The organism is Rhodoferax sp. GW822-FHT02A01 (genome assembly GCF_038784515.1).
Classification (GTDB): Bacteria; Pseudomonadota; Gammaproteobacteria; order Burkholderiales; family Burkholderiaceae_C; genus Allorhodoferax.
The window spans coordinates 3,193,206-3,305,070 of the sequence record NZ_CP152376.1 but is presented as its reverse complement, the minus strand read 5'-3'; the positions used below and the strand labels follow the sequence as shown (position 1 = coordinate 3,305,070).

Genomic DNA, 111,865 nt, shown 5'->3' with positions numbered 1-111,865 from the left:
AACCCCAGTGCCGCCGTTACCGCCATGGCCGGCGACCAGTCCATCACCGTCTTGTCGATCAGATAAGTGCCCGCGCTCCAGAGGTAGGACACGGTGAACAGCGAAAAGCCCGTCAGCCAGGTGCTGTAGCTTTCCCAGAAGAACCAGTGCAGGTGATGCGGCAATTTGGGTGGGGACACTGCAAACTTGACCGGGTGGTAGAAGCCCCCGCCATGCACGGCCCACAGCTCCCCGCTGACGCCCTGGCGCTTCAGGTCTTCATCCTCGGGAGCGGTGAGGCTGCTGTCCAGAAAGACAAAGTAGAACGACGAACCCACCCAGGCAATGGCCGTGATGACATGCACCCAGCGCAGCAACAGATTGGCCCAATCCAGAATGTAGCTTTCCATGCAAGGTCTCTCCAGTCAAAAAATTGTATACAGTTTTGCAGACTATGGCTGTTTCTGCAAGAGCAAGAGTTGGGCCGCCACCGCGATGGCAATCGCCTCCGGCCGCTTGTCGGCAATGCCAGCGATACCGATCGGGCAGGTTACATGCGCCAGCTCGGCTTCACTGAAACCTCGCGCCTTCAGGCGGGAGCGGAATGACGCCCATTTGGTCTTGCTGCCGATCAGCCCGATGTAGGGCAGATCGCCGCGCTCACGCTGACGCGCCAGGCACGCCGCCACAATGTCCAGATCCTCCGCGTGGCTGAAGCTCATCACCAGCACCCGGCTGCCGCTGGTCAGCTGTGGCACGGCGGCCTGCACCGGGTCAGAGTGCTCACACTGCACCGTGTCAGTCATGGTCGGTGGAAAGATCTCGTCACGGCTGTCGATCCAGCGGATCTGCAGTGGCAATGTGGACAGCACATGCACCAATGCCCGCCCTACATGTCCGCCACCAAACAGCGCCAAGGGCTGGTAGGCGGGCGCCAGACGGGTTTGCAAGGCCGATGCGTCCGCCGCACTCACGTATTCGTATTGCAGTTCCACCTCCCCGCCACAGCATTGCCCCAGGCTGGGGCCCAGGCGATAGAGCACGCGCTCAGGCTGCCGCACGGGCTGGTCCTTGCAAGCAACAAGCATGGTCTGGGCGTGGCCTATGGCATCCAGCTCCAGCCGCCCACCCCCTATGGTTCCCACCAGGGAGGCCGGAAATACGGCCATCCATGTCCCGGTTTCCCGAGGTACCGAACCCCGCGTCGCCGTGACGGACACCAGAATCGCACCTTCTTGCGCCAGTTTGCTCAATAATTGCGAAATCACAATCAGATACCCTTTACTTGCGCCGGCGTGTCAAAAACGGCCCGTTTCGGTGCACAGTACGGGCCAGCATAATTTTTTCGAGGAACAAGCATGGAAAACCCAATGCCCCAGCGTCGCCAGCGCAGCACGGTGAAAGCCAACCTCTCCCGCCTTGGCGTCTGCATTGCCGCGCTGATTGCCGGTTGCGCCACCCCTCCACCGCCCGCTCCCAAGCCGGCTGCCATCCCGGCTCCCGTGGCGCCTCCGGTGGTCGTGGCACCTCCACCCGCGCCCGAGCCGGTCTATGCCAAAGTCTCCAACGCTCTGACGCCGAGGGAATACCGGCGTGACGCAGCAGCCCACCTCTATGAAAAGAACGCCGGCCGCATCTACGCCGGCAAGATGCCCCCGCTGCTGTATGCCGTGGGTGTCCTGCAGGTGGAAATCGATGGCCGCGGCAACGTGACCCATGTGAGCTGGATGCGTGCTCCCACGCAGGCTCCCGAGGTGATGGCCGACGTGGAGCGCTCGGTGCGCGCCGCAGCCCCCTTCCCGGTTCCCGTCAAGATGGGCCGTGTCACCTACACCGACACCTGGCTGTGGCACAAGAGCGGACGCTTCCAGCTCGACACCCTGACCGAAGGCCAGATGTAAATCGTGCGGCCCGGCATCGGCGACCTGCCGCCGGGCCAACCTCGCTGCTGGTGCTGGCCTAGGATCCACGGTAGGTGGAATAGCTCCAGGGGCTGACCAGCAACGGCACGTGGTAATGCTGGTCCACATGGGCCACGCCAAAGTCCAGGCTGACCTGGTTCAAGAAATTCGGCTCCGGCAAGGCCACTCCCCGCGTCTTGAAATACCCGGCAACATCAAAAACCAGCCGGTAGGTGCCGACCTTCAAGCTGGCATTGTCGTACAGCAAACCATCTGGGTTGCGGCCGTCGCTGTTGAGCGTGAAGCGCTTAACCAGCGTGGCCTGCTCGCCCTCGGTGGTGTAGAGCGCCACCTGCATGCCCGCTGCTGGCGTGCCGTGCATGGTGTCCAGCACATGTGTACTCAGGCCCATGAAAACTCCTTGTTGCTGAATCAAAAAAGTGGTTCGCCAAAGTGTATACACTTTTTGGACTTGCCGCTATCATTCGGCCATGGACATCACAGCCACCAGTTTCATTGTGGACTCGCTCACCAAGGCCATCGTGGAGCACCGGTTGCAACCCGGTGCCAAGCTGGTGGAGCAGAAGCTGGCCGACCAGTATGGCGTGTCACGCACGCTGGTGCGCCAAGCCCTGTACCGCCTTTCGCAAAACCGCCTGATCAAGATCGAACCGGCCCGCGGTGCCTTTGTGTCGGCTCCCAGCAGCGAGGAAGCCAAACAAGTCTTCGAGGTGCGCCGCATGCTGGAGGCGGGCATGGTCCGTGCTTTTGTCAAGGACGCGAAAGCGAGTGACATCAAGGCATTGCAGGCGCACATGACGCAGGAAAAACTGGCCGTGCAGAACAACGACGTGCCCAACCGGACCGAGCTGCTGGGCGACTTCCATGTGCACATGGCCAAGCTCATGGGCAACGATGTGCTGGCCCATCTGCTGATGGACCTGATCTCGCGCAGCGCCCTGATCACCCTGATGTACCAGACCTCCACTGCAGCTGCCCACTCCCATGACGAGCATGAGGCCATCGTCAAGGCCATCAAGGCACGCGATGCCGAGCAGGCTGCCGCGCTCATGGACCAGCATCTGCGCAATGTCGAACAAGCCCTGAATTTCAACCTACGCCCCAATCCGATATGACCCATTACGACTCCACCCAAAGCTATCCGCGGGACCTGATCGGCTATGGCCCCAAACCGCCCCATGCACAGTGGCCCGGCCAGGCGCGCGTCGCCGTGCAGTTCGTGCTGAACTATGAAGAAGGCGGCGAGAACAGCGTGCTGCATGGCGACGCGGGCTCCGAGCAGTTCCTCTCCGAGATGTTCAATCCGGCCAGTTACCCGGACCGCCACATCAGCATGGAAGGCATTTACGAATACGGCTCGCGCGTGGGCGTGTGGCGCATCTTGCGCGAGTTCGAAAAGCGTGGCCTGCCGCTCACCGTGTTTGGCGTGAGCATGGCACTGCAGCGGCACCCTGAACTCACTGCCGCCTTCGTGCAACTGGGCCACGAAATCGCCTGCCACGGCTGGCGCTGGATCCACTACCAGAACATCGACGAGGCAGTGGAGCGCGAGCACATGCAAAAGGGCATGGAGATCATCGAGCAGCTCACCGGCAACCGTCCCCTGGGCTGGTACACCGGGCGCGACAGCCCCAACACCCGCCGCCTGGTGGCGGACTACGGCGGCTTTGAGTACGACAGCGACTACTACGGCGAGGACCTGCCCTTTTGGATGAAGGTGCGCAAGTCCAATGGCGACGTGGTGCCCCAGCTGATCGTGCCCTACACCCTGGACTGCAACGACATGCGTTTTGCCCTGCCCCAAGGCTATTCGCATGCTGATCCATTTTTCCAGTACCTCAAGGACGCGTTTGACACCCTGTATGCCGAAGGCGACCCGCAGGGCCTGAACCAGCCGGCCATGATGAGCATCGGCATGCATTGCCGCTTGCTGGGCCGGCCCGGGCGCATCACCGCGCTGCAACGCTTCCTGGACTACATCCAGAGCCATGACAAGGTCTGGGTCTGCCGCCGCCTGGACATCGCCCGCCACTGGAAGGCGGTGCATCCCTACACCGAGCAGGCGGCACCATGAGCAGCGCGCCCCTCACGCTGGAACAGCTCAACGCCGCGTCGCTGGACGACGCGTGCGCCATGCTCGACGGCCTGTACGAGCACTCGCCCTGGATCATGCGCGCAGCGCTGGAGCAGCGCCCGTTTCAGTCGCTGGCGCAGCTCAAATACGCGCTGACCCAGGTGGTAACCCAGGCCGACCGGGACGCCCAGCTCGCCCTGCTGCGCGCCCACCCGGAGCTAGCAGGCAAGGCCATGGTGGACAAGAGCCTGACGGCCGAGTCCACCAACGAGCAGAACAAGGCCGGGCTCACACAGTGCACTCCGGCCGAGTTCGAGAAAATCCAGAAGCTCAACGCGGAGTACAACGCTCGCTTCGGTTTCCCCTTCATCCTGGCGGTGCGCGGCCCGCGCGGCGTGGGCCTGAAGAAGGCCGAGATCATTGCCACCTTCGAGCGGCGCCTCAAAGGTCACCCCGACTACGAACTGCAGGAATGCCTGCGCAATGTGCACCGCATTGCCGAGATCCGGCTCAACGACAAGTTCGGCGTGTCCCTGACCCGTGGCAACCAGGTGTGGGACTGGCAGGAGGAACTGGCCCAGTACAGCGACACCGGCTTTGCCGAGCAGGGCCAGCTCACCGTCACCTACCTGACCGATGCCCATCGGGCCTGTGCCCGGCGCATCGTAGCCACTATGCAGGACGCTGGCTGTGACGCGGTGCATATCGATGCCGTGGGCAACGTGGTGGGCCGCTACAAGGGTACCTGCACCAGCCAGCAGGCGCTGCTGACCGGCAGCCATTACGACACGGTACGCAACGCCGGCAAATACGATGGCCGCCTGGGCATCTATGTGCCGCTGGCCTGCGTGCAACAGCTCAAGGCAGCGGGCAAACGCCTGCCGTTCGACCTGGAAATCGTGGCCTTTGCCGAAGAAGAAGGCCAGCGCTACAAGGCCACCTTTCTGGGCTCCGGCGCCCTGGCCGGCGACTTCAAGCCCGAATGGCTGGACCAGGTGGACGCCGATGGCATCAGCATGCGTGCCGCCATGCAGCATGCCGGTCTGGATATCGCCGCCATCCCCTCCCTGGCACGCAAGCCTGCCGACTATCTGGGCTTTGTGGAAGTGCATATCGAACAGGGCCCGGTGCTCAACGAACGCAACCTGCCGTTGGGCATCGTCACCTCCATCAACGCCAGTGTGCGCTACACCGGCGAGATGCTGGGCATGGCCTGCCACGCCGGCACCACGCCCATGCAGCTGCGGCGCGACGCCGCCACCGGCGTAGCCGAGCTGGCGCTGTATGTGGAACAGCGTGCCGCAGCCGACGGCGACTCGGTGGGCACGGTCGGCATCCTGCAGGTGCCCGGCGGCTCCATCAATGTGGTGCCCGGCCGCTGCCAGTTTTCGCTGGACCTGCGCGCGCCCACCGATGCACAGCGCGATGCGCTGGACCGCGATGTGATCGCCCAGGCGCAACAGATTGCGCGCAAGCGCGGCCTTGAATGCAATCTGACCCAGAGCATGCGCGCCAGCGCGGCGCCCAGTGCGCCTGCCTGGCAACAGCGCTGGGAGAAAGCCGTCGCTGCGCTGGGCCTGCCCCTGTACCGCATGCCCAGCGGTGCCGGCCACGACGCCATGAAGCTGCACGACATCCTGCCGCAGGCCATGCTGTTTGTGCGTGGCGAAAACGCCGGCATCAGCCACAACCCGCTGGAGTCCACCACCAGCGACGACATGCAGCTGGCCGTGCAGGCCTTTGACCACTTGCTGCACAACCTGGCGCAGCAGACGCCCTGAGCTCCACACCATTCAAAGATTACCAACCGGAATTTCCATGAGCCACTACGACCAACTCGACCACTGGATTGATGCGCACTTTGACGAACAGGTGCGCTTCCTGCAGCAACTCCTCCAGGTGCCCACCGACACGCCACCGGGCAACAACGCGCCCCACGCCGAACGCGCAGCCGAGCTGCTGGAAGCCATGGGCCTGCCCACCGAACGCCACGCCGTGCCTGCCGAGCTGGTGAAGGCCGCCGGACTACAGACCATCACCAACCTGATCGTGCGCCGCCAATACGGCGCGGGTCGCACCATCGCCCTCAACGCCCACGGTGACGTGGTGCCACCCGGCGAAGGCTGGGTGCACAACCCCTACGGCGGCGAAATCGAAGACGGCAAGATCTACGGCCGCGCCGCTGCCGTGAGCAAATGCGACTTCTCCACCTACACCTTTGCAGTGCGCGCGCTGGAGGCGCTGGGCATTCCGCTGCACGGCAACGTGGAGCTGCTGTTCACCTACGACGAGGAGTTCGGCGGTGAAGTGGGGCCCGCCTGGCTGCTGCAAAACAAGTTGACCAAGCCAGACCTGATGATTGCCGCCGGCTTCTCCTACCAGGTGATCACCGCGCACAACGGCTGTCTGCAAATGGAAGTCACGGTGCACGGCAAGATGGCACACGCGGCCATTCCCGCATCGGGCATTGACGCCCTGCAAGGCGCCAACAAGATCCTGACCGCGCTCTATGCGCAGAACACGCTGTACCAACAGATCACCTCCCAGGTGGAAGGCATCAGCCATCCCTATCTCAACGTCGGCATGATCGAAGGCGGCACCAATACCAATGTGGTCCCGGGCCGCGTGACCTTCAAGCTTGACCGCCGCATGATCCCGGAAGAGAACCCGGCAGAAGTGGAGGCCAACATCCGCCAGGTGATTGCCGATGCAGCCGCTCAGACGCCCGGCATCACGGTGGACGTCAAACGCATCCTGCTAGCCAACGCCCTCAAGCCCCTGCCCGGCAACAAGCCGCTGGTGGACGCCTTGCAGAAGCACGCCAGCGACGTGTTCGGAGAACCCATTCCTGCCCTGGGCACGCCGCTCTACACCGATGTGCGCATCTTCTGCGAGGCAGGCATTCCCGGCGTGATCTACGGCGCCGGCCCCCGCACGGTGCTGGAGTCCAACGCCAAACGCGCCGACGAGAACTTGGTGCTGGAAGACCTGCGCCGCGCAACCAAGGTCATCGCGCGCTCCTTGCTGGATTTGCTGGCCAAGGCTTGAGTCTGCTTGGCGAGTGCCAACAACGCAGCCTGACGCAGGCCACCGTGGCACTCAGCGCCGGTAGGTAAAGGAGGAGCCCACGCAGTGGGCGGGGGACACGAACGGCGCTGAGTGCCACGGCGGCCTGTGTCCGCAAACAACCGTTGCATGATGGGGTCGGCTCACCACGTGACCGGCACCCTTCTTGCATTAGACTGGTCATTCGCTTTTCAGAACCAGAACACCATGCAAAAACGCCTAGTCCTGCGCGCCTGCGCCCTCTCCGTCTCCCTGTTGCTGGCCGGTGCCGCTTCCGCCCAGTTGACCCCCATCAAGTTCCAACTCGACTGGCGCTTTGAAGGCCCCGCAGCCCTGTTCCTCACGCCTGCCGCCAAGGGCTACTACAAGGACGCCAAGCTCGAGGTCACCATCGACGCAGGCAATGGCTCCGGCGGTGCCGTTACGCGTGTGGCGTCTGGCGCCTATGACATGGGCTTTGCCGACCTGGCAGCGCTCATGGAATTCCACGCCAGCAACCCGGACGCACCGAGCAAACCGGTGGCCGTGATGATGGTCTACAACAACACGCCCGCCTCGGTCATGGCGCTGAAGAAGTCCGGAATCAAGACGCCCAAGGACCTCAACGGCAAGAAGCTGGGTGCGCCGGTATTTGATGCAGGCCGCAAAGCCTTCCCGGTATTTGCCAAGGCCAACAACATCACCGGCGTGCAATGGACCTCCATGGACCCGCCGCTGCGCGAGACCATGCTGGCACGCGGCGATGTCGATGCCATCACCGGCTTTACCTTCACGTCCCTGCTGAATCTGGAAGCGCGTGGCGTGAAGGCGTCCGATGTGCTGGTGCTGCCCTACCCTGAGTATGGCGTGAAGCTGTACGGCAACGCCATCATCGCCTCACCCAAGCTGATCAAGGAACACCCGGAAGTCATCAAGGCATTTCTGGTGGCCACGGCCAAGGGCATGAAGGACGCCATGGCCAAACCAGCGGATGCCATCGAGTTTGTGAAACAGCGCGACGGCATCATCAATGTCGAACTGGAAACGCGCCGCCTGCAGATGGCGATTGACTCCGCCATCAACAGCCCCGACGCGCGCGCCGAAGGCTTTGGCCAGGTGAAGGCACCGCGCCTGGCACTGATGGCCAGCCAGGTTTCCGACGCATTTGGCACCAAAACCCGCGTCAGCCCGGAAGCGGTCTGGAACGGCAGCTTCCTGCCCACGGCGGCCGAGCTCAACGTGCTGCCGGCCAAGAAATAATGACGATTGAGAGCAGCGCGTTTGTTGCGTTCAATGATGTCTGGCTGGCTTACAACGCCGAACTGCAGGCGCAGAACCAGTATGCGGTAGAGGCCATCGATCTGCAGGTGCGGCAAGGCGAGTTCATCGCCATCGTCGGGCCCTCGGGCTGTGGCAAGTCCACCTTCATGAAATTGGCCACCGGCCTGAAGATGCCTTCGCGCGGCACCATCCATATCGATGGCCAGCCGGTCACCGGGCCCTTGAAGATTTCCGGCATGGCGTTCCAGGCGCCATCCCTTCTGCCATGGCGAACCACGGTGGACAACGTGCTGCTGCCGCTGGAAATCGTGGAGCCCTACCGCAGCCAGTTCAAGGCCCGGCGCGCAGAGTATGTGGAGCGCGCCCGCAAGCTGCTGCAGAAGGTCGGTCTGGCAGGCTATGAAGACAAGTTCCCCTGGCAGCTCTCGGGCGGCATGCAGCAGCGTGCCAGTATCTGCCGCGCCCTGATCCATGAGCCCAAGATGCTGCTGCTGGACGAGCCCTTTGGCGCGCTGGACGCTTTTACGCGCGAAGACCTGTGGTGCATCCTGCGTGACCTGTGGACCGAGCAGCGCTTCAACGTCATTCTGGTCACCCACGACCTGCGCGAGAGCGTGTTTCTGGCCGATACCGTGTACGTGATGGGCAAGAGCCCGGGCCGCTTCATTGCCAGAAAGCCCATAGACCTGCCGCGTCCGCGCGACCTGGAGCTGACCTACACGCCCGCATTTACTGACATCGTGCACGAGCTGCGCAGCCACATCGGCGCACAGCGCAACGCCATCACGCCGACGCCCAACCCATGAACAGCAAGCAACTACAAACCTGGTCGCCGTGGATTCTGCTGCTCGCCTGCATCGCGCTGTGGCAAATCATCTGCTCGGCCTTTGACGTGTCCGAGTTCATATTCCCCAGCCCCTTGCGCATCGCCTCTCAGCTGTGGGAGTTCAAGACCATCATTGCCGCGCACGCATGGCGCACCTTCTGGGTCACCATGACCGGCTTTGGCATCGCCATCGTGGTGGGGGTGCTGCTGGGCTTTGTGATCGGCAGCTCGCGCCTGGCCTACGCCGCGGTGTACCCGCTGATGACCGGGTTCAACGCCCTGCCCAAGGCGGCCTTTGTGCCGATTCTGGTGGTGTGGTTCGGCATCGGCGTGGGGCCGGCGATTCTCACGGCCTTCCTGATCAGCTTCTTTCCCATCATGGTGAACATCGCCACCGGCCTGGCCACGCTGGAGCCCGAGCTGGAAGACGTGCTACGCGTGCTGGGCGCCAAGCGTTGGGACGTGCTGATCAAGGTCGGCCTGCCGCGCTCCCTGCCCTACTTCTATGCATCGCTCAAGGTGGCCATCACCCTGGCGTTTGTAGGCACCACCGTGTCGGAGATGACGGCGGCCAACGAGGGCATTGGCTACCTGCTGATCTCGGCCGGCTCGGCCATGCAGATGGGTCTGGCCTTTGCCGGCCTCCTGGTGGTGGGCGCCATGGCCATGGTGATGTACGAGGTCTTCAGCGTGCTGGAGCGCCACACCACCGGCTGGGCACATCGCGGCTCGCACAACAACTGATTTCCCCGGACAGCCTATGGCCTGGCAGGCAAACCTGAATCTCGCCTACGCGCGCCACGGTGCGCGCGTAGTGGCACACCACCAGCACAGCGGACCGCTGCGCATCCTGCAAAGCCTGTACCCCGAAGGCGATGCCATCTGCCACAACGTGCTGGTGCATCCGCCCGGTGGTCTGGTGGGTGGCGACACGCTGGACATTGCCGTGCAGGCCGCCAGCGGCACCCATGGCCTGGTCACCACGCCGGGCGCCACGCGCTTCTACCGCTCGGACGGTCCACTGGCCTTGCAGCGCACACGCATACAGCTGCAGGCCGACAGCCGCCTGGAGTGGCTGCCGCTGGAGGCGCTGTGCTACAGCGATTGCCAGGCCGAGAACCGGCTGCAGATGGAACTGGAGCCTGGCGCCGAAATGCTGGGCTGGGACGTGACCGCCTTTGGCCTGCCCAACGCGAACCTGCCCTTTGTGAAGGGCAGCCTGGCCCAGCACATCGAACTGCCCGGGGTCTGGCTGGAGCGTGGCCGTATCGATGCCGCCGATACCCGGCTGATGGATGGCCCTACCGGGTTGGCCGGCGCACGTTGCATGGCCAGCCTGTTCTTTGTGACGGGTAGCGCCATCAGTCGCGCGCGCAAGCAACAGGCGCTGGACATTGCACGTGAATGCATTGCCGCCAGCGAACTGGCGGCCACAGCCGGCGTCACCAGCCCCCACGGACAGGTCATCGTGCTGCGCGCATTGGCGCCACTGGTGGAGCCTGCCATGCAATTGCTGCGCAACGTGCGCAATGCGTGGCGTCAGGCGTTGTGGCAGCTGCCGGTCTGCAATCCGCGCATCTGGAGCATGTAAGAGGCTTCAGCGCAGCCTGCAAACCCAGGGCGCAAACGCCTCCATCACACGCAACGGTTGCCCCTTGTGCCAGAACACCGAGCTGCGTACCCATTGCGGCACTTCAGCCCCGGCGGTCTGCTGCGGCAAACGCAGCCATTGGTTACGCAGGTGGCGCTCCATTGCGCTGCGCTTGACCAGATAGTGCGCACGCAAAGGCGTCCGCTGCACCCTGCGGCCCGCAAACAACAGCTCGGCCAGAGGCCTGGTACCCAGCCCGCGCATGGCCCGCCAGGGTCCTTCAATGGCATGCAACGGAGTGGCACTGCGTGCCCACACCACCGGCACCCCATCGAGCAGCAAGACGACTTCACGCACATAGCCGCAAGGCACACCCAGATCCAGCCGCTCCTCGCGCCACAGAGGCATGGCGGATTGCGCCAGCACCTGTACGGTGACTTGACCGTGTTGGCGCAGGCGTGCGGTGAGTGAGCCGTCGGCCTGCAACCAACGGCGAAGAGCAGGATGGGAAGGGAGCATGGGAAGGGGATTATTCCGCAGGTGCGGGCCGCCCCAGCAGATACCCTTGAAAGTACTGGCAACCCACACCCAGCAGCACCTCGCGCTGCGCTTCGGTTTCCACACCTTCCGCAATCACGCGCAGACCCAGACTCTCTCCCATGTTCACAATGGCGCGCACGATGCTGCTATCGTGCGCGCCATCGCCCAGGTCGCGGACGAATGACTGGTCGATCTTGAGCTGGTCCAACGGCAGGCGCTTGATCATGCTGAGCGAAGAATATCCCGTGCCGAAATCGTCCAGCGACAGGCGTACACCCAAAGCCTTCAAGGCCTCCATTCGCAGCACCACGCCCTCCACGTCGTCCACCAGTTGGCTTTCTGTCAGCTCCAATTCGATATGGTGGGGTTGTGCGCCCGTGACACGCAGGGCACTGCGCACCTGCTCGACAAAGTCCGCCTGCCGGAACTGGCGGGCGCTGACGTTGATGGACAGCACCCAGTGGGCCTTGTCCGGTTGCTGCGACCAGACCACGGCCTGCCGGCAAGCAGTTTCCAGTATCCATTGCCCCAGCGGAAGAATCAGGCCGGAACTCTCCGCTACGGGAATGAACACACTCGGCGTGACCAGTCCACGCGTGGGGTGTTGCCAGCGCACCAGCGCCTCCATGCCCACCTGTTCACCATCCGCCCGTATCTGTGGCTGGTAATGGAGCACGAACTGGCCATTGGTGATGCCCTCCCGCATGGCTGCTTCCAGCGCCGTGCGTTCGTTGACCTGTGCCTGCATCTGGGGATCAAAGAAGCAGATGCGGTTACGCCCCTCCGCCTTGGCACGGTACATCGCCAGATCCGCCTGTTTGAGCAGTTCATCCTGGTTCAATTCCTGTCCGGTGAACATGGCAACGCCGACGCTGACACTGGAGGTGAACTGCCCGCCGTCCAGCAGGTAGGGTTCCGACAACTTGTAAGACACTTTCTGCGCCACCAGACGCGCCTGCTGCACCGCTGCATCCATCTGCGAGCCCAGGCCTTGCAGCATCAGCACAAATTCATCCCCGCCGAGGCGTGCCAGACTGTCCTGGGTGCGGGTGCACTGAGACAGGCGCTGCGCCATGTGTTGCAGCAGTTGGTCACCCATGGGATGGCCCATGGTGTCGTTCAGATCCTTGAAGTTGTCCACGTCCACAAACAGCAGGGCTCCATATTCCTGGTGGCGGTCCGCGGACCGCAACGCGAGCTGCATATTGCGCAGCAGCAGGCGACGGTTGGGCAGCTTGGTCAGCGGGTCAAAGAAGGCGAGCTGGTGTATGGCCTGCTCGGCCTCCTTGTGACGCGTGATGTCGGTGGAAATGCCGCACAGCGCGTAGATACTGCCGTCGCCCTTGCGCAGCGGCAGCTTGATGGAGTGGTAGACCCGCGCCGAGTCGCCGTCGGCGCTGCGGTTCTGCTCTTCCTCATCCACCCGTTCGCCTGCCTCAATTACACGCAGGTCGTTGGCACGCAGTCTGGCTACGGTATCCGCATCGAAAAACTCCGCGTCGGTCTTGCCCACGATGGCTTCCACCGGCAAGTTGAACAGATCAGCCACCTTGCGGTTGACGTACTGATAGCGCAGCTCGGTGTCCTTGATGTAGATATAGGCATCCACCCCGTTGAGGATGGCCGCCAGCTTGTCTTCGCTGGCTTGCAAGCTGTGCGTCTTGCGCGACACTTCCCAGCGCAGCAGCAAGCTGATGCCCACCGCAACGCCCAATAGTGCAGCCAATGCGGCCAACGCCCACCAGACATAGCCGGGAATCGTGAAACGCTGCTCCCCTTTCATCCACCGGCCCAGAATCTTCTGGTAGGGTGAGTTCGCCTGGTTTCCCCACTGCTCCAGATGGATGTCGATGGCGGCCAGCAGATCGGCATTGCTGCCCTTGGCGGTCGCATAAAACAGCTTGGCAGGCTGAAACAAAATCGGCGTGGAGTCCAGCTGAAAACGCTGCGCCTGCAAATCGCCAAAGAAATTGTTGGCGGCCACCGCCTCTGCCCCACCGGACTGCACCAGTTCAAACCCCTGCTTGAATGACTTGACCGGAACGATATCCGCCCGAATGGCAAAGCCCTTGAGCAGGTCCTGCACATAGGTCTGCTGCACGGAGCCGTCCAGCAAGGCAATGCGCTTGCCCTGCAGGTCCAACGCGGTGTTGATGGTGACGCCGCTGTGCTTGTAGATCTGCGACCAGCTCAGCAGTGCAGGAATCTTGTGGAAATCAAAGATTGCCGCGCGCTGGTCGTTGAAGGCCACATCGGGCATGAGATCCAGGTCGCCGTTCTTGAGGGACTCCAGACATACCTGCCAATCGCAATAGATCGGCATCAATACCCACTGCTCGCGCTGGGCTATTTCCATGAGTAGTTCCCCCAAAATGCCGCTGGGTTGCCCATTGGCATCGGAGAATATTTTGGGTTCGTTTTCGTAAATGCCGACTCGAACCACGCGGGAATTTGCGTGCACCATGGCGCAGGCCAGCAACAGCACGAGGCCAAGGCACTTGTTTACGGCAAGAACTCGTCTGCGAAAACGTTTCATGGACAGCACACTGGCAACGGCCCCGGAACACACGTGCCCAAGGCATTTTTATATTGAAGCCTCTACTGTACCGCCCCTCGGGTCTAAAGCGCCCGCCTCTTTTTGTTCTCGCAGAAATCAAGGGTCGCAGGGATCAGATCGCCACCAGCTGGCGCACGCCGTCCGCTTCCATATTGGCACCCTTGCCGCGCGCCAGCACGGCACCGCGCTCCATGACGACGTAATCGTCGGCCAGCTCCTGGGCAAAGTCGTAGTACTGCTCCACCAGCACGATGGCCATGTCGCCGCGGTCGGCCAGCATGCGGATGACGCGGCCAATGTCCTTGATGATGCTGGGCTGTATGCCCTCGGTGGGCTCGTCCAGTATCAGCACTTTGGGCTTGGCCGCCAGCGCACGCGCAATGGCGAGCTGCTGCTGCTGCCCACCGGAGAGGTCACCACCGCGGCGACCCAGCATCTGTTTGAGGACAGGAAACAGTTCAAACAGTTCGGGCGGAATGGCGGTGCCGGCCTTCTTGTAGGCAAGGCCCATCTGCAGGTTTTCCTGCACCGTCAGGCGCGCAAAGATCTCGCGCCCTTGTGGCACGAAGCCGATGCCTGCGCGGGCACGCTCGTACGGCGTGGCCTTGTGGATGTCCTTTCCGCCCAGCGCGATGGAGCCATCGCGTATGGGCACCAGGCCCATCATGGACTTGAGCATCGTGGTCTTGCCCACACCGTTGCGGCCCAGGATCACCGTGACCTTGCCGAGTTCGGCCGTGAGACTGACGTCGCGCAGAATGTGCGAGCCGCCGTAGAACTGGTTGACGTTCTTGACTTGGAGAAGTGGCATGGAGTCTGTCATGTTCAGCGGCCCAGATAGACTTCAATCACCCGCTCATCGCTTTGCACCTGGGCCAGCGTGCCCTGTGCCAGCACCGAGCCGTCGCACAGCACGGTGACGATGTCGGAGATGGTGTTGATGAAGCTCATGTCGTGCTCCACCACCATCAGCGAGTGCTTGCCCTTGAGGGTCAAAAAGAGTTCGGCAGTGCGTTCGGTTTCTTCATCGGTCATGCCCGCCACCGGCTCGTCCAGCAGCAGCAGCTTGGGGTCCTGCATCAGCAGCATGCCGATCTCCAGCCATTGCTTCTGCCCGTGGCTCAGATTGCCGGCCTGGCGTGTCACGCTGTCGGCCAGATGGATGGTGTGCAGGATTTCCGCCAGGCGGTCGCACTGGGCCGAGTCCAGCTTGAAGAAGATGGAGGCTTTCACACCCTTGTTGGTCTTGAGTGCCAGCTCCAGGTTTTCAAACACGGTCAGGTGCTCGAACACGGTAGGTTTCTGGAACTTGCGGCCAATACCCAACTGCGCAATCTGCGGCTCGTTGTAGCGCAGCAGGTCGATGGTGCTGCCGAAGAACACGGTGCCCGAATCGGGCCGCGTCTTGCCGGTGATGATGTCCATCATCGTGGTCTTGCCCGCACCGTTGGGGCCGATGATGCAGCGCAGCTCACCCGGAGCAATATCCAGCGACAGGTTGTTGATGGCCTTGAAGCCATCGAAGCTGACGTTCACGCCTTCCAGATACAGGATGCGGCCGTGGGTGACGTCCACTTCATCATTGACCTTGACGCGCGAAAAACCCGCCTTTTGCCCGCCTGAGGCGGTCTGGCCCTTGCTAGCCTCCAGCGCGGCCAACCGCGCCTCGATGCGCTTGGCACCTTGTTCCAATAGTTCGGGAGTCATTGAATGGCCCCCACGCTTGTCATTTCATGTACTGCGCTGCCCCCCACGGGGGCCCTCGCGACTTGGGACGGCCCGGCGTCGCTCATGCTTTGTCTCCCTTCAATTTCTTCACCAAGCCAACCACCCCATCAGGAAGGAACAAAGTGACACCGATGAACAGCGCACCCAGGAAGTACAACCAGAACTCCGGGTAGGTCACGGTAAGCCAGCTCTTGGCACCGTTGACGATGAAGGCGCCCAGGATGGGGCCAATCAAGGTGGCGCGCCCACCCACGGCTGCCCAGATGGCAATCTCGATGGAATTGGCCGGGCTCATTTCGCTGGGGTTGATGATGCCCACCTGCGGCACATACAACGCGCCAGCGACGCCACACATCATGGCCGAGAGTGTCCAGATGCCCAGCTTGTAGCCCAGGGGCGAATAGCCGCTAAACATGACGCGCGATTCCGCATCGCGTATGGCCTGCAGCACGCGGCCGAACTTGCTGTTGATGAGCCAACGCGCCAGCAGGAAGAACAGCAGCAGCGTGAGCGAGGTCAGCACGAACAGCGTCATGCGCATGCTCGGTGTGGCTATCGGAATGTTCAGGATGCGCTTGAAGTCGGTGAAGCCGTTGTTGCCGCCGAAGCCGGTCTCGTTGCGGAAGAACAGCAGCATGGCGGCGAAGGTCATGGCCTGGGTGATGATGGAGAAGTACACCCCCTTGATGCGCGAGCGGAAGGCAAAGTAGCCGAACACCAGCGCCACGATGCCAGGTGCCGCCACCACCAGAATCAGCGTGGCAAAGAAGTTGCCGCTGAAATACCAGTGCCAGGGCAATGTCTTCCAGTCCAGGAACACCATGAAGTCCGGCAGCTCGCTCTTGTAGTTGCCATCCAGCCCGATCTGGCGCATCAGGTACATGCCCATGGCATAGCCGCCCAGTGCGAAGAACAGGCCGTGCCCCAGCGACAGGATGCCGGTGTAGCCCCAGATCAAGTCCATGGCCAGGGCGCAGATGGCGTAACACATGATCTTGGCCAGCAGTGCCACGGCGAAGTCGCTCATGTGCAGCACGCTGTCTGCCGGAATCAGCAGGTTGAGCAAGGGCACCACCGCGCACAGCACGATCAGTGCGACCAGCCAGGCGGTCCAGCCCTTGCCCGAAAGCAGCGGTGCTGGCTGGGGCAAATCAATATTCATAACGGGTGCGTTCTTGGTCATGCTTCAGCGCTCCGGCCCTTCATGGCGAAGATGCCCTGCGGACGTTTTTGAATGAACACGATGATGAACACCAGCACCGCAATTTTGGCCAGCACCGCACCGGTCCAGCCCTCCAGAAATTTGTTGAGAATGCCCAGGCCCATGGCGGCGTACACGGTGCCGGCCAACTGGCCCACACCGCCCAGCACCACCACCATGAAGGCATCGACGATGTAGCCCTGGCCCAGGTCCGGCCCCACATTGCCCACTTGGCTGAGCGCGCAACCGGCCAGACCGGCAATGCCGGAGCCCAGTGCAAACGCATAGGTATCGATACGCGCCGTGTTGACGCCCATGCAGGAGGCAATCGGCCGGTTCTGCGTCACGCCGCGCACAAACAGACCCAGGCGCGTCTTGCCGATCAAGAACGCCACGGCAGCCAGCACGAACAGCGCAAAGCCTACGATCACCAGCCGGTTGTAGGGCAACGACAGATTGCCCAACACCTGCACACCGCCACTCATCCAGCTCGGGTTTTCCACACCCACGTTCTGCGCACCGAATATGGTGCGTATCAGCTGCATCAGCATCAGGCTGATACCCCAGGTGGCCAGCAGCGTCTCCAGCGGACGGCCATACAGGAAACGGATCACGCCACGCTCCAGCGCCGCGCCCACCAGGGCAGATGCCAAAAAGGACACCGGCACCGAGGCCAGCAGATACCAGTCAAATGCGCCGGGAAAATATTTCTGGAATACGCCCTGCACCACGTAAGTGGCATAGGCACCGATCATCATCAATTCGCCATGGGCCATGTTGATCACGCCCATCAGCCCGTAGGTAATGGCCAGCCCCAGCGCCACCAGCAGCAGGATGGAGCCCAGGCTGATGCCGCTGAAAATGGCACCCAGCCGGTCGCCCCAGGCCAGATTGGCTTCCACCTTGCGCAGGCTCAGCTCCAGCGCCGCCTTCACGTCCGTTTCGGTTTCCACCTGCAGACGTTCCACCAGCAGCGTCTTGGTGGCCGCCTGCGCGCTCTGGCCCAGCAGGCCGGCAGCCTGCAGGCGCTTGGCCTTGTCACTGCTGCCCAGCAGCGCAGCAGCGCGCAACTGGCCCAGCTGATCCTTGAGGTCTGCCACCGTCTCCTGCGCGTAGGCTTTGTCCAGCAGCACCAGGGTGTTTTCTTCGACCGAGCCTTGCAGGGTCTTGATGGCGGCGCGTCGTACCGACACGTCGGGCGACAGCAATTTGAGTGCAGCCAGTGCTGCGTCCAGCTCACCGCGCATGCGGTTGTTGTTCATCACATCTTCGGCGGTGTCGGGCAATGCGACTTCCGTACCGGTGACAGGATCCTGTCCTTTGTCGCCGTTCACGATGACGGGCTTGCCCGCCACCACCTTGACTGCGTCATCCGACAAAGCCTGGATGAACGCCACCGTTTTCTCGTCGGGCTTGACCACTGCCGCGTGCAGCGCCTCAATCCGCGCATCGCCCTCGCCCACGGCAATGGCTTTTGCTTCATCGGCTGTCAGCGCATGTACGCCGGAGGACAGCAGCAAAGCAGCGATGAACAGGTAATTTCGCATGGGTTATGTATTTGTTATCTGTAAGAGCCAACCAATGCCAGCCCCACCTGTAGTGGCGACTGGAAGAAGCGTAGCGAGCGGGCCGAGGTGGGCCCTGAAGCGCGCAACCGTACTTGCGTACGGTGAGCACTGCAGGGGTCCAGATCGGCCCGCGCAGTAGCTTCTTACTTCGCCACAGGTTCGTCAGGCTTCTTGTCGTTGCCTTCGATGTACGGAGACCATGGCTTGGCCTTCACAGGGCCCGGTGTCTTCCACACCACGTTGAACTGGCCATCGGCCTTGATTTCGCCGATGAACACCGACTTGTGCAGGTGGTGGTTCTTTTCGTCCATCTCCGACACGATGCCGCTGGGCGCCTTGAACTTCTGACCAGCCATGGCGGCAATGACCTTGTCCACATCGGTGGTGCCAGCCTTCTCGACGGCTTGCTTCCACATGTTGATGCCGATGTAGGTGGCTTCCATCGGGTCGTTGGTCAGAGGCTTGTCCTTGTGACCGGCAATGCCCTTGGCCTTGGCGTAGTCAGACCACTTCTTGATGAACTCGGTATTGGTCGGGTTCTTGATGGACATGAAATAGTTCCATGCAGCCAGGTGGCCCACCAGCGGCTTGGTGTCCACGCCGCGCAGCTCTTCTTCACCCACGGAGAAGGCAACGACTGGAACGTCCTTGGCCTTCAGGCCGGCATTGCCCAGTTCCTTGTAGAAAGGCACGTTGGAGTCACCGTTGATGGTGGACACCACAGCGGTCTTGCCACCGGCAGCGAACTTCTTGATGTCAGCCACGATGGTCTGGTAGTCGGAGTGACCGAAGGGTGTGTACTTCTCGTCGATGTCGGTGTCCTTCACGCCCTTGCTGTGCAGGTAGGCGCGCAGGATCTTGTTGGTGGTGCGGGGGTAGACGTAGTCAGTACCCAGCAGAACCCAACGCTTGGCGGCTCCGCCTTCCTTGCTCATCAGGTAGTCCACAGCGGGAATGGCTTGCTGGTTGGGAGCGGCACCGGTGTAGAACACGTTCTTGGACAGCTCTTCACCTTCATACTGCACGGGGTAGAACAGCAGGCCGTTGAGTTCTTCCACCACGGGCAGCACCGACTTGCGCGACACGGAAGTCCAGCAACCGAAGATCACGGCAACCTTGTCTTGCGTCAGCAGTTGCTTGGTCTTTTCAGCAAACAGGGGCCAGTTGGAGGCAGGGTCCACCACCACGGGTTCGAGCTTCTTGCCCAGAACACCACCCTTAGCGTTGATTTCGTCAATCGCCATCAGCACGGTGTCTTTCAACACGGTTTCCGAGATGGCCATGGTGCCTGAGAGGCTGTGCAGGACACCGACCTTGATGGTGTCGGCGGCAAACGCTGGCACGGCGGACAGCGTGGTGAGGGCGACGGCAGCGGTAAGTGCCTTCAGGGTAAATCGACGTTGCATGTAGTTTGCTCCGGGGTTGATAAACAAAAGGGTCGTCTGGCGCCTGCGTGACAGCAAGCAAAACACCAAACGATGGGTCAACTGTAAAAACACCGGCCTCCTTGGGAAATACGCTAAGTGGCGTACATCGACAGAAATCACCGTTCTTGACCTAGAGCAAGTAACATCTTGATGTCTGCCAATTTACCTCTGGAGACAGTGGGATACTTGCCCCAAACAAGTCAATGCGTTGGGAGGAATCTCTTGAGTCCGTACTATTTATGACACATACAACCCGATCCAGAATCTGGATGCAACTGCTTGCCACCATTGCTGCTGCCTTGCTGGTGGTCTGGACGGGGGTCATCGTCTGGCAGGGCTATGTGTCACGCCAGGCCGCGCTGGAGCAAGCGCAGGACTTCTCCCTCAGCATGCACAACGCAACCATGGCCGGCCTGACCGGCATGATGGTGACAGGCACGGTGGCTCAGCGCGATGTCTTTCTGGATCAGGTCAAGCAGCTGGGCTCCATACGCGACGTGCGTGTGCTGCGCGGTGAAAACGTCAGCAAATTGTTCGGTCCCGGCAACGCCAAGAACGAGGCCACCCCCGACAGCCAGGAAACAACCGTGCTGCAAAGCGGCAAGGAAGCCATCGAGGTGCAGAGTGATGCGTCGGGCGAGTACCTGCGCGCCATCCGCCCCGTGATCGCCATGAAGAACTCCCTGGGCAAGGATTGCACCAGTTGCCACCAGGTGCCCGAAGGCACGGTGCTGGGCGCAGTCAGCATGAAGGTGTCGCTCGACAAGGTCAACGCGGGACTGGTGGAGCAGCGCTGGAAATCCATTCTGGCTGCCTTTGTGACCAGCATTCCGGTGCTGATGTTGATCTACCCATTCATCCACCGCGTTGTCACCCGGCCTTTGAGTCGGGGTGTCGTGGTGGCACGTGGCATTGCCGCAGGTGACCTGAGTCAGGACATTGCCGTCGATTCCTCCAACGAAGTGGGTGAACTGCAGCACGCGCTGCAGGAGATGAACCAAGGCCTGATTCGCATCGTGCGCCAGGTCCGTCAGGGAACGGACACCATCTTCAGCGCCTCACGCGACATTGCCAAAGGCAATATGGACCTGTCCCAGCGCACCGAGACACAGGCCGGCACGCTGGAAAATACTTCGATCGCAATGCAGGCGCTGACGGAAACGGTCAACCACAACGCGGACGATGCGCGCCGCGCCAACCAGCTCGCCCAGTCGGCATCCGAAGTGGCGGTGCGCGGCGGCACCGTAGTCTCGGAAGTGGTGCACACCATGGAGTCCATCAACCATTCCTCACGCAAGATCGTGGACATCATCAGCGTGATCGACGGCATTGCCTTCCAGACCAACATCCTGGCGCTCAATGCCGCCGTGGAGGCCGCCCGTGCCGGCGAGCAAGGCCGCGGCTTTGCCGTAGTGGCAGCCGAAGTGCGCAGCCTGGCACAGCGCTCCGCCGTGGCCGCCAAAGAGATCAAGACGCTGATCGACGACTCCGTCTCCAAGGTGGATGCCGGAGGTGCACTGGTGCATCAAGCAGGCGTCACCATGAACGAGATCGTGGAGAGCATCCGCCATGTGACCGACATCATGGGCAATATCGCAGCGGCCAGCACCACGCAGACCGAGGGCATCTCCCGCGTGAACGAGGCCATCGGCGAAATGAACCACGCTACCCAGCAGAACGCCGCATTGGTGGAACAGGCGGCTGCGGCTGCCCAATCGCTACAGGACCAGGCTTCTCAACTGGAAGACGTGGTCAGCATCTTCAAGACCGGAACTTGACTGCGGGTCTTTCCGTCAAAGATGACGGAAGAGTTTGGCAAACCTACCCTGCATGCACTTCGGGACTCAGGGCGCCACGGCACTCAGTTCCGTTCGTGTCCCCCGCCCTGCGGGCTCCTCCTTTACCTCACTGCACTGAATGCCGCACCGCCCTGAGTCATCCAACATCGTTTCCAAGCGAAGGAAATTCAGTCATTGCGCGCCAACAGTGCTGGTGGCCGATGACACTGGGGCGGATGGTGCAGCGAAATAAAGGAGGAGCCCGCAGGGCGGAGGACATTCGCGGAACCATCTGCCCCAGTGGCGTCGACGCGCACGCTGCAGCTGCGCTCAGGACCGGCGCTTCTGCTCCCGCAGCATGAAGAGGTAAAGCCCTTCCACCTTGTCGCGGGCCCAGGGGGTCTTGCGCAAGAACTTGAGGCTGGACGGTACGCTGGGTTCAAAGCTGAAGCAGCGCACCGGAATGCGTTCCGCCAGCCCTTCCCAGCCGTAGCACTCCACCAGCGCCTTGACGATGAATTCCAGCGTCTTGCCGTGCAGCGGGTTGTGGGGCTGAGCCTGGGGCGCTGGTGCGGGCGCTTGCGGGGTGTCGGACATGGTGGGCGGGTTCAGATTTCAAACTGGGGTTGCAGCAGGCGTATGCGCCCCATGGCCATACCGGCTGCTGCGGTGCGGGTCTCCACGCCGAGCTTAACAAACACCCGCTCCAGGTGCTTTTTCACCGTCATCGGGCTGCTGCCCAGAATGTCGCCTATGTCCTTGTTGGTCTTGCCCTTGACCACCCAGTACAGCACCTCGGCCTCCTTGGGCGTGAGCTTGAAGCTCAGCGCCAAGGCTTCAATCACCGCCGTGTCGGACACTTCACGCATCACGATCAACCAGTCGCCCTGTGCATCCACATCGCCAATCTGCTGGTGCAGCCGAAAGCCCAGGCGCCGCGTGCCCTGCTCCAGCGTCAGGCGCGGCGGCTCGCCCGGCTGGTCCAGCCTTGCGATGCATTGGCGCAGCCACTCCACCACCGGCTCGGGCGCCTGGGGTGCCTGGGTGGGGCAATAGCGCTGCAACAGCTCACGCGCCAAAGGCGTTTGCCAGAGCAAGGCGCCATCCGAGGCGCGCACCGTGATGGTGGCGTAGCCAAAGGCATCCAGTGCGCTGCGGGCCTGTCTGCGTTCGCGCGCACCGGCCAGATGCACCGTCATGCGTGCCAGCACCTCCTTGGGCTTGATCGGTTTGGTGACGTAGTCCACCGCGCCGGAGTCCAGCGCCGCCACCAAGTGCTCGGTCTCGGTCAGGCCGGTCATGAAGATGATGGGGATATGGGCTGTCTCAGCTTGTGCCTTCAGGCGTTTGGCCACTTCGAAGCCGTCCATGCCGGGCATCATGGCGTCCAGCAGCACCACATCGGGCAGCGCATGCAGCGCGCGCTGCAAGGCCGCCTCGCCGCTGGTGGCAATCAGCACGGTGTAGCCGGACTCATCCAGGGCGTCATGCAGCACCGACAGGTTGTCGGGCACGTCATCCACAATCAGCACCACGTCGCTGTTGCCGCGATCCAGCGTGCTGGCAATATCAATGGACGGGTTCATCCAGCGCTTTCTTCAATTGGCTGAGCATGGCATCGAACTGGTACTGGCGCGCCATCGCTTCCAGCATGGAGGTCATGGGTTGGCATTCGGGGTAGGCCTGCGCCAGGGCATTGAGCTTGTTGGTGATACCGCGGAAGTATCCCAGCTGCACCAAAGCCTGCAACGCCAGCAACTCTTCGCGCGGTGGCTGCACCAGGGTTGCCGGGCGCACCGGGCGCGCTGGCACAGGCGGCAGTGCTGCTACCGGCGTGCTGACCCAGGTGAGCTGCAGGCGCCGCTCCAGCCAGTCCAGCAGTTCGCTGTGTCGCACCGGCTTGACGATGAAGTCTTCGGTCGCAATGCCCAGGCCATGGTCCAGCGCGCGGTCAAACGCATTGGCGGAGACGATGGCCACCGCCGGTTGCGGCTCCCCCAGGGCGCGGATGCGGCGCAGGGTTTCCCAGCCATCAATGCCCGGCATGGCCAGGTCCAGCAGGATCACATCCGGATTCAGCCCGGCGGCCAGCAGGTCCAGGCAATCATGGCCACTGGCAGCTTGGCGCAATTCAAAGCCCAGCGGCTCCAGCACATGCAGCAGCAGGTCGCGGTCTGCCTCTTCGTTGTCCACCACCAGAATCTTGCGCCGCGGGCCCAGATAACCGTTGCGACTGGCGCGCTGCTGGCGATGCTCCTCCATCTGCTGCACCCCTTCGGGCGCCAGATGCAGCTGCGGCAGGAACAAGCGCACCGAGAACACCGAGCCCTCACCGGGCACGCTGTGCACCTGCATCTCGCCGCCCATCAGATCGGTCAGCATCTTGGCAATGGTCAGGCCCAGGCCGGAGCCCGCGGCAGCCGCGTTGGCCGCACTGTCACCGCGCACAAAGGGTTCGTAGACGCGCTCGATCTCTTCAGGTGTCATGCCCGGCCCGGTGTCGTGGATTTCGATGTGGGCCATCTCGCGGGCATAGCGCACCTGCAGCGTCACACCGCCCTGCTGGGTGAACTTGATGGCATTGCCCAGCAGGTTGAAGCAGATCTGGCGCAGGCGCTTGTCGTCCGCCTTGACCCAGGCCGGCAGACTGCCCTGCACCACGTAGCGGAAGGACAGCCCCTTGTCCGCAGCCTGCAGCTCGAACATGTTGGCAATGTCGGCCATGGCTGCTTCGAACTGCACGGGTTTGAGCGACAGCACCACCTTGCCGGATTCGATCTGCGCCATCTCCAGTGTGCCTTCCATGAGCGAGAGCAGATGCTCGCCGCCGCGCAGGATCACGCTCACCGCCTGCTTGCGGTGCGGCGGTATGCCTTCGTCCTGCCCCATGAGCTGGGCATAGCCCAGGATGCTGTTGAGCGGCGTGCGCAGCTCGTGGCTGATGGCGCTGATGTAGCGGCTCTTGGCCGCATTGGCCTGCTCGGCCAGTTGCTTGGCCTTTTCGGCAATTGCCTTGGCGTCCTGCAAGGCCTTGTCGGTTTGGCGGTGCAACTCGATCTCACGCATGAGCAGATGGGTCTGGCGGTTGGACTCCTCCTGCGCCACCTGGCGGCTCTTGTGCGCCAGCACCAGCCACCAGGCCACGATGCCCGAGAGCAATAGCAATGCGGCAAAAGCTTTGGAGAAACCCGACTGCAGCGCGGCACGTAGCGCCTCCTGGCTCTCAGCCATATCGGCAAACGCAGCCAGCTCCTGCCGGTAGAACATGGCAAACACAGTGATCAGCAGCGGCACGATCACACCCATCAGCAGCACAAAATGGCTCAGGCCCGTGTCCAGATAGGGCCAGGTGGCGCGCGGCAGCAGCCAGCGCAAAGCGCCCGACCACTGCACCGCCAGGCTGGCGTGCGGCTTGCAGACGTCGCCACAGCGCGCATCCAGCGTGCAGCACAGGGAGCAGATCGGTCCCTGGTAGGCCGGGCAATGCGCCATGTCCGGCCCCTCGTAGGTACGTTCGCAGATGACGCAGCGCATGGGCGAATGGGCAGACCAACCCGCCGCCGGGCCGCCCCAAGGCGGGTTAGCCCCCTCGGGGGGCAGCGACTCACGCGTAGCGGAGAGCGTGGGGGCTCCACTCTCTCTTGCGATGTAGTACCGCCCTTTGGTATACAGCGCCAGCAGTGGCGAGGCCACCATGGCGGTCACCAGCGCTACCACCGCCGAGAACGCCTGCGCCGTGGGCCCGAACATGCCCAGGTAGGCGGCAATCGACAGGAGGGATGCCAGCGCCATCGCACCCACACCCACCGGGTTGATGTCGTACAGATGCGCACGCTTGAACTCGATGCCCTTGGGCGACAGGCCCAGCGGTTTGTTGATGACCAGATCGGCCACCACGGCCATGATCCAGGCGATGGCAATGTTGGAATACAGGCCCAGCACATCGCCCAGCGCCTGGAACACGTCCATCTCCATCAGCATGAAGGCGATCAGGCTGTTGAACACCACCCACACCACCCGCCCCGGGTGGCTGTGCGTCAGGCGCGAGAAGAAGTTGCTCCACGCCAGCGACCCGGCATAGGCGTTGGTGACGTTGATCTTGAGCTGCGACAGCACCACAAACAGGGCCGTGGCCGCCACCGCCCAGCCCAGGGTGGGAAACACGTACTCGTAGGCCGCCAGGTACATCTGGTTGGGGTCCACCGCACGGTCGGTCGGCACTGCATGGGTGATGGCCAGATACGCCAGAAAGGCGCCGCCCAGCATCTTGACCACACCCAGGATGACCCAGCCCGGCCCGCCCACCAGCACCGCCAGCCACCAGCGCTTGCGGTTGGCACTGGTCTGCTGTGGCATGAAGCGCAGGTAGTCGGCCTGCTCCCCCATCTGGGTAATCAGCGCAATGCCCACCGTGAGTGCTGCGCCAAACAGGTGCACATCAAAGACTCCACCTTTGCCAACATCACCGCCGTAGTGCGTAATACCTTTGAAGGCCGTGGGGTCGCGCACCAAAACATAGCAGAACGGTACGAGCAGCATCAGCAGCCAGATCGGCTGGGTCCACAGCTGCAGGCGGCTGATGGTAGAGACGCCATGCGTCACCAGCGGTATCACTATCAGCGCGCAAATCAGGTAGCCCCAGGTGGGTGGAATGTCCAGCGCCAGCTCCAGCGCATAGGCCATGACGGCAGCTTCCAGCGCAAAGAAGATGAAGGTAAAGGACGCGTAGATCAGCGAGGTGATGGTGGAGCCGATGTAGCCAAACCCGGCGCCGCGCGTGAGCAGGTCCATGTCCACGCCGTAGCGTGCGGCATACACGCTGATGGGCAGCCCGGCCAGAAAGATCACCAGCCCGGTGACCAGAATCGCCCAGAACGCGTTCACAAAGCCGTATTGCACCAGCAGAGTCGCGCCCACCGCCTCCAGCACCAGGAAGGAGGCTGCGCCAAAGGCCGTGTTGGCCACCCGCCACTCGGACCACCGGCGAAAACGCTGCGGCGTGAAGCGCAACGCGTAGTCTTCCATGGTCTCGCTGGCTACCCAGTTGTTGTAATCGCGGCGAATCTTGACCACCCGCTGCCGCGCAGCCGGGTTTGCCTCTGGAGCCTCATTGGAATTGTCACGGATTGGGTGCACCATTACGGGGGTGCACGATCCATGCCATTTCCGCAGGGCACGGGCCTTGCTTAGAAATGTGTATTAATCTATCGCACGAACTTAATCGATATATACGAGCAACACGCCATGGAATTGACACCGCGCGAAAAAGACAAGCTGCTGATCTTCACCGCCGCCCTGCTGGCCGAACGCCGCAAGGCCCGCGGCCTCAAACTCAACTACCCCGAAGCCATTGCCCTGATCAGCGCCGCCGTCATGGAGGGCGCGCGCGACGGCAAATCGGTGGCTCAGCTGATGTCCGAAGGACGCACCGTATTGACGCGTGAAGATGTCATGGACGGCATTGCCGAGATGATCCCCGACATCCAGGTGGAAGCCACCTTCCCCGACGGCACCAAATTGGTCACCGTTCACCAGCCCATCGTCTAGTTTCAACCTCTGCAAAGGATTCGACCCCATGCACAAGCACTTCAAAACACTGGCCGTCCTGCTCGCTACCGCACTGACCTCCGGTCTGGCCCTGGCGCATCCCGGAACAGACCCGCACCAGCACGTGGGCTTTGTGAGCGGCTTTCTGCACCCCTTTACCGGCCTGGACCATATGGCGGTGATGGTGGCCGTGGGCCTGTGGAGCGCCCTGGTGGCACGCCAACTGGGTGCGGCCATGCTGTGGGGCCCCTTGGGCTTTGCCAACCTGTTGCTGGTGGGTGCGGCCCTGGGCATGCAGGGCTTCGAAGTCCCGGCGGTGGAGCCCATGATTGCGGCCTCCCTGGTGGTCACCGGCATGCTGGTGGTTTCCCGCCTCAAGCTGCAAGGCATCTGGGCTGCCGCGCTGGTGGGCGTGTTTGCCGTGTTCCATGGCTTGGCCCATGGCTATGAACTGGCGGACAACGTCCAGGCCTTCCAGACCTTGGCTGGCATGGTGACTGCCACCCTGGTGTTGCACACCATGGGCCTGGGGCTGGGCTGGTCGCTGCGCGGTGCCAACGTCTGGGTGGCACGTCTGCTGGGCGGCTGTGTGGCGGCCTTTGGTGGCGTACTGATGCTGCTGCAAATCTCCAACTGATGGTATGGGGCACACACTCATGATTCCTGGCGAAATCCTCACCGACGACGGCGAACACACGCTCAATGCGCACCGCCGCACCCTCACGCTGGTGGTGCAGAACACGGCCGACCGTCCTATCCAGGTCGGCTCGCACTACCACTTTGCCGAAACCAATGGCGCCTTGGGCTTTGATCGGCCGGCGGCGCAAGGCATGCGGCTGAATATTCCGTCCGGCTCAGCTGTGCGCTTTGAGCCCGGGCAGCAGCGCACGGTGGAGCTGGTGGACTACGCCGGCGACCGCGTGGTGTATGGATTTCGTGGATTAACCAGCGGGCCGCTGGGCTCCTGAAGGAACGCTTTCATGGCAACAATCGGACGCCGCGCCTACGCGGAGATTTTTGGACCCACCACCGGAGACCGCGTGCGCCTGGCAGACACTGGCTTGCTGGTCGAAGTGGAAAAGGACTACACCCTGGCAGCCGGCAGCTACGGCGAAGAGGTGAAATTCGGCGGCGGCAAGACCATACGCGACGGCATGGCGCAAAGCCAGCGCACTCGTTATGACGGCGCAGTGGACTGCGTGATGACCAATGCGCTCATCATCGACCACTGGGGCATTGTGAAAGCCGACATCGGCCTCAAGGGCGGGCGCATTGTCGCCATTGGCAAGGCCGGCAACCCCGACACCCAGCCGGGCGTGGACATCATCATTGGTCCCGGCACCGAAGTCATCAGCTGCGAGGGCAACATCGTCACCGCAGGCGGCATCGATTCGCACATCCACTTCATCTGCCCACAGCAGATCGAGGAAGCACTGGCCAGCGGCGTCACCACCATGATGGGCGGCGGCACCGGTCCGGCCACCGGCACCTTTGCCACCACCTGCACGCCCGGCCCCTGGAACATCGAGCGCATGCTGCAGGCGGCTGACGCCTTCCCCATGAACCTGGGCTTTCTGGGCAAGGGCAATGCCTCGTTGCCGGCTGCCCTGCATGAACAGATCAACGCCGGCGTGATCGGCCTCAAGTTGCACGAAGACTGGGGCACCACGCCAGCTGCCATCAGCAACTGCCTGGACGTAGCCGAAGCCACCGACACGCAGGTGGCCATCCACTCCGACACGCTCAATGAGTCCGGCTTTGTGGAGAACACCATCGCCGCCACCAAGGGCCGCGGCCTGTGCGCCTTCCACACCGAAGGTGCGGGCGGCGGCCACGCGCCCGACATCCTCAAGGTGGTGGGCCAGGCTAACTTCTTGCCCAGTTCCACCAACCCCACCATGCCCTACACCCAGAACACGCTGGACGAGCATGTGGACATGCTGATGGTGTGCCACCACCTGGACGCGGGCATTGCCGAAGACCTGGCCTTTGCCGAAAGCCGCATCCGCAAGGAAACCATTGCGGCCGAGGACATCCTGCACGACCTGGGCGCCATCAGCATGATGAGCAGCGACAGCCAGGCCATGGGCCGGGTGGGCGAAGTCATCATTCGCACCTGGCAGACCGCAGACAAAATGAAATCGCAGCGCGGCGCCCTGCCCGAGGACTCGGCACGCAATGACAACTTCCGCGTCAAACGCTATATCGCCAAGTACACCATCAACCCGGCCATCGCCCACGGCATCAGCCATGAGGTGGGAAGCGTCGAGGTCGGCAAGTGGGCCGACCTGGTGGTCTACAAGCCCGCCTTCTTTGGCGTGAAGCCGGCGCTGATCATCAAGGGCGGCTTCATTGCCTTTGCCGCCATGGGTGACCCCAACGCCAGCATTCCGACGCCGCAGCCGGTGCACTACCGCCCCATGTTCGGCGCCTTTGGCGGTGCGCTCACGCGCAGCTCGATCACCTTTGTGTCCCAAGCCGGGCACGATGCCGACATCAAGGAGCGCTTCGGCCTGGCCAAGCACCTGAGCGCGGTGCGCAACATCCGTGGCGTACGCAAACAGCACATGATCCACAACAGCTACCTGCCCACCATGGAGATTGACGCGCAGACCTATGCGGTGCGGGCCGACGGCCAGTTGCTGACCTGCGAGCCGGCCACCAAGCTGCCGCTGGCACAGCGCTACTTCCTTTTCTGAGCACGCACACCAGCCAATTCTGGCGCTCTGTGGCACCATGGTTCCCCGTGAACCATGGTGAACGAGGACTTTCATGATTCAGGTATCCAAACTCATTCCCCAAGGCAAAGGCCTTGCTAGCGTGCTGCTCAAGCGCGCGCATACCGTCGAACTGGACTGGGACACACGCCAGAAAAGCCGCTTCGAAACGCAGGACTCCGCCGGCCGCACCCTGGGCGTGTTCTTGCCGCGCGGCACCGTGCTGCGCGGTGGCGACGTGCTGGTGGGTGACGACGGACTGTTGGTGCAAGTCTGGGCGGCGGAGCAGCGCGTGCTGCGCATCACCCACTGCCAGCAGCACGGCACCCCGTTTGACCTGATACGCGCGGCCTATCACCTGGGCAACCGCCACGTGCCGATCGAGCTCAAGCCGGACTTCCTGCAGATCGAGCCCGACCATGTGCTGGCCGACATGCTGCGTGCCATGCACCTGATCGTGAACGAGATGGATGCGCCCTTCGAGCCGGAGAACGGCGCCTACGCCACGGGCGGCCATGCGCACGGCGAGCACAAGCACCATGGGCACGATCACCACGCGCAGGAAGCGCACGGCCACGGCCATGGTCACGCCCACGGGCACGATCACGACCATCCGCACGACCACTGAAAGAAAGAAGCCACGGTGCACGACACCTCTTTCATGCAGCTGATGTGGCTGGCCTCCCCAGCATTGCCTATTGGCGGCTTCTCGTATTCCGAAGTGCTGGAGGCAGCGGTCGACTCCGGCCACGTGACTTCGGAGCAGGAAGCCAGCGCCTGGCTGGTGGACCAGTTGCACCTGAGTCTGGCCCGCTCCGACCTGGCCGCTGTAGCCCAGGCCATACCGGCCTGGCGCAGCAACGACCACGCCCGCATTGCCACGCTCAACGCCTGGGTGTTGCAGACCCGCGAGACCCACGAGCTGCGTGCCCAGACCGAACAGATGGGGCGTAGCCTGCTGGAGTGGCTGCGCAACCACACCACGGCCAGCGCTGAGCAGATTGCCAAGCTGGCCGCCATGGACGCCAGCTACCCCATGGCCTTTGCCCTGGCTGCCAGCGCCACCCAGGCGCCGGTGCGCGATTGCCTGCTGACCTATGCCTTCGGCTGGGCCGAGAACATGGCACAAGCCGCCATCAAGTCGGTGCCGCTGGGCCAGAGCAGCGGCCAGCGCATTCTGTCGGCGCTGGCGGCCGAGATACCCGCCGCCGTGGACCATGCCCTCACCCGCGACGATGGCACGCGCCAAGCCTTCAGCCCCATGCTGGCCATCCTGAGCAGCCAGCATGAAGTTCAGTATTCCCGTTTGTTTCGATCCTAGGAAATCACCCCCATGTCATCCGCACTGCACCACATCCCCAACCGCACCAAGAAGCTGCCGCCCCTGCGCGTAGGCATAGGTGGCCCGGTGGGCTCCGGCAAGACCACGCTGCTGGAAATGCTGTGCAAGACCATGCGCGAACAGTACGACCTGGTGGCCATCACCAACGACATCTACACCAAGGAAGACCAGCGCCTGCTCACCATCAGCGGCGCCCTGCCCGCCGAGCGCATCATGGGCGTGGAAACCGGCGGCTGCCCGCACACCGCCATCCGCGAGGACTGCTCCATCAACCTCGAAGCCATTGACCGCATGCTGGTGGAGTACCCCGACGCCGACGTGGTGTTCGTGGAAAGCGGCGGCGACAACCTGGCCGCCACCTTCAGCCCCGAGCTGAGCGACCTCACCATCTATGTGATCGACGTGGCCGCCGGCGAAAAGATCCCGCGCAAAGGCGGCCCTGGCATCACCAAGAGCGACCTCTTTGTCATCAACAAGACCGACCTGGCCCCCCACGTGGGCGCCAATCTGGCCGTGATGGAAGCCGACACCATCCGCATGCGCACCACGCCCAAGGGCCTCAAGCCCTTTGTAATGACCAACCTCAAGACCCTCAGCGGCCTGACCGAGGTGGTGCGCTTCATCGAAACCCGGGGCATGCTGCAAAGCGCCTGACGGAAGCTGCCGCGTGCCCGTAGGCACGGTTGCGGCGGGTTAGAATACGCGCCTTGCGGAGACTTGGGTGAGTGGTTTAAACCAGCAGTCTTGAAAACTGCCGACGGGCAACCGTCCGTGAGTTCGAATCTCACAGTCTCCGCCACACCACTAGCATTCATGCGGGTTTCCAGATGGTCTCAAGAAATATGTACCATCTTGAGCGCCAACCTCGATAAGATTGTGTGAGACCCCATGGAATGACTGCATGGCTGCTCGGTGCCCTACCCTGCAGGATGAGACATGGCGGCTTTCACGGATCAGTTCTCTCGACAATCCCCTTTCGACCTTCCACTGAGATCAGAGTTTTTCAGTTGGCCCAATCAAATTGCGCAGGAGGCCATAGCGCTTGTGTCAAGCCGCGATATTGAGTGGCTGACAAATGTTGGACGGCAACTTGAACGGGCAATCAGCATCTCAACTATCGTCGCAGTTCCAAAGGACTCGCCCGATGCAGGTAACAAACAGTTCGTCGCCTCAACATTCCGAGAAAAAACGAACATTCCATTGAGCGTGTTTCGCGACCTGTATGGGGATTTCAATCTATTGATGCAGGTGCATGACTTAAACGATTGGGATCTTTCGGAAGTCAAATCGAGCAAGGCTGACAGGCTATTGGTGTTCTGCCTTTGGAAGCTTGTCGACGCGAGCATTATTTTTCAAAACCGCGCGCCTAGGAACGCGGCCAGCACCCTAGAGCGAGGCGGTGCCTACACAATTGAGGCTATGCGTGCACTGCAGGCCGCCCAGTCGATACTGCATGAGAAACGCTTGGTATCGGATCGCAATCGCAAAAATGGCGTCAGAGCCAATCCAAACGCCGAGACCAACCGTTTGCGCGCACTGGAGATGGCTGAGGAATTTCCATTTCGATCAAATACTGAGGCGGCAGAGTACATCGCTAGCAACCTGGTCAAGGAAGTGAACAAAGCTGGGAAAGAAACCTTCTATAGCATCGACTGGATTAAAGACCGACTCAGGGAAGCAGGTTGGGTGCCACAGCACAAGCGCAAAGCACCCAAATAACTGTGTACATGCGGCGCCAACCCATGGGTTGGCGCCGCGACTTCATCGACAAAAATGCCTCGCATCGAGACACTGGGTACTTCATCAACAACGGAGTACCGAATTGCAGAAACGTCTCAAAGCTTCCATCTGGCCTACGGCTAAGTCCGTCCCTGTCGAGCCTGATCCTCTTAGTCCCCTGGAAAAGATCAACCAACTCCGAACAGAGATGCCACAGGTGGGCTATGTGCGTCAGGCCCTGCTGATTCCAGGCATTCTGCCAATCTCCCCGGCCACCTTGTGGCGCTGGGTGTCGATTGGCAAGTTCCCCAAACCTGTGAAGATCAGTTCACGAATTACAGCCTGGCGCGTTGCGGACGTCACTCAGTGGCTGCAGTCAAAAGGTTGAGCGGAACATACCGGAAGCACATAGCCGCGCGGCCAAATGCATCCAAGGAAAAGGCCGCTGCCTGGCATGTGGTCTTCCTTCGTGGCTTCTTTATTCCCAACGCAAAAGCAGCATCTTAGATGTTCGGCGAAGAACCCTTTTTCTCCGACAAGTTCGCGCTTTTTTTCAAACTTCTCCTGCTGCTTCCCGTCTGTTCAGTAATCCCCGCTTTCGCACAGCACTTGAACTAAATCGGCGCTTCTTCCAATGCGGTTGCTTCTGTCGGAATCGAGGTTGCGTAGATTTCGATTTGCTTGCGCAAAATCGTAAATCGCTTGAACTCAAGAGACAGCACGGCCTTGAACTCAGTCGCCTCTGACGATCGAATCCAAAAGGCCAGCGGTAGTGAGGTGGTGGTTGGAGCAAACGGACTGTCGCAGGGGGCCGACGATGAAAAGACTGGTGGAAGCCAGATATTTCCACCGTTGTGGTGCGGATTTAAGCCAACTTGAATCGGACCATATACCTGCGCAGCCACTTGAACTTTGTCAACCGGCTCTATTTGGATACCTGTGATTCGTCCAAATGGGCCACCAGTCTTATCTCTGCGAATAATGATTTGCAGCACTGTGGCGATTTCGCTTCTTGTGACTGACGTCTCAGCAAGAAAATTGCAATCAAGCATTCGGGTGTGATACAGGGCCCACACCGCGCACAAGCTTCCAATTGCCGCCACGATCGCACCGATTGCAGCCATGGCATTCCAAACTTCTGGCGTCATCAAGCAGCATCCAACTTTGGCAGGACCAGGTTTAGTGAAAAAAAGACGTCGGCCCCACCGAGCAAAGCAATACTTTGGTCTGCGGCACCGCAGGGTGATTGTGCACATTTTCGGCCATCCGTTGTCGTCAAGGAACCATAGAATGTCCAGAAAACTGCGGGAGGTTCGATATGCACCTGAAGGTCACCGAAGCTGCCAAGGCGGCGCTCCGCTCCGTCGCAGAACATGGCCGGCCGCTGGCCGCCACTTCCAACGAAGCCAGTGAGCTGGTTGCCCTGGGCTTTGCCGAGTCCAATGGCCAGGGTGGTGTGCGCATTACCGCCGACGGCCGCAAGTTCCTGCGGGACATTGATGCAGGCGTCCAGTTCTGAGCGCCAACGCCACGAGGCCATATCCTGAAGGATCGGCACCTGCGAAGCTGTAAAAATCTCGCCCAGTGTTCCAAGACAGCACCCAACCATCCGTCGAGCAAGTTCTTGGTGGACTTCACCCCCACATCTGACTGATAATTTGCTCGGCGAGACTTCATATACCTCGCCACTCCCTAGAGGCGAAAGCCTACTTGCCCTCATTCCCCGCGGCCGAGGGCTTTTTTCTTCTGGAAACAGGAACCCGGCGCGCTGGCCGGGTGGAGCATCTTGAGCGGCGCCACTTGGCAACTCGATTACCTCGTGTGGGTCTTGAAAGCCATGTTGGCGGCCCAGGCCCGTATAACGCAGCCGACTCCTACCCAACTATTGCTGCATCCGGCCCGCGCTGGGCGGCGCGCGACGGCTGCAGGCTAGGGCCAGCCGATGGTGGCAAATTGCGGCTGCAATTGGCTGGAAGCAGGCTCTTCTGGACTTCCAAAGCGGATCTCAAAATATTCTATAAGCTAGTACCCACGAGGCAATTTCTTAGCGGGATTTCCAATGTAGTGTTCGGTGAAACCGTGAACGTTAAATTCTTCGACAGCGACCTTAACGTGAGGCGTCACGGAAGCCATTGCAACAGAGCCTAGGAGTGTATATTTGCATCATATTAGGCACGCGCCCTCTCACCATGTGGCAGATGGGTTGGCCACTTACCCGTCCTTAGCAATGTAAGCCAGAACCCAGTGAGCCAAACCCTACAAACTTCCAACCAGAACCTGCTGGATCGGTTCTACAAGATCTATTTTTCGGTCGTCTCGTTTTTGCTGGTGGTGGGTGTTCCCTTTGTCTTTCACAGGAAACTGGCTTGTGCGGTAGCGCTTTTCACCTTGCTGGTGCTGGTGTACCAAGGGTGGCGGATGAACCTGCGTGGTCAGACACAAAAATCGCTGTGTATCTTTGCCTCTGGCATCTGGGTCGTCATGATCGGGCTGATGTTTGGCGGCCTGCCGCCGCCCACAGCAGGGGCCGTGGTGGTGGTGGTGATGTTGGCCATCGTGGTGCACTTGCGTTCGGCCATCCTGTTCAGCGTGGGCTATTTGCTGGCCTGGTTGCTCTACCTAGGTCTGCGCGCGGCAGAGATTTTGCCCGCGCCGTATTTCCCGGGCACACCCATAACGGCTTGGTTTGTCGGTGCCGTGTCGCTGTGCCTGGTGCTGCTGCCGGTGCCCGACCTGGTCAAGAAGCTGCGCCGTGCCACCTTTTTGCAGCAGGCCGTGATCGAAGCCGCCACCGATGGCATTCTGGCGATTGGCCCCAGCGGCGATGTTGAGACCTATAACCAGCACTTTGTGGACCTGTGGAGCCTGCATTCGGTCGACTTAGACAGCCGCAGCGGTGAAGTGGTTCTGGCCCTCATAGCCGACCAGCTGGTCGACTCCCCGGCCTATTGGCATACGCTGGAAGCTCTCTACGCGCAACCCGAGAACAGCAGCTTTGACACCCTGCGCTGCAGCAACGGCCGACTATTGGAACTGCGTTCCACCCCCCTGCGCATGGATGGGCAAAGCCGTGGTCGGGTCTGGAGCTTTCGCGATGTCACCGAAAGGGAAAGCACGCACGCAGAGATCCAGCGTCTGGCCTTTCATGACGCCCTCACCCAGCTGCCCAACCGGCGTCTGCTGACCGAACGGTTAATCAAGATCAGGGCGATTGAAGAGCGCCACCATATTTACGGCGCGCTGCTTCTGATTGACCTGGACCACTTCAAGACCTTGAACGACACCCTTGGCCATGACATGGGCGACTTGCTGCTGCAGCAGGTTGCGCAGCGGCTGACTGCGTGCGTGCGCGCTCGCGACATGGTTGCGCGCTTGGGTGGCGACGAATTTGTGGTCATGCTTGATGGCCTGAGCGAGCAGCCTGAAAACGCGGTAGCGCAAGCAGAAACCGTGGGTGAGAAAATCCTCACCGCGCTGAACCAACCCTACCAATTGGCCGACCGTGCCTTCAACAGCACGCCCAGCATTGGCGTGGCGCTGTTCAACGGCCCGCATTTGTCCAACGACGAATTGCTCAAGCAGGCCGACCTAGCCATGTACCAAGCCAAGGCCGCTGGGCGCAATACCATGCGCTTTTTTGACCCTGAAATGCAGGCAATTGTGACCGGCCGCGCGCTATTAGAGGATGACCTGCGCGAGGCCTTGAAGCTATCCCAGTTTATGCTGTACTACCAACCGTTAGTGGTTGGTTACGGCCGATTGACTGGTGTGGAGGCGTTGGTGCGTTGGCAACATCCAGAGCGCGGCCTAGTGTCACCAGGCGAGTTCATCCCCCTAGCCGAAGAAATTGGGCTGATCCTACCGCTGGGTTTTTGGGTGCTGGAAACCGCCTGTGCCCAGTTGGCTCAATGGGCCAAGCGGCCTGATATGGCGCATCTGACCATTGCCGTAAATGTCAGCGCTAAGCAGCTGCATTTACTGGATTTTGTAGACCGTGTACTGGGCGTGGTGGCTCGCACCGGAGCCAACCCGCAGCGACTCAAACTGGAGCTGACTGAAAGCCTGCTTGTCGCCAATGTGGAATCCACCATTGGCAAGATGACCCAGCTCAAAGCCCACGGCATAGGCTTTTCGCTTGACGACTTTGGCACCGGCTATTCCTCGCTCTCCTACCTCAAGCGCCTGCCACTGGATCAGATGAAAATCGACCAGAGCTTTGTGCGCGAGATTTTGACCGACCCGAACGACGCCGCCATTGCGCGCATGGTGGTTGCCTTGGCGCAAAGCATGGGACTGAACGTGATTGCGGAAGGTGTGGAACAAGAAGCCCAACGCATGTTTCTTGCGCAAATAGGCTGCCACGCCTACCAAGGCTATTTGTTCTGCCGGCCACTGGCGCTGCCCGAGTTGGAGGTCTTTGCTCAAAGCAACCTGACTGCGACCAGCACCGTATGAGACAGCACCTGATCTTACTGAAAGTCGCCTCGTGCGGCATGACCTGGTGATAATCATTGACTGCTATCGCGGTGAAGCAGCGGTACACCTTCAAAGTTGGCCGCGCCGTACGGCCGCTCCAGCACCCAAGCTGGAGCCGATGCTTTGTCCATTTTGGTGATCATGCCCAGCTCCATGGTCGGCACTGACTTAAAAAGATCGGTGTGACACATGCTTCTGCGAAGCGTTTACTTCTGAAAGAGGCGCCACAGCAAATCTACACCCTGGGCCAGTGGCCCATCATCGACGTTACGCCAGGCCCCCTGGGCTAAGCGGGTCTTTTGTTGCAGTTCATCAAGCCACTTCTGGCGCTCCGACAGCATCAACGCATCTACCACCGCGTCCTGTTCCACACTGTGCTGCTTGCTCTGGGCACTCTGTAGGGAGTCTATGGCTGTCTGCAGCGCGTGGGGATCGAGTACCACAACGGGAGCATGGCAGTAGCTGCACACGGAGTCCTTGCGGATGTCCACCGCAGCTCCACATCCCGAGCACCTGACACTGCCAATTTCCGCTGCAAGATCTGCTCTCTCCTGCGCTGTGAGCTGCCTCACAAAGCCCTTTTCTACCAAGAAGGCGGAAAACGCCGTGAACCGGCCATGCTGGTTCGGGCAATGAAAGTACGTGAACTTGCCGGACTTGCACAGATCGGCGGTAGGCAAGAGGCTGATCTCACAATGCGGGCAGCTCAGTTTGCTTTTCCAGGGCTGCCCTTGTGCTTGACTCCTGGAGTGAATTAGCCGAAAGAGTTCCAAGGTTTCCTTTGCGCCAAGCTGCTGGCTCTCATACTTGTCAAACCAGATGCTCTGACAGCTAAAGCACACGTCCAACGCCATCTCCCGGCCCAGTTTGCTCATGAAAGCAAAGCCCTCCATAGGGGTACTACAGCTCGAACATGTGAGAGTCTTCAAGAGTGTCATGTCCTTAGGGGTTGGCCAAGTGCATACCGTTCGACAACATCGGTCAGCTTTCTTTTTCGGCGACCGATGTAACCAGCGATTTGAGTTGTGCGTCCTCGTGAAGGATGTGATGAATCAGCCAGTCACGCAGGTAGATCAAGATATCGAACTGTGCAGTCAACGGATTGTGGTGAAGTTCACTATAGAACTCACGCAGTTTGTCTTCAAAGTGATGATGCTGGCTTCTTTGCCGATCCTGCCCCGCATAGCCGTAATGTGCCATCATGCGTTCCTCTGCGCGAAAGTGCACCTGGACATATTGATCGAGGGCCTTGAGGATGCGCGCCACCTCACGCGAACCCAGTTTTTGGGCGACGACTTCGAACAGGTCGTTGGTGAGGTCGAACAGATAGCGATGATGCTCGTCAATCACGTCGATCCCAACGCATAGTGCGTCATCCCAGGGAATCCAGACCGATTTACGATGCTCAGTCTCCGGCAGGTCAAGTACCTGATTCGGATTGATGACGTCGTCACGGTAAAGTTCGCGGATTCGCAAGATGTTTGGCAGGGCCAAGTCAAAGCCGGCGACCACCTCCGGATCGAAATGGGTCCCGGATTGTTGGTGGATCCAATCGATGGCCTCATCGATCGGCCAGGGCGTCTTGTACGGGCGCGTCGATGTCAGTGCATCAAAAACGTCGGCGATGGCGCAAATGCGCGCCAGCATCGGGATATCCGTACCCGACTTTCCATCAGGGTATCCGGTTCCATCCCATCGCTCGTGATGGCTGGCAGCGATGTCGCGTGCTGCAATCATCAGGACGTCATTGCCGGTGAGCAGTCGCTTGCCGATATCCGTATGTGTCTTCATCACCTCGAATTCTTCGCCACTCAGCCGGCCAGGCTTGAGCAGGATTGCATCGGAGATTCCGATCTTCCCAACATCATGCATCGGCGCGCAGATCGTCAGCACTTCGCGCGTCTCGAGTGGCAAGCCCATCGCCTTGGCAATGGCTGTGGCGAAGTGCGTCATGCGCATCACATGCATGCCGGTCTCGTTATCCCGGTACTCCGATGCCGTACTGAGCCTGCAAATGGCATCGGTGCGAGCCGCTTCAAGTTCCAATTCTCGGACCCGCAGAGTCTCGTTGATCAGGCACCGCGAAACGATCATTGACAGCGCGCGGGCCAGATCGGACATGAACTCGGTTTCAATTGCGCTGGGCTGCCAATCCGCTTCAATGAATATCAATATCAAACCCAGCGACTTGCCTGCATCACTCAGCGGCAGCACAAAGCACGGTGCGTCTCCATCTATGCCGTCCGGGGATAACGCCGGATGATGCAAGGCGGGCGTAGTGATAAAGGCGCCGTTTGATGGAGCGCTTTCCTGACCGGTCGCAGGGCCATGCTGGGTTTGTCGCATCCAGGCAGGCGGCAGGCCGAACTGGGCAACCTGAACCAAGTACCAGCGTGGATTAAAGAGAAGAATCGCACTCTTGGGTATCACCCGAATACTAGGCAGAGTTTGAAGGAAGTCAAAAAGTCTGGCCTGCAGCGCATCCAGGTCAACGTCGGAATTGCCAATGCTGGTCAACTCAAACACCAAGCGCCCAATGGCAAGAATTTCTTGTTCTTTGTTCATCTTTGTACGATCACTTCTTGACCGCCGGAAGCTCAGTCATCTCAGGCTGATTTGGGATTGTCAATCCGTTCATTGCAGGGGCAACTACAGGTAACAATGCTTCAAGATGATATCCTTGATCCGATCGCTGCCAGGTGACGTGGTGGCAGTGCTTTTGACATTTCATTTGACCCAGGTTAACTAAGCACCACATCTTTTTGAGAACGCTCCGTAACCCTACCCCCATAACCCCCAAAAGGTAGCTACTGCCTGCGCCGAAGTCCATCCCGATACAGCAAGCCGCCAATCTCCCCCAGTACGGCGAGATCATCCTCAGTAAGCCTGTCCTGGTTTGCCTCTATCCAGGCTGCGAGCATGCCGATGGCATCGCCCGCAGTGGCTTTGCTCCCTTGCATGTCGAGAATCTCGGCCCGCTGCTGGAAAAGAGCGATTAGGGGATGGATCATTTGCAGCACTCCTTAAGTTCCCATTTGTCCTTCGCCTTGGCTTCCTCTCGGGTCTGCCGTTGCATATTGCTGGGATCATCCGCACCACCACAGGCCAGCGCCTTGATGTGGTCGATGACGTAGCCAGGACATGGCAAACGATGCTCACCGGTGGCCGGGCAGGCTTGCTGGTTGACGAAGGCGCGGAGGGAGGCTTTACTTCGCTGATACGCTGCCAGAGCACTGGAATCACCCCAAACGCTTAGACCAATCGCAGTAAGGAAAAACTTACTTCTTCGAAGCATTGGGCTTTATTGGAGGCCCAGGCGGCAATGCCACTTGTTCATCTGGGTACGAGACCTCTGCCAAAGAATTCTTGTCCCAATAGCTTAGTGACTGGAGTATTTCCTTCTTACACACAGCACCCTCGAGTTCAGCACACATTAGTTTCCAGATTCTGCCAGTCTGCGTGTCAAGAACATACTGATCTGATCTGAAATTAGAAATTTGTCCAAAAACAAACCGCCCCTGCCCACTACTCAAGACTGTCCCTGGCTCTGCGTGTGACGAGCACAAGGTACACAAGAGGGTTAGGGAAACACAAATCTTCTTCATAAAATCTCCCCTTCTTGAAGATTGAAGCACTCTAATGGATAGCTAAAGCCCACTGACTCTATTTGTTGCCACGGACAACGCCAACTTTACCGACGAGATCCGGATACGTTGTCCTGTTTTCCTCGTCCAATTCAAAACCCTTATGTAGACAGAATTGACCCACGTGGTCTACGAGCGCAAAGAAATCGGCAATATCAATGTCGCGCCTATAGTGCGGTCTCGGGTGTCTCCGGAGCGCTCCAGGGTAACCATCGTCAACAAGGTCCGTTTGGTGAAACTCCCAGTCGCTGTGTGCTGCCGCCTTTTGGCGCCGCTCAAGAACCTTATGGTGAAGTGACTTTAGCCCCTTCTGATTGGCGAACATTTGTGAATTCTTGATACCAATCAACGGAATGGCATGGCCATCGGATTTTGAATCCACGAATGATCTTGAGTAACAAACTAAGGCAGCAATGAACAGACCCTCTGTCGCCATAAAGAAGTGCTCGAGGCTCTCTGAGTCATGCTTGCTTTCAAGTTCTAAGATCGCCATCAGATAGCCCCGTGCATCGCGCATGTCTTGGAACGCCAATTGAAAACGATTTGCCTCCTGCATTGAAATTGGCAATTCATTCATTTGATTGTTTTCCAATTTTGTGCAGAATTGATGCACACTGATCTTTCATACAGGGACGACTTAGAACATGCTCACTAGAATTCTGACTTTGTGCATCATGGCGGTTCTATCACTGGCATGCCATGCACAAGATTACACCGTGGGTAGCTGGGCCGTAGTGAAGTCCTTGTCTGGCATTCAAATTGCTAAGGCAAATACTGGAGACAACGCCGCAGGTGTAATGTGCATTCTTGCCACAGACAGGTGCTTCGCATATGCAGGACTCGGTATCGATTGCGTGGAAAATGCTCAGTACCCCCTGCTAGTTAACACTGCAACTGGCGCATTTTCTTCCTCGGCAAGTTGTAGGCATCTAAGCGCCAATGCACCGATTCTTGAGATTGATGATTTTGATCGAATGATCCAGGCATTTGAATCTGGCGGAGAAATCGGCATTGTCACGCCAATGCTAAACGGCCAATTTAAGGTTGCAAGGTTCAGCACGATCGGAGCGACAGCCGCCATCAGAGATGCCAGAGCAAACCCAAGAAGGAAGATTCAACCGAACAAACCCTCAACAGCATCCACTGAATTTCTGTAAAAAGGTAAAGGAACCGTGAGAAAACAATATGCAGATTGAACGGCTCATTGCAACCGCCATCGTAGTGAGCGTAATCGGCCCACTCTTCTGGCTGGGAATCAACTCTCTTGAGAGTTACCTGATCAAGAGGGGGGTGAATATCGCTGGGCTGGATTTATTCAGCCGTCAAAGCTGGCGTGAGTACCTGGTCCGCCGTCGCGCCAGCCGACGGGATGAGCATGCTGGAGCGCAGAAGCGACTGGATCAATAGATTCTTTGCTGCAGGGCTGTTCGTCATAAAAGAAGGCACGGCATTGGACATGTAACTCGCAGCCGACTGCGGATTCAGCAAAGCATCAGCCAATTTGCTTTGCATGGTGTCATTGGCACCGTCATAAATCCAGCTAAGAGGTTTGCCGCCAATGTTGGTAACCAACCCCATGGCACTCGGTATGCCGGACTGAGATGCAATGTTTTGCATGGCCAACTTCTGCACGGTGTCAGAGCCAACACCTCTGCCCAAGTTCTCAGCGTTCTTCACCCGGGCCAAATCACCTGCGACACCATTGAGCGTGTCCATTTGGGCAGGCGTCATGGTGTTACCCCACGTGGCACCAGGAAACCCAGTGGCGCGAGCAGGCAAACCATCATCAGCCAAGGCCTGCGCAAAAGCGTTTGCTCGCTCCTGTCCAAGCATTCCATGATCAGTAAGCGCAGGCAGCACCTTGTCTCGCAGTGCCTGCCCTACCTGCATCTGGTTGATCGGCACACTCATGTCCTGGTACAGGCTGTTTGCAGCGCCATACAGGGGGCTAATCTGTTCCAGGCCATCATTGAATTGGCCGGTCAGGTACTTCAGTGCCCCGGCCTTGGCTGGGTTCTGTTCGGCATCGGCCATTCCACTGAGGGCAGTTTTAGTCCAATGAAGACCATTTACAACCGTGCCGTTGTCCATTGGCGCGCCGTAAATGTTGGCAATGTCCCGGGCGTCCTGCAACGCTTTGGCGGGCACTCGGGCTTGCATGGCAGCAATATTCGCTTGAGCCTCCGGAGTAAAAACCCGGGGATCTGGCCCGACTTGGTTTGCATAACCATACGTACTGTCTGCCACCGTCTTACGCATGTTGATGGCGTCATCGAGCGCGGTCTGCGTACCGGCAACACTGTCCACAGCGTCTTTTCTGGCAAGGGCCTGTGCCAATTTCCGATTCGTGTAGGCTTGAGGATTCACTGCGGCTGCTGAGCGCTCAAGTGAGGCGATTCCGCCGTTCTCTGCCACTTGAGCGGCTGTCGGGAGTGAGCCAGGCACCAGCGGCGCAGCACCCTTGAGCCGTTGGATAACGCTTTGCACATCGCTACCGGCAACCCGGTTTAGCGTTCTGCCAATGATGGCATTCTGCCCAGCCTGCCAGAAAGGCTCTGCGGCTGCATAGGCGGTCTTTGCGGCAACTCCCAAGGCTGGCATTGTCGCGCCTGCTGCGCCATTCCATGCCGCGCCCTCCAAGCGATCTTTGGCTGACCCGTACGAGAGAAGCGAAGGAAGTGCCGCCGCAGTTGCTTGCCTGACCATGTTTGCGCCGAGGGTCGCACCCCCACCAGCGGGGACGACCATAGACGGCAATGCTTCCCCGACACCGGTAGAAAATGGGCGCGCCTGTTGCAAAGGTGCATAGGCACGATCATCATCCGCCGCAGCCTGCGCCAACTGATTCTGAGCTTTGGTGTCTCCGGTTACACCGTAGTAGATCTGCTTTGCGCCCTTACCAATCCGGTCAAAAGTTCGACCAGCCCCAATCAAAATCGATTGCAATGCGCCCGGGTCTTCAAATGGTACGGCGCTGGAAACGGCTGGTGTGCTGTCCCAAGACGATCCGGCCCCACCCGTAGGAGCTGCCGAAGACGCAGGCGTTTGATCCCATGAAGAAGCCATTTATTGCACCCAGTTGTTTGCGTGGAATTGGTTGTATTTCTGTCCAAAGGCTTTTGCAGCCGCGCCAGACGGGTCTGACCTCATCATCTGAGACTTGAACGCTGCCTTCTCGTCCGGCGACATGCGGTTGAACTGAAACACCCGAGGGTCATACGCATCAGACCAGGCCTTCTGTGCAGTGAAGGCAGGGTTCGGATCGCCAGCAGCCTTAGCGGCCTGATATGCGTTCTGCATCACCTGTGCGCCAGCCGGAACCGCATCAATCTGCGAAAGCACGTAATTGATAGCGCCCCGCAATGGCCCCTTGTTCATCAAGTCCGCACTGGGTTGACCATGCATGAACTGATCAAAACGGGAATCTGATCCAGTATTGCCGTTCACGCCTGCGGAAAGTGAAAGCGCGTTGTTCAAGAACTTGGTGAGCGTCTGATAGTTCTCTGTTGGCGTCTTCGCAACAGGCAAGCCCATATTCTGCAAAGTGGCGGCAAGACTGAATGCCTTGCTGGTTCCAGGACCAGTCGATGTGTTGTCCAATGCGGACAGGGCCGATTCAAGACCGGCACTAGCCTGTTTGGCCTGCACCACGTTTTGCGGAAGAGCGGCAAACGACTTACCTGCCGCCTCGTTGATCTGGTTGTCCGTGACAGAAGGCCCGGTAGTGCCTGATTGCACGCGCGACTGAATGGGTCCTTGAGCAGATGCAGGAGCCGGTGAAGGCATTCCAGTTGGCGCAGATGTAGCTTGGGGAGGCATTGGACCGGAGGCACCGCCGCCAGCAAGATTGCCGCCCCAGTTGGTATTCTGCCCAGTGGCTGTCGGAACGGTAAATATCGTGTTCGCTTGTTTGGCGCGTTGTTCTGCACCCTCAATGCCAGCGTTGGCACTGGAGTACCCGCCTAATGCTTGGGCTCCAGTAGGCGAAGTAACACCGCCACTGGTGATGAACGTGGGCGCGATTCCGGGCGCGGTCTTCGGGTTGTACGCAATGGGCGACCTCGTGAGTGGGTTGATCGACAAATCACCCTGCCCCACGCTAACCGGTGCGACATAGTTCTCCTTTTGGATTGCAGCGTCCAACTGTGCCGCCTGCGGACTTCCATCAATAGCAAGACCGCGAGCCAATTGAAGCTTCTGCAATGGCGTCATGTTCTGCGTCTGCAAATTGCTTACCGTCGATGCGCCAATCAAAGGATCATTTGCATTTTTCTGCTCGGTGGTGGGCAGACTCGCAGTAACTGCACCCTCGCCAAACTTGGCCGCAATCTGGGGAAACATGGCATTAACCGTAGGGTCAGCGGCAACAGAAAGCATCCGGCTTGGCAGACCGGTCGTATTTGCTCCGGCCACGAGCGGGCTTCCACCAGAAGATGCTGGAGGTGCACTGGACGAATTGGTAACCTGCACTGGAGCGGGCGCATTTGAGGGCGTCGAATTGGGCAATCCGTCATTCGCCTGCGTTGGCGGCGTGGGGGTAGGCGATTGACCTCCAACAGCACCTTGCAACTTCGCCAGAGCGTTGGCCATCGCGTTGGAATACATCTGCCCTTGCTGGACGCCAATGTCTGCGGCCTGTTGGTCGTTCTTCTGATTCATCTGACCAGTTAGATAGGCCTGCGCCAAGCGCGTGAGTCCCTGACCCATGGTGTACGGAACCACGCGCCCAGAAACCTCTTGCGTGCCCATATCTGGAGACATGGTTTGCTGCATCAACGCCTGCGCCATTGCTCGATTGCGGGCGAGCTGCTGCTGCTTAACGAGCAAGTCGGAATAGCCTTGCGGATTTGATCCCGACAGAGCGGCGATCAGGGCCGGTGATACTGATGTGTCTGCCATTACGCCACCTTCGAATAGTCAACTGCCTTGAAACCATTGGGCATGAAATGGACCGCACTCGGATCAACCTTTTCGACTTCTTGCGCCATGACGCCCATATACACTGTCGGATGACCTTTGTAGCGATAGGTATAGACAGGCAGTCCACCATCGGTACTACCAACGCGCTTGATGTCTGTTTTCAGACGAATGTCTGACGCCGCCGCTGCCGCCATTGCGTTGCCAAGAATGTAAGAAGACCCAAGGCTAAACAAACCGTTGGTGAAATTATTGTTAGATGCCTGGTTGGCGTTGTACCCGGCCAATTGCGCGTTGTACTGATTCTGATAGGCTCCCGCGATATTTGCGGGGCTAGATCCAACCGTCGCTGGGTTTGAAGAGGAAGGCATCGCAATGGACTGGTTATTCAGCCCATTGAAATTAGACAGCGCCTGCTGCTGTGCGCCCAAGTTCTGATTGAACGCCGTATTCCCGGCTTGAATACCCGTAAGTACAGACTGCTGCGCCAAGTTGTCATTCTGGTAGGCCTGCTGGCGTGCCAGGTTGTCCGACGCGGTCTGGTAAGCCTGAGAACCCGGATCAGTAATCCCTTGCGCTGCCATTTCTGACTTTAGCGCCTCAGACTGTTGCTGCTGCTGCGGAGCAATCAATCCATAGGCAGAATCGTATGCCGCTTTCGTGGCTTGCTGGTTGATACCCTGGGGATTGATGGGATTGGTTAGCAAGGAGCCAGAATTTCCAAGCGCTTGGCCCGCCAATCCAGTTGCATAAGACTGATTACCCTGCTGATTGTTAAGCGCTTGTTGCGAACTCCCGTTAAGAGAGGTCTGCTGGCTGTAGATCGGCGCGCCAGTCGTTGGGTCTGTGCCTGTTACCGTGTACGAAGTCGATCCAAGTGGGCCGCTTTGGTTGACATTATTCAGCCGCGCATTGAATGAAGCCGTGTTGTTATTCAGTTGCTGCTGTGCCGCTGAGGTCGTCCATGGATCAGGCGCACTCGGAGCGCTGCCACCAGAAGATTTGCCCATTATGTTTTCTCCTATTTCAGTTCTTGGCTTCGTGAGGCTGAGCCCACGGAATGAAGACAATTTTTTCTGCAACTTCCGGATAGGAAATGACGTGCAGTGAGTTCGGCAAGATGATGTTGAACGTACGGGGTGCGGTGTAGACCTTCACGCCGCTATCCACCATTTCAGAAACCGCTCCGGGAAAATTCAGGTTCAGGATGTCCAGAACCATCGCTCGAAAAAGGGTGTCCATGCCCTTTGCTTGCTCGGGAGTTATGTCGAATTCCTCGCTCGGATCAAAATCACCACTTGCAGTCCACATGGTTCGAATGAACGGATCGTTCGGAAGTGGCACGAAGCTCGGAACCATTCGTGCGGTAAATCCTTGTTGACAGGCTAGGTGTTCCATCGCGTCCTCAATGTGCTGTTTCATGCGATTCGGCCCACGGAAGCATTACCAGCTTCTTGGCGACCGCCAGATCAGCAGAGAACTCCATGGACGGATTTCCGATGAAGAAGAAGCCAGGCATTGCAAACACCTTCGCACCCGCCTCAAACAACGAACTAACCATCGCTGGATCGTGATCAAGCAATATCGAGGCGACCATTTGCCTGTACAGAGCATCACGAGTTGCAGCCTGTTCTGGCGTCAACTGAAACTGCACGCACGGGTCCTCACCAAATCCGGAAGTCCAAGGCGTCAGGATGAATGGATCATCCGTGCGCAATAAGTCATTCATGTTTGGTTTCATGGTCTCTTTCAACTTTTAGAAGATTTCGCAGGCTCACCAGAGTTGCGCAACATCATGTTCTTGACGTTGAGCCACGGTGCAATGAGCCGGAATACCTTCTGTGTAACTATTGGTCGCATGTCATGCATCCATCAAGTTACGTTCAATGAACTGTTCGACATCACGCTGGCGGTAACGTATGCGACCACCTATGCGGACATAAGGAAGATGAACACTTTTCTTGCTGCGCCAGAATGAAAGCGTGGATTCCTCCACACGGATCTGGTGCGCGCATTCTGAAGGGGTCAAGAGCGAGTGGTCGCTGTTTGATGTCTTCATGTTCTCCAAACCTTTCTAATCGAATAGGACATGTTCGAACGATATCGACGGCTTCAATAGTTCCCAATAAAGTCCGGAACACTGATGTTATTTATCAGTACTTTGCGGAACTTTTTCCGGAACTACATTTCCATGAATGACGGTTCCTTCCTATGAATCGAGGAGGCTGCAGGTCTGTGAGGTTCTTCGCCCAATCGCCCCAAAGTATGTAGCGATCGATCAATGCCTGCAGATTTAGATCAGGGTCATCTTGCTGAGCGCGATTAATGATTTCTTGCACAGCCTTGCTGGGGTAGTAATCAAAGCGTGTCTTTTCAGGTGTTCTCATGATTGCCTTTCATTCCGCCCAGGCAAAGCACAGGCCAGCCCCAGTTGCACTCAGTTCAGAAATGGCTCGATTCTGGAAATCTTCAAAACTCTCTCCAGGATTTCGAGCAACACTTTCGTCGCCCTTGCTAATACGTGTGTATCCGTTTTTATCCACTTGCATGCCGCAAATCAGGATGCTTACTTTTTGCGGACTAGCAGCATTTTCCAGAGCTGCGATACGTCGCTCGATAGACCCTTTATTTGGCAGCATTGAGACGCTCCTCCAACGCAGCTAAGCGCTTTTCAATTTCTTCCGACTGAGTGAGGCCTGCGACGGTGTTCAACCCCATTAGCAGTTGGGACGCTTGCTGAGGAATGATTAACCCTGCCGCCGTGGCCTTCACGATTGCCTCAGCACGCTCCACAAGGTTGCCATCTGGTATTTCGAAAGGCTCGATTGGATCAATGGCTTTGAGGGCTGGCGCACAGCGCTCCAACAGCAGACGGGAAGCGGCCACATCCCCACCCAATGCGCGCTCTGTCATCACCGTGATGATTTGCGGTATATGCTCTGCAATCTGCTCACGCAAGATCGTTGATTTCAGCTTCCCGGGCTTACGGCCTCTAGGGTTACCAGACTGCCCTGGCTTGAACTTGGTATCTGCCTTTTTTTCCATACGTACTCCTGCTAGCGGCCTGCCAAAACAGGCGGGTAGGTTTCGTGAAAATGCTTTATGAGGTCGGGCCAATGCTCTGCAGGTGTGGCCAACACTTCATCGCGCATCGCTTCTCGGGCGGCTTGCGAGTCCTTGAAGTGATCGCATGCCAGCATCGCTGCAGCCACTAGCCGCATTGCGTCTTCTGTTTTGAAAATGTCCACAGTAGGAACACCCAAAACCCCCATAAGGTCGCCTCTATCCACGCAAAGGCTTGTCACACCAGCCCCCATAACACCCATAAGGGGGCTTTTGGGGGTTTTGGGGGTAGGTACTTGGGGCTTTCGTGAAAAATGAACGGCTGCTCGCTCTGCCCACTTGTTCATTTGGCGCTCCTGGCAAGTGGGTTGATTTGGTAGCGAATAGTCGGTCTGCCGTCAGTGATGGCGTCGTATGAAACAACCCATCCAGCGTCTTCAAGGATGCGCAAGGCGTTTTCAGCATCGGCGTGTGATGTGATGCCAGCCCATCCCTTTTTGTAGAGTTCCCGTGCCGAGAAGTGGTCGTGGAGCTTTCCGGAGGCAATGCGACGGGAAACCATCTTGGCTGCACTGACCTTGCCGACTTCCACCAGGCCATAGATGCGACGAGCATGCCCAGCCAAATACTCACACCAAGCAGCAGCACGCACGGCACTTTCGAACTGCACCGGACCGACATTGCCCTCTGCCAGATGCAGAATCAAGGCAATCGCGCAGAACAGCTTCTCGAACTTGCCGAAGTGCTGTTGCATCAGCGGGTTCTGCTCCTTGGCGATCAACTCTCGATTCAACTCGGTTGACCATTCGATAAAGAGAGCTTGTGCCTCGTCATCAAAATGGAAGAATGGAATCTTGGCGAAGTCGTCCTGTGGTCTGGCTCCATCCTGCACAGGATCAAACGCTGCGAGACGGTCAATCACATCTCTAACGGCCTCACGAGCACCCTGAACGGGGTAACGGTCGCGCCACTCCCACTCAACGGCCTCCGGGAACACGAGAACCTGGAACCGCTGGATACGTCCATCGTTATCAAGGCTGTTGGTGATCTGGGTAAGGTATCGCTCCAGCAGATCAGGCTGAATGCCGCCAAACACGCTCAGGCAAAGATTTTTTACATGCTGACTACCGCGACCAATGCGGTCCACGTCAAAGCTGCCTGTGCCGTTCCAGCCTTCAAGATAAAAGGCCTTGTCACCCTCTCGCCCTTCCCGTTCCCAGCTTGACAGCAATCCAATCAGTTCGTCACGCAGTACCAAGATGCCAAACTCGTTGTGAGAAAGAATGTCGGCAAGCTTCTCAACTGTGGCGTCGTTGCTTTTGAACCGGCGCGGGTGAGGCTTTTCGGGCGGCATCAAAGCCTGCATATCAGCAACTGCGGCAGACATCTTCAAACCGTCTGTCTTGGCCCCGCTTGCAGCCTGCTTCATGCTGCTCTTTATCGCGGCCTGCTGGGCGTCGTAGGCAGCACTTTCCGCCTCGTATACCTTTTCCCGCTCTCCCAGCAGTTCGGCCTCTTTGGATTCCAGACGATCAAGGAAACGCATTGCCACATTCATGGCTGGTGTCTTCTTGGACGATGGGTAACCGACAACTCCCCCGAATAGGTTCGGGGTAACAATCCAGTCATCACGGCGCTTGGGCTTGATTCCACATTTGGCCCCAACAACAGCACCCAAAACCACCAAAAGGGCAGATGCGATGGAGTCTGGGGGGCACGGCATCCGATCTGCTTCATCCAAGACGAAGTCCTTCAGGATGGGCGGCAACAATGCATCTGCTTCAAACGGTGGCGCTAGAGGAAGGTCAGATTTGATTTCTTCCGGCTCAGACCACACCGGTTCGATTGCAAGCTCATCGTCCAAAGCTCCAACCAATTTGTCATAGTTTTCAAAGGTCACTGGAATTCCTTTTGAATCTGGTCAATGCGACGAGCTGCAACGCGCACCCGGCGCAGGTCAGACTCAGTCAAGACGACGCCGTTGTGCACGTTGTGTCCGGCAATTGCGATCAGGTTGGACTCGACTGCGAGCACCTGCAGCGCCTTAATTGGCGGTAAGGACGTGGGCTTGCGTTGAATGGCCGGCTTGCCATCCTCCACCCACGCGCCCAGGGCCTTGGCTGCTTCGATGAATTCCAGGCCATTGCGCTTCATGTGATATGCGAGCACATCGCCTCCACCTTCCATGCAACTCATGCATTTCCAGCTACCACTTACCTTGTGGATCCGCATGGTTTGGCGTCCGCCATGAAACTGGCAGATCGTTGATACCCATACCTTGCCTTTTGGCATCGGCACGCCTTGGGATTCAAAGTAGCTCACGGGGTCTGGGAGGCGTTCACGTTCAAATGCCATCGCTCTGCACCTCCACCTTTTCGCCTCCTCCGATTTGCTTTAGGAATGCGCCTACGGCTCCCAAGTCAGCAAGATGGCGAGCCATTCCCCAACGTGTCGCGAAATAGCTGTGTGTGCCGTTCGGGACCGGGGTGCGATTGAGTACGTGCCCACGCAATGCGAACTCAGCCTGAAGCGTGGCAAATGCTTTGTCTTCTTCCGGACTCATTGCATTCCTCCAATCTGACGGAGGTAGATTTGCGCGGCGCGAAGATCAGGCAATGTGCGTGACATGCCGAGCACCGGAGAAGAGACAAGCAATGTGTCTCCACTCAGCGGGTACAGCCCCAGCCCCATGGCCATGTATTGGCGTGCGAGCCGGTTGAACAGGTTCGGAATCTCCGGAACCATTTGTGACGGGCATTGGTTGCCGCTAGAATCGCGCTGCTGTGTATCTTGAGAAGCCGTCGAATTGCCTGCCAGGGCGTTGACGGCTTTCTCATTTGGGCCGTTGGCACTGGGGCACATTCAGGCCCCCTTAGTCTGTTGAGATTTGAGCCATGCCCTTACGGTTCCGACTTTCCACGCAGTGGTGCGCTCGGACAGTTTGCATGGTTGCGGGAAGTCACCCGCCTTGCACTTTCTCCAAAGAGTTGCCGATGACCATGGCACAACGTGCGGGATTAGCTGGGCCTGACGTATGTAGCCCGCATCGGGCAAGTCGTCAAAGGACGTAACGGTATTTGTAGACACTTACTGCACCTTTATGAAGTTAGGTGCATCAATGTTCTATCGTTAGCCCTTAAACCTCACGATATGCAATTCAGAATTAACTACCGCTTATGTTGCCAAGCAGCGCGTTGAACAGCTTGTAGTCACTTTCCAAAGTGTGCTGCGACTGGTTTTCAATGTCTGCAAGTTCGGCGCAAATATCTTCTATGGACTGCTCCGAATTTCGGTGCCGCTCCCACACGCGCATTCCTCTCAACAGACTGTCCTCACGTGTTTTTAAACTTGACTTGGGACCTCTCTTGCCAAAACTTGAAAGGTTTAGAGCAACGTCTGCAGTTACGCGCTTTTGACTTCCGGAATCGCCTACATATTCCCCAATTCTTTCAAAGCATTCGACCAAATAGTCGAGCAATTCTTCATCAAACTGAGTGTGTAACCCAGAGGGTTTGTTATGTGGAACGCGAGTCCCATCTGGATTTCGTTTGAATCTCAGATTGGGAATGGGATTTCCGTGGAAATCTACCTTTTGAGTTCCGTCGGAATTCAGCTTGTAAGTGCCATCCGGCTCTTGCTGACGGTTTTGATTAACCGTTGCGCAGAATTCTTTGATCAAGGTTTTTGCCGCATCAGCATCGTTCGCCTTTGCCTTCTCTATATTACGTCTGACAATGGACGCACTCGATGCGGATTTCATTGATCACCCCTTCAAGGTGTCACTTCAAAAAAGAACCCCAGCAGGCGGGTTGAAGATTCCCGCTCTTCGGTTCGCGGTCCTAGCTGGAGCGAACTCGTTAACTCAGCATGCCACTGAATGCCCGTTTCAGGGCGTCCAGATCTGGTTCATCGCCTTCGTCTTTACCATGCAAACGCTGCGCATAGTAAATGACCTCTGACAGTGTTTTGATGCGGGCCATGATGCCGTGAAATATCGGGCGGTCATCGTCTTGGCAGACATTTGCAGCGGCCTCTGCCAGCTTGAAAATTTCAAAGTTCGCTTTTCGTGATAGCTCTAGGCGGGTCGCGCTTTCATCGATTCCAACCTGAGCGCACAAATTGTCTCTAGGCATGGGTCACCTCGCCATCTCGAAACGCAATCAACACCGCAACATCGTCTATCTTTTCTTTTGCCGCGAAGTTGTGCAATTGCTCGTCGGTAACACGGCTCCCGATTGCAAGATAGTTCGGACCATCGATGTCCCCGCTTATGCCTCCTGAAGTCTCAGGGTAGTGAGGAGCAATGCGCTTGTCTCGGACAGATACAAGAACGACGTCACCTCTGCGCGAGGCAACCACAGTGTCTTTCTTCGTCCTTTGGAATGATTCGGTTGTCATTTTTTACTCCTAGTGCCGCGCTAGACTGCATGCACATGCGGTGTGTGCGTGTGACCGCTCAGCCAAGCGACCGGCAAAGTATTTGGCCATGACACCATTTACGAGCTTTTCATAGGCTTCGTACCCTTTCTCTTGCTCTTCCATATCCCTTCTTCTAGCCATAAAAGCATCAAAGGCATCTTGGGAGGGGAGCACTATTGATCGGCGTCCGATGCGCTTCAATACCCTGGATTGCCATTTTTCCGTCTGTTCGTCGGTCTCCCCTGGGCGCGCGACTCGGACAATGACGCCGCTTGAAAAGATCGTTGCTCGGTTGAGCGTTTGAGCGTTAGACATGGGCTGCACTCCTCTTAGCGGAATTGCGTTTTCGTACTACCTTGAGTTGCTCAATGCCTCCCTCGTCGTCACGCAATGGAATAAGGGATGCATCTTCGTATGGCATGGACATGACAGGCGGAAATTCGCAGATCTTCACACCTTGACGCCACATTGAACAACGAAGAGGTTGTCCAAGTGCGGCCACTACCCATGAGGGACCTTTCCCCATAATCCAATCCGAATGCCCAGAGATGTCCTCGCCGGGGATAAACCTTCGCACAATCACAACAATGCGCCCTTGGTTCAGGCTCCCGCCTTTTGAATGAATTCGTGCACGATCTCCAGGTTTGCATCGCGTCGCATTTGAGTGCGCTACATTTCGACTAGCCATTCTTGAACTCACTTTCATTTATGGTCAGGGCCTGTGTGGTGTTGTAGCGCCATCCAGGCCCGCCGCCCCCGCATGAACCGGTGCGGGGATTGCCGGTTACTCACTCTTTCTCGTCGTCAATCTTCTTGCGCACCCAAGGCGAACCACCCAAGCGCTTTAACTTGTCCTTTTGGCTGTTTGCCATGCGTATGGTGACTGGCACTGTTTCCTCACCAGACTTCAATGGTTTGCGGCCTTGGCCTCTGCCTGGTCCGCCATGTTGCTTGGGTTTGTCTGTCATTCTTGTTAATGTATTCGTTTTTCAAAATATTGCAAGCACCTTTTCGGTTGCTTTGTCAGTGCCGACTGTGGCTGATGGGTTGCGACGGCATTCCGATTGCTGAGATACTTCGACAGTCAGGAAAGCAGGGAAGGACGCCTATGGAACCTGAATTCGATTTTGATTTTCTAACCCCAGAATACCTGCTTGAAAAGGAGGAACTCTCTCGGGTCAGAGCCATCCGCAGGCGGGTCAAGGCATTAGAGATCAAGAAGCAAGTGTTGACCGAATTGAAGAGTCCTGGCCATGAGAAGCGAATAGCACGGGCCAACCTTGGCATTTCCAATTTGGACGCGGAACTTGAGCTAATTTCCGAGCGGGTGTTGAAGAGAGAAGTAGGACTAGAGCGCTACATGGTGATCCATATCGTGCGTTACGGCGGGACAGAACGTAGATTGCAGGTTCTTTGTTTTAGCGTTATCGATAGGGGTATTGGAACGAGATTGACTTGGGAACTCACAGGCAGGTCATTGCGCAAGAATCAAACTCTTGGCTCAAGGCATGAGGGGCTATGCATAAATTTTGCAAAGATTTACCGCAGAACGCTTGATGGCTCATGGGTTCGATTGCACCCCAAAGAGGAACATCAATGAACTTACCACCAAAAGATCTCCTGTATGGTGTCGCTCCGAGAATCCTCATAGATTGTGCTTCTCAGCTCCATGAGACGGGCGAAGACTTCTCATTGGAAGATTTTTGCAAAGCAATAGGCGCCCCATCGCACGAGGCCATGCCAGTAATAGATCAGTTGGTGAAAGATGGGTTCATGATTGCCATAGGCGTTGACAAGAGCATGTTTCAGCCAACCAAAAAGATGGCGCAGCTCGCGTTAGCTAAGGTTACAAACGGAATCTCTCGTCACCAAGCCGATCAATTTTTAATTGAAGTCCTACAGAAAGCTCACTTAATTAACAGCGATCCAGACACCTATCAGTTCCATGTTGGTTGCATCGTAGTATTCGGATCTTATTTGGGTGACAAGGATATCCTGGGAGATTTAGACTTGGGCGTATCGCTCACATCGGTTGCAAAGAAACGCGAAGAAGACAACAGGTGGACACTTGAGCGGATCCGGGAAAGCATTTCTCGAGAGAAAAGAGTAATGTCACACTTGCGATTGCGCAGGCCTGCTTTTATCAGTCTGCATGGTCTTAGTGAAGTATTGAGTCTAGAGACTCCGTACAGAGTAGTGTTCGGCACCTTGCCGGAAGTTGGCTAGGCGATATGGCATACAGAATTGTTGAAATCTCGACTATCCAGGACTTCCTTTCGGTTCCCAGTGAAGACTTGGGAGCCTGCCTAAAGGCATTTCAAGCCCACATTGAAAAAGTCAAATTGGAAATGACAGATGCTCGCCACCTGGGTGCTTCTCAAGTGACCGCCATGCGTTGCTTCACATGGCAAAGAAGAAGCACGGACAGATCAACAGAACGTCCCGTTGTAGTTACTGGCAGTACCGCACTTCGAGATTTAGGCGTGAAGCCTGCCGCTGTCTTTCGTCTTCGCGAATTGAATATTTACTGCCTTGAAGACTGTTCAGAAGTAAGCCAGGATGAGCTGATGGCAACCCCCGATATTGGACATAAGACAGTGCTTTCGATTCGCGAAAGCCTCAATGCAATTGGAATGGATTTTAAGGAGCACCCAAATCCGCGTCGTGCAGCCAATAATAGGGCGCGGTTGCTCAGAAATGTGCCGCTATCCGAAAGGGGGAAATCGATCAACGCCACTTCCGAAATTGCTCAGCTCGGACTAACAACTTCAACATTTTCTCGGTTCAGCAGGTCGAACATAAACACAGTTGGACAGCTTCTAGACCTGCGCGTAAGTGACTTGAGCAGCATGTTTGGCTCCAGTGGCCTCAGGGAAATCACACAGACTCTCGATGCCCTCGGATTAACTCTTAAGGCGAATCCATCCATGCTAGAGCAGTGGAGATACGGATTGCGCACGAAAGAAGATATGCCGCTTCCTTCGGATAGGGCACCTATCACCGAGTTACGTCCTTGGATAGGTTCGTCAGCAGATGCCTACAAAAGACACGGGCTTGACACCGTTGAAGATCTAAAGCACTTTTTTACCGATAGGAATGAGCGCGTACGAGGTGTTGGCGCCTACACATTGAGAAGAACCATTGATTTCCTTGCTGCCCATTACGGCATCACAAACTTTGCCCACCACCCCTGAACGTACTCAGAGCAAACCAATTCCTCTCCCTCTCGTATGCTCTCGATCTGGTAACCCTGCAGCAACAAGCCGCCCTCCGTCATCTTGACTAGGCGCACATCGAAAAGCGGATAGAGGACGCCTCTGCGGTGTTGATCGGTGTGGTCAATGAGCCTGGCCGCGAGTACATGTCGCTTTGCGTCTCCAACGACCATCGGCTCGACCAGCAGAATTCCGGCGTATTGCTGTGCTGCGGCCATCTCTTCCTTGGAGCGACGCACACCGTTGACGTGGGCTGGGACAACTGTAAATAACAACATGTCATTTTATACAGCCAACCAAGACAAATGCACAAGAATTCGTGAAAAAGCCCACCAAATGCTGACTTGTTTACCAGAGAACCTGCACATGTTGATCGTTTTTGGTGTTAAATCTCGCTATGTTCTCTCGGTTCTCTTATACGCACACCACCCATACTCACTTCAAGGCTGAGGATGCGGGGCAGTTGCGTCATAAGGAACCTAGTGTGCCAAAGTTCGACTTGGGTCGAATGAAAAGAGCGCTGTCCACCGATTCCACGGTAATCCCGCAAGGAATGTCGGCTGAAGAAATTCGACAATTTATTCTTGAATCGGTAACAAGCGCTAAATGACATTTGTAGTCAGTTTCAAAGCGCAGTTCGCACAAGAGTTCACCAGGTTTCCACCTGACCAGCAATTAAAAATTACCGAATTCATCGGTAAGTTTCAGTCCGTAGGGCTAGTTGACTTCAGTCAGTACCCTGGAAAGATAGCTCCATCATGGAGCAGCTTGTCTCCCGGTGATCCAAAGTACGCTTACGCTTACACAAATTCACTTTGGCACTATCACATCGGTCTGCCCGTTTATGTTCAACAGCATCCGAAATACCAAACCTCGGACTGGGTGTTGCACTTTCAATGGGTTGGGCAAGGACATCGAATCGACTTAGTGGACCTCTATCAACATCACAACTGGAAAGGCGAGTTCTATCTCCCTCCAGAGAGCGCTTTGCAATCCGACACGGAACCCGCAGAGGAGTAGTAGCCGCGTCGCTCGCCCACTCCCCTGAATTCCAAACTTGTTTACACGGCTAAGAACCTCAAGAAGAACTCCATTTGCAGCTTGAATCCTCTGAAGTTGAAAACCGTCGTCAATGGCCCGCTCTAACTCGATCCAAACGGTTGAGTAGTGCCGAGCAGCGTCTACGTTGATGTATGGCCTTTAGATATCTTGACTGGCCCGAACCGGCGCAAGCGTAATTTTCAATCATTGGCCTTGCGCTTGTGGACCCGAATTTTGGGCTTCTTCTCGGCCCATGCCATCACTTCCCCAGTGCGCCAGGCTGTGATTCGCGCGGAGAGCTTATAAGGCGCTGGAAACGTACCTGCATTGACCATCCGCCAAAGGGTCGCCGAGCTGAATGGAACGATGTGGGGAATCAGTCCAGCCTGACGGATGTATCCCGCTGCAGGCATGTGCATCATCAGTTCCTGCAGACGCTCCTTGATTCCTTGGGCGTGGCCGTCTTCCGCCTTTTGGGTGTTTTGGGGGGATGCTTCGGGGCGGTTATTGAAATTCATGAGAGATTCGCTTTCGCAGTTGAGAAGACTGAAGTCTCTCTAAAGCTCAAACAAAAGTCGCCACCTCCGCTCAGCAGAATGTGCACTCCGCTCAGCGCAATGCAATCGGCTCTCACGCGGCCCGGATGGGAACCACCTTGTCCTTTATTGTCTTCTGGTCCTTGTCACAAAAGTCAGCCCACTGCTGCATCATCCGATGGCGCTTTTCAAATGCATCGCTTCGCAGGTAGGCCCGCTCCACAGCGTCACCAACCGTGTGCGCCAGCGCCTTTTCTGATATTTCATGTTGGAAGTTGGTACGCTCGAGCGCCCAATCCTTGAACGTAGAGCGGAAGCCATGGGGCACGCCGTTGGCGCTCATGTCCCGCATGAGCTTGTTCATGGCCATGTCCGACAGTTGGGCGCCCTTCCGGGGAGAAGGAAAGATCAAGTCCGTATTGCCCACACGGTTCAAGCCATTGAGTAGCTTGATTGCCTGCTTGGACAGTGGGACGCGGTGCGCAACCCCTGACTTCATACGCTGGCCATTTCCATCGTCGTCACCATCCTCGCCAGGGATGGCCCAAGTCTTTGTCTCAAAGTCGATTTCAGGCCAGGTTGCGTGCCTGACGTTGTGCGACCGGACGCTGGTCAGAATCAGGAACTCCAACGCTTTGGCGGACATGCCGTCTTGTTGCCGAACGTCCGCCATGAAGGCACCAACCTCGTTGACCGGAATCGCTGGGTGATGGCGAACCTTCTTCACTTTGTTGGGTGATGCCAATTGATTGTCGAGGTTGTCCTTCCACGCGGCCGGGTTTTCTCCGGACCGCAGACCGAGTGTCTTTGCCGAACTGAGAACAGCCTCTACCCTGCCCCGCACATTCACGGCGGTCGTGGTCTTGGTCAGCCAAATGGGTTGCAGGATCTGAAGAACGTGCGAGACAGTTACATCGCGCACCCACAAATCACCAATGACCGGAAATGCGTAAGTCTCAAGAGTTCGGGTCCATTGGCCGGCGTGCTTCTTGTTTGTCCATTCGGGGGAATGGGCGGTGATGTAGTTTTCAGCGCAAGTCCTAAACGTCACGTCCTGGGCGCGGCTTGCTTTGAGGGCCTGCCGCTTACTCCGGCGCTGATCAATGGGATCTTCGCCATCGTGTACCTTCAGCTTGGCCTGGCGCGCCTTCTCTCTCGCTGTCGCCAAGGTCACGTCAGGAAAACCACCGAGCCCCATCTTTCGGCGCTTACCGCCAACCATGGTTCTCAAAACCCAACTCTTGGCACCCGTCTCAACGATCTGCAAACCCAAGCCTGCCACGCCACCCACGGCATGAAACCCAACCTCTTTGAGACGACTCACATCCAGCGCGCCCATCTCCTTGGCAATCTTTGGCATATAGACCTATGTACCCAAATATGTACCATTAAATTTGAGATTGGGTGAGATGTCAAGATACCGTGAGAAACGGCCTTCCCTCTGCAACCCGCATGGATGCTTGGGAAATGAGACGGTGTGAGAGTTCTCAATACGCCAGTTCTACGGACACAGTCTCCGCCACCCTCACACGTTCGCCATGAAGGCGATTAGCCTTTTCGCCACAACCGTTTGGCGTTCAAACGGACAGAATCCGGTCAACGCTTGTGGGCGGCCTCCTCTTCAGCCCGCTTCTTTTCTTCCTCCAATTTCAGTTCAGCTGCCGATCGGGGCGCGGGCACATGCATTTCTTTGGCTGGCGGCCTGGATTCTTCGGTTTTCGGTGCCATGGGTCTTACAGCATTCTGTTGAACTTTGGCGGCCTTTGCTGCCTCGGCTCTTAGGGCTTCGGCTCTTGCCATATCGGCCTTTGCGGCGTTCGCACGCGCCGCGTCGACCTTTGCTGCCTCAGCCTTCATGGCGGCGGACCTCGCTTCTACTGCACGTGCTGCGTCGACTTTGGCAGCTTCGGCCCTTGCAGCATCGACTCTGGTGGCATCAGGCCTGGATACTTCAGCCTTTGGCACAGGGGCGTTTGCAGACTTCGCAGCATCCGCAGCCTTGACAACATTTGCAGGTGCAGTGTCGCTCTTTGCGTTATCGGTCCTGGCTGCATCAACACGCGTTGCCGCGTTTGCCGGCAATTCGGCTTTACGGGTTTCAGGTGTCTTTCCGGAGGGCCGGGTCGCCGGTGGCAAAGCTACTGACGCGGGCGTCTTGGAAGGCGCCAGAACGCTGACGACGGGCGCATTGGCTGTGGCCGCGGCCGGTTTCAATTGTCCGCGGTGCGTATCGTCAATGGGCGCGCCAGGCTTTGCGGCCAGCAATGCTTGCTGAGCCACGAATGGCACTGGGGGCGGTGGAGGTGCGGTGTGAGTGACTGCTGCCTGGGCGTGTACCGGCGGTTTCACTTCTGCGCCAGAAGAACCTCCGTGCACGCTTTGAATCACAGGGGCCACCGGCGCCGTCAAGACGATAGGTGCCGCCAGAGCTGCCGTCTTCGATACTGGCAACACAGCCTTGGCCACGGGTTGGGATTGCGCAAACACGCGCTGGGGAACCGCCACCACTGCACCCGGTACCTGCTGGTTGGCATAGGTCTGCGTCACGTTGGTGGTGTTGTTTACTACCTCCGTATTTTTCGTGACATTGATGGTGTTGTAGACGTTGACGATATTTGCTGGCGCAATGACCGCGTTACTGCGGTTGATATTTTCGAAATAGCTACGGCTGACCTGGTATGTTGGTCTGTAGACCTCACGCGGTGCCAGCGGGAACCAACCTACCGATGCAGCCACGGCGCCTACGGCGAACACACCCTGAAAATTGGCCCCCCCGACAAACACCACCAGTGCTGGTGCATATACCGCCTGTTCGCGGGGTGGGCCGGGAACCCAGCACCAAGAGTTCCCCATATTGGCCCAGCGGCCATAGTGCGACACTGCATAGCCCCACGGCGCATCATCCACCCAAGTCCAACCCCAAGGGTCGATCCAGGCCCAGCGGCCATCGCGATAAGGTGTCCAGCCTGCGGGTACGTGCGATGGTGTCCACACGTATCCGTAGTTTGGATCGGCCCGCCAGGTTCCGTTCGAGTCAAGATCTTCATAGCCTACAACTTCACTCGACACATAACGAGCGGATGGCGAGTTGTCTGCGCGGCCGTCCCGTTCACGCGACCAAAGCTCCAGATCATCACCATAAGGTGTTGCCAGGATGTCGTAATCTGACAGATCGTTGCCATAGAAGCGGTACCCCCGGTGCGACGTGACGGCATAAGAAGCGCCATCCCCATACACTTCGGCTTCGCCGTTTTGAACCATTACTGCTGTCGAAGCGCCATTCGGGTCTACGTCGACGCGGTACTCGCCCGGATGATGCAGCACGAATGCCAAATTGGGCGTGTCTATCTCAAAAGTCTGGTTTTGCGCCATGCGTCGCACTCTCAGCTTGAGTGACCCCTGCGAGATCTGCACCTGCGCCATCTGATCATCCAGATTGAGAACAGTCACACTGGTGGCTACACCCAATCGAATATCCGCTCCGCCAATCTGCACTTCTGCGCGTGAACGGTCATCTACCCATAGACGGTCACCCGTGGTTACCGGGCGATTCAGTGCGGCCTGTATCCAATCGGTTTGACCCGCTGGGGCAAAGCTCACCGTGCCGCTGACATAGCCAAGGCGGGCAACTCGAGCGGGAGGTTCGGCCGTGGCTATCGCGCACACCGAGAGCAAGACGACGCTGACGAACGCTTTGAGCCCCATGCCAATGATTGCTGTATTCATGGTGTTTTCCTTTGCAGAAGTCCGTGCCTACACGGGCACCATTCGATCCGCTCTTCAGGCTAACCAGCAAATGCTGAAATGGCTGTGCGCTGGCATACGCAACGAGTAGCGCGACTTAGTCCCTATGCCAATCACCATGTTCGTCGTGATGCTCATCCCGCCAGTCATGGCGATGATGAAAACGCTCTCCCAGGTGGACCGGATACTCGTAGTACGGCTGGTAAATGGTGCGTGACTCAATGATTGTGGGCTGCTGATATGGGTAAATCGGCGCAGTCACCACCTCTTCCACTGGGTATTCAGGCTGCACTTGGGCGCTAGCGGGAGACACTTGAACGCGGATGGTGGGACCCGGGTCGTTAGGCATTTGAACCGAGTAACGGCGCCCCCCAAACAAGTAGGTCACGTTGTAACCGACAGTCCGGTTCTCGTAGAAGTTTTGGGTTGAGCAATGCTGAACGTTCTCGAGGTGACTCGCAGGAGCCCCCTCAATACGGTCGCCCAGGACCGCGCCGCCCACAATGCCAAGCATTGTCGCGGCGACATTGCCAGAACCCCGACCAATGGAGTTGCCAATGGCGCCACCGGCAATAGCGCCCATGGCGGCGCCTGCTCCAGACTTCTGCTGTTGAACTTCAACCTGTTGCGTTGAGCAAACCTGCCGTGGCACAGCGACTTGCTGAAGTATGGGCTGGGACGACAGCACGCGCCCGAAGTCGTCAGCAAGAGCGACACCCGAGGAAACCAGGGCCACTGAGAGAATCGCCAATTGTTTGATTGCAGACATAGGGATCTTTCTTGAGTTGAACCAGGTGGTTCGCCATTCAGGCCGTGCGTTCAAGATATTGGCGCATGCCCTTGCTCCAAGAACGCAGGCCGACGACCCTTCGCCTACCCCATCTCCTCGTCTGAACAGTCTGTTACCGGTATTTACAAATGCGCATGGGTGCTGACTGGGCGACAGCGTCGCACTCAGCCCCCACCTTCAATAAGGACGTTGACGTGTCACATGCATTTGTGCAGCGTACAGCCGGGCGGACAGGGCCTCTTCGCTGCTGACAATCGTTTTGCCAACAGGCGCCAGGGCCAACCCAGCCAACTTCAAGTGTTGAATTCCGAACGGAATGCCGATGATGGTGATAAAGCAAGCGCATGCTGTGATTACGTGCCCAATCGCAAGCCATACGCCAGCGACCAGAAACCACAGGATGTTGCCAACCATGCCCAAGGCGCCTGTTCCAACGTCTTCGGCACCAGTCAGCTCAGCGCGACTGATTGCCTCCTTGCCGAAGGGCAGGAAGGCAAACCGACCTATGACAAAGCAGGCCTTGGCCCAGGGCAGCCCCACGATGCTGAGCGCACAAATGATGCCGGCGAGCCACCATCCAAGGCCCATCCAGAAGCCGCCGAAGACAAACCACAAAACGTTTCCAATTATTCTCATTTATTCCTCCCCCACTCGCCACCAATGTACCCCAATCGATTGGCTGAGTCGCTCACCGGGACAGGAATGTTGCCCGCAAATCGACCAGCAAAAAAGGGTGCCGAAGCACCCTTGGTTGTTGCCGTTGCCGCAGTCTTACTTGCCGCAGGTCTTGCCGTGGTCACCGTGATAGCCCTTTGCCTTGGCGTCCGCTTCCGCCATGTACTCACCGGCCTTGGTCTTGCCATAAGACTTGGAACCTTCACAGTGGTAGACCTTGGACTTGGTGTTCACCCAAACCTTGCCGTCTCCACCCGTAGCAGCGACAGCCGCCGCAGGCGCAGCACCCTTTGTGGCGGCAGTCGTGGCTGGCTTGGCAGCCGGGGTAGCGGTTGCAGGGGCCGTTACAGCGGCAGGTGCACTTGCTTTGGCGGCTACAGGTGCAGCTGTTTGCGCAAATGCCGAGGCAGCGCAGAGCAGGCCGAGAGCGATGGTAAGAGCACGAACTTGTGAACGCATTTGAAATTCCTTTGCAGTTTGCAGCGGGCTTCAAAACACTTGAAACCCTACACCTACAACGCTCTTGCTGATATGCCGTCTACACGAATGTGTGAAGATTGAGTGAAGCTGGGCACTATGGCATTGCCCAGCCTAAAACGTTTCCCAATCATCCTCACCCGCAGCAACTGCCACCTTGGCTTTGGCGGCCAGCTTGGGCAAGGAAATCGGCTTCTTCGCAGCAGGCTTGGGGGCAGAAGTAGTGGCGGCAGGCTTGCTCTCCAGACGTCGTTCGGTGCCCTTGAAGGGCACAGCCTTGGATGCAGGTGCGCGCACGGTTGTCTTCACCACGCTGGCTTGTGCATTGGCGCCCAGGTTGAAGACGGCCACGGTTTCCACCAAATCGCCGGCTTGTGATCTGAGGCTGCTGGCGGCGGCAGCCATCTGCTCTACCAGTGCGGCGTTTTGCTGGGTGGCCTGGTCCATCTGGGTGACGGCCTCGCCCACCTGGGCCACGCCTGCGGCCTGTTCGTTGCTGGCCGAGCTGATCTCGCCCACCAAGTCGCTCACCTTGCGGATGGAGCCGACCACTTCGGCCATGGTGGTGCCGGCCTCGTCAACCAGCACGGTGCCCTGCTCCACGCGCTCCACACTGGCGTTGATGAGGTTCTTGATTTCCTTGGCGGCCTCGGCGCTGCGGCCTGCCAGGGAGCGCACTTCGCTGGCGACCACGGCAAAGCCGCGGCCCTCTTCTCCGGCACGGGCTGCTTCCACTGCCGCGTTGAGCGCCAGGATGTTGGTCTGGAAGGCAATCCCATCGATCACGCTGATGATGTCGGATATCTTCTTGGAGGAGTCGTTGATTTCCTTCATGGTCTCCACCACGCGGGCAACCACTTCGCCACCGCGCACGGCCACACTCGATGCATTGCTGGCCAGCTGATTGGCTTGGCGCGCATTGTCGGCGTTGTGCTTGACCTGTGCGCTGAGCTGCTCCATGGAGGCGGCCGTCTCTTCCAGAGCACTGGCCTGGCTCTCGGTGCGGGACGAGAGATCGGAGTTGCCTTGCGCGATCTCGGCGCTGGCCGTGGCCACACCTTCTGAGCCCGCGCGCACCGTGGTGACCACGCGGGTGAGCGAGGCTTGCATACGTGCCATGGCGGCCATCACGCTGCCAGTGTCGCCAGAGCGCACCTGCAAGGGTGCATGCAGATCACCTTCAGCCACCTGGCCCGCCACTTCAGACAGTTCGCCGGGTTCGGCACCCAGGGCGCGCGACAGGTCGCGTGAAACCAGCCAGCCGATCAAGCCACCGATGATGAGCATGAACACGGCTGCCGCACCCATGACCACGGTGGCAGAATTTGCAGTCGCAATGGCCTCGTTCGCCACTTCATCGGCAAACTGCTTTTGCAAGGTGCGCGAGTCATCAACCGCTTTGAAATACGTAGCCTGCAATGGTCGCACTTCATCCAGCAACACCTTGCTGGCTTCAGCCTTGTCACCCTTCTCGATGGCGGCGATAACTTTGTCCATAGCTTTGCTGTAGAGCGGACGCGTATCGTTGATGGCCTTCATCAGCTCAACGCCCTTGGGCTTGACGATGATTTCGTTGAGCTCCTTCAGCAGTGTGCCGTTGGACTCCTTTGTCTCGGCCCGCTTCTTCTGCTCGGCTTCGCGCACTGCAGGATCATCGTATATCAGCATGTTGCGCACGGCCCGTGCGTTGGTATTGAGGTTGTCCATGAGCAGCGTGAACTTCGCCACTTTGACCATCTTGTCACCCGACACTTCTTGCAGGTTCGCCGCAAGTGTGTGCATTTTGACGGCACTGTAGGCGGCTACGCCAACACCGATAAATGCAACGGTGCAAAAGCCGAGGGCGAGTCGGCTCGACACCTTCATTCCGCTAAAAATTGACATGTCCAACCTGTTTGTAATAGTGAAGACTTGAGAGGTTCAAGGGCAACCCACAAGGCGCGATGCATGCTATCACGCCCCTTGCAGCAAAGGCCCAGAATTGCCCTGAAGCAACGCACGTGTATTTGCTGCGGGCAAATACAGCGGCGCGTTGTCTTTGTGCCCGGCATCCGAGACATGGAATACCGATATGGACTTCACCAGAACAGCGGCCTGCAACTTCAGAGACTCCGCTGCGGCAGCGCTTTGCTCCACCAGTGCAGCGTTTTGCTGGGTGCTGCGATCCATATCCGATACCGCTTCGTTCACACCATGGATTTCGTCCGCCTGAGCCGCAGTAGCTTGAGAAATTTCGGCCACCAGGGTGCTCACGCGCCCGATGGAAGCCACGATCTGGCGCATGGTCTCGCCCGCGGCATGGACCTTGGTCGTGCCGGAGGCCACCTGATCGGCAGAGGCGCTGATGAGCGTGCGGATTTCTTTTGCCGCATTGCTGCTGCGTTGGGCCAGTTCCCGAACCTCGCTGGCGACCACGGCAAAGCCGCGACCCTGCTCGCCTGCACGCGCCGCTTCCACCGAGGCGTTGAGCGCCAGGATGTTGGTCTGGAACGCAATGCCGTCAATGGTGCCTATGATTTCGCTGATGCGTTTGGCCTGCACGCTGATGGCGTCCATGGTGGTCACCACCTCGGCCACATCGCTGCCACCCTTTTGCGCGATCTGGGCGGATTCGGAAGCAAGGTCACGCGCACGTCTGGCCGTGTCGGAGTTGACGCGTATGGTGTTGGTCAGATCGGCTACCGATGCCGATGTGGCCTGCAGCGCCGAAGCAGTCTGCTCGGTGCGGCTTGCCAGGTCGTTGTTGCCGGTGGAGATTTCGCTGGCGGCGGTGTCAATCTGCTCGGCACCATTGCGGATCTCTGCAATCATTCCGTTGAGGCGTTGCGTCACCTCACCCAACGCATTGAGTACCTGGCCGGTTTCATCGGTACCAGCCTGTGCCTGGCGCAAACGCAAGTTGCCGGATGCCACATCTCTGGCAATGGCCACCGCTTCGCGCAGCGGCTGCACAATGCGTCGGGCGATATACCAGGTCAGAAACACGCCTAGCAACAGCGCCAGTGCAGCCATGCCAACCGACGTGCGATTACCCGTAACCAGACTGGCCAAGGCTTTGTCACCACTGGCGTCCGCCTGTTCAACCTCGTGTTTGAACAGCTCACTGGATAGGGCGCGGGTTTCGCTGTAGGCCGTCTCGGCGGTGCTCATCATGATGGCCGCAGTGCTCAGATCGGCGTCCTTCATGTCCAGGGTATCCAGCGCGGCCTTGGTGTATTTCTGAAAGGCGGCACTCAAGCGCTCCAGCTTGGCCGTGGAGTCGGTATCACCGGAGAACAGCTCGCGCAACTGGTCCAGCTGCGCCTGCGTGGCCTTGAGTTCGGCGGCAATCTTGCCGTCCAACGTCTTGATGACATCAGCCTTGAGGCCGGCACCGGCAAAGGCCATGCTTTGCATCACCATCCCGTTCACGGCAACCACGCGCTCGCGCACGTCTGCCACGTGCGTCACGTTCACAAAACTTTTTTGGGTAAGGAATTCCAGCGTTTGTGAAGTCTTCTGCGAAGTCCACACACCAAAGGACGACACCACCAGCAGGCACAGCAGGACCATGGAAGGTGCCAGTGCCACTTTGGTCATCAGAGACAACCTGTCAAATTTGAAAGTCATGGGGATTGCCCTCTCGTTGCATCAAGCGAAAAATTGGAGGGGGATCGGATCCGGCTGGAGCCAAGCCCCTCCGGTATTGCTTAGCGGTAAACGCCCACCAGAACGATGCCGTCGAATCCGGGGATCTTCTTGACGTAGGAAGACTTGGGCTCCACCTTCTTGCTAACGGGGTTGCTGAAGTCGTAGTCCACCCAGCCTTCACCCTTGGTGCCGGTGGCGATCAGTTCCTGCACGAAGAGCTTGCCGTTCTGGTCCTTGAAGTCGATCAGGTTCTTGCCGACGAGCTTTTCATTGGCACCGTGGGCCAGCACCACGCCCTTGGTGTCCTGCACGACTACATACAGATCCTTCTTGGTCCAGGTCGCCTTGTCGGTATTGAAGTCGTTGAAGGCAGTGGTGTTGCCCACCTGTTTGATATGGGCCAGGGCTGCATTGACCAGCGCTTTGGCTTCGTCCTTGGTGCCATGGTCTTCAGCCATGGCAGACAGGGACAGGAATGCAGAAACGATCACAACGAGAAAGGCACGGAAGATTTTCATGGTTTGCTCCAATATTGGGCGAATGAACGGCGGTATCTGGAAAGACCGTCTTCACCCTTGTAAAAATAAATAGGTGAGAAAAAAGTGGTTACTTAAATACGTACGCGGTTGGAGCCTCCTTTCAGCGCTTCAATTCGGAAAACTGGGAAATCTCGCGCAGCTGCACTTGCAGCAGACTGGTCATGGAACTGGCCTCTATGGCCTTGGAATACAGCCAGCCCTGATACAGCTCGCAGCCGTGCTGGTGCAGGAAGCCGAGCTGCTCAGGCGTCTCAACGCCTTCGGCCACCAGTGTCATGCCCAGGCTGTGAGCCAGCAGGATGATGGCCTTGGCAATGGCCGCATCGTTCAAGTCATCGGGCACGCCTTCGGTAAAGCGCTTGTCTATCTTGAGCTTGTTGACCGGCAACACCTTGAGGTAAGCCAACGATGAATAGCCGGTGCCGAAGTCATCCAGCGCGACCTGGCAACCCAGGGCCACCAGTGCATTGAGTTGCTCGCGGGCCTGCTCGGGCTGCGCCATGGCCACAGTTTCCGTAATCTCGACGACCAGCAAGTCAGCCTGCGCACCCGCGGCCTGCAGCTGGCGATGGACTCTTGCCGGCAGATCCGCCTGGCGGAACTGCTGCGCCGAGAAATTCACGGCAACGCACAGTGGCGTACCTGCGTCAGCCCACTGCGCGATTTGCTGGCAGGCGGCTTCCAGCACCCACTCTGAAAGCGGCAATATCAGGCCGGTGGATTCGGCCAGCGGAATGAAGCGCGAAGGTGACACATCGCCAAGCACTGGATCATTCCAGCGCAGCAGCGCCTCTGCACCCACGATCAGGCCTGTGGACACATCCACCTGCGGTTGGTAATGCAGTTGCAGACGCTTCTGCAGGATCGCGTCCTTGAGGCGGCCATGCATGCGCATGTCTTCGCGCACCTTGGCATCCATGTCCTTCGAATAGCAGGCATAGGTGCCACGACCGGCGCGCTTGGCCTGGTACATGGCCATGTCCGCGTAGCGCAGCAGGGTTTCGCTGTCACGACCGTCGCTGGGGAAGAAGGCCAGACCCACGCTGGCCCCGGAATGCACTTCCTGGTCCTGCAACGGATAGGGCAGTTGAAGATGGGTCACGATTTTGCTGGCGACGCCCAAGGCCTCGCTGACGTCCGACAGGTCCGTCAACAGAATGGCAAACTCGTCGCCCCCCATGCGGGCCAACGTATCACTCTCCCTGAGTTGGCTGCGGATTCTGGCACCCGTCTGGACCAGGAGCGCATCACCGCTCGCATGGCCAAAGCTGTCATTCACATTTTTGAAGTCATCCAGGTCAATGAACAGAATGGCCACCTGCTGCCCATTGCGCGCGGCACGTGCCACGGCTTGACCGAGTTGCAGCCGGAACAGCCAGCGGTTGGCCAGACCGGTAAGTTCGTCATGGGTGGCGCGGTGGCGCAATGACTCTTCAAAGCGCTTGCGCTCGGTCAGATCGCGTATGTAAGCGATGGCGTAGGGAACGCCATCCTCGACCCAATGGCCCAGGGAGATATCCACCGGCACGGAAGTGCCGTCCTTTCGCTGCAGCCGGATATCCATCAGACCCATGGCGCGGGAATGGGGTTTGGTGAAGTAGTCCTGAATAGAGCGCGCGTGCTTCTCACGCAGGGGTTCCGGCAGGAAGATCGACACATTCCGGCCAACGAGCTCCTCGCTGACATAGCCGGTCAGCTCCTTTACAGCGGGGTTTCCGAACAGAATGACGCCGCTGGTATCCACCCACATCACGGCATCGGGTGCGGCCTCCAGAATGTGCTGCTCCCGATTGAGTTGCATCTGCAATCGCACCAGCGGACGACTGATCGATTCGTTGAACGTGGCATGAAACAGGTAAAGAAAGGCCACCAGCGTGTAGAAGTAGCCCGATGCGCTGGAGGCATCGCTGACGTTGATCCCGGTCTGCATGAAGCACAACGCCGATACGCCCAGGAACGCGGCAGAGAACCGCAGCGCGACCAGGCATTCGTTCTGCAAGGCCTTTCTTCGGCGCCAGAGCACGACCACGGCTATGGCACTCATTGCCACAACAGCCCACTCGAATCCGGGAAGCTCCGGATTTTGATTCTGTAGCCCGGGCAGAAACTCTGCCAATTGATCGGACCAGTGCAAGCCCGCGTATCCCAGCGAATAGGCCACCACCAGCATGGCGACAACGGCCAGGCGCCTTGTTCTCGGAGCAATTCCCGAGCTCCTGCGCGACACCGTGTAGTACAGCAGTGATGCTGTCGCCAGCAGTCGCGTGGCAAGCCAGAACACGGCGGACATCAGCGGCGCGTCCAGACCATAGCGCCCTGGCAAACCAAAGAGGCTCAACAGATGGATCAGGTTGAATACCGCAACGCCAAGAAAGCCCACACCGAGCAGCGTCGCCGCCCCCTGTCGCGTGGACGCAATCGCCCGGTACCCAGTGATGAACACCAGTGTCGCGAGGACGACGCAGAGTATTTCTGCCGACGTCTGCCAAAGTTTGAAATCCCTGGCATCACCCCATGCGGACTGCCCGTCTTGCGTCAAACGCCACAGCAGCGGCATGGCCAACGTCAGCAGGACCCAGCCAACAGCCATCTGGTAGGGATGCGCATGCGTTGCCTGCGCATCGTCAACGGGTTCAGTGTGCGTGTACGGCGGCATCTGAAAAAACTCTCACAGCGTCCATTAGCAATTGCGCCTGTTCACTCATGCTGCTGGTCGCAGCACTGCTCTGCTCAACCATGGTGGCGTTTTTCCATGCAGCATCTTCCAGCGAGGCCATGACATCTCCAACCTGCGAGATCTCCAGGTTCTGTTCCTTGGCTGCTGCGGATGAACGCCCGGCAAGGCTGCGCACTTCAGGAGCGAAGAATGCAAGCCCGCGCCCCTGCTCACCTGCGCGCGCGGCTTCCACCACTGCATTGAGTGCCAGGATATTGGTCTGGAAGACAATCCCGTTGATCACGCTGATGATGTCGGCAATGCGGCGGCTCAATTCAGAAATCAGGTCTATGGTGGAGACCACATTGCCCATGGCATTGCCCCCTTGCTCAGCCACTTTCAGCACCCACTTCAACGGCGTGCTCAGCTGGTTTTCTATGGCAGCGTCCGTCACCGCCAGACTTGCCACGACCATGGCCGCCACACCCAGTACCGTGCCAACACCCAGACAGATGGTGCCCACGGTGGCAACGATGACTGCACCCGAGAGCAACAAAGGCCGCGTTGGCGTACGTGATGTGGCTTTGGGTATCGGTGGTAGACAGCAGAGTCTCATCACCAGGAACGCGTACTCGCGCTGCGAAACCGGCAGGTTGGTCCGCATGGCACTAGTCCTGTACCAAACGGTTCAGGCAGGCGTCAATTGCCAATCGCAGCTGCAGATAGGGAGAGTCTGGTTTGAAATATGAATCGAACACGTCCGCCTCGCGTACCTTTGGTCACTGTTGCCATGCGCTGCGAGCGCGATGGATCAGATTGGCAAGGCGTGTTCAGGGCCTCAAAGTCTGGTAGGCGGGGTTACGGCACTTCCAGATGAATTGAATTTCAGGTTATCTCAGTTTTGGCAAGTTGTCTATCGACCCTAACCATTACATAGCTACAGACTCAGAATAGATCCGGCCTGAATCAGTTCGGTCGCCAGCTCGGAGAGTTTCATGCGTCGCTTGCGCGCCGCATTGCGCAGCAGGTTGAATGCATCGTTGCGCTGGAGCTTGTGCTGCATCATGACGATGCCCACCGCCACATTCACATCGCGCTCCGCCTGCAGTGCGTTCTGCAGTTGTACGCTGTTGACACGCAGCGTTTTCAGCTCCCGGGCGCGCGCCATGGCAGCCTCTATCGTCGGCACCATCTGCTGGATATCCATGGGCTTGACCAGATAACCCAGGGCGCCCGCGGCAGAGGCCTTCTTGACCGTTTCATCGTCGCTATATGCACTGAACATGATGAATGGCAGATGGTAGAAGTCACGCAACTTCTCGGCCAGGGTCAGGCCACCCTGCTCCGGCATCTGCACGTCCAGAATGCACAGGTCGGGCCGGATGCCGCTTTGAAGCACCGTGACCGCTTCATCATGCGAATCGGCCAGACTCACCTCATAACCTGCATGACGCAATCCACTGGAAAGCGTGGCAAGAATCAATCTGTCGTCGTCAACCAACAACAGGTGGGGCTGTTTACCCAAACCTTCATCAATCAAATTTATTTACTCCCATTGACCCAGTGTGATGACGGGAGCTCCCAACTCCAGTATGGTCACCACCTGATTATTCTGTGTGTTTCTGATGAGCGTTGCGCTCTGCCGTGGCAAAAGCGTCTCCGCCAGCTGCAAGCCTACCTGTTTGCCGACTGCGTTCTGGCTCCAATCGCCGTAGTTGCTGATCACAATGCGAACCACGCTTTCGGTCTCTCCTTTTTCCATGGCGATACGCACCGAGCCCTTTGCTGCATCACCATGCTTGACCGCATTGAGTATCAGCTCATTCAATACCAGCGCAATGGGGACTGCTTCCTTGGATTCAATGATGCAGGGCTGCCACTGGTCCGGCCTGTGGAACGCGATGCTGACCTGGCGGGCCGCAGCAATGCTGGAGGCAATGGATTCCGTCAACTCACACAGCCGAACCTGCGATAGCGAAGTCTCACCCTGCAAGCCATGTATGACCGAAATGCTCTGGATCTGGCTGATCACCTGAGTCAGCGGCTCCATGGTTTCGGGATGGCTGCGACCGAACTCCCGCAATATGCCGATCATGCCTTGCAGGTTGTTCTTGACCCGGTGATGTACTTCGCGCACCAGAGCGGTTCGATGCGCCTCCTGCTCCGCCTCGCGCTGCACTTGCTGACGCTTCCTTTCGGTGACGTCGGTCAGCGTGCCCACATAGCCCACTACGGAAGCGCTGTCGTTTTTCACCACGGAAAGGTTGGTGACGATGGAAATCGAATCTCCAAACCGGCTATGCGCCAGGAATTCGTCGCTGGCTTCGCCGGTTTGCGCCAATCGCCTCCAAAAGGCGGCTATGCGTTCAGGGTCGTTCTGTCCATGCGCCAGCAACACCTCCGGCCTTTGGCCTCTCAACTCCTCGATGGAAAGGCCGGTCATCTCGGAGAACGCGCGATTGACGCGCCTGAAATGGCGCTCGTCATCCAGGATGTACATGGGCAATTGGCTGTCGAACGCGATGGCTGCGGTGCGCAAGTCGTCATCACGCTGCTTGATTTGGGAGAAGTCGGTGATGGTGCCCACCATGCGCAAGGGATGGCCCTTGTAGTCGCGTTCCACCACCAGGCCACGGGACAGGACCCACTTGTAGGAATCATCCTTGCAACGGATGCGAAACGTCGTGGCATAGGACGGCGACTCCCCGTCCATGTGGGCCCTGCCGACCGCAACCACCCTCGCGTAGTCCTCCTGGTGGGTACGAACTGCCCATTCGTCAATGGTGCTGGGCAGCTCACCGTCCTCAAAGCCGAGTATTTCATTGCATCTGCGTGAGTAGAAGGCGTGCCGGGTTACAAAGTTCCAGTCCCAGACACCATCCCCAGAACCTTCCAGGGCAAATTTCCAGCGTGCCTCGGACTCGGCCAGACGTGCCAGACTCCTGTGCTGCGACTCGACCATGCGGTTGAATTGCTGGGCCACGGTCTGTATTTCCAACGGGCCGCTGGGCACCACGGGAATCGGAATTGCAGACTCCGTATTGTTCTGCGATGCCTGCGCCAGTGCGGTTATGGGTGCAGCAATGAGTGAGGCAATGCCCCAGGCCAAGCCCAAAGAGGTCAGGACCAGTACCAATCCTGTGAACAGGGTTTGCCTGCGCAACGCGTAATAGTCGGCCAAGGCGCGGTCTTCCGACACGCCGGCAACCACACGCCAACCTGTCGCGGGATTTGTCTCATAGGCGACCAGCTTGCTCACACCTTCTACGCTCTGCACTTGCAACACGCCTTCGCGTTGCAAAGTAAATGCGGGTGAGAGCCCCAGAGGACCGGGCTTGCCGATCCAAGCCTCGGGGCTTTGTGTGCGCAGCAAGAATTTGCCATCGCGGTCCAGCACGGCAACCGCAACGGTGCTGGGGATCTTGGCCAGCAGGCGCGCGTTGAGACGCATCAAATCGATGGATGCACTGATGAAACCTGTTCTGCGGCCCATGCGGTCATGGGTTGGATAGGTGAAGACACTGACCCATCTGCCGCTCAAGCGCCCCTGAAAAGCGTCGCTGGCATGAAACCCCTCGGCGGCAATTGCAGTCTGTACCCAGGCAAAGTCCTTGGCATCCTGGGCAGGCGTAGGGTTGGGCAGATACGAATACAGGTTGTTGGCATTCAAATCATGCAGCGTCAGGTTGTTCACCAGCGGATGAATTCCCATGAACTGTTCGGCCTGGAAGCCTGGCATCTTGGCAGGCGGATTGCCCTTGAACTCCTCGGCCAGCAGACGCATCATGGCTTCGTTGTCACGCAGCGTCAGGTCTATGGCCATGGAGGTTGTGCGCGCCAGCTCGCGCATCTGGGCCACTGCGGCTACGCGTGCCGCGTTCTGGTCATTGGCCAGAAACTGACCGAATACAAAAACCCCCAACGGAATCCAGCATGCCAGCACCAGAATGAAAAGCCACGTCCGGATGGATAGTTTGTATTTTGTAATTGACATTGATCAATGATCCAAGCACTGCCCCGCAGCTTGCGAAGATCATAGACAAACTATCCAGCAATCCGGCTTACGGACGTGTCGGCAGCTCCAGGCGCATACGCACCGGTCCCTTGGCATCACCGGACAACGCCACGCGCCGCGACTCGACGGATTGCAGCACCAGCCCTTCTTCCAGTGTGCTGCCCACACGATACGGTTTGGGCGGTTTGCCATCGATGGACAGCAGAGCCACACCCTGACCACCGGGAGACGCAATGATGCCGGTCAGACGGATGCGGCTGGCTGCATCCACTGTCGCGGTATTGCCCATCGGTGCGGCCACAGCCCCCAACAGCCGTGCGATTTCCTCCGGCTTGGCCAGGACAGCATCGTTGGCAGCGGCTGGAGCCGGCAGCTCTCGGCCCAACTCCTTGGACGGCCAGTGCAACACCCAGTAGCCAACGCTCAGCGCCAGCAGCAGTCCGAGCGCAAACGCAGACAGGCGCGGTATCCAGAGGTTGGGCGTGGTAACTTGCATATTCGCGATTATCATCGTGACGCCTTAGTCCCCAAGGGTTTGCCCAATGAATTTTGTTTCCGCTCGCACCCGCCGTCAGGCGCGGGGCTTCACACTGATTGAACTGATGGTGGTGCTGGTCATCATTGGCGTGCTGGCCGCACTGATCGTGCCCAATGTGCTGGACCGAGCAGACGATGCACGCGTCACCGCCGCCAAGACCGATGTGGGCAACCTGGTGCAGGCACTCAAACTCTACAAGCTGGACAACCAGCGCTACCCCACCGCCGCGCAAGGCCTGCAGGCACTGGTGGCCAAGCCCACCACCGACCCGATCCCGCCCAACTGGAAACCGTATCTGGACAAATTGCCCACCGATCCCTGGGGCGGCGCTTACCAATACCTGAATCCGGGAATCAAGGGCGAAGTGGATGTGTTGTCGCTGGGTGCCGATGGCAAGCCTGGTGGCGAAGGCAAAGATGCGGATATCGGCAGCTGGCAGTAAGGCAGTCTTCAAACCCCACACACCAGCGCGCCAGCGCGGCTTTACGCTGCTGGAGCTGCTGGTGGTGGTCAGCATCATCGCCATTGCCAGTGCAGGCGTGGCCTTTGCCATGCGCGACAGCGCGCAGACCCAGATAGAACGTGAAGCCCAGCGGCTGGCCGCCCTGCTGGAATCCGCCCGCGCGCAATCGCGCATGCTGGGCGTGGCGGTCATATGGCGTAATACGGGCAGCGGCTTTCGTTTTGACGGACTGCCCAAGGATGCCTTGCCCGGCAACTGGCTGGATGCCGATACCACGGCAACACCCATCATGTTGGAACTGGGGCCCGATCCCATCATCGCACCGCAGTCCGTGACCTTGACCAACACGCGCATGGCCGGAGCTGTGTGGCGTGTACAAACCGACGGACTGCGCCCATTCACCGTGCAGCCAGTTGTTGCCGGACAAGCGCAAAGCGGGAATTCGCCATGAACCGCCCACACGCAGATGGCCTGCCACGCAAGCGGCACAGCGGCTTTACCCTGATTGAAGTGCTGGTCGCACTGGGCATTGTGGCGATCGCACTGACGGCCGGCCTGAAAGCCACCGCCTCACTGACCCGCAATGCAGAGCGCCAGTCCGATGCCCTGCTGGCACAGCTCTGTGCCGAAAACGAACTCATCAAGCAACGCCTGGCACGCCAGATGCCCGGTGTAGGCGATACCGACACCGACTGTGAGCAGGCCGGTCAGCATCTGCGGGTGCAGACCAGCGTACGCCCCACACCCAACCCCAACTTCCTGCGCCTGGATGCGCGGGTATTCAAGGACACGGACGTGCTGATGCAGATCACCACCGTGATGGGGCGCAACTGATGCACAGCCTGCCCATCCCGACACCACGCCGGGACAGCCGGGGCTTCACTCTGGTGGAGTTGTTGGTGGCGCTGATGGTGATGGCCCTGCTCAGCCTGATGAGCTGGCGCGGACTGGATGCCATGGGCAAGGCGCAAGCGCAGACCCAGGCGCGCGCAGATGCGCTGCAGACACTGCGCAATGGCCTGGCCCAGTGGAGCGCCGACCTCGACGCCATGGCGACAGACCTGACCAACCCGCGCGCCATCAATACCTTGCCCAGCCCACTCGAATGGAACGGCCTGGTGTTTCGCATCACGCGCTACAGCAGCACAGCCGGTGCGCCCGGCCTACGCGTGGTGGCCTGGACCAGCAGAGCCGAAAACGGACGCAAGGTCTGGCTGCGCTGGCAATCGCCGGTAGTGCAAAGCCGCAACGCCCTGCAAGACGCCTGGACCCAGGCCGCACTCTGGGCCCAAAGCCCCGATGACGCAACCCGCAAACAGCAGGTGCAGATCGTGCCGCTGGTGGACTGGCAGATCTTCTACTACCGGGGCGATGCCTGGACCAACCCTGGCTCCAGCAGCGAGGCATCAGCCGTCAACCCGGACGGCGTGCGCCTGCAACTCACGCTGCCACAGGACTCACCGCTGAGCGGCAAGATCAGCCACGACTGGATGCGCTCCACCGCTTCAGGAACCAAGTCATGACCCGCATGCTGCGCAATCGCGGTGCGGCCCTGCTCACTGCCATGCTTACGGTGACGCTGGTCGCCACCTTTGCCGCGGCCGCCCTGTGGCAACAGTGGCGCAGTGTGGAGATCGAAGCTGCCGAGCGCACCCGCACGCAAATGCAATGGGTACTTAACGGCGCCCTGGACTGGGCGCGCCTGATCCTGCAGGAGGACGCACGCAATGGCGATGTGGACCACCTGTCCGAGCCCTGGGCCTTGCCGCTGCAGGAGGCCCGCCTTTCCAGCTTCCTGGCCGTGGACAAGAACAACACGGACGATGCCATGGACGCCTTTCTGTCGGGCCAGATCAGCGACCAGCAGGCCCTGTTGAACGTGCGCAATCTGGTGCAGGACGGCAAGCCCAACCCGTCCAGCTACCTGGCCTTTGCCCGGCTGTTTGACACGCTGGGTTTACCCAAGGCCCAGCTCCAACGCATGGTGGACAACTATGCCGCCAGCGAAGCAAGCAGTACCGATACGAAGACGAACAACAATTCCGATACGGTACCGCTCAAACCCTATCGCATGGACCAACTGGTGTGGCTGGGACTGACGCAGGACACCGTGGATGCCCTTCTCCCCTACGCGACACTGCTGCCCGTGGCCACGCCGCTGAACCTCAACACGGCCGGAGCCGAAGTGCTGCACGCAGCCGTGCCAGGCCTGGAGCTGGCACGGGCCCAGCAAATGGTGACCGAGCGCGCCACCATGCACTACAAGACCGTTTCCGAGGCACTCAAGGCCGCCGGCATACGCGAGGGCTCCGCTACGCAGCCAGATGCCAAGGACTTCAGTGTGGGCAGCCACTACTTCGCAGTGCGCGGCCGTTTGCGCCTGGGAGACTCCGCCGTGCAGGAGGTCTCACTGGTAGAGCGCAACGGCACCGCGACCAAGGTGATCTGGCGCCAGCGCGAGGCACTGCATGGCGCCACAACGGCTTCCCTACAATGAGCGCACTGAAGCCATGTCCACATTGATCCTCACCCTCCCACCCACCGCCGTCGCAGCCACGCCTGAATACGACTACGTGCTCACGCCAGACGGCCAGCAGGTGGGCGCCCACGGCCGTGCCGCGGCTTCGTTGCTGCCGGCGCAGCCAGGGCGCGGTACCGAAGTGGTAGCCCTGATTCCGGCGCAGTCCGTGTCCTGGCACTGTGTCACCGTGCCCGAGCGCGTGCTGCGCAGCCTGTTGAGCGCCCGCCTGGAGCCAGCGCGTGCACGCGCGGTGCTATCCGGCGTGCTGGAAGAGCAGTTGCTGGACGATGCCGACAACCTGCATTTCGCCGTCTTTGCGGCCATGACCAGCGAGCCGGCACCCGCTGCCAACGCCTGGGTCGCCATATGCGACCGCGCCTGGCTGCACGGCCACCTGCAGGCGCTGGAAGTTGCAGGCCGCGCGGTAAGCCGCATTGCGGCTGAGTGCACGCCGGCGCCCGCAGGCGCTGCCCACGCGCTGCTGGTAGGTGAAGGACCTGATGCCCAACTGCAGATCTGCGACGCCCAGGGCGTGCGCCTGCTGCCTTTGCAGGGTGCAGGCCTGGCATTGGCTCTGGCCGATGCCGATCTGGAAATCCGCGCCGAGCCCGCGGCAATGGCTCTGGCGCAAACCCATTTTGGCAACCGCGTGTCGCTACAGTCCCATGCAGAGCATGTGCTGGAGGCCGCCCGCTCGCCCTGGAACCTGGCGCAGATGGAACTCACCGCCTCGGCCAGCGGCCGACTGGGCAAGCGCCTGCGTGCAGGCTGGCAACAACTGTTGCAGGCACCCCAGTGGCGGCCCGTGCGTTGGGGCCTGACCGCATTGCTGCTGGTGCATGTGGTGGCACTCAACGCCATGGCCTGGCAGCAACGACGCAGCCTGGATGAGCAGCGCAGCGCCATCCAGCGCGTGCTGCGCCAGACCTTTCCGGACATTCAGCTGGTCATTGACGCGCCGCTGCAAATGCAAAGGGCGGTCGATGACCTGGCGCGCGCACGCGGCATGGGGTCTGATGCGGACCTGGGCCGGGTGCTGTCTCTGGTCACCACCATGGCGCCGCCGACCACCGCCGTTTCCAGCATCGATTTCAGTGGCCGGCAGATTCGCCTGAAGACAACTGGCCTGCCGCCAGGCCATGTCACGGACCTCAACACGGCACTAGAGTCGCGCGGTCTGCGCTCGCGCCTGCAGGACGACGCGCTGGTGATCGAACCCAAGGAACAACGCTGATGACCTGGCAGAAAACACTCCAAGTCCGCTGGGCCGCGCTGGCCGCACGGGAGCGACGTGGCCTGGCTGTTGCCGCACTGGTGGTCGTGCTAGCCGTCTTCTGGGGCATTCTGGTGGCGCCGACATTGCGCACGCTCAAGAGCGTGGAACCCCAGCGTGCCGCCTTGGCCGCCGAGCTGGAGCGCATGCAGGCACTGCAAGTGCGCGCCACCCAGTTGCAGGCCAAACCGGCCCTGATTCCCAAGGATTCCCTCAAGACCCTGCAGTCCGCTGCCAACGCGCTGGGCAAGAACGCCACCCTGCAGGTGCTGGGTGAGCAGGCCACACTCTCGCTCAAACAGGTCAGTGCGCAGGATCTGGCGCAATGGCTGGCTCCGCAATCGGCTTCGGGCCTGAGCCCGGTGGAGGCCCATCTGCAGCGCGACGCCGGTTCGGCGCTGCCGCTGTGGACTGGCACGCTGGTGTTCCAATTGCCGCCCGCAGCGCGCTGAATCTCCCCATGGCCCATCCACGCGCACGCTCCTCCTCCCGCATGTCGGCCAGCCGCGGCACCTGGTGGTGGGCGGGCGTGGGCGCTTTGCTCGGAGCCATCGCCGCCACGCTGGTGTTCGCGCCCGCAGTGTGGGTGCAGCGTGCCGCTTTTGCCGCAACCAACGGCCAGCTAGTACTACGCGAGAGCCGCGGCACGGTCTGGCACGGATCAGCCCAAGTGGGCCTTACCGGCGGTCCCGGCAGCAGCGACGCGGCGCGATTGCCGGGTCGCGTGCAATGGGACCTGCGCCCCGGCCTAGGCACCATGCACCTGTCCCTGCAGGCGGATTGCTGTACCACCCAGCCCCAGCAACTGACATTCACACCGGGTCTGCGCGGATGGCGCCTGCAAGTTCTGGCAGGCCAATCCACCTGGCCTGCTGCCCTCTTGGCAGGCCTGGGCACACCCTGGAACACGGCGCAGTTTGAAGGTGCCTTTTTGCTCCACACACCGGGCCTGACTCTCGTTTCCGCAGTGGACCGTATCCGCGTGGAGGGTGCCATGGTCCTGGAAATGCCGGCCCTGAGTTCCCGGCTTTCCACCTTGCGTCCACTGGGCTCCTACAAGCTGTCACTGCAGGGCGGAGACCAGCCGCAGCTGGACCTGAGCACGGTGCAGGGAAGCCTGCAACTAAAGGGCACGGGCCGCTGGACCGCATCGCATCTGCGCTTCACGGGAGAGGCGCGCGCCGATGCCGACCACGAAGCCGAGCTTTCCAATCTTCTCAACATCATGGGACGGCGCGATGGCGCGCGGTCTGTCATTACCCTGGGCTAGCACCATGCGAAACACCTTGCCATTCACACCCGTCAGCGCCTGGGCTTGCACCCTGGGTCTGGTCATGGGCCTGACCTGCGGCCTTGCCTTCGCCCAAGCCGCCACGCCTGCTGCCGACGTGCCAGCCAAGGGAGCGCCGGTCACCCTGAACTTTGTCAACGCCGAGATTGAATCGGTCGCCCGCGCCATGTCCAGCATGACAGGCCGCCAGGTGGTGTTGGACCCGCGCGTGAAGGGCACCATCAACCTGAGCAGCGACAAACCGGTCTCCCCGGCTGCTGCCTACAACCAGTTCCTGGCCGCCCTGCGCCTGCAAGGCTTCACCGTGGTGGAGTCCGCCGGACTGGACAAGGTGGTGCCCGAAGCCGATGCCAAGCTGCAAAGCGGTGCGGTCAATGCCGATGCCAGTGGCAAGAACGCGCTGGGCAACCAGATCGTCACGCAGATCTTCAAGCTCAACTTCGAGAGTGCGGCCAACCTGCTACCGGTGCTGCGTCCGCTGATCAGTCCCAACAACGTCATCAACGTCAACCCGGGCAACAACTCGCTCATCATCACCGACTACGCGGACAACCTGCAGCGCATCGCCCGCATCATCGCGGCAAGCGACGTGGCCAATGGCAGCGACCTGGAAATCCTGCCGCTGAAGTACGCCATTGCCAACGATCTCGCGCCCCTGGTACTGCGCCTGGTGGACAGTGGCGTGAGCGCCGCGCCTGCGGCCGGTCAGGCCGACACCAGCTTCAAGACCACCATCATTGCTGAACCACGCAGCAATGCACTCATCGTGCGCGCCGCCAACCCGGCACGGGTGGCGCTGGTGAAGTCGCTGGTTGCGCGGCTCGACCAGCCCACGGTGCAGGGTGATGGCGGTACCGGCAACATCCACGTAGTCACGCTCAAGAACGCCGACGCCACCAAGCTGGCCGCCACACTGCGCGCCGTCATGTCCGGCGAAGTGCATGCCGCCAGTAGCGCAGCCACACCTGCAAGCGGCACCTCTGGAACCTCGACAACGGCGTCCACTGCCTCGCAAACCACCACGGGTGGGCAAGTGCAGGCGGATGTGGCCACCAATTCGCTCATCATCACGGCACCCGACCCGCAGTACCGGCAGTTGCGCGCCGTCATCGATCAGCTCGATGGACGCCGTGCCCAGGTCTTTGTGGAAAGCCTGATCGTCGAAGTCAATGCCGACCGCGCTGCCGAATTCGGCATCCAGTGGCAAGGCGCCAGTGGCAGCAACGGGGATTCCGTCATCGGACTGCTGGGTACCAATTTCGGCAGCGGCGGCAAGAACATCATCAATCTTGCAACCGGTGCAGCATCTGGCACCGTTACCCCTGGCGCCGGGCTGAATATTGGTGCGGCCACGCTCAACAACGGTGTCTACACCCTGGGCTTTCTGGCTCGCTTCCTGGAGCAGAACGGCGATGGCAACGTGCTGTCCACGCCCAATCTGCTGACGCTGGACAACGAAGAGGCCAAGATCGTCATTGGCCAGAACGTGCCCTTCGTCACCGGGCAGTACACCAACTCCAGCACCACCTCTTCCGGCACGGTCAACCCGTTCCAGACGATTGAACGCAAAGACGTCGGCCTGACACTCAAGGTCAAACCGCAGATCAGCGAGAACGGCACGGTCAAGCTCACCATCTTCCAGGAAGTCTCCACCGTGCAAGCTTCGAGCGTGAACTCGGCCACCGGCCTGATCACCAACAAGCGCTCCATCGAATCCAATGTGCTGGTAGATGATGGCTCCATCGTCGTGCTGGGCGGCCTGCTGCAGGACACCTACGCGGGCAACAACGACCGCGTGCCCGGCCTGGCCGACATTCCCATTCTGGGTGCGTTGTTCCGCAGCGAGTCACGCAGCCGCAGCAAGACCAACCTGATGGTGTTTCTGCGACCAGTAGTGGTGCGCGACGCCAGCGCGATGCAAGCCCTTTCCAGCACCCGCTATGACCAGATGCGCGGCCTGCAGCAAACCGGCCAGCCGCTGCCCAACACGGTGATTCCCATCAACGAATCTTCCGTCATGCCCGCCCTGCCACCCGACTCGGTGAAGAGCAAGCCGACCACCATCGTTGCGCCCCAGTAAGCCCTGAGCCCATGGCGTCCCGCTACCCCCTTCCCTACGCCTTCGCACGCAACCAGCAGCTGTTGCTGGAGCAGGACGGCGACACGCTGACCCTGTGGGTGCATGCCACCACATCGCCCGGTGGCATCAGCGAAGCACTGCGCAAGTACCGCGCGGACCGTGTCGAGCTACTGTCCGCCGACACCCTGCAGCAGCGCATCAGCGCGGCCTATGCACAAGGCGAGTCCAGCGCTGCCTCAGTGGTCAGCGAAGTGCAGAGCGACGCCGACCTGACCCGCATGATGCAGGAGCTGCCCGCCGTGGAAGACCTGCTGGAGAGCGCTGGCGACGCGCCCATCATCCGCATGCTCAACGCGCTGCTGACGCAAGCCGCACGCGATGGCGCCAGTGACATCCACATCGAGCCCTTCGAGCGCCACAGCAGCGTGCGCTTCCGCGTCGATGGCACCCTGCGCGAAGTGGTGCAACCCAACCGCGCCCTGCACGCCGCGCTCATCTCGCGACTGAAGATCATGGCGCAGCTGGACATCGCCGAGCGGCGCCTGCCACAGGATGGCCGCATCTCCCTGCGCATAGGCACGCGCGCCATGGACGTGCGCGTGAGCACCCTGCCCAGCGCGCATGGCGAGCGTGCCGTGTTGCGTCTGCTGGACAAGAGCCAGAGCAAGCTCGATCTGGAATCGGTGGGTATGCAGGGCGACGTGCTGCAGCGCATGGAGGGTCTGATTGCCCAGCCCCACGGCATCATCCTGGTGACCGGCCCTACCGGCTCGGGCAAAACCACCACGCTGTATGCGGCGCTCAGCCGGCTGGACGCCAGCCGCAGCAACATCATGACGGTGGAAGACCCGATCGAATACGAACTGGCCGGCGTGGGACAGACCCAGGTCAATGCCAAGATCGACCTGACCTTTGCCAAGGCCCTGCGCGCCATCCTGCGGCAGGACCCGGACGTGATCATGATCGGCGAAATCCGCGACTTCGAGACCGCGCACATCGCGATCCAGGCATCGCTGACGGGCCACCTGGTACTGGCCACGCTGCACACCAACGATGCCGCCAGCGCCGTCACCCGCCTGATCGACATGGGCGTGGAGCCCTTCCTGCTCAGCTCCAGCCTGCTGGGCGTGCTGGCCCAGCGCCTGGTGCGCAAGCTCTGCACCTATTGCCACGGCGCAGGATGTGCCGAGTGTTCACAGACCGGCTACCAGGGCCGTACCGGCATCTTTGAACTGCTGGTGACCGATGACACCCAGCGCGCTTTGATCCACCGCCAGGCGTCCGATGCCGAACTGCGTGAAGCCGCGCTGCAGGCTGGTATGGTGTTGATGCGCGACGACGGCGCACGGCTGGTGCAGTCGGGTGTGACATCCGCAGAAGAGCTAATTCGCGTGACGCGCGATTAGAGTGTGCGCATTCAGCGCAGCATGCCCACCAAGGTGAAGCCAGCCAGCAGCACGGGCTGGTGCAGCATGTAGTAGCTCAGACTCCAGCGCCCCAGAAAAGCCAGGCCGCGCGCCGGTGCCCGCAACGGCCCTTGCAACAGCGTTGCACCCAGCCGCTCCAGCGCGAGCGCATGACGACGCAACAGCCATTGACCCAGCACCAGTCCGAAACACATCACGCCAAACCAGGGAAACAGCGGCGCGTAATCCTCGGTGATGGGCTTGTGGCTGATCAGGCCCAGCCAGTTGAAGCCGCGCTCATTCAGAAAATCCAGCGCGGGCCAGGCGGCATGCGCCTTGGCTGCCAACGCCGGCAGCACCAGTGACACCACACCCACCGGCAACAGCCAAGCACCCGCGCTGGCAGAGCGCCGCGCCAGCAACAGCATCAGCGCCATGCCATGCAGGATGCCAAAGTAGATGAAGCTGGCAGGAAACATGAACCAGGAGCCCACACTCACCAGCAACGCGCACCCAGCGATCTGGTACCAGCGCCGCCAGAAGCGCGCCCAGCTCTGTCCCTGTTCGACAGCAACCGCCTGACCCAGTCCCGCGCACAGGACAAACAGTGTGACGATGGTGGCACGCTGCACGGTCCACAACGGATTGGCGTAAAAGCTGGTGTGCAGGTAGCCGAAATACTGCAGGTCAAAGCAGAAATGAAACACCGTCATCCACACCATGGCAAGGCCCCGCAACACATCAATGGCGGCAAAACGGGGCGTGGTTGAAACGGGCATGGCGCCATTGTCACCGAGGCGCCGCCCCTCTTCCAGAGCATCGCCGCTGCGTGGCCTGCACCGGCATCTTCGTGATAAGGTTGCCCCATGCCCGCCTACTCCTTTATCGCCCTGGACGGCCAGGGGCAAACCCGCAAAGGGACTCTGGAGGCCGACAGTGCCAAGTCGGCACGCACGCAGCTGCGCGCCCAGTCTTTCATCCCGCTGTCGGTACAGGTGCTGGCCGGACGGGCCCAGTCGGAGTCCGGCGGCGAACTCGCAGGCCGCGGTTGGCGCGCCAGCGTCTTCAACAGCAACACGCTGGCCATATGGACAAGGCAACTGGCCGAGCTGGTCGGCTCCGGACTGCCGCTGGAGCAGGCGCTGGGCTCCCTGTCGGAAGAGGCGGAAACCGAAGCGCATCGCAACCTCAATGCGTCACTGCGCGCTTCGGTCAACGGAGGTAGCAGTTTTGCCAAGGCGCTGGAGCAGCATCCGCGCGAGTTTGCCGACATTTATGTGGCGGTGGTCGGCGCCGGGGAACAAAGCGGGCACCTGGCGCTGGTGCTGGCGCGTCTGGCCGAAGATCTGGAGGAGCGCCAGGCCCTGAAATCCAAGCTGATAGGTGCCGCACTCTATCCGGCCATTGTCTCGGCCGTGGCAGTGCTGATCGTGCTGTTTCTGGTGGGTTATGTGGTGCCCCAAGTGGCCCATGTGTTTGCTGGCAGCAAGCATGCGCTGCCCTTTCTCACCGTGGCCATGATGGCCATCAGTGACTTTGTGCGCGGCTATGGCTGGATGGTGTTGTTGCTCTTGCTAGCCGCCGCGGCACTGCTCTGGCAACTGCTGAAGAACCCCGGCCTGCGGGAACAGTGGGATGCGGGGTGGCTCAACCTGCCCATCCTGGGCAAACTGGCGCGCGGCTACAACGCGGCCCGCTTTGCCAGCACCCTGGCCATGCTGAGTGCTGCAGGCGTGCCCATTCTGCAGGCGCTGCAGGCCGCAGCCCAGACGCTGAGCAACCAGGCGCTCAAGCGTGACGCGCTGGATGCGCTGGTGCTGGTGCGCGAAGGCGCGCCCCTGGCGGCGGCCCTGTCGCAGAAGAAGCGTTTTCCCGGCCTGCTGTCCATGTTTGCCCGGCTGGGTGAACAGACCGGCCAATTGCCCACCATGTTGGACCGTGCGGCCAAGCAGCTCAGTACCGAAGTGCAGCGCCGCGCCATGCACCTGGCCACCTTGCTGGAGCCCCTGCTGATCGTTGCCATGGGCCTGGTGGTCATGCTCATTGTGCTGGCGGTGCTCATGCCTATCATCCAGTTGAACCAGTGGGTGAAATAATTTGTCACTAACAGGGAGCGCAAAACTGGTGACAAAGTGGTAATCTTTAGGCGGGGGAACAACTTTTAAATACATGTATGCACACTTACCGTGGCTTCGCACGCGTCCGGCTGGCAACCACCGCGCTGCTTTTAATGAGTGGCTCTTCATGGGCCGCACTGGGCGGCAATCTGGCCTCGGTACAAAGTGACCAGCAAGCCTTCGCGGCGACCAATGCGCAAACGTCCTTGGCAGGCGGCACGCTATACACGCAAACACTCCCCAACAGTCTGATCATCCGCCAGTACGTGGATGCGGCCGGCAACGTCTACGCCGTGGCCTGGGAAGGCCCGGTACTGCCGGACTTCCAGCGCCTGCTCGGCGCTTCCTACCCCAGTTACCAGCAAGCGGTACTGCAGCAGCAGCGGGGGGTGCGTCTGCAGACGCCGAGCTTGGTCATCGAGTCCGGCGGCATGATGCGCTCTTTCATGGGACGCGCCTTTTTGCCAGCGCAATTGCCTGCGGCGCTCTCCGCCCAGAGCATCCACTGACGGACTTCACATGAACTTGCTACCTTTTTTGGGTCACCTGCGCAGTCTGGTTTTCTGTTCCGCGTTGTGCCTGGCGATGCTCACTGGTTGCGGTGGCGGCGGTTCGGGCAATTCGGCGTCCACATCGGCAGCCAGCCTGCCTCCCAGTGCGGCCAGCGCTAGTGACTCCAATGTGGCCATCGTCAGTGTCGAAGCCGGACCAGGAAGCAATGTAAATATTCCCTACGTCACTGTCACTCTGTGCGTTCCCGGCACCACAACCTGCAAGTCTATTGACCATGTGCTGCTGGACACCGGCTCCACCGGCTTGCGCATCTTTTCCAGCAATCTCAGTGCTGCGCCAGCATTGAGTCTGCCGGCGCAGACCATCAATGGCAGTTCCACGATAACGGAATGCGCACAATTTCTGAATTCGGTAGCCTGGGGTTCCATCAAAAATGCCGACGTCAGAATAGGCAACAAGACGGCTTCCTCGATGGCAGTACAGGTGATGGATTCCAACATGCCAGCTGGCCTGAGCTCCGTCTGCAGCAGCAACCCGGTCATGGTTCCGCCTGGCACCGCAACTGGCAACCAGACCGCGCTGAGTGCCAACGGCATTCTGGGAGTGAGTCTGTTTGCCAATGATGGGCAACACTATTTCTATTGCGCCAGTCCGACCACGGCTTGCTACTTCATTCCAGCGACCAACCAGCAAGTGCAGAACCCGGTCACCCAGTTCGCCAGCGACAACAATGGCGTCGTGGTGCAGTTGCCGACAATCTCCTCCACCGGGAATACCAGTGCGCAGGGATACCTGATCTTCGGCGTGGGCACCCAATCCAACAATTCGCTGGGAAGCGCCAATGTGGTTGCGGTGAATGCCAACAGCGGCTACTTCACTACCAACTACAAAGGCTCAAATTTCACCCACAGCTTTATCGACAGTGGCTCCAACGGGCTGTATTTCGACGACGCATCCATCTCGACCTCCTGCACCTACGCAGCCACAGGCTTTTATTGCCCACCATCGTCTCTGTCCCTGTCTGCGACGCTGGGTTCGGCTTCGGTGAATTTTTCCATCGCTAACGCGGACAGCCTGTTTACTTCCGGCGCAAGCAATTACGCCTTCAACAACCTGGGCGGCACTCTGGCGACGGGATACTTTGACTGGGGTTTGCCGTTCTTCTTCGGACGCTACGTCTATACCGTAGTCGAAGGCAAAACCGTGGGAGCCCAGACCGGTCCGTTCTACGCATTCACCAACTGATTCGCTTTCTGCGCGCATGAAACCGGTTGCCATCGTCCAGCACGATATCCACGACGGCCCAAGCTACTTTGCAACCTGGCTGCAAGGCCAGGGCATAGGCTTTGAAGTGTTTGCCATGTTTGACGGCAATACCCTGCCGGCAGATCTTTCCCGTTTCAGCGGCCTGTGCATGCTGGGCGGGCCCATGAGCGCCAATGACGCACTTCCCTATTACCCGCAACTGTTGCGCTTGGTGCGCGCAGCGGTGCAACTGCGGCAACCGGTGATAGGCCATTGCCTGGGTGGTCAGTTGCTCAGCCGCGCGTTGGGCGGTACGGTGCAGGCATCGGCCAACCTGGAAATCGGTTGGAGTCGGCTAGACCCTGCGCATGTGGAAGCAGCTGACTGGTTTGGGCCTCTGCCCGTGCAACTGTTCCAGTGGCATGGCGAGTCCTTCAGCATTCCGCCGGGAGCGACCCACCTGCTGGTGGGCCAGCACTGTGCCAACCAGGCCTATGTGCTGGACGACATGCATCTGGGCATGCAGTTCCATTGCGAGGTCGATCTGCCCAAGCTGCAATGCTGGCTGGAACTGGGAGCGAGCGAGATGCAACGCAGCACCTCACCCGGTGTGCAGAGGCCCGACGCCATCCTGCAAACGCTGCAAGCCGATCTGGAACGCAGCCAGCGTACGGCCGACCGCATCTACAGCCGCTGGGCCCAGGGCCTGCAGCGCTAAGGCGCCTTCAGCTCCACAGATCCAGCGGCGGATCGGACACCACGGCACGCAGGATGTCGGTGCGCGAAACAAAGGCCACCACAGCCCCCTGCTCGTCCACCACCGGCAACCCCGGCAGCCCCGTATCCAGCAACACCCTGGCGAGCCTGCGGATATCGGTTTCCGGCGCCACACTGGGCACCGGTGTCCACATGATGTCCTGCACGTTCTGCATCAGGAATGACTGCCATACCAAGGCGTGGGTTTGCGGCCCCGGCAAGCGATCGGACCGCATCAGGTCGGCACGGCTGAGCAGCCCCACCAGCGTGCCCTGCGCATCCACCACCGGCGCCTGCCCCAGGTGGTGCTCTGCCAGCATGCTCCAGGCACCGGCCACGGTGGCGTCATCGCGCAGGGTCATGGCGCCGGAATTCATGATGTCGCGCACCAACGTCAGAGGATGGCGTGGTATGAAGGTCTTGCTGGCCTGCTCATACGCGGCCATGGCACCACGGTGCACCAGGTCCTGCGCCGGTGTGCCTGCCCCACCTCCGAGCTTGGGCGACACCATGCCAGGCACGGGATCGCCCTGGCCGTCGCGGGCTACGCCGAGAATTTTCTGGGTTCGCCCCAGCGCTGCGGTCGGGCCGATCCTGCGCAACTCTTCCATGGAGCCGCGAAACAGACGCCCCGCCTTGCCATATACCGAGAACATAGACGCCCCTTATTCCACCGTGAGCTCCCTGTGCAGGCAGACAGCGCACTAGGAAGCATTGGACAGGAAAAGTTCCTGCAAGTCACTCAAAAAGTCAAAGCCGCGCACGGTGGGCCGCACGCGGGCGAAGTCCCGCTCTATCAGTCCCTTGCGCTCGGCCTCCACCAGTGCTGCTTCAATGCTGCTGGAAGACAGGCCGGTGCGTTCGGTGAAATCACGCAACCCAAATCCATGACGCAGGCGCAAGGCGTTGAGCATGTATTCAAACGCCAGGTCGTTGCGCGCCACTTCCTCATCCTGCGCCAGCGCAGCTCCGGCCAACGCCTGCTGCATGTAGCGCGCCGGATCGCGAAAGCGCACCTGGCGCACGACCCGGTGGGCAAAGCTGATCTTGCTGTGGGCGCCCGCGCCAATACCCAGATAGTCACCAAACTGCCAGTAGTTGAGGTTGTGCCAGCAACGGTGGCCATCTCGCGCATACGCCGACACCTCGTAACGCTGCAAGCCGGCGGTCTGGGTGCGTTCGGTGATCAGATCCAACATGGCGTAAGCCGCATCATCCTCCGGCACCGCCGGCGGGTACTTGGCGAAATAGGTGTTGGGCTCTATGGTCAGGTGGTAGATCGAAATGTGCGGCGGCTTGAACTGCAAGGCCCGGGCAATGTCTTCATCCACCTGCTGCAGCGTCTGCCCGGGCAGCGCATACATGATGTCCAGGTTGAAGGTGTCAAAGGCCTGCGCCGCCTCTTCCACAGCGGCCAGCGCCTGGGCGCTGTCGTGCACGCGGCCCAGCGCCTTCAGGTGTGCGTCGTTAAAGCTCTGCACACCAATCGACAGACGCGTGACACCGGCCTGGCGGAAGGCGCGGAAGCGGTCCTTCTCGAAAGTGCCGGGGTTGGCCTCCATGGTGATCTCGCAATCCGGCGTCAATGGCAACCGTGCCCGTACGTCGCCCAGCAACCGGTCTATGGATGCGGGCGAGAACAGGCTGGGCGTGCCACCTCCGATGAAGATGCTGTGTACCGGGCGGCCCCAGATCAGCGGCAGCGCCGCATCCAGATCGGCCACCAGGGCATACAGGTAGCGCTGTTCGGGCAGTCCGTCGCCTTGCACCGCGTGCGAATTGAAATCGCAGTACGGGCACTTTTTCAGGCACCAGGGCAGATGGATATAGAGGCTCAAAGGTGGCAGGGACGACAGCTGCAGGCCGCCGGGGCGCATGTAGTGCTGGATGTCATGCTGCGCCACCGCCTCCTGCTGTGGCTCGTGCGGAGTGACGGGAATGACGGGCACGATCTTCAAGCCGCGTCCTGGCCCAGCCATTGTTCACGCATCAACTGGACCATGGCGCGCGCAGCGCGGCCGCGGTGGCTGTTGGCGTTCTTCACCTCCGGCGCCAGCTGGGCAAAGGTCTGGCCGAACTCCGGAATCCACATCACCGGATCGAAGCCAAAGCCGTTGCTCCCCATGGGCTCCTGCGTCAGCAGGCCACGGGCGCGGCCCATAGCGATCAGCGGCTCAGGATCGTTCTCCGATCGCACCGCTACCAATGTGCTGACCAGGGCGGCGCGACGGTTTTCCACGCCGCGCATCTGCTTCAACAGGGCGATGACGTTGTTGTCGTCGCCCTTGGGGTAACCGAACTGGGTGGCGTAGTACGCGGTGTCCACGCCGGGCAATCCACCCAGTGCATCCACGCACAGCCCGGCATCGTCGGCCAGCGCCGGCAAGCCGGTGTGGTGAGCCGCATTGCGGGCCTTGGCCAGCGCGTTTTCCACAAAGGTGCGATGTGGCTCGGGTGCTTCGGGTACGCCCAACTCACTCTGGGTGATCAATGTGCAGCCCAAGGGACCGAACAGCGCCTGCAGCTCGACCAGCTTGCCCTTGTTGTTGGAGGCCAGGACGATTTTCATGGGCAGTCCGATGCGTCTGCTCAGGCAGCCAGCGCCTGCTGCTGCAGCGCCATCAGCTCAGTGATGCCTTTTTCGGCCAGGTCCAGCAGGGCATTCATTTCCGTACGGCTGAAGGCAACGCCTTCGGCAGTGCCCTGCACTTCCACAAAATGCCCGGCGCCGGTCATGACCACGTTCATGTCGGTGTCACATGCAGAGTCTTCCACGTACTCCAGATCCAGCAGGGGCGTGCCTTGCACAATGCCCACGGAGATGGCCGCCACGGGCGCGATGATGGGGCTCTGGCTGATCTTGCCCGCTGCCAGCAATCCGTTGACGGCGTCCTGAGCAGCCACGAAAGCGCCGGTGATGGCGGCTGTGCGGGTGCCCCCATCGGCCTGCAGCACATCGCAATCGAGCTGAATGGTGCGCTCGCCCAGCAGTTTGAGGTCAAACACGGCGCGCAGGGAGCGGCCTATGAGGCGCTGGATTTCCTGGGTGCGACCGCTTTGCTTGCCGCGCGCCGCCTCACGGTCGCTGCGGGTGTGGGTGGAGCGGGGCAGCATGCCGTATTCGGCAGTGACCCAGCCTTCGCCGCTGCCACGCTTGTGCGGAGGCACCTTTTCTTCGACCGATGCGGTGCACAGCACCTTGGTGGCGCCAAACTCGATCAGCACCGATCCTTCGGCGTGGATGGTGTAGCCGCGAGTGATGCGTACCGGGCGCAAGGCGTCGGCCGCACGGAGGGATGTGCGCGTAAAGGCGGTCATGGAATTTTCTCTTTTAACTCAAAGGGGACCGCACAGCACTCAGTGCTTGCGGGAAAAGGCGGTGCGGCGTATGGCCGCGTTGATCTCGGCAATCGAACGCTCAATGGCTTCGTCGTCCAGTTCTTCTGCCTCGGAATCCAGCCAGGCGGCCTGCACGGTAGAGGCAAACATGTCGTCGTCCATGTTCTGGGTGCTGATGTCGCCGCGGGTGGTTTCGAACACATCGGGCGTTTCCCACTCCATGGCAATCAGGGTGACGTTGTCACTGCTGGCGCCGGCCTTGATCAGGGCGCGTTCAACCAGCTCCGGCGCCGCCACGGAAACGGCTTTTTGTCCCAGATGCAGAACGATTTCCGGATCTTCCAGACTGCCCCACAGCCCATCGGAACACAGCAGGATCTTGTCACCTTGCTGCAGCGGAACCGGGCCGGCAATATCGAACACCGGCTTGGTGGGAGAGCCCAGACAGGTGAAGAGAACGTTGCGATTGACATCCTTGGACGACGGGGGCCGCTTGGAGTCGCGCTGCTGCTCCAGATAGGAGTGATCCCGGGTGCGGGCCAGAAGCTCTCCTTCGCGCACGAAGTACAGGCGGGAATCGCCGCAATGGGCCCAATGCGCCATTCCGCCCTGCACCACCGCCACGACCAGGGTGGTACGGGGCGTATCGCTCAGGCCACCGTCCACCGCATAGCGCAAGATCTGGCGGTGCGCAGCCATCACAGCGGTGTTCAGGAATGCCTTGACGTCATGCAGTTCGGGTTTGGCTTCCTTCTGATAGAGCGCTGAAATGGTTTGCAAGGCGAGCTGTGCCGCCACTTCGCCTTCGGGGTGGCCGCCCATGCCATCGGCCAACAGGAACAGCCCCGAGCTATTGGTGTAGCAGTAGCCCATGCGGTCTTCATTCTTCTCACGGCCGCCCTTGCGGCTGATCTGGAAAACGGAAAACTTCATTTGGGTTTGCCCGCCGGAACGGGCGCTGCCGACTTCTTGGTTTCAGCCACCATGTTGTCAAATTGCATGCGCACCTTTTCGGCCACCGAGAGCTTGGTGTAACGACGCTCGCCTTCGCGGCTGAGCTCCTTTTGCAAGGCAAACACGGATTGGGGCCGCGACAGCGGGTCCAAAGCCATGCACCACTCCACCACTTCGATCAGGTTGTCGGAATACACGCCACGCAGGCGCGCCAAGGCGATGGCAATCCGGTCCTTATCCTGGCGCTGCGGCGCCTCGCTGGGCGGATAGCCCTGCATGCAGGCATACATGCAGGCACCGATGGCGTAGATGTCGGTCCAGGGCCCCATGGCCGCGTCGCGCCGATACATTTCCGGAGCAGCGAAGCCCGGCGTGTACATGGGACGGATGAAGCTACCTTCCTTGCTCAGCACTTCGCGTGCCGCACCGAAATCAATCAGCACCGCTTTGTTGTCGTCGGTGATGAAGATGTTGGCCGGCTTGATGTCCAGATGCAGCATCTTGTGCTGGTGCACGATGCGCAGTCCGCGCAGGATTTCATCAAACAGGGAGCGGATGGTGGATTCGCGGAACACCTTGCTTTGCTTGAGTTCGCGCGCGGTCACGATGAAATCCTGCAAGGCACTGCCTTCCAGGTAGTTCATCACCATGTAAACGGTTTCGTTTTCACGGAAAAAGTTCAACACGCTCACCACCGAGGGGTGGGAAATCTGCGCCAGCGACCGGCCTTCCTCAAAAAAACTCTTGAGGCCCAAGCGATAGAGTGAGAGCTTCTCCGGCAGCACCTGGGGCAGCAATTCGCCGGGCGCCCGCGCCGCCAGGGAGGAAGGTAGATATTCCTTGATCGCCACCTGTTGGCCTTCGGAGTCCAGTGCCAGGTACACCAGGCCAAAACCGCCAGCGGCGACTTTGCGCACGATGCGGTAACCCCCTACAACCGTATCGGGGGGCAGTGGTGAAGGCTTGACCTTGGACATGGAGGATTGGCTGTGCTGGTCGGTGCGATCTAAATCAGGTTATTCTCAGGGCCATCCCTATTGACCCGAGAACCCGCAATGCCAGTTTACAGCATGACTGGCTATGCCAGTGCCCAGCACAGCACAGCCAACAGCCAACCCGATTCCGAAGTACGTACTCCGCCCGCAGCCCAACTGGGGCTTGAGATCCGGTCGGTCAACAGCCGTTTTCTGGACCTGACTTTCCGTCTTCCGGAAGACCTGCGCCAGTTTGAGCCCAGCCTGCGCGAATTGATCATTGCCAAGCTCAAGCGGGGCAAGGTGGAGGTCCGTGCCTCCATTGAAACCGCCAATGCCACCGGCGTGACCGAACCCAGCCCCAAGCTGCTGCAGCGCCTCAACAGCGCCCAGGACAGCGTGCGCTCCTGGCTACCCCAGGCCACGCCGCTGAGCGTGGCCGACGTATTGCGCCTGGCCGCCGCCGAGCAAAGTGGCACCCGTGACTGGAGCCAAGCCGTCACCCCCCTGGCGGAAAAGGTTTTGAAAGAGCTTCTGGCCGCGCGCCAACGTGAAGGCACCCGACTGTCTGCCATGCTGAGCGAACGCCTGGTGCAGCTGCGCGCGCTGGCGGCGCAGGCCACGCCCTTGGTTCCGCAATTGGTGGAACAGCAGCGTCAGCGCTTTTTGGACCGCTGGAAGGAAGCCATGGCACTTGCCGACGGCGCCAACCTACCCGAAGCGGCACTGGATCGCGCCCTGACGGAAGCCACCGCCTTTGCCATCCGCATTGATGTGGCTGAGGAAATCACCCGTCTGGACTCCCATCTGGATGAAATCGAGCGCCTGCTGAAAAAGGGCGGAGAAGTCGGCAAGCGCCTGGACTTCCTGATCCAGGAATTGCATCGCGAAGCCAACACCCTGGGCTCCAAGTCATCGGCCCTGGAACTCACCCGCATCTCGGTGGACATGAAGGTGCTGATCGAGCAGATGCGCGAGCAGGTGCAGAACATCGAGTAATTTTTTTGGTGGGAGCTAAGGTATCACGGCACTAGCCGCAGCACCCACCGCCTTGGCAGTCACTTTGACTCCGGTCGCCACCACGGTGACCGCGGCGTCCGCCACTGCAACTACGGCACAGCCTTGCAGTAAAAAAATAACGCAAGCTGTGGCCGTCCAGTGCAGCAGTGCAATTCTTGCCGGTGGCATTTCACTCTTCTGATTCTTTGTCATATTTTCTTACCGCGTAGGCCCTCGGATTCGTGTTGGTACTTGCTTGTTCTCATGGGAAGGTATGCAACCCATGGGCAGGAGTATTGCAAGACACAAAAAATCTCGTCTTCTACTTTGCACAGTTGATATATATCTAATGTGTATCTGTGTATCGACACTATTTCTGTTTTCCACCCTAACGAGTTCAATATTTCGGCATTGAAAATATATATATCGAGCGCGTTTAGAAATCGGTTTTTGTGACTTTCTATTGGCGGCGCTTTCCTGGTTTGATGGCGATATTGGCCTGAAGGCATCTATCTACTATTCATACATCCATTAACCACCTTTCCAGGAGAATAGTATGAGCAGCATCAGTTCCGTTTCATCCCTCACAACGGTTCCTTCCAGCATCGCAACCACCGCCAGGACTGCAGCGTCCGACGTAGCAAATGCTTCCACCACGGCAGTGGACACTGCCGCCGACACGAGTAGTTCCATCGTCAAGTTCAGCGAAGAAAGCATGGCCAAGCTGGGGAACTCCATCAGCAGCGCCGCCACTTCGGTCAAGGACACGGTGGAAGAAGGTGTGCAGTATGTGGAAGACGGTGTGTCCAAGGCTGCGACTTCAGTCAGCGACGCGTTTTCGTCCATGGGCAAATCCATCAGCAATGCAGCCAGCAGCACAGCCGCCTACCTTGGCATGGGCTCTTCAGACACCGCGAGCAGCATCAACGAGAAGGTTTGAGCAGCCAGAAGGAGTCTCCCAACCAACCGGATTACCTGGCCAAACCATGTACAAGATATTCGCCTTGTCCGCGCTTTGCATCAGCCAGACCGCGTGCTCCATCATCAGTCCCATACCCACGTGGGAACTGATCAAGGCGGCCGGGTCGGCGAGCAGCACTGCGATCATGAGTCGGCCGGGTGAGGCAAAAAACACGGTGTATCACTACCACGCGCCCTTCTCGGAGCTTTGTATTGAATACAACCCTCAGACGCAGGTCGCCGACATAGTGCCAGCCCTTCAGTCTGCACTTCGCCATCTCAACATCGAGAGTCGTCTGTACGAGACGTCCACGGTGACAACCAAGTGCAGCATCTGGCTGAAGTACAGCGCGCTGGTTGAATGGGGAACGCCTCCATCCAGCGATGACTTCAGACCGTACATCAGCAACGCGGCCCTCACATTGCAGACGTCGGCCGGAATGGTCCTGTCGAGCAGCAACTACATCCTGGACTCCAGCTTCTTAACCAGTAAATGGGCGACCACCCAGGACAAATTGGGGCCTGTAGTCACCGCGCTCATCACTGGTTTTTGAAACATGAACGCCCACCTCCCACCACAGCGAAAGAATCCCATGCATCCGTACATTCCAATCCTTTTCCAGGCCATCGCAAGAATTTGCCATGAGCCCGTCCACGTTCTGGTCACGGCACTGGTCTGCACGGGCTTTCTGGCAGGTTGCGCTGATGCACCGGTGTCCATCGTGCAGGGGCCATTGACCGCTGCGCCCTTGCCCCCTCCGGCCAATATCGAGCGCGTGAATACGGGATCCTTGTTTGTCAAGGGAACGTCGGGCGCCCTGTTTTCTGGCAGGCGCAAACCGCACAATGTAGGCGACACGTTGAAAGTGGACATCTTGGAAAGCTACAGCGCAAACAGCAGCGTCAACACCGACTCAGGGCGTGAAAGCTCGCTGAAGTCCATAGGGCCAGGGGGTTCCAACTCACCTTCCAGTCTGCTGCAAGGGCTGCTGAACCAGAACATCACAGCGTCGGGTAACAGCTCATTCAAGGGCAGCGGAACCGACAAGAGCAGCAGCAGTTTCACTGGGCAGCTGGCGGCCTCCGTCGTTCGCGTGCTGAGCAACGGGAATCTGGTAGTGGCTGGCGAGCGCAGCATTGCGCTCAATGGCGGCATCAGCACCATGCGTTTCTCCGGCATTGTGGATCCAATGGACCTCAACGACAGCAACATCGTTGCATCCAGCGACGTAGTCAATGCCCGCCTCGAAGTGGTCGCGCAAGGAGATGCCTCGGAGAGTTCCAAGCGCACCTGGCTACAGCGCGTGATGAACAGCAATCTGTCGGTCTGGTGAAAGGTGGGCTGCTACCATGATGCACACCCTGCTCACCCCACCTTTGCGCATCCTGGCCCTTGTGTTGGCATGCAATGCCACTTGCACATCCGCCATGGCCGATACCGACCCGGATACTGCCATACTGAACGAAACGGCACAGGTTGCCGGAAAGCACCTTCGGCTCAACGGAGCGGGTATCAGCTTCCACCTGTTTTTCAAGGTCTATGCCATGGGCCTGTATCTGCTGGATCACCGAAGTACCGTGGAAGACGTGCTGGCTTCCAACGGCCCACGGCGTCTGTTCATCGCATTGTTGCGCGATGTCAGCGGCGGCGATTTTGAAGAGAGAGTCCTACGCTCCATATCCGGCGAAGGCAACACCACGCCCGCAGAAATTGCAGCACGCATGCTGCAACTAGCCAAGACCATCAGCGCCCAGCCCCAGGGTTTGCGCAAGGGCGACACGCTGACGCTGGACTGGGTCCCTGGAACCGGCACAGTCATTGAGCTGAACAGGAGGCGATTGACGGACCCCGTACCCGATATTGCGTTCTACAACGCCCTGCTCAATATATGGTTGGGCGACAAACCGACCGACCCCGCCCTCAAGGCCAAGCTGCTGGGTGGCCCAGTGCCCATGCGCACGGTCATGAACTGACCTGTGCAGACGGTTTGTCAATGCATGCTTGCGCGCAGGCTCGGGAAATTTGTCACCACTTTGTATCAATGCATCCCAAAAGAAACCTGTGTGCAAAGCGATGGTAAAGACAGAGCGCGCCAGCAATGTGAATGCGTGAATCAGGCGCAATCCATCTTCTAATGGCGCCTTCAAAACCGACAGATTCCCGCAGCCAATGCACGCACGTAGACAGATATTGATTGTCGATGACGACACTGAAATCACCGCCTTGCTGGCCGATTTTCTGGTTCGCTATGGCTACACAGCCCATGTGGCAAATGACGGCGTGGAAATGTTCCGGCAGTTGGGCGCGCATGCCATCGACCTGATAGTGCTGGACGCCATGCTGCCCGGCGCCGACGGCATGTCCCTGGTCCGCGACATGCGGCGACATTCCCGCATCCCCATCATCATGCTCACCGCGCGCAGCAGCGCATATGACCGCATTCTGGGACTGGAAAGCGGCGCAGATGACTACATGGGAAAGCCGTTCGAACCCCGCGAACTGGTGTCACGCATCCAGTCCGTACTGCGCCGCAGTTTCGTTGCCAAGGAGACACCTGCCGCCTCTGTTGGCAACAGCGTCATCTGCTTTGACGGTTGGGAGCTGCATTGCGACAACCGCTGCCTGTATTCGCCGGAGGGATTGGTTGTGGCGCTGTCCGAGGCGGAATTCCGCCTCATGTGCACCTTTCTCCACAATCCACAGCAGCTTTTCCAGCGCGCTCAGCTGTTGAAGCTGGCGCGTGAAGGGTCCACCGACACGATTGGCCGCAGCATTGATTTGCTTGTTTCGCGCCTGCGCCAAAAGCTTGCCTGCATGCCCGACGGCCAGAACATGATCAAGACCGTGCGTGGCGGCGGCTATATGTTCAACGTGCGCTCCGTGCTGGACCGGACGCAAAGCCGCCAGCACCAACGGATTGCAGGACTGAGCGGTCACTGAAGCGGTATTGGAGGGCTAATCCCGCGCCTTGGGTGCAGAACATAGAATAGGCAGACTTTTTTGCCAATTCACACGCCCAACCATGGACTACCCAGGAAACCTCTTTGTCGTCGCGGCTCCCAGCGGGGCTGGCAAGTCCAGTCTGGTCAAGGCGTTGCTGGAACTGGATTCGCATGTGCAACCGTCAGTGTCCCACACCACGCGCCCGCCGCGCGGCCAGGAAAAGCATGGCCGCGAGTACTTCTTTGTGTCCAACAGCGAGTTTGACGCCATGGTGGCGGCAGATGCATTCGTAGAGTGGGCCCATGTGCACAGTCAACGCTACGGAACCTCCAAAAAGGCAATTGAAGAGCGCATGTCCCAAGGCGCTGATGTGATTCTGGAAATCGACTTTCAAGGCGCGCTGCAGATAAAAAAAATCTTCTCCAATGCGGTATGCATCTTCATCCTGCCGCCCAGTTGGGAAGAACTGCGCTCACGGCTAGAACGCCGTGGCGAAGACGCACCCGAAGTGATCGAACTGCGCATGAAAAACGCCCAGGCCGAGGTCGCCCAGGTGGATAAATTCGACTTCGTTATAATCAACGAGCTGTTTGACCGTGCGCTCTTCGATCTGAAAGCCATAGTCCACTCGCAACGGCTCAAGTTTTCGGCACAGCGTCGTGCCCGGGCCGAAACATTCAAAGCGTTGCAAATTCCGTAGTCTTTTGGAGAAATCATGGCCCGTATTACCGTCGAAGATTGCCTGGAAAAGATCCCCAATCGCTTTCAGCTCGTGTTGGCAGCCACCTACCGCGCCCGCATGCTCAGCCAAGGCCACACGGCCAAGATCGAGAGCAAGAACAAGCCTGGCGTGACTGCCTTGCGCGAAATCGCCGCTGGCAAGATCGGCATCGAGATGCTCAAGAAAGTGCCTCTCTGATTCCAGCCTCGGCACCGAGGAAAAACACCGCTTGCGGTGTTTTTTTTCGCCCGTAGACCTGTACTTCACACTTTTATTGACCCTGCGCTACATTTAGAGCATGGGCACCGCCACCACCACTCCAATACCGGTCAACGCGGCAGTCGCCAATGCGGCTTCTGCCAGCTTCGCCGGCCTGACCGCCAAGCTGGACTATCTGTCTGCCAGCGACGTGGAACAGGTGCGCGCGGCCTACCGTTTCGCTGACCAGGCTCACCTGGGCCAGCTGCGCAACAGCGGCGAGCCCTACATCACCCACCCGATTGCCGTGGCGGCGCAATGCGCGGAGTGGAAGCTGGATGCCCAGGCCCTGATGGCCGCCCTGCTGCATGACGCGCTGGAAGATTGCGGCGTCACCAAGATTGAACTGATCGAACGCTTTGGTTCCCCTGTGGCCGAGCTGGTGGATGGCCTGACCAAGCTGGACAAGCTGCAATTCAATACGCGCGAGGAAAACCAAGCTGAGTCTTTCCGCAAGATGCTGCTGGCCATGGCGCGCGACGTGCGCGTCATCCTGATCAAGCTGGCTGACCGCTCCCACAACATGCGCACGCTGTCGGACAGCCCGCGCTCCAAATGGGGACGCATTGCCTCCGAAACACTGGACATTTACGCGCCGATTGCCCACCGCCTGGGGCTGAACAACACCTACCGGGAGCTGCAGGACCTGTCCTTCAAGCACCTGAGGCCCTGGCGCTATGCGATTCTCACCAAGGCCGTCACCAAGGCCCGCAGCCGCAGGCGCGACCTGATCCAGAAAGTGCAAAAGGACGTAGAGGCCGTGTTTGCCGGAGCGAACATGCCGGTGCGCATCGCCGGGCGTGAAAAATCCCTCTTCTCCATCTACAAGAAGATGCAGAACAAGCACCTGAGCTTTGCCCAGGTGACCGACATCTACGGTCTGCGCATCCTGGTGCCCACGGTGATCGACTGTTACAAGGCACTGGGACTGCTGCACCAGCTCTACAAGCCGGTTCCTGGCCGCTTCAAGGACCACATCGCCATTGCCAAGCTCAACGGCTACCAATCGCTGCACACGACCCTGGTGGGCCCGGCGGGCATCAACGTCGAGTTCCAGATGCGTACCGAGGCCATGCACATCGTGGCCGAGTCCGGCGTGGCAGCGCATTGGCTGTACAAGGCCAGCCACCCCGATGCGTCGAGTGACCGGCTGGGAAGCCAGTGGCTGCAAAGCCTGCTCGACATCCAGGACGAAACCCGTGACGCCGCCGAATTCTGGGACCACGTCAAGGTGGATCTGTTCCCCGACGCTGTGTACGTGTTTACCCCGAAGTCGCAGATTCTGGCGCTGCCGCGCGGCGCCACCGTGGTCGACTTTGCCTATGCCATCCACAGCAACGTGGGGGACCGCACGGTGGCAGCCCGCATCAACGGCGAACAGGTCCCGCTGCGTACCGAGCTGAAAAACGGGGATGTGGTGGAGGTGGTCACCGCACAGATATCCGCGCCCAACCCGAACTGGCTAGACTTTGTGCGCACCGGACGGGCACGCTCCAAGATACGCCACCACCTCAAGACCATGGAGCAGACCGAGTCGGAGAGCCTGGGAGAGCGCTTGTTGCAACAGGCTCTGCGCGCCGAGGGGTTTGACACCTTCACCGGAGATCAGGCCGACTTTGCAGCGATCTGGGACAAACTGCTGCGCTTTACCGGCAACAAGACACGCAACGAACTGTTGACCGACATCGGTCTGGGCAAACGCATTGCCAATATCGTGGCCAAGCGCCTGGTGCACCTGCTGACAGAAGCGGGGCACAAGCCCGATGCCCTGCTGCTGACGCGCGAGCGCTTTACCGCGCACGAATCGGGTGCCGCGTCCGGCATCGTTCTGGACGGCAGCGAGAGCGCCTCGGTTCAGTTTGCCAAGTGTTGCATGCCCATTCCGGGCGACAAGATCGTGGGCTACCTGGGACGCGGCGAGGGGCTGGTGGTACACACACAAGATTGCCAGGTGGCGCGCAGGCTGCGCCACAAGGACGCGGAGCGTTTCATTGGTGTGGAATGGTCGGAGGAACCGGTGCGCTCCTTCAAGACCAGCATCACCGTCACCGGCAGCAACAGCAAAGGCATGCTGGCCAAGATGGCAACCGCGCTGGCTGCGGCCGAGGCGGACATCATCGATATCGACATGGGACAGGAAGGCGGCCAGGAGGCCAGGCAGTTGCGCTTCCTGGTATCCGTTCGCGACACCGCCCACCTGGAAGTGGCACTGCGCAATTTGCGCCATACCCCCAGCGTGCTCAAGGCGGAGCGCAGCGGTGCTGCCGGCAACGCGGAGCCAAGCTAGGCGCGCACTGTCATTACCTGGCTGGCGCAGGGTATTCGACCGCGATGACCTCGATATCGCCCACACGGTCCGGCATGACCAGCTTGAGTTCATCCCCGATGCGCGCCTTGAGCAAGGTACGCGCAATAGGTGAGATCCAGCTGACCTCGCCCTTGGAGCTGTCCGCCTCATCGATTCCGATGATGCGCACCGTACGCTCCTGGCCTGTCTCGTCCACGTAGGTCACAGTTGCACCAAAGAATATCTGCTCGTTCCCGTGGTGCACCGTGGGGTCTGTCACCTCGGCAATTTCCAGCCGCTTGGTCAGAAAGCGGATGCGCCGGTCTATTTCCCTCAGGCGTTTCTTGCCGTACAGGTAGTCTCCGTTTTCCGAGCGGTCGCCGTTACTGGCCGCCCAATGCACCACTTCAACGACTTTGGGGCGCTCGTTGTCGATCAGATCCAGCAGTTCCGCGCGCAAAACTGAATACCCCTGCGGCGTGATGTAGTTCTTGCCCCCCACCGGAAAGGAAGGCAATTGCAGTTCGTCATCGTCCGCATCATCGGACTCTTTGGTAAAGGCCTTGCTCATGGATTCGCGGTCTGCACGTCCTGTGAAAAGGCCAGACTGTACCAGCGCGCGCACGAGAAAGCATGATGATCAAAGGGTTGAAACCGCGGCCATAGAATGAATTCTTGACGCGGCGCACAAAGATGCTGCGCGCGCTGGAAGATAATCAAGGGCTGCCGCCATGCGGCAAATGCACCTTTGAACAGTACTAAATGACCCCGAACGGGATGGCAATGAAACGACTTGATGATTTTCGGCTGCGTTTTGGCAACAAGGAATTGGTGCCAATCATGATTGGCGGCATGGGGGTGGACATTTCCACTGCTGAGCTGGCCTTGGAAGCCGCGCGGCTGGGAGGCATAGGCCATATCTCCGACGCCATGGTGCAGGACGTGTCGGACCGGCGCTTTGACACTTCTTTCGTCAAAGAGAAGACCAAGCTCTTCAAACACAACATCGACAACTCCGACAAGAGCGTGGTGCAGTTCGACCTGGGCCGCCTGGCCGAGGCCACCCGCTTGCACGTGGGCAAGACCATGCAGGCCAAAGAAGGCCCCGGGATGATTTTCATCAACTGCATGGAAAAGCTGACCATGAACGGCCCCAAGGAGACGCTGCAAGTGCGGCTGAACTCCGCCCTGGACGCTGGCATTGACGGCATTACCCTGAGCGCCGGCCTGCATCTGGGTTCCTTTGCACTGATGGCCGACCATCCACGCTTTCGCGAAGCCAAGCTGGGCATCATCGTGTCTTCGGTGCGCGCGCTGCAGCTTTTCCTGCGCAAGACTTCACGCCTGAACCGCCTTCCGGACTTCATCATCATCGAGGGGCCGCTTGCCGGCGGGCACCTGGGGTTTGGCATGGACTGGGCCCAATACGATCTGGGCACCATCCTGGTGGAAATCAAGCAGTATCTGGATTCGGAAAAACTGGATATCCCACTGGTGGCCGCCGGCGGCATCTTCACCGGCAGCGATGCTGTCCGCTTCCTGGAAATGGGCGCTTCGGCCGTGCAAGTTGCCACGCGCTTCACCGTCGCCAAGGAATGCGGCCTTCCATCCAAGGTCAAGCAGGAGTACTTCCGCGCCAGCGAAGAAGACATCATCGTCAACACCATCTCGCCTACCGGCTACCCGATGCGCATGCTCAAGAACACGCCAGCCATCGGTTCGGGCATTCGTCCCAATTGCGAGGCCTACGGCTATCTTCTGGACGGGAATGGCAGCTGCTCCTACATCGTGGCCTACAACGAGCAGATCGCCCAACATCCGGATGGCAAGAACATCTCGGTGATGGACAAGACTTGCCTGTGCACCCACATGCGCAACTACAACTGCTGGACCTGCGGCAGCACGACCAACCGACTCAAGGACACCACGCGCCGGCTGCCCGACGGCACCTACATGGAGCTCACGGCAGAGCACATCTTCCGCGACTACCAGTTCAGCGTGGACGACAAGATTGCGTTGCCTGAGATGCCAGAGGCGGTCAAGGCCTAAGCAGCACGCTGCAGCATGTCCTGCAGCGTTGCATCCTTCTGCTTCCAGATATCGTCCAGCCAGCGATGGAACGACTTGCGCAAGGCCCGGTCGTTCTCGTAGTCACCGGTGCAGAACTCCAGTGGAATATCCAGCTGCTGCACATGCAGCATGACGCGCGGCGATTGGCCGCACAGGTACTGCCAGAAGCTGGGAATGCCGTCCGGGTAGGCAATGGTGGCATCTACCAAAGAGTGGAACTGCGCACCCATGGCATTGAGCGCCATCGCCATGGCACCGGCTTTGGGCTTGAGCAGGTGCTGGTAGGGTGAGGCCTGGGTCTGGTGCTTTTCTGCGGTAAAGCGCGTGCCCTCCACAAAGTTCATGACCGATGTGGGCACCTTGGCAAACTTCGCACAGGCCTTGCGGGCGGCATCGCGGTCGTCGTTGCGCAAATCGGGGTTCTTGCGCAGGGCGGCGCGGGAGTGGCGCTTCATGAAGGGGAAGTCCAGTGCCCACCAGGCCAGACCGATGACTGGTACGTAGATCAGCTCGGCCTTGAGGAAGAACTTCAACACCGGGATGCGACCATTGAGCGCATCCTGCAGCACAAAGATGTCGACCCAGGACTGGTGGTTGCAGTTCACCAGGTACCAGTCGTTGTAGCGCAAGGACTGCACGCCCTCCACGCTCCAGTCGGTCCTGTGGGCAAAACGCATCCACAGGCTGTTGCATTTGGTCCAGGCCGAGGCCGTTGCATTGATCAGAGGGTCCAGACGCTTGAGGACACCTTCGAACGGCAGGCAGAACTTGACCAGCGCCAGGGCGAACAGCAGCAGGCACCAAAACAATGTATTGACCGCCAGCACCAAAAAGGACAGCGCGCCACGCACAAATGGCGGCAGAAAACCCAACATGAGCAAACCCAATCCAAACAAGCAAGCGCCCCAGGCGGGGGCGGAGTTATCGGATTGTCGCAAAGATTGCGCCAGATACTGCGGGCAACGGCATTCCAAGCAAAACTGATGCAAATCAATTGTGGGCCGATTAGTTTCCTCACTGTGGACGAATCGCATAGCATCCATCCGTCCAGCTTACCCAGGGATGGCGGCTCTTGCGCCGTTGGGGGGTTGGGCCTTTCAACTATCTCCGGGTTGCCATGAACACTTTCGCCAAACAATGGTCGCAGCTGGGTCTGCAATCGAAGCTCCAGATCCTTATTCAAGGGTTCATGTTGCTGATGTTGCTGGCCACCCAGCTATGGATTTCCAACCAGATTGAAAACCGTTCCCTGCGCGCCGCCGAAGAACGCATTGCCACCGTGGCGGACGGCGTCATCAATGCCCTCACCACCCTGATGTCCGCCAAGGTAGGCGAGCACGACGTGATAGACGACCCCAAGGTACGTGAGATGTTCATCCGCAAGATGGGCGAGTCCGAGGGTCTCAAGGAACTGCGGGTCATTCGTGGCAAAGGCGTGATTGACGAATTCGGGGAAGGTTTGCCCAATCAGAAGCCGGTTGACGACCTGGACCGCGACGTGCTTGCCAATGGCAAACCCGTCTACCGCATCAGCAGCAACCAGGGCGATGAAACCTTGCGTGCCGTCATTCCCTACATCGCCAAGAAGAACTTCCGGGGCTCCAAATGCCTGGAGTGCCACGGTGTGGACGAAGGTGCAGTGCTGGGAGCCATCAGCGTCACTGCAGACATTCAATCGGACAAGGAGAGCATTCGTCGCATCAACCAGTGGCTGTGGCTGGGCCAGGCACTGGTGCAGATCGCACTGTTCTTTGTCATCCGCATCATCGTGCGCCACCAGCTCAGCGCACTGGGCGCCGAGCCTTCGCAAGCCACGCTGCTGGCCAGGCGCGTGGCTGAGGGGGACTTGTGCACTCCCATCCAGGTCAAGCCCAAAGACACCCAGAGCATGATGGCCCAGCTCGGCCACATGCAAAGCAGCCTGTCTGGCATCGTGGCGCGGGTGCGCAGCGGCTCGGAAGGCGTTGCCGTGGCCAGCCGGGAGATTGCTGAGGGCAACAATGACTTGTCTGCACGCACCGAACAACAGGCAGCCGCACTGGAGCAAACAGCCTCGTCGATGGAGCAGCTGGGTGCCACCGTGCGACAGAACGCCGACCATGCGCGGGAAGCCAACCAACTGGCACTGGACGCTACACAGGTGGCAGAGAAAGGTGGCCAGGTGGTAGCCGAAGTGGTATCCACCATGCGTGGCATCAACGCCTCATCGCACCAGATATCAGCCATCATCAGCGTCATCGACAGCATTGCTTTTCAGACCAATATCCTGGCTCTGAATGCTGCAGTGGAAGCTGCGCGCGCCGGTGAGCAGGGGCGCGGCTTTGCCGTAGTGGCCACAGAAGTGCGTTCACTGGCCGGCCGCAGTGCCACTGCCGCCAAGGAGATCAAGGACCTGATCCAGACCAGCCTGGAAAAGGTGGAGCTGGGCTCCACCCTCGTGGACAACGCGGGTGCCACGATGAACGCCGTGGTGGATGCCATCAAGCGGGTGTCCGACATCATGGCCTCCATCACCACCGCCAGCAACGAACAAGCCAATGGGGTGGCCCAGGTCGGACAGGCCATTTCCCAAATGGACGAGGCTACTCAGCAGAATGCGGCGCTGGTGGAAGAAATGGCCGCTGCGGCCAGCAGCCTGAACAACCTGGCGCAGGAACTGGTGCAAACCGTGGCGGTTTTCAAGCTGGCAGGTGATTCAGGCCGTCACGCCGAACAGTGAGCCCACCCCGGCAGTCACCGCGATGGCAAGCGCACCCCAGAACGTGACGCGCACCACACTGATGAAGGGGCTGACCGCACCGATACGCGCAGCGATGGCGCCCATGCAGGCCAGAAATGCCAGCGCGGTGCAGGCGATCCACAGAACCAGGGCGTCCCTGGGGGCGACTACTGCCACCAGCAACGGCAAGGCAGCGCCCACCGCAAAACTGGCCGCTGAAGCAAGGGCCGCCTGAACCGGTCGCGCGGACACGATCTGCGTGATGCCCAGTTCGTCTCGCGCATGCGCGCCCAGTGCATCGTGCTGCATCAGTTGCCGAGCCACCTGCGAAGCAAGCGAGGCTTCTACGCCGCGAGCAATGTAGATGTTTTCCAGCTCCTTCAACTCGGCCACCGGGTCAGTCTGCAACTCAGAGCGTTCCCGCGCAAGGTCCGCCTGTTCGGTATCCGCCTGCGAATGGACCGACACATATTCACCGGCTGCCATCGACATGGCACCCGCCACCAGGCCGGCCACGCCCGACAACACGATGTTCTGCATGGATGCATGTGCCGCGGCAACACCGACCATCAGGCTGGCCGTGGACACGATGCCATCATTGGCCCCCAGCACCGCGGCGCGCAGCCAACCGATGCGGTCCATACGGTGTTGCTCCGTATGGACCGCCACAGTGCGTCGCCTGGTTGTTCTAGGGTGCAATGGTTTCCTTTGCGTGCTCGCGTTCCCAGTAATTGGGACGATCATAGTGCTGGAACACCTCCTGCTACTGCAGGTGGTTCAGCTCGTACGAAAGTTACGCCATCAATTCAGCCATCCGCCTGGCGGTCGGGCAGCCACGCTTGTCGAAGATGGTTCCATTGCAGACACACCTCTGCGACGTCGGAAGGTTTCGGAAGGAAGTTCGCCAAACAAGGAGCGATATTCCGTCGCAAAGTGGCCGAAGTGCCAGAAACCGAATCGTGTTGCAGCCTCGGTTACCGACTGGGCATCACCCAGCACGCGGCGCACACGGTTGAGCCGCTCCACCCGCAGGTAGCTGGCGGGATTGATACCCAGCGCGTCCTGGAACGCGTACTGCAGATTGCGTCGGCTGACGTCCAATGCTGCGACCAGCTCAGCCACTGAAAGCGGGCAATCCCGCGACGTCTGTTCGATGTGTGAGCGGGCCGCCTGCGCCAGGCGCCAGCTGCGCGGCGGGTTGCACTCTGGTGCGCCTGCAATATGTGCATCGACTTCCAGCAGGTCCGACAGCGCATACACCAACGACTTCTCAAATGCCTGGCGTACCGCCGCGTTGTGCAGCAGATTGGGGGAAGCGGCTACTGCTTCCAGCATCGTGCGCAAAGTGTTTCGCGTTGCTTCCATGCGCTGCGCAGGAAGGTCCAGCACGGTCGACTGGTTCCCCAATCGCGCGGCAATGCGATCCAGACTCCTGCGCAGGGCCGGGTTGGCAAAGCGCTGCGGATAAAACTCGATATCCACCACCAGATGCCGCTCGGGCGACAAGAATTCAAAGCCGCTGTTGCCCGAAAAAATATGCAGTCCATTGACATGGCTGACGTGTCCGCACAGGCGCGCGTGTCCATGCAACTGCAGCGGCACACCGATTGCGATGCAGTCGGGTGACAACGCACCACGCTGTAGCACCGCACGGTTGAGCCGCTCCACAATGACTCGCACGGCACCCGTATCGATCTCGGTCACACTGCCTTCAAAGTGGCCTGCCGACAACTGGCAGTACGACTGGTTCCAGGCCTGCAGCATGGCCGCTTGTTGGTGCGTATCGTTGCACTGGAAGGTCTGGAAATGCCCCGGATTGGGCTGGGGTGCAAGGTTGGTAGTCAAGGCGGCTCCAGTCTGTCGGGAACATTGAATTCGGGCCCGGGCAATTAAGCAATTTTTTTGCCAATCCGGGATAGTGCGGAAAACCCGCTATTCCTAAACTGCGTTCAACACATCGGTTCACCCCTCTGAGGAACGTATACATGGCAGGTAGATTGGCGGGCAAGGTTGCCCTTATTTCAGGAGGCGCTACAGGCGCTGGCGGCGCAGCATCGTTGCTGTTTGCAGCAGAAGGCGCACGCGTTGCGGTAATGGACATCAACGCGCCCGCTGGCGAAGCGGTGGTGGCCCAAATCCTGCAAGCAGGCGGAGAGGCTGCATTTTTTCACGCGGATGTATCGCAGCGTGAGCAAGTGGAGCAGGCCGTGGCGGGCGCACAGGCGCACTTCGGCCCCATCTCTGTGCTGTTCAACCATGCGGGCACCATTATTGTGAAACCCTTTCTGGACACCACCGATGAAGACTACGACCGGCTCATGGACATCAACGTCAAGAGCATGTTCATGGTGACGCGCGCGGTGTTGCCGCAGATGCTGGCTGCCGGCAAAGGCAGCATTGTCTGCACGGCGTCCATTTCATCTGTGGCAGCCACTCCACTGGAAGTGCTGTATTGCATGACCAAGGGAGCCTGCGCCATGCTGGCGCGCGCCGTGGCAGTGGAATACCGGGACCGCGGCATCCGCTGCAATGCGGTGTGTCCGGGCTTCATCGATACGCCCCACGGGCAACGCGAAATCAAGGCGCTGGCGGAGCACGGCTTTGACGCCACCGTGGACGCTCTCTCCGTTCAGCAAGGCCGCCTGTGCCAACCCGAAGAGGTTGCCAAGGCTGCACTGTTCCTTGCCAGTGACGATGCGAGCTTCGTCAACGGCGCCCATCTCTTCGTCGATAACTGCTTTACCGCAGCTTAATTTTTTCCACACTTGCAGAAAGGCTTGTCAATGAATACTCACGCTGCCACAACCCTGGACCCGGACGTCAAACTCCTTCATGAGATGGGCTATGCGCAGGAGCTCTCGCGGCGCATGGGCCGCTTCTCCAACTTTGCGGTTTCGTTCTCGCTGATCTGCATTCTCTCGGGCGGTATCACTTCGTTCCAGATGGGTCTGTCCGCCGCTGGTGGCGCATCCATCGGGCTTGGCTGGCCCCTGGGTGGTTTGTTTGCCATGATTGTTGCGGCCTCCATGGCGCAGATCGCATCGGCCTACCCCACTGCGGGCGGCCTGTATCACTGGGGCTCCATTCTGGGCGGCAAGGGCTGGGGCTGGCTAACCGCCTGGTTCAACCTGCTGGGTCTGGTGTTTGTGGTGGCGGCGATCAACTTCGGCACCTATGACCCGTTCTTCAAGACCTTGATCGCGCCTATGTTTGGTGTGGCACCGGAGTCGTTGGGTTGGATGCACCAGACCCTGTTCCTGACCGTGATCACGGGCCTGCAGGCACTGCTCAATCACCGCTTTGTCAAGATTGCCAGCCGCATCACAGACCTGTCGGGCTATCTGATCTTTGTGGTGACAGTGGTTCTGGTGGTATCGCTGATTGCCTATGCACCTGGCAAGCTGGACTTCAGCCGTCTGTTCACTTTCACCAACCTCACCGGCACGGAAGGCAGCGCCTGGCCGCAGCAGACACTGGTCATGGCCTTTCTCTCTGGCCTGCTGTTGACCGCCTACACCATCACCGGTTTTGACGCCTCGGCCCACACCGCCGAAGAAACCCACGAAGCCGCCAAGAACGTGCCCAAGGGCATCATCAGCTCGGTGCTGTGGTCGGTACTGTTCGGCTACGTAATGGTGTGCAGCTTTGTGCTGGTGATGCCCGATATCACTGCGGGCATGAAGATGGGCACTGGATTCTTTGAAGCCATTCTTGCCCCCATCCCCACGCCGCTGCGCGTCACCATCGAGGTGTTGATGTTCTTCATCAACTTCGTATGTGGTCTGGCTGCAGTGACCTCCTGCTCTCGCATGATGTACGCCTTTGCCCGTGACGGTGGCCTGCCCGGCTCGCGTCTGCTCAGGCAAGTGCACCATGTGCAACGCACTCCGGGCGCTGCCATCTGGGTCACCGCTATTCTGGCCATCTCCATCACGCTGTATGGCGATGCTTTCACCGTGCTCAGCGCTGGCTCTGCCGTGTTCCTGTTCATCTCCTATGCCATGCCCATCGCCGCAGGTTTCCTGGTGGAAGGAAAGGGCTGGACCAAAAAAGGCCCATTCACCCTGGGCGTGTGGTCCAAGCCGTTTGCCCTGTTCGGGACTGTTGGCGCACTGGTGTTGGCCTATGTGGGCATGCAACCCCCCAACGAAAAAGTGGCCTACGTGACGGTAGCACTCATCGTGCTGCTGAACCTCATCTGGTTCGTCTTTGGCGTGCGCAAGACCTTTGCCGGCCCGCCCATTGGCAAACGCATTGCGGAACGCCAATCGCACATGCAAGAAATCGAATCCGAATTCGTGGAACCTGCTGCGCAATAAGTTGACCTAGGTGGCGCCAAGAAAGTGGGGCCACCTTTCTGAGTCCGTTTTCAAACTCCCCGCATCGCGGGAGTCTGCTTGCCAGCGCAGTCAAATGAGCACAGATACGATGGCGGCTGTTGTGAGCGCCGCTGACGCCCAGCGCCCGTAGGTGAAGCTGTCGTTGGGGAGAGCTGCCGACTCCGCCGTCGGACGATCCAGGCCCAGTGCTCCGTAGGCGAATTTCTTGATATCGGACGGCGCGTCAGCATTCGCAGTGCCAGCAGTTTCCGCTTTCAGTTTGTTTTGCGCCTCTTCGCTGATCGTGACCTGATCACCCACAGTGGCCGGCTGAGGGCTTGCCTTGGCAGCCACAGCCGCAGACCTCTTGTCACCAATCGCTGCCCAAGCGCTGGAGCGATCCGCTGCCCCTGCGACAAGGCTTGGATTTCCAGAGGAG

Annotated in this window: 116 protein-coding genes, 1 tRNA gene and 1 pseudogene (2 of these 118 only partly in view); 54 read left to right on the top strand and 64 right to left on the bottom strand. The window is 59.4% G+C overall.

All coding sequences use genetic code 11. The annotated features are described in order from the left end of the window. On the bottom strand, positions 1-389 hold the 5' portion of the coding sequence (locus tag AAGF34_RS15520) for a urate hydroxylase PuuD (protein WP_342616620.1). It extends 847 nt beyond the left edge of the window; 389 of the gene's 1,236 nt are visible here — the first part of the coding sequence; it begins with the start codon at positions 387-389; the stop codon falls past the left edge of the window. 42 nt (positions 390-431) lie between these two features. Continuing rightward, a complete protein-coding gene (gene xdhC / locus AAGF34_RS15515; RefSeq protein ID WP_342621112.1) occupies positions 432-1,253 on the bottom strand; it encodes a xanthine dehydrogenase accessory protein XdhC in 822 nt (273 codons plus the stop codon). A gap of 84 nt (positions 1,254-1,337) precedes the next feature. Here xdhC and AAGF34_RS15510 point away from each other — a divergent pair, with 84 nt between their 5' ends. Beyond that, positions 1,338-1,880 (top strand): hypothetical protein, encoded by a 543-nt coding sequence (locus AAGF34_RS15510; protein ID WP_342616619.1) that lies wholly within the window; start codon positions 1,338-1,340, stop codon positions 1,878-1,880. A gap of 58 nt (positions 1,881-1,938) precedes the next feature. Here AAGF34_RS15510 and uraH read toward each other — a convergent pair whose 3' ends face one another. Then, the gene (gene uraH / locus AAGF34_RS15505; RefSeq protein ID WP_342616618.1) at positions 1,939-2,292 is read right to left on the bottom strand and encodes a hydroxyisourate hydrolase; all 354 of its coding nucleotides are present in this window, start codon (positions 2,290-2,292) and stop codon (positions 1,939-1,941) included. Positions 2,293-2,371: 79 nt separating this feature from the next. On the opposite strand from uraH, the gene AAGF34_RS15500 reads away from it, so the two are divergent. From AAGF34_RS15500 to AAGF34_RS15465, 8 genes are all read left to right on the top strand, one after another. Beyond that, positions 2,372-3,016 carry a GntR family transcriptional regulator gene (locus AAGF34_RS15500; RefSeq protein ID WP_342616617.1) on the top strand — a complete coding sequence of 215 codons (645 nt, stop codon included), beginning with the start codon at positions 2,372-2,374 and terminating at the stop codon, positions 3,014-3,016. Continuing rightward, the gene (gene puuE, locus AAGF34_RS15495) at positions 3,013-3,975 is read left to right on the top strand and encodes an allantoinase PuuE (RefSeq protein WP_342616616.1); all 963 of its coding nucleotides are present in this window, start codon (positions 3,013-3,015) and stop codon (positions 3,973-3,975) included. The genes AAGF34_RS15500 and puuE overlap by 4 nt, the downstream gene beginning before the upstream one ends. After that, entirely contained in the window at positions 3,972-5,756 is a 1,785-nt protein-coding gene (uraD, locus tag AAGF34_RS15490; RefSeq protein WP_342616615.1) for a 2-oxo-4-hydroxy-4-carboxy-5-ureidoimidazoline decarboxylase, read from the top strand. The genes puuE and uraD overlap by 4 nt, the downstream gene beginning before the upstream one ends. A 37-nt stretch (positions 5,757-5,793) precedes the next feature. Beyond that, a complete protein-coding gene (locus AAGF34_RS15485) occupies positions 5,794-7,023 on the top strand; it encodes an ArgE/DapE family deacylase (RefSeq protein WP_342616614.1) in 1,230 nt (409 codons plus the stop codon). Between the two features lie 225 nt (positions 7,024-7,248). Further along, complete coding sequence (locus AAGF34_RS15480) at positions 7,249-8,280, top strand: ABC transporter substrate-binding protein (RefSeq protein ID WP_342616613.1); 1,032 nt, start codon at positions 7,249-7,251, stop codon at positions 8,278-8,280. Continuing rightward, the gene (locus AAGF34_RS15475) at positions 8,280-9,107 is read left to right on the top strand and encodes an ABC transporter ATP-binding protein (protein WP_342616612.1); all 828 of its coding nucleotides are present in this window, start codon (positions 8,280-8,282) and stop codon (positions 9,105-9,107) included. The genes AAGF34_RS15480 and AAGF34_RS15475 overlap by 1 nt, the downstream gene beginning before the upstream one ends. Then, positions 9,104-9,871, top strand: a complete 768-nt coding sequence (locus AAGF34_RS15470; RefSeq protein WP_342616611.1) for an ABC transporter permease — start codon at positions 9,104-9,106, stop codon at positions 9,869-9,871. The genes AAGF34_RS15475 and AAGF34_RS15470 overlap by 4 nt, the downstream gene beginning before the upstream one ends. Positions 9,872-9,887: 16 nt before the next feature. Further along, entirely contained in the window at positions 9,888-10,718 is an 831-nt protein-coding gene (locus AAGF34_RS15465) for an urease accessory protein UreD (protein WP_342616610.1), read from the top strand. 6 nt (positions 10,719-10,724) lie between these two features. On the opposite strand, the gene AAGF34_RS15460 is transcribed toward AAGF34_RS15465, so the two are convergent. The 7 genes from AAGF34_RS15460 to urtA form a co-directional block, all read right to left on the bottom strand. Continuing rightward, entirely contained in the window at positions 10,725-11,237 is a 513-nt protein-coding gene (locus AAGF34_RS15460) for a chorismate lyase (protein ID WP_342616609.1), read from the bottom strand. Positions 11,238-11,247: 10 nt separating this feature from the next. Continuing rightward, entirely contained in the window at positions 11,248-13,722 is a 2,475-nt protein-coding gene (locus tag AAGF34_RS15455; protein ID WP_342616608.1) for an EAL domain-containing protein, read from the bottom strand. Between the two features lie 205 nt (positions 13,723-13,927). Beyond that, a complete protein-coding gene (gene urtE, locus AAGF34_RS15450) occupies positions 13,928-14,626 on the bottom strand; it encodes an urea ABC transporter ATP-binding subunit UrtE (RefSeq protein WP_342616607.1) in 699 nt (232 codons plus the stop codon). Positions 14,627-14,640: 14 nt separating this feature from the next. Beyond that, positions 14,641-15,522 carry an urea ABC transporter ATP-binding protein UrtD gene (gene urtD, locus AAGF34_RS15445; protein WP_342616606.1) on the bottom strand — a complete coding sequence of 294 codons (882 nt, stop codon included), beginning with the start codon at positions 15,520-15,522 and terminating at the stop codon, positions 14,641-14,643. Positions 15,523-15,604: 82 nt separating this feature from the next. Then, entirely contained in the window at positions 15,605-16,726 is a 1,122-nt protein-coding gene (gene urtC, locus AAGF34_RS15440) for an urea ABC transporter permease subunit UrtC (RefSeq protein ID WP_342616605.1), read from the bottom strand. Continuing rightward, on the bottom strand, positions 16,723-18,291 hold the full coding sequence (urtB, locus tag AAGF34_RS15435; protein ID WP_342616604.1) for an urea ABC transporter permease subunit UrtB: 1,569 nt from the start codon (positions 18,289-18,291) through the stop codon (positions 16,723-16,725). Before urtB ends, urtC begins: the two co-directional genes overlap by 4 nt. 164 nt (positions 18,292-18,455) lie before the next feature. Beyond that, positions 18,456-19,718: an urea ABC transporter substrate-binding protein gene (urtA, locus tag AAGF34_RS15430; RefSeq protein WP_342616603.1), complete on the bottom strand. Its 1,263-nt coding sequence runs from the start codon at positions 19,716-19,718 to the stop codon at positions 18,456-18,458. 290 nt (positions 19,719-20,008) lie between these two features. On the opposite strand from urtA, the gene AAGF34_RS15425 reads away from it, so the two are divergent. Next, positions 20,009-21,517, top strand: a complete 1,509-nt coding sequence (locus tag AAGF34_RS15425; protein ID WP_342616602.1) for a methyl-accepting chemotaxis protein — start codon at positions 20,009-20,011, stop codon at positions 21,515-21,517. A gap of 330 nt (positions 21,518-21,847) precedes the next feature. On the opposite strand, the gene AAGF34_RS15420 is transcribed toward AAGF34_RS15425, so the two are convergent. Genes AAGF34_RS15420 through AAGF34_RS15410 form a run of 3 tightly spaced genes read right to left on the bottom strand, consistent with a single transcriptional unit; the run spans position 21,848 to position 26,656 of the window. Continuing rightward, positions 21,848-22,114 (bottom strand): VF530 family protein, encoded by a 267-nt coding sequence (locus AAGF34_RS15420; RefSeq protein ID WP_342616601.1) that lies wholly within the window; start codon positions 22,112-22,114, stop codon positions 21,848-21,850. An 11-nt stretch (positions 22,115-22,125) separates the two neighbouring features. Continuing rightward, a complete protein-coding gene (locus tag AAGF34_RS15415; RefSeq protein WP_342616600.1) occupies positions 22,126-23,103 on the bottom strand; it encodes a response regulator transcription factor in 978 nt (325 codons plus the stop codon). Beyond that, a complete protein-coding gene (locus AAGF34_RS15410; protein WP_342616599.1) occupies positions 23,087-26,656 on the bottom strand; it encodes an ATP-binding protein in 3,570 nt (1,189 codons plus the stop codon). The genes AAGF34_RS15415 and AAGF34_RS15410 overlap by 17 nt, the downstream gene beginning before the upstream one ends. A gap of 105 nt (positions 26,657-26,761) precedes the next feature. On the opposite strand from AAGF34_RS15410, the gene AAGF34_RS15405 reads away from it, so the two are divergent. From AAGF34_RS15405 to AAGF34_RS15360, 10 genes are all read left to right on the top strand, one after another. Continuing rightward, positions 26,762-27,064, top strand: coding sequence for an urease subunit gamma (locus tag AAGF34_RS15405; RefSeq protein WP_342616598.1), 303 nt, complete (start codon positions 26,762-26,764; stop codon positions 27,062-27,064). Between the two features lie 28 nt (positions 27,065-27,092). Beyond that, on the top strand, positions 27,093-27,701 hold the full coding sequence (locus AAGF34_RS15400; protein WP_342616597.1) for a HupE/UreJ family protein: 609 nt from the start codon (positions 27,093-27,095) through the stop codon (positions 27,699-27,701). Between the two features lie 19 nt (positions 27,702-27,720). Continuing rightward, positions 27,721-28,032, top strand: coding sequence for an urease subunit beta (locus tag AAGF34_RS15395; RefSeq protein WP_342621111.1), 312 nt, complete (start codon positions 27,721-27,723; stop codon positions 28,030-28,032). A gap of 12 nt (positions 28,033-28,044) precedes the next feature. Then, entirely contained in the window at positions 28,045-29,763 is a 1,719-nt protein-coding gene (gene ureC, locus AAGF34_RS15390) for an urease subunit alpha (protein WP_342616596.1), read from the top strand. Between the two features lie 73 nt (positions 29,764-29,836). Next, complete coding sequence (gene ureE / locus AAGF34_RS15385) at positions 29,837-30,409, top strand: urease accessory protein UreE (RefSeq protein ID WP_342616595.1); 573 nt, start codon at positions 29,837-29,839, stop codon at positions 30,407-30,409. A gap of 33 nt (positions 30,410-30,442) precedes the next feature. Then, a complete protein-coding gene (locus tag AAGF34_RS15380) occupies positions 30,443-31,102 on the top strand; it encodes an urease accessory UreF family protein (protein ID WP_342621110.1) in 660 nt (219 codons plus the stop codon). A gap of 12 nt (positions 31,103-31,114) precedes the next feature. Then, a complete protein-coding gene (gene ureG / locus AAGF34_RS15375) occupies positions 31,115-31,777 on the top strand; it encodes an urease accessory protein UreG (protein ID WP_342616594.1) in 663 nt (220 codons plus the stop codon). Between the two features lie 57 nt (positions 31,778-31,834). After that, positions 31,835-31,922: transfer RNA gene (locus tag AAGF34_RS15370), tRNA-Ser, on the top strand. A gap of 137 nt (positions 31,923-32,059) precedes the next feature. Beyond that, positions 32,060-32,842: a hypothetical protein gene (locus tag AAGF34_RS15365; protein WP_342616593.1), complete on the top strand. Its 783-nt coding sequence runs from the start codon at positions 32,060-32,062 to the stop codon at positions 32,840-32,842. 103 nt (positions 32,843-32,945) lie between these two features. Next, a complete protein-coding gene (locus AAGF34_RS15360; protein ID WP_342616592.1) occupies positions 32,946-33,230 on the top strand; it encodes an AlpA family phage regulatory protein in 285 nt (94 codons plus the stop codon). A 226-nt stretch (positions 33,231-33,456) separates the two neighbouring features. Here AAGF34_RS15360 and AAGF34_RS15355 read toward each other — a convergent pair whose 3' ends face one another. Further along, positions 33,457-33,990 (bottom strand): hypothetical protein, encoded by a 534-nt coding sequence (locus tag AAGF34_RS15355; protein WP_342616591.1) that lies wholly within the window; start codon positions 33,988-33,990, stop codon positions 33,457-33,459. Between the two features lie 170 nt (positions 33,991-34,160). On the opposite strand from AAGF34_RS15355, the gene AAGF34_RS15350 reads away from it, so the two are divergent. Both AAGF34_RS15350 and AAGF34_RS15345 read left to right on the top strand, forming a co-directional pair. After that, positions 34,161-34,361: a hypothetical protein gene (locus AAGF34_RS15350; protein WP_342616590.1), complete on the top strand. Its 201-nt coding sequence runs from the start codon at positions 34,161-34,163 to the stop codon at positions 34,359-34,361. A 1,574-nt stretch (positions 34,362-35,935) separates the two neighbouring features. Continuing rightward, positions 35,936-37,297, top strand: a pseudogene (locus tag AAGF34_RS15345) (EAL domain-containing protein); the annotation flags it as partial. A gap of 227 nt (positions 37,298-37,524) precedes the next feature. Here AAGF34_RS15345 and AAGF34_RS15340 read toward each other — a convergent pair. The 4 genes from AAGF34_RS15340 to AAGF34_RS15325 form a co-directional block, all read right to left on the bottom strand. Continuing rightward, the gene (locus tag AAGF34_RS15340; RefSeq protein WP_342616589.1) at positions 37,525-37,998 is read right to left on the bottom strand and encodes a hypothetical protein; all 474 of its coding nucleotides are present in this window, start codon (positions 37,996-37,998) and stop codon (positions 37,525-37,527) included. A gap of 301 nt (positions 37,999-38,299) precedes the next feature. After that, on the bottom strand, positions 38,300-39,883 hold the full coding sequence (locus tag AAGF34_RS15335) for a bacteriohemerythrin (RefSeq protein WP_342616588.1): 1,584 nt from the start codon (positions 39,881-39,883) through the stop codon (positions 38,300-38,302). A gap of 242 nt (positions 39,884-40,125) precedes the next feature. Beyond that, on the bottom strand, positions 40,126-40,329 hold the full coding sequence (locus AAGF34_RS15330) for a hypothetical protein (RefSeq protein WP_342616587.1): 204 nt from the start codon (positions 40,327-40,329) through the stop codon (positions 40,126-40,128). 652 nt (positions 40,330-40,981) lie between these two features. Next, a complete protein-coding gene (locus AAGF34_RS15325) occupies positions 40,982-41,539 on the bottom strand; it encodes a hypothetical protein (RefSeq protein WP_342616586.1) in 558 nt (185 codons plus the stop codon). Between the two features lie 67 nt (positions 41,540-41,606). Here AAGF34_RS15325 and AAGF34_RS15320 point away from each other — a divergent pair, with 67 nt between their 5' ends. Beyond that, the gene (locus tag AAGF34_RS15320; protein WP_342616585.1) at positions 41,607-42,119 is read left to right on the top strand and encodes a hypothetical protein; all 513 of its coding nucleotides are present in this window, start codon (positions 41,607-41,609) and stop codon (positions 42,117-42,119) included. 154 nt (positions 42,120-42,273) lie between these two features. On the opposite strand, the gene AAGF34_RS15315 is transcribed toward AAGF34_RS15320, so the two are convergent. The 18 genes from AAGF34_RS15315 to AAGF34_RS15230 all read right to left on the bottom strand — a co-directional run bounded on the left by AAGF34_RS15315 (position 42,274) and on the right by AAGF34_RS15230 (position 53,676). Further along, positions 42,274-43,908 carry a hypothetical protein gene (locus AAGF34_RS15315; RefSeq protein ID WP_342616584.1) on the bottom strand — a complete coding sequence of 545 codons (1,635 nt, stop codon included), beginning with the start codon at positions 43,906-43,908 and terminating at the stop codon, positions 42,274-42,276. Positions 43,909-44,028: 120 nt separating this feature from the next. Then, complete coding sequence (locus AAGF34_RS15310) at positions 44,029-45,861, bottom strand: hypothetical protein (RefSeq protein ID WP_342616583.1); 1,833 nt, start codon at positions 45,859-45,861, stop codon at positions 44,029-44,031. After that, positions 45,861-46,889 carry a tail fiber domain-containing protein gene (locus tag AAGF34_RS15305; protein ID WP_342616582.1) on the bottom strand — a complete coding sequence of 343 codons (1,029 nt, stop codon included), beginning with the start codon at positions 46,887-46,889 and terminating at the stop codon, positions 45,861-45,863. Before AAGF34_RS15305 ends, AAGF34_RS15310 begins: the two co-directional genes overlap by 1 nt. A gap of 16 nt (positions 46,890-46,905) precedes the next feature. Further along, positions 46,906-47,301, bottom strand: coding sequence for a hypothetical protein (locus AAGF34_RS15300; protein ID WP_342616581.1), 396 nt, complete (start codon positions 47,299-47,301; stop codon positions 46,906-46,908). Continuing rightward, positions 47,285-47,608, bottom strand: a complete 324-nt coding sequence (locus AAGF34_RS15295) for a hypothetical protein (protein WP_342616580.1) — start codon at positions 47,606-47,608, stop codon at positions 47,285-47,287. The genes AAGF34_RS15300 and AAGF34_RS15295 overlap by 17 nt, the downstream gene beginning before the upstream one ends. 132 nt (positions 47,609-47,740) lie before the next feature. Further along, a complete protein-coding gene (locus AAGF34_RS15290; RefSeq protein WP_342616579.1) occupies positions 47,741-47,938 on the bottom strand; it encodes a helix-turn-helix domain-containing protein in 198 nt (65 codons plus the stop codon). Between the two features lie 337 nt (positions 47,939-48,275). Beyond that, positions 48,276-48,518 carry a hypothetical protein gene (locus AAGF34_RS15285; RefSeq protein WP_342616578.1) on the bottom strand — a complete coding sequence of 81 codons (243 nt, stop codon included), beginning with the start codon at positions 48,516-48,518 and terminating at the stop codon, positions 48,276-48,278. Continuing rightward, the gene (locus AAGF34_RS15280) at positions 48,505-48,924 is read right to left on the bottom strand and encodes a DUF5681 domain-containing protein (protein WP_342616577.1); all 420 of its coding nucleotides are present in this window, start codon (positions 48,922-48,924) and stop codon (positions 48,505-48,507) included. Before AAGF34_RS15280 ends, AAGF34_RS15285 begins: the two co-directional genes overlap by 14 nt. An 11-nt stretch (positions 48,925-48,935) precedes the next feature. Beyond that, complete coding sequence (locus AAGF34_RS15275) at positions 48,936-49,289, bottom strand: hypothetical protein (RefSeq protein WP_342616576.1); 354 nt, start codon at positions 49,287-49,289, stop codon at positions 48,936-48,938. Beyond that, the gene (locus AAGF34_RS15270; RefSeq protein ID WP_342616575.1) at positions 49,286-50,842 is read right to left on the bottom strand and encodes a YfjI family protein; all 1,557 of its coding nucleotides are present in this window, start codon (positions 50,840-50,842) and stop codon (positions 49,286-49,288) included. Before AAGF34_RS15270 ends, AAGF34_RS15275 begins: the two co-directional genes overlap by 4 nt. Further along, complete coding sequence (locus tag AAGF34_RS15265; protein WP_342616574.1) at positions 50,839-51,264, bottom strand: CHC2 zinc finger domain-containing protein; 426 nt, start codon at positions 51,262-51,264, stop codon at positions 50,839-50,841. Before AAGF34_RS15265 ends, AAGF34_RS15270 begins: the two co-directional genes overlap by 4 nt. A 22-nt stretch (positions 51,265-51,286) precedes the next feature. After that, positions 51,287-51,505 (bottom strand): hypothetical protein, encoded by a 219-nt coding sequence (locus AAGF34_RS15260; RefSeq protein ID WP_342616573.1) that lies wholly within the window; start codon positions 51,503-51,505, stop codon positions 51,287-51,289. After that, on the bottom strand, positions 51,502-51,804 hold the full coding sequence (locus AAGF34_RS15255) for a hypothetical protein (protein WP_342616572.1): 303 nt from the start codon (positions 51,802-51,804) through the stop codon (positions 51,502-51,504). The genes AAGF34_RS15260 and AAGF34_RS15255 overlap by 4 nt, the downstream gene beginning before the upstream one ends. Beyond that, positions 51,805-51,948, bottom strand: coding sequence for an AlpA family phage regulatory protein (locus AAGF34_RS15250; protein WP_342621109.1), 144 nt, complete (start codon positions 51,946-51,948; stop codon positions 51,805-51,807). Between the two features lie 157 nt (positions 51,949-52,105). After that, positions 52,106-52,702: a hypothetical protein gene (locus tag AAGF34_RS15245; RefSeq protein WP_342616571.1), complete on the bottom strand. Its 597-nt coding sequence runs from the start codon at positions 52,700-52,702 to the stop codon at positions 52,106-52,108. A 97-nt stretch (positions 52,703-52,799) separates the two neighbouring features. Further along, complete coding sequence (locus AAGF34_RS15240; RefSeq protein WP_342616570.1) at positions 52,800-53,075, bottom strand: hypothetical protein; 276 nt, start codon at positions 53,073-53,075, stop codon at positions 52,800-52,802. Further along, positions 53,068-53,340 (bottom strand): hypothetical protein, encoded by a 273-nt coding sequence (locus AAGF34_RS15235; protein ID WP_342616569.1) that lies wholly within the window; start codon positions 53,338-53,340, stop codon positions 53,068-53,070. Before AAGF34_RS15235 ends, AAGF34_RS15240 begins: the two co-directional genes overlap by 8 nt. Positions 53,341-53,349: 9 nt before the next feature. Next, positions 53,350-53,676 (bottom strand): hypothetical protein, encoded by a 327-nt coding sequence (locus AAGF34_RS15230; RefSeq protein WP_342616568.1) that lies wholly within the window; start codon positions 53,674-53,676, stop codon positions 53,350-53,352. Between the two features lie 793 nt (positions 53,677-54,469). On the opposite strand from AAGF34_RS15230, the gene AAGF34_RS15225 reads away from it, so the two are divergent. Genes AAGF34_RS15225 through AAGF34_RS15215 form a run of 3 tightly spaced genes read left to right on the top strand, consistent with a single transcriptional unit; the run spans position 54,470 to position 56,555 of the window. Further along, complete coding sequence (locus AAGF34_RS15225) at positions 54,470-54,961, top strand: hypothetical protein (RefSeq protein ID WP_342616567.1); 492 nt, start codon at positions 54,470-54,472, stop codon at positions 54,959-54,961. Continuing rightward, positions 54,958-55,587 carry a hypothetical protein gene (locus tag AAGF34_RS15220; RefSeq protein ID WP_342616566.1) on the top strand — a complete coding sequence of 210 codons (630 nt, stop codon included), beginning with the start codon at positions 54,958-54,960 and terminating at the stop codon, positions 55,585-55,587. The genes AAGF34_RS15225 and AAGF34_RS15220 overlap by 4 nt, the downstream gene beginning before the upstream one ends. A 5-nt stretch (positions 55,588-55,592) precedes the next feature. Beyond that, complete coding sequence (locus AAGF34_RS15215; protein WP_342616565.1) at positions 55,593-56,555, top strand: hypothetical protein; 963 nt, start codon at positions 55,593-55,595, stop codon at positions 56,553-56,555. On the opposite strand, the gene AAGF34_RS15210 is transcribed toward AAGF34_RS15215, so the two are convergent. Next, on the bottom strand, positions 56,522-56,854 hold the full coding sequence (locus AAGF34_RS15210; RefSeq protein WP_342616564.1) for a hypothetical protein: 333 nt from the start codon (positions 56,852-56,854) through the stop codon (positions 56,522-56,524). The two genes, AAGF34_RS15215 and AAGF34_RS15210, sit on opposite strands and share 34 nt — an antisense overlap. A gap of 328 nt (positions 56,855-57,182) precedes the next feature. Between AAGF34_RS15210 and AAGF34_RS15205 the strand changes: the two genes are divergently transcribed. Next, on the top strand, positions 57,183-57,596 hold the full coding sequence (locus AAGF34_RS15205; protein WP_342616563.1) for a hypothetical protein: 414 nt from the start codon (positions 57,183-57,185) through the stop codon (positions 57,594-57,596). Positions 57,597-57,817: 221 nt separating this feature from the next. Here AAGF34_RS15205 and AAGF34_RS15200 read toward each other — a convergent pair whose 3' ends face one another. From AAGF34_RS15200 to AAGF34_RS15135, 14 genes are all read right to left on the bottom strand, one after another. Continuing rightward, positions 57,818-58,135, bottom strand: coding sequence for an AlpA family phage regulatory protein (locus AAGF34_RS15200; RefSeq protein WP_342616562.1), 318 nt, complete (start codon positions 58,133-58,135; stop codon positions 57,818-57,820). Positions 58,136-58,247: 112 nt separating this feature from the next. Then, entirely contained in the window at positions 58,248-59,513 is a 1,266-nt protein-coding gene (locus AAGF34_RS15195) for an integrase arm-type DNA-binding domain-containing protein (protein ID WP_342616561.1), read from the bottom strand. A gap of 236 nt (positions 59,514-59,749) precedes the next feature. Next, complete coding sequence (locus AAGF34_RS15190) at positions 59,750-61,879, bottom strand: DUF6600 domain-containing protein (protein ID WP_342616560.1); 2,130 nt, start codon at positions 61,877-61,879, stop codon at positions 59,750-59,752. 115 nt (positions 61,880-61,994) lie between these two features. Continuing rightward, positions 61,995-62,666 (bottom strand): hypothetical protein, encoded by a 672-nt coding sequence (locus AAGF34_RS15185; RefSeq protein ID WP_342616559.1) that lies wholly within the window; start codon positions 62,664-62,666, stop codon positions 61,995-61,997. 198 nt (positions 62,667-62,864) lie between these two features. Next, positions 62,865-63,323, bottom strand: coding sequence for a YccF domain-containing protein (locus AAGF34_RS15180; protein ID WP_342616558.1), 459 nt, complete (start codon positions 63,321-63,323; stop codon positions 62,865-62,867). Positions 63,324-63,458: 135 nt separating this feature from the next. Beyond that, on the bottom strand, positions 63,459-63,821 hold the full coding sequence (locus tag AAGF34_RS15175; RefSeq protein WP_342616557.1) for a signal protein: 363 nt from the start codon (positions 63,819-63,821) through the stop codon (positions 63,459-63,461). A gap of 132 nt (positions 63,822-63,953) precedes the next feature. Beyond that, complete coding sequence (locus tag AAGF34_RS15170; RefSeq protein WP_342621108.1) at positions 63,954-65,705, bottom strand: methyl-accepting chemotaxis protein; 1,752 nt, start codon at positions 65,703-65,705, stop codon at positions 63,954-63,956. A gap of 87 nt (positions 65,706-65,792) precedes the next feature. Further along, a complete protein-coding gene (locus tag AAGF34_RS15165; RefSeq protein ID WP_342616556.1) occupies positions 65,793-67,448 on the bottom strand; it encodes a methyl-accepting chemotaxis protein in 1,656 nt (551 codons plus the stop codon). 80 nt (positions 67,449-67,528) lie between these two features. Beyond that, positions 67,529-67,987 carry a cache domain-containing protein gene (locus AAGF34_RS15160; protein ID WP_342616555.1) on the bottom strand — a complete coding sequence of 153 codons (459 nt, stop codon included), beginning with the start codon at positions 67,985-67,987 and terminating at the stop codon, positions 67,529-67,531. A gap of 121 nt (positions 67,988-68,108) precedes the next feature. Continuing rightward, positions 68,109-70,664, bottom strand: a complete 2,556-nt coding sequence (locus AAGF34_RS15155) for an EAL domain-containing protein (RefSeq protein ID WP_342616554.1) — start codon at positions 70,662-70,664, stop codon at positions 68,109-68,111. Then, positions 70,642-71,328: a methyl-accepting chemotaxis protein gene (locus AAGF34_RS15150; RefSeq protein ID WP_342616553.1), complete on the bottom strand. Its 687-nt coding sequence runs from the start codon at positions 71,326-71,328 to the stop codon at positions 70,642-70,644. Before AAGF34_RS15150 ends, AAGF34_RS15155 begins: the two co-directional genes overlap by 23 nt. Before the next feature lie 273 nt (positions 71,329-71,601). Further along, entirely contained in the window at positions 71,602-72,168 is a 567-nt protein-coding gene (locus AAGF34_RS15145) for a response regulator (RefSeq protein ID WP_342616552.1), read from the bottom strand. A gap of 42 nt (positions 72,169-72,210) precedes the next feature. Next, a complete protein-coding gene (locus AAGF34_RS15140) occupies positions 72,211-74,658 on the bottom strand; it encodes a PAS domain-containing protein (protein ID WP_342616551.1) in 2,448 nt (815 codons plus the stop codon). A 67-nt stretch (positions 74,659-74,725) separates the two neighbouring features. Beyond that, positions 74,726-75,175, bottom strand: coding sequence for a type II secretion system protein N (locus AAGF34_RS15135; RefSeq protein ID WP_342616550.1), 450 nt, complete (start codon positions 75,173-75,175; stop codon positions 74,726-74,728). 46 nt (positions 75,176-75,221) lie between these two features. Between AAGF34_RS15135 and gspG the strand changes: the two genes are divergently transcribed. The 10 genes from gspG (at position 75,222) to AAGF34_RS15085 (ending at position 84,251) form a co-directional block, all read left to right on the top strand. Next, positions 75,222-75,659: a type II secretion system major pseudopilin GspG gene (gspG, locus tag AAGF34_RS15130; protein ID WP_342616549.1), complete on the top strand. Its 438-nt coding sequence runs from the start codon at positions 75,222-75,224 to the stop codon at positions 75,657-75,659. Continuing rightward, the gene (locus tag AAGF34_RS15125; RefSeq protein WP_342621107.1) at positions 75,634-76,131 is read left to right on the top strand and encodes a prepilin-type N-terminal cleavage/methylation domain-containing protein; all 498 of its coding nucleotides are present in this window, start codon (positions 75,634-75,636) and stop codon (positions 76,129-76,131) included. Before gspG ends, AAGF34_RS15125 begins: the two co-directional genes overlap by 26 nt. Then, complete coding sequence (gspI, locus tag AAGF34_RS15120) at positions 76,128-76,514, top strand: type II secretion system minor pseudopilin GspI (protein ID WP_342616548.1); 387 nt, start codon at positions 76,128-76,130, stop codon at positions 76,512-76,514. The genes AAGF34_RS15125 and gspI overlap by 4 nt, the downstream gene beginning before the upstream one ends. Next, a complete protein-coding gene (locus AAGF34_RS15115) occupies positions 76,514-77,203 on the top strand; it encodes a prepilin-type N-terminal cleavage/methylation domain-containing protein (protein ID WP_342616547.1) in 690 nt (229 codons plus the stop codon). The genes gspI and AAGF34_RS15115 overlap by 1 nt, the downstream gene beginning before the upstream one ends. Then, positions 77,200-78,177, top strand: coding sequence for a type II secretion system minor pseudopilin GspK (gene gspK / locus AAGF34_RS15110; RefSeq protein WP_342616546.1), 978 nt, complete (start codon positions 77,200-77,202; stop codon positions 78,175-78,177). The genes AAGF34_RS15115 and gspK overlap by 4 nt, the downstream gene beginning before the upstream one ends. A 13-nt stretch (positions 78,178-78,190) precedes the next feature. After that, complete coding sequence (gene gspL, locus AAGF34_RS15105) at positions 78,191-79,435, top strand: type II secretion system protein GspL (RefSeq protein WP_342616545.1); 1,245 nt, start codon at positions 78,191-78,193, stop codon at positions 79,433-79,435. Further along, positions 79,435-79,926 carry a type II secretion system protein GspM gene (gene gspM, locus AAGF34_RS15100; RefSeq protein ID WP_342616544.1) on the top strand — a complete coding sequence of 164 codons (492 nt, stop codon included), beginning with the start codon at positions 79,435-79,437 and terminating at the stop codon, positions 79,924-79,926. Before gspL ends, gspM begins: the two co-directional genes overlap by 1 nt. An 8-nt stretch (positions 79,927-79,934) precedes the next feature. After that, the gene (gene gspN / locus AAGF34_RS15095) at positions 79,935-80,744 is read left to right on the top strand and encodes a type II secretion system protein N (RefSeq protein WP_342616543.1); all 810 of its coding nucleotides are present in this window, start codon (positions 79,935-79,937) and stop codon (positions 80,742-80,744) included. A 64-nt stretch (positions 80,745-80,808) separates the two neighbouring features. Further along, positions 80,809-82,845 carry a type II secretion system secretin GspD gene (gspD, locus tag AAGF34_RS15090; protein ID WP_342621106.1) on the top strand — a complete coding sequence of 679 codons (2,037 nt, stop codon included), beginning with the start codon at positions 80,809-80,811 and terminating at the stop codon, positions 82,843-82,845. An 11-nt stretch (positions 82,846-82,856) separates the two neighbouring features. Then, positions 82,857-84,251, top strand: coding sequence for an ATPase, T2SS/T4P/T4SS family (locus AAGF34_RS15085; RefSeq protein WP_342616542.1), 1,395 nt, complete (start codon positions 82,857-82,859; stop codon positions 84,249-84,251). 11 nt (positions 84,252-84,262) lie between these two features. Here AAGF34_RS15085 and AAGF34_RS15080 read toward each other — a convergent pair whose 3' ends face one another. Then, entirely contained in the window at positions 84,263-85,030 is a 768-nt protein-coding gene (locus tag AAGF34_RS15080; RefSeq protein WP_342616541.1) for a heparan-alpha-glucosaminide N-acetyltransferase, read from the bottom strand. Between the two features lie 87 nt (positions 85,031-85,117). On the opposite strand from AAGF34_RS15080, the gene gspF reads away from it, so the two are divergent. From gspF to AAGF34_RS15060, 4 genes are all read left to right on the top strand, one after another. Beyond that, entirely contained in the window at positions 85,118-86,347 is a 1,230-nt protein-coding gene (gene gspF, locus AAGF34_RS15075; protein ID WP_342616540.1) for a type II secretion system inner membrane protein GspF, read from the top strand. Positions 86,348-86,424: 77 nt separating this feature from the next. Continuing rightward, positions 86,425-86,877: a DUF2844 domain-containing protein gene (locus AAGF34_RS15070; RefSeq protein ID WP_342616539.1), complete on the top strand. Its 453-nt coding sequence runs from the start codon at positions 86,425-86,427 to the stop codon at positions 86,875-86,877. A gap of 10 nt (positions 86,878-86,887) precedes the next feature. Next, on the top strand, positions 86,888-88,126 hold the full coding sequence (locus AAGF34_RS15065) for a DUF3443 family protein (protein WP_342616538.1): 1,239 nt from the start codon (positions 86,888-86,890) through the stop codon (positions 88,124-88,126). A gap of 16 nt (positions 88,127-88,142) precedes the next feature. Next, complete coding sequence (locus AAGF34_RS15060) at positions 88,143-88,844, top strand: type 1 glutamine amidotransferase (RefSeq protein WP_342616537.1); 702 nt, start codon at positions 88,143-88,145, stop codon at positions 88,842-88,844. A 7-nt stretch (positions 88,845-88,851) separates the two neighbouring features. Here the strand turns inward: AAGF34_RS15060 and AAGF34_RS15055 are convergent, their stop codons facing one another. The 6 genes from AAGF34_RS15055 to AAGF34_RS15030 are packed head-to-tail and all read right to left on the bottom strand — an operon-like array spanning position 88,852 to position 94,152. After that, positions 88,852-89,538 (bottom strand): CBS domain-containing protein, encoded by a 687-nt coding sequence (locus tag AAGF34_RS15055; RefSeq protein ID WP_342616536.1) that lies wholly within the window; start codon positions 89,536-89,538, stop codon positions 88,852-88,854. 48 nt (positions 89,539-89,586) lie between these two features. After that, entirely contained in the window at positions 89,587-90,831 is a 1,245-nt protein-coding gene (gene hemW, locus AAGF34_RS15050; RefSeq protein ID WP_342621105.1) for a radical SAM family heme chaperone HemW, read from the bottom strand. Between the two features lie 5 nt (positions 90,832-90,836). Beyond that, positions 90,837-91,451 (bottom strand): RdgB/HAM1 family non-canonical purine NTP pyrophosphatase, encoded by a 615-nt coding sequence (rdgB, locus tag AAGF34_RS15045; RefSeq protein WP_342616535.1) that lies wholly within the window; start codon positions 91,449-91,451, stop codon positions 90,837-90,839. A gap of 20 nt (positions 91,452-91,471) precedes the next feature. Next, complete coding sequence (gene rph / locus AAGF34_RS15040; protein ID WP_342616534.1) at positions 91,472-92,200, bottom strand: ribonuclease PH; 729 nt, start codon at positions 92,198-92,200, stop codon at positions 91,472-91,474. A 39-nt stretch (positions 92,201-92,239) separates the two neighbouring features. Next, positions 92,240-93,154, bottom strand: a complete 915-nt coding sequence (locus AAGF34_RS15035) for a PP2C family serine/threonine-protein phosphatase (RefSeq protein ID WP_342616533.1) — start codon at positions 93,152-93,154, stop codon at positions 92,240-92,242. Further along, positions 93,151-94,152 (bottom strand): serine/threonine-protein kinase, encoded by a 1,002-nt coding sequence (locus AAGF34_RS15030; protein WP_342616532.1) that lies wholly within the window; start codon positions 94,150-94,152, stop codon positions 93,151-93,153. The genes AAGF34_RS15035 and AAGF34_RS15030 overlap by 4 nt, the downstream gene beginning before the upstream one ends. 78 nt (positions 94,153-94,230) lie before the next feature. Here AAGF34_RS15030 and AAGF34_RS15025 point away from each other — a divergent pair, with 78 nt between their 5' ends. Then, positions 94,231-95,148, top strand: a complete 918-nt coding sequence (locus tag AAGF34_RS15025; protein ID WP_342616531.1) for a YicC/YloC family endoribonuclease — start codon at positions 94,231-94,233, stop codon at positions 95,146-95,148. Positions 95,149-95,163: 15 nt separating this feature from the next. Here AAGF34_RS15025 and AAGF34_RS15020 read toward each other — a convergent pair whose 3' ends face one another. Further along, a complete protein-coding gene (locus AAGF34_RS15020; protein WP_342616530.1) occupies positions 95,164-95,361 on the bottom strand; it encodes a hypothetical protein in 198 nt (65 codons plus the stop codon). A gap of 343 nt (positions 95,362-95,704) precedes the next feature. Here AAGF34_RS15020 and AAGF34_RS15015 point away from each other — a divergent pair, with 343 nt between their 5' ends. The 8 genes from AAGF34_RS15015 to AAGF34_RS14980 all read left to right on the top strand — a co-directional run bounded on the left by AAGF34_RS15015 (position 95,705) and on the right by AAGF34_RS14980 (position 102,318). Beyond that, positions 95,705-96,088 carry a hypothetical protein gene (locus tag AAGF34_RS15015; protein WP_342616529.1) on the top strand — a complete coding sequence of 128 codons (384 nt, stop codon included), beginning with the start codon at positions 95,705-95,707 and terminating at the stop codon, positions 96,086-96,088. Between the two features lie 46 nt (positions 96,089-96,134). Beyond that, positions 96,135-96,662: a cell division protein FtsI gene (locus tag AAGF34_RS15010; protein WP_342616528.1), complete on the top strand. Its 528-nt coding sequence runs from the start codon at positions 96,135-96,137 to the stop codon at positions 96,660-96,662. 39 nt (positions 96,663-96,701) lie between these two features. Then, entirely contained in the window at positions 96,702-97,442 is a 741-nt protein-coding gene (locus tag AAGF34_RS15005) for a flagellar basal body L-ring protein FlgH (protein WP_342616527.1), read from the top strand. Positions 97,443-97,458: 16 nt separating this feature from the next. Next, positions 97,459-98,082 (top strand): chalcone isomerase family protein, encoded by a 624-nt coding sequence (locus AAGF34_RS15000; RefSeq protein WP_342616526.1) that lies wholly within the window; start codon positions 97,459-97,461, stop codon positions 98,080-98,082. A 196-nt stretch (positions 98,083-98,278) separates the two neighbouring features. Continuing rightward, entirely contained in the window at positions 98,279-99,049 is a 771-nt protein-coding gene (locus AAGF34_RS14995) for a response regulator transcription factor (protein ID WP_342616525.1), read from the top strand. An 82-nt stretch (positions 99,050-99,131) separates the two neighbouring features. Continuing rightward, on the top strand, positions 99,132-99,752 hold the full coding sequence (gene gmk, locus AAGF34_RS14990; protein ID WP_342616524.1) for a guanylate kinase: 621 nt from the start codon (positions 99,132-99,134) through the stop codon (positions 99,750-99,752). A gap of 15 nt (positions 99,753-99,767) precedes the next feature. Beyond that, positions 99,768-99,971 carry a DNA-directed RNA polymerase subunit omega gene (gene rpoZ / locus AAGF34_RS14985; protein ID WP_342616523.1) on the top strand — a complete coding sequence of 68 codons (204 nt, stop codon included), beginning with the start codon at positions 99,768-99,770 and terminating at the stop codon, positions 99,969-99,971. 100 nt (positions 99,972-100,071) lie between these two features. Next, positions 100,072-102,318 carry a bifunctional (p)ppGpp synthetase/guanosine-3',5'-bis(diphosphate) 3'-pyrophosphohydrolase gene (locus tag AAGF34_RS14980; RefSeq protein WP_342616522.1) on the top strand — a complete coding sequence of 749 codons (2,247 nt, stop codon included), beginning with the start codon at positions 100,072-100,074 and terminating at the stop codon, positions 102,316-102,318. Positions 102,319-102,331: 13 nt separating this feature from the next. Here the strand turns inward: AAGF34_RS14980 and greB are convergent, their stop codons facing one another. After that, the gene (gene greB, locus AAGF34_RS14975) at positions 102,332-102,889 is read right to left on the bottom strand and encodes a transcription elongation factor GreB (protein ID WP_342616521.1); all 558 of its coding nucleotides are present in this window, start codon (positions 102,887-102,889) and stop codon (positions 102,332-102,334) included. Positions 102,890-103,101: 212 nt separating this feature from the next. Here greB and AAGF34_RS14970 point away from each other — a divergent pair, with 212 nt between their 5' ends. Continuing rightward, positions 103,102-104,367, top strand: a complete 1,266-nt coding sequence (locus tag AAGF34_RS14970) for a nitronate monooxygenase (protein ID WP_342616520.1) — start codon at positions 103,102-103,104, stop codon at positions 104,365-104,367. On the opposite strand, the gene AAGF34_RS14965 is transcribed toward AAGF34_RS14970, so the two are convergent. Then, positions 104,364-105,263, bottom strand: coding sequence for an acyltransferase (locus AAGF34_RS14965; protein ID WP_342616519.1), 900 nt, complete (start codon positions 105,261-105,263; stop codon positions 104,364-104,366). The two genes, AAGF34_RS14970 and AAGF34_RS14965, sit on opposite strands and share 4 nt — an antisense overlap. A 242-nt stretch (positions 105,264-105,505) precedes the next feature. On the opposite strand from AAGF34_RS14965, the gene AAGF34_RS14960 reads away from it, so the two are divergent. Next, positions 105,506-107,107, top strand: coding sequence for a methyl-accepting chemotaxis protein (locus AAGF34_RS14960; protein ID WP_342616518.1), 1,602 nt, complete (start codon positions 105,506-105,508; stop codon positions 107,105-107,107). Here AAGF34_RS14960 and AAGF34_RS14955 read toward each other — a convergent pair. Together AAGF34_RS14955 and AAGF34_RS14950 are read right to left on the bottom strand one after the other, a co-directional pair. Further along, positions 107,084-107,749 (bottom strand): VIT family protein, encoded by a 666-nt coding sequence (locus AAGF34_RS14955; protein ID WP_342616517.1) that lies wholly within the window; start codon positions 107,747-107,749, stop codon positions 107,084-107,086. The genes AAGF34_RS14960 and AAGF34_RS14955 overlap by 24 nt on opposite strands. A 159-nt stretch (positions 107,750-107,908) precedes the next feature. Further along, positions 107,909-108,952 (bottom strand): helix-turn-helix domain-containing protein, encoded by a 1,044-nt coding sequence (locus tag AAGF34_RS14950; RefSeq protein ID WP_342616516.1) that lies wholly within the window; start codon positions 108,950-108,952, stop codon positions 107,909-107,911. 140 nt (positions 108,953-109,092) lie between these two features. Here AAGF34_RS14950 and AAGF34_RS14945 point away from each other — a divergent pair, with 140 nt between their 5' ends. Further along, on the top strand, positions 109,093-109,860 hold the full coding sequence (locus AAGF34_RS14945) for an SDR family oxidoreductase (protein ID WP_342616515.1): 768 nt from the start codon (positions 109,093-109,095) through the stop codon (positions 109,858-109,860). A 30-nt stretch (positions 109,861-109,890) separates the two neighbouring features. Then, entirely contained in the window at positions 109,891-111,426 is a 1,536-nt protein-coding gene (locus tag AAGF34_RS14940) for an amino acid permease (RefSeq protein ID WP_342616514.1), read from the top strand. A gap of 90 nt (positions 111,427-111,516) precedes the next feature. Here the strand turns inward: AAGF34_RS14940 and AAGF34_RS14935 are convergent, their stop codons facing one another. Beyond that, a protein-coding gene (locus tag AAGF34_RS14935; RefSeq protein WP_342616513.1) for a hypothetical protein crosses the window boundary here: on the bottom strand, positions 111,517-111,865 show its 3' portion. Its footprint extends 29 nt past the window's final position; 349 of the gene's 378 nt are visible here — the last part of the coding sequence; its start codon lies off the right edge, out of view — the gene reads right to left on this strand; its stop codon occupies positions 111,517-111,519.

Excerpts from the sequence above, each read along its gene's own strand:
- AAGF34_RS15510 (WP_342616619.1), top strand. The coding sequence starts at position 1,338 with ATGGAAAACCCAATGCCCCAGCGTCGCCAGCGCAGCACGGTGAAAGCC.
- uraH (WP_342616618.1), bottom strand. The coding sequence starts at position 2,292 with ATGGGCCTGAGTACACATGTGCTGGACACCATGCACGGCACGCCAGCA.
- AAGF34_RS15500 (WP_342616617.1), top strand. The coding sequence starts at position 2,372 with ATGGACATCACAGCCACCAGTTTCATTGTGGACTCGCTCACCAAGGCC.
- puuE (WP_342616616.1), top strand. The coding sequence starts at position 3,013 with ATGACCCATTACGACTCCACCCAAAGCTATCCGCGGGACCTGATCGGC.
- uraD (WP_342616615.1), top strand. The coding sequence starts at position 3,972 with ATGAGCAGCGCGCCCCTCACGCTGGAACAGCTCAACGCCGCGTCGCTG.
- AAGF34_RS15485 (WP_342616614.1), top strand. The coding sequence starts at position 5,794 with ATGAGCCACTACGACCAACTCGACCACTGGATTGATGCGCACTTTGAC.
- AAGF34_RS15480 (WP_342616613.1), top strand. The coding sequence starts at position 7,249 with ATGCAAAAACGCCTAGTCCTGCGCGCCTGCGCCCTCTCCGTCTCCCTG.
- AAGF34_RS15475 (WP_342616612.1), top strand. The coding sequence starts at position 8,280 with ATGACGATTGAGAGCAGCGCGTTTGTTGCGTTCAATGATGTCTGGCTG.
- AAGF34_RS15470 (WP_342616611.1), top strand. The coding sequence starts at position 9,104 with ATGAACAGCAAGCAACTACAAACCTGGTCGCCGTGGATTCTGCTGCTC.
- AAGF34_RS15465 (WP_342616610.1), top strand. The coding sequence starts at position 9,888 with ATGGCCTGGCAGGCAAACCTGAATCTCGCCTACGCGCGCCACGGTGCG.
- AAGF34_RS15460 (WP_342616609.1), bottom strand. The coding sequence starts at position 11,237 with ATGCTCCCTTCCCATCCTGCTCTTCGCCGTTGGTTGCAGGCCGACGGC.
- AAGF34_RS15455 (WP_342616608.1), bottom strand. The coding sequence starts at position 13,722 with ATGGTGCACGCAAATTCCCGCGTGGTTCGAGTCGGCATTTACGAAAAC.
- urtE (WP_342616607.1), bottom strand. The coding sequence starts at position 14,626 with ATGCCACTTCTCCAAGTCAAGAACGTCAACCAGTTCTACGGCGGCTCG.
- urtD (WP_342616606.1), bottom strand. The coding sequence starts at position 15,522 with ATGACTCCCGAACTATTGGAACAAGGTGCCAAGCGCATCGAGGCGCGG.
- urtC (WP_342616605.1), bottom strand. The coding sequence starts at position 16,726 with ATGACCAAGAACGCACCCGTTATGAATATTGATTTGCCCCAGCCAGCA.
- urtB (WP_342616604.1), bottom strand. The coding sequence starts at position 18,291 with ATGCGAAATTACCTGTTCATCGCTGCTTTGCTGCTGTCCTCCGGCGTA.
- urtA (WP_342616603.1), bottom strand. The coding sequence starts at position 19,718 with ATGCAACGTCGATTTACCCTGAAGGCACTTACCGCTGCCGTCGCCCTC.
- AAGF34_RS15425 (WP_342616602.1), top strand. The coding sequence starts at position 20,009 with ATGCAACTGCTTGCCACCATTGCTGCTGCCTTGCTGGTGGTCTGGACG.
- AAGF34_RS15420 (WP_342616601.1), bottom strand. The coding sequence starts at position 22,114 with ATGTCCGACACCCCGCAAGCGCCCGCACCAGCGCCCCAGGCTCAGCCC.
- AAGF34_RS15415 (WP_342616600.1), bottom strand. The coding sequence starts at position 23,103 with ATGAACCCGTCCATTGATATTGCCAGCACGCTGGATCGCGGCAACAGC.
- AAGF34_RS15410 (WP_342616599.1), bottom strand. The coding sequence starts at position 26,656 with ATGGTGCACCCAATCCGTGACAATTCCAATGAGGCTCCAGAGGCAAAC.
- AAGF34_RS15405 (WP_342616598.1), top strand. The coding sequence starts at position 26,762 with ATGGAATTGACACCGCGCGAAAAAGACAAGCTGCTGATCTTCACCGCC.
- AAGF34_RS15400 (WP_342616597.1), top strand. The coding sequence starts at position 27,093 with ATGCACAAGCACTTCAAAACACTGGCCGTCCTGCTCGCTACCGCACTG.
- AAGF34_RS15395 (WP_342621111.1), top strand. The coding sequence starts at position 27,721 with ATGATTCCTGGCGAAATCCTCACCGACGACGGCGAACACACGCTCAAT.
- ureC (WP_342616596.1), top strand. The coding sequence starts at position 28,045 with ATGGCAACAATCGGACGCCGCGCCTACGCGGAGATTTTTGGACCCACC.
- ureE (WP_342616595.1), top strand. The coding sequence starts at position 29,837 with ATGATTCAGGTATCCAAACTCATTCCCCAAGGCAAAGGCCTTGCTAGC.
- AAGF34_RS15380 (WP_342621110.1), top strand. The coding sequence starts at position 30,443 with ATGCAGCTGATGTGGCTGGCCTCCCCAGCATTGCCTATTGGCGGCTTC.
- ureG (WP_342616594.1), top strand. The coding sequence starts at position 31,115 with ATGTCATCCGCACTGCACCACATCCCCAACCGCACCAAGAAGCTGCCG.
- AAGF34_RS15365 (WP_342616593.1), top strand. The coding sequence starts at position 32,060 with ATGGCGGCTTTCACGGATCAGTTCTCTCGACAATCCCCTTTCGACCTT.
- AAGF34_RS15355 (WP_342616591.1), bottom strand. The coding sequence starts at position 33,990 with ATGACGCCAGAAGTTTGGAATGCCATGGCTGCAATCGGTGCGATCGTG.
- AAGF34_RS15350 (WP_342616590.1), top strand. The coding sequence starts at position 34,161 with ATGCACCTGAAGGTCACCGAAGCTGCCAAGGCGGCGCTCCGCTCCGTC.
- AAGF34_RS15335 (WP_342616588.1), bottom strand. The coding sequence starts at position 39,883 with ATGAACAAAGAACAAGAAATTCTTGCCATTGGGCGCTTGGTGTTTGAG.
- AAGF34_RS15330 (WP_342616587.1), bottom strand. The coding sequence starts at position 40,329 with ATGATCCATCCCCTAATCGCTCTTTTCCAGCAGCGGGCCGAGATTCTC.
- AAGF34_RS15325 (WP_342616586.1), bottom strand. The coding sequence starts at position 41,539 with ATGAATGAATTGCCAATTTCAATGCAGGAGGCAAATCGTTTTCAATTG.
- AAGF34_RS15320 (WP_342616585.1), top strand. The coding sequence starts at position 41,607 with ATGCTCACTAGAATTCTGACTTTGTGCATCATGGCGGTTCTATCACTG.
- AAGF34_RS15310 (WP_342616583.1), bottom strand. The coding sequence starts at position 45,861 with ATGGCAGACACATCAGTATCACCGGCCCTGATCGCCGCTCTGTCGGGA.
- AAGF34_RS15305 (WP_342616582.1), bottom strand. The coding sequence starts at position 46,889 with ATGGGCAAATCTTCTGGTGGCAGCGCTCCGAGTGCGCCTGATCCATGG.
- AAGF34_RS15300 (WP_342616581.1), bottom strand. The coding sequence starts at position 47,301 with ATGAAACAGCACATTGAGGACGCGATGGAACACCTAGCCTGTCAACAA.
- AAGF34_RS15295 (WP_342616580.1), bottom strand. The coding sequence starts at position 47,608 with ATGAATGACTTATTGCGCACGGATGATCCATTCATCCTGACGCCTTGG.
- AAGF34_RS15290 (WP_342616579.1), bottom strand. The coding sequence starts at position 47,938 with ATGAAGACATCAAACAGCGACCACTCGCTCTTGACCCCTTCAGAATGC.
- AAGF34_RS15285 (WP_342616578.1), bottom strand. The coding sequence starts at position 48,518 with ATGCTGCCAAATAAAGGGTCTATCGAGCGACGTATCGCAGCTCTGGAA.
- AAGF34_RS15280 (WP_342616577.1), bottom strand. The coding sequence starts at position 48,924 with ATGGAAAAAAAGGCAGATACCAAGTTCAAGCCAGGGCAGTCTGGTAAC.
- AAGF34_RS15275 (WP_342616576.1), bottom strand. The coding sequence starts at position 49,289 with ATGAACAAGTGGGCAGAGCGAGCAGCCGTTCATTTTTCACGAAAGCCC.
- AAGF34_RS15260 (WP_342616573.1), bottom strand. The coding sequence starts at position 51,505 with ATGAGTCCGGAAGAAGACAAAGCATTTGCCACGCTTCAGGCTGAGTTC.
- AAGF34_RS15255 (WP_342616572.1), bottom strand. The coding sequence starts at position 51,804 with ATGTGCCCCAGTGCCAACGGCCCAAATGAGAAAGCCGTCAACGCCCTG.
- AAGF34_RS15245 (WP_342616571.1), bottom strand. The coding sequence starts at position 52,702 with ATGAAATCCGCATCGAGTGCGTCCATTGTCAGACGTAATATAGAGAAG.
- AAGF34_RS15240 (WP_342616570.1), bottom strand. The coding sequence starts at position 53,075 with ATGCCTAGAGACAATTTGTGCGCTCAGGTTGGAATCGATGAAAGCGCG.
- AAGF34_RS15235 (WP_342616569.1), bottom strand. The coding sequence starts at position 53,340 with ATGACAACCGAATCATTCCAAAGGACGAAGAAAGACACTGTGGTTGCC.
- AAGF34_RS15230 (WP_342616568.1), bottom strand. The coding sequence starts at position 53,676 with ATGTCTAACGCTCAAACGCTCAACCGAGCAACGATCTTTTCAAGCGGC.
- AAGF34_RS15225 (WP_342616567.1), top strand. The coding sequence starts at position 54,470 with ATGGAACCTGAATTCGATTTTGATTTTCTAACCCCAGAATACCTGCTT.
- AAGF34_RS15220 (WP_342616566.1), top strand. The coding sequence starts at position 54,958 with ATGAACTTACCACCAAAAGATCTCCTGTATGGTGTCGCTCCGAGAATC.
- AAGF34_RS15215 (WP_342616565.1), top strand. The coding sequence starts at position 55,593 with ATGGCATACAGAATTGTTGAAATCTCGACTATCCAGGACTTCCTTTCG.
- AAGF34_RS15210 (WP_342616564.1), bottom strand. The coding sequence starts at position 56,854 with ATGTTGTTATTTACAGTTGTCCCAGCCCACGTCAACGGTGTGCGTCGC.
- AAGF34_RS15205 (WP_342616563.1), top strand. The coding sequence starts at position 57,183 with ATGACATTTGTAGTCAGTTTCAAAGCGCAGTTCGCACAAGAGTTCACC.
- AAGF34_RS15200 (WP_342616562.1), bottom strand. The coding sequence starts at position 58,135 with ATGAATTTCAATAACCGCCCCGAAGCATCCCCCCAAAACACCCAAAAG.
- AAGF34_RS15195 (WP_342616561.1), bottom strand. The coding sequence starts at position 59,513 with ATGCCAAAGATTGCCAAGGAGATGGGCGCGCTGGATGTGAGTCGTCTC.
- AAGF34_RS15190 (WP_342616560.1), bottom strand. The coding sequence starts at position 61,879 with ATGAATACAGCAATCATTGGCATGGGGCTCAAAGCGTTCGTCAGCGTC.
- AAGF34_RS15185 (WP_342616559.1), bottom strand. The coding sequence starts at position 62,666 with ATGTCTGCAATCAAACAATTGGCGATTCTCTCAGTGGCCCTGGTTTCC.
- AAGF34_RS15180 (WP_342616558.1), bottom strand. The coding sequence starts at position 63,323 with ATGAGAATAATTGGAAACGTTTTGTGGTTTGTCTTCGGCGGCTTCTGG.
- AAGF34_RS15175 (WP_342616557.1), bottom strand. The coding sequence starts at position 63,821 with ATGCGTTCACAAGTTCGTGCTCTTACCATCGCTCTCGGCCTGCTCTGC.
- AAGF34_RS15170 (WP_342621108.1), bottom strand. The coding sequence starts at position 65,705 with ATGAAGGTGTCGAGCCGACTCGCCCTCGGCTTTTGCACCGTTGCATTT.
- AAGF34_RS15165 (WP_342616556.1), bottom strand. The coding sequence starts at position 67,448 with ATGACTTTCAAATTTGACAGGTTGTCTCTGATGACCAAAGTGGCACTG.
- AAGF34_RS15160 (WP_342616555.1), bottom strand. The coding sequence starts at position 67,987 with ATGAAAATCTTCCGTGCCTTTCTCGTTGTGATCGTTTCTGCATTCCTG.
- AAGF34_RS15155 (WP_342616554.1), bottom strand. The coding sequence starts at position 70,664 with ATGCCGCCGTACACGCACACTGAACCCGTTGACGATGCGCAGGCAACG.
- AAGF34_RS15150 (WP_342616553.1), bottom strand. The coding sequence starts at position 71,328 with ATGCGGACCAACCTGCCGGTTTCGCAGCGCGAGTACGCGTTCCTGGTG.
- AAGF34_RS15140 (WP_342616551.1), bottom strand. The coding sequence starts at position 74,658 with ATGTCAATTACAAAATACAAACTATCCATCCGGACGTGGCTTTTCATT.
- AAGF34_RS15135 (WP_342616550.1), bottom strand. The coding sequence starts at position 75,175 with ATGCAAGTTACCACGCCCAACCTCTGGATACCGCGCCTGTCTGCGTTT.
- gspG (WP_342616549.1), top strand. The coding sequence starts at position 75,222 with ATGAATTTTGTTTCCGCTCGCACCCGCCGTCAGGCGCGGGGCTTCACA.
- AAGF34_RS15125 (WP_342621107.1), top strand. The coding sequence starts at position 75,634 with ATGCGGATATCGGCAGCTGGCAGTAAGGCAGTCTTCAAACCCCACACA.
- gspI (WP_342616548.1), top strand. The coding sequence starts at position 76,128 with ATGAACCGCCCACACGCAGATGGCCTGCCACGCAAGCGGCACAGCGGC.
- AAGF34_RS15115 (WP_342616547.1), top strand. The coding sequence starts at position 76,514 with ATGCACAGCCTGCCCATCCCGACACCACGCCGGGACAGCCGGGGCTTC.
- gspK (WP_342616546.1), top strand. The coding sequence starts at position 77,200 with ATGACCCGCATGCTGCGCAATCGCGGTGCGGCCCTGCTCACTGCCATG.
- gspL (WP_342616545.1), top strand. The coding sequence starts at position 78,191 with ATGTCCACATTGATCCTCACCCTCCCACCCACCGCCGTCGCAGCCACG.
- gspM (WP_342616544.1), top strand. The coding sequence starts at position 79,435 with ATGACCTGGCAGAAAACACTCCAAGTCCGCTGGGCCGCGCTGGCCGCA.
- gspN (WP_342616543.1), top strand. The coding sequence starts at position 79,935 with ATGGCCCATCCACGCGCACGCTCCTCCTCCCGCATGTCGGCCAGCCGC.
- gspD (WP_342621106.1), top strand. The coding sequence starts at position 80,809 with ATGGGCCTGACCTGCGGCCTTGCCTTCGCCCAAGCCGCCACGCCTGCT.
- AAGF34_RS15085 (WP_342616542.1), top strand. The coding sequence starts at position 82,857 with ATGGCGTCCCGCTACCCCCTTCCCTACGCCTTCGCACGCAACCAGCAG.
- AAGF34_RS15080 (WP_342616541.1), bottom strand. The coding sequence starts at position 85,030 with ATGCCCGTTTCAACCACGCCCCGTTTTGCCGCCATTGATGTGTTGCGG.
- gspF (WP_342616540.1), top strand. The coding sequence starts at position 85,118 with ATGCCCGCCTACTCCTTTATCGCCCTGGACGGCCAGGGGCAAACCCGC.
- AAGF34_RS15070 (WP_342616539.1), top strand. The coding sequence starts at position 86,425 with ATGCACACTTACCGTGGCTTCGCACGCGTCCGGCTGGCAACCACCGCG.
- AAGF34_RS15065 (WP_342616538.1), top strand. The coding sequence starts at position 86,888 with ATGAACTTGCTACCTTTTTTGGGTCACCTGCGCAGTCTGGTTTTCTGT.
- AAGF34_RS15060 (WP_342616537.1), top strand. The coding sequence starts at position 88,143 with ATGAAACCGGTTGCCATCGTCCAGCACGATATCCACGACGGCCCAAGC.
- AAGF34_RS15055 (WP_342616536.1), bottom strand. The coding sequence starts at position 89,538 with ATGTTCTCGGTATATGGCAAGGCGGGGCGTCTGTTTCGCGGCTCCATG.
- rdgB (WP_342616535.1), bottom strand. The coding sequence starts at position 91,451 with ATGAAAATCGTCCTGGCCTCCAACAACAAGGGCAAGCTGGTCGAGCTG.
- rph (WP_342616534.1), bottom strand. The coding sequence starts at position 92,200 with ATGACCGCCTTTACGCGCACATCCCTCCGTGCGGCCGACGCCTTGCGC.
- AAGF34_RS15035 (WP_342616533.1), bottom strand. The coding sequence starts at position 93,154 with ATGAAGTTTTCCGTTTTCCAGATCAGCCGCAAGGGCGGCCGTGAGAAG.
- AAGF34_RS15030 (WP_342616532.1), bottom strand. The coding sequence starts at position 94,152 with ATGTCCAAGGTCAAGCCTTCACCACTGCCCCCCGATACGGTTGTAGGG.
- AAGF34_RS15025 (WP_342616531.1), top strand. The coding sequence starts at position 94,231 with ATGCCAGTTTACAGCATGACTGGCTATGCCAGTGCCCAGCACAGCACA.
- AAGF34_RS15020 (WP_342616530.1), bottom strand. The coding sequence starts at position 95,361 with ATGACAAAGAATCAGAAGAGTGAAATGCCACCGGCAAGAATTGCACTG.
- AAGF34_RS15015 (WP_342616529.1), top strand. The coding sequence starts at position 95,705 with ATGAGCAGCATCAGTTCCGTTTCATCCCTCACAACGGTTCCTTCCAGC.
- AAGF34_RS15010 (WP_342616528.1), top strand. The coding sequence starts at position 96,135 with ATGTACAAGATATTCGCCTTGTCCGCGCTTTGCATCAGCCAGACCGCG.
- AAGF34_RS15005 (WP_342616527.1), top strand. The coding sequence starts at position 96,702 with ATGCATCCGTACATTCCAATCCTTTTCCAGGCCATCGCAAGAATTTGC.
- AAGF34_RS15000 (WP_342616526.1), top strand. The coding sequence starts at position 97,459 with ATGATGCACACCCTGCTCACCCCACCTTTGCGCATCCTGGCCCTTGTG.
- AAGF34_RS14995 (WP_342616525.1), top strand. The coding sequence starts at position 98,279 with ATGCACGCACGTAGACAGATATTGATTGTCGATGACGACACTGAAATC.
- gmk (WP_342616524.1), top strand. The coding sequence starts at position 99,132 with ATGGACTACCCAGGAAACCTCTTTGTCGTCGCGGCTCCCAGCGGGGCT.
- rpoZ (WP_342616523.1), top strand. The coding sequence starts at position 99,768 with ATGGCCCGTATTACCGTCGAAGATTGCCTGGAAAAGATCCCCAATCGC.
- AAGF34_RS14980 (WP_342616522.1), top strand. The coding sequence starts at position 100,072 with ATGGGCACCGCCACCACCACTCCAATACCGGTCAACGCGGCAGTCGCC.
- greB (WP_342616521.1), bottom strand. The coding sequence starts at position 102,889 with ATGAGCAAGGCCTTTACCAAAGAGTCCGATGATGCGGACGATGACGAA.
- AAGF34_RS14970 (WP_342616520.1), top strand. The coding sequence starts at position 103,102 with ATGAAACGACTTGATGATTTTCGGCTGCGTTTTGGCAACAAGGAATTG.
- AAGF34_RS14965 (WP_342616519.1), bottom strand. The coding sequence starts at position 105,263 with ATGTTGGGTTTTCTGCCGCCATTTGTGCGTGGCGCGCTGTCCTTTTTG.
- AAGF34_RS14960 (WP_342616518.1), top strand. The coding sequence starts at position 105,506 with ATGAACACTTTCGCCAAACAATGGTCGCAGCTGGGTCTGCAATCGAAG.
- AAGF34_RS14955 (WP_342616517.1), bottom strand. The coding sequence starts at position 107,749 with ATGGACCGCATCGGTTGGCTGCGCGCCGCGGTGCTGGGGGCCAATGAT.
- AAGF34_RS14945 (WP_342616515.1), top strand. The coding sequence starts at position 109,093 with ATGGCAGGTAGATTGGCGGGCAAGGTTGCCCTTATTTCAGGAGGCGCT.
- AAGF34_RS14940 (WP_342616514.1), top strand. The coding sequence starts at position 109,891 with ATGAATACTCACGCTGCCACAACCCTGGACCCGGACGTCAAACTCCTT.